The sequence below is a fragment of the Bradyrhizobium sp. P3_C3 genome, assembly GCF_056402655.1.
Genome location: NZ_JBFUGY010000018.1, coordinates 55,714 through 167,192, shown reverse-complemented (window position 1 = coordinate 167,192; position 111,479 = coordinate 55,714). Strand labels below are relative to the sequence as shown.

Annotated in this window: 108 protein-coding genes (1 of these 108 running past the window's edge); 76 read left to right on the top strand and 32 right to left on the bottom strand. The window is 64.4% G+C overall.

The features are described from left to right. Positions 1 to 314 (top strand): transposase (locus AC1DW2_RS21920; protein ID WP_477007152.1); only part of this gene is annotated, 314 nt, incomplete at its 5' end. A 274-nt stretch (positions 315 to 588) separates the two neighbouring features. Here the strand turns inward: AC1DW2_RS21920 and AC1DW2_RS21915 are convergent. Both AC1DW2_RS21915 and AC1DW2_RS21910 read right to left on the bottom strand, forming a co-directional pair. Further along, positions 589 to 1,302 (bottom strand): type 1 glutamine amidotransferase, encoded by a 714-nt coding sequence (locus AC1DW2_RS21915; RefSeq protein ID WP_063981042.1) that lies wholly within the window; start codon positions 1,300 to 1,302, stop codon positions 589 to 591. Positions 1,303 to 1,331: 29 nt separating this feature from the next. Beyond that, on the bottom strand, positions 1,332 to 2,258 hold the full coding sequence (locus tag AC1DW2_RS21910) for a LysR family transcriptional regulator (protein WP_063981043.1): 927 nt from the start codon (positions 2,256 to 2,258) through the stop codon (positions 1,332 to 1,334). A 151-nt stretch (positions 2,259 to 2,409) separates the two neighbouring features. On the opposite strand from AC1DW2_RS21910, the gene AC1DW2_RS21905 reads away from it, so the two are divergent. Genes AC1DW2_RS21905 through AC1DW2_RS21865 form a run of 9 tightly spaced genes read left to right on the top strand, consistent with a single transcriptional unit; the run spans position 2,410 to position 11,202 of the window. Continuing rightward, positions 2,410 to 3,366, top strand: coding sequence for an N-carbamoyl-D-amino-acid hydrolase (locus tag AC1DW2_RS21905; protein WP_084795331.1), 957 nt, complete (start codon positions 2,410 to 2,412; stop codon positions 3,364 to 3,366). 53 nt (positions 3,367 to 3,419) lie between these two features. Continuing rightward, a complete protein-coding gene (locus tag AC1DW2_RS21900) occupies positions 3,420 to 4,244 on the top strand; it encodes an ABC transporter substrate-binding protein (protein WP_283017567.1) in 825 nt (274 codons plus the stop codon). Continuing rightward, positions 4,241 to 5,098: an amino acid ABC transporter permease gene (locus tag AC1DW2_RS21895; RefSeq protein WP_063981046.1), complete on the top strand. Its 858-nt coding sequence runs from the start codon at positions 4,241 to 4,243 to the stop codon at positions 5,096 to 5,098. The genes AC1DW2_RS21900 and AC1DW2_RS21895 overlap by 4 nt, the downstream gene beginning before the upstream one ends. Further along, positions 5,095 to 5,859, top strand: a complete 765-nt coding sequence (locus AC1DW2_RS21890) for an amino acid ABC transporter ATP-binding protein (protein WP_477007151.1) — start codon at positions 5,095 to 5,097, stop codon at positions 5,857 to 5,859. Before AC1DW2_RS21895 ends, AC1DW2_RS21890 begins: the two co-directional genes overlap by 4 nt. 15 nt (positions 5,860 to 5,874) lie before the next feature. Continuing rightward, a complete protein-coding gene (locus tag AC1DW2_RS21885; RefSeq protein ID WP_063981048.1) occupies positions 5,875 to 6,690 on the top strand; it encodes an ABC transporter substrate-binding protein in 816 nt (271 codons plus the stop codon). Continuing rightward, a complete protein-coding gene (locus AC1DW2_RS21880) occupies positions 6,677 to 7,561 on the top strand; it encodes a polysaccharide deacetylase family protein (protein WP_063981049.1) in 885 nt (294 codons plus the stop codon). The genes AC1DW2_RS21885 and AC1DW2_RS21880 overlap by 14 nt, the downstream gene beginning before the upstream one ends. Before the next feature lie 8 nt (positions 7,562 to 7,569). Further along, positions 7,570 to 8,226, top strand: a complete 657-nt coding sequence (locus AC1DW2_RS21875; RefSeq protein ID WP_063981050.1) for an aspartate/glutamate racemase family protein — start codon at positions 7,570 to 7,572, stop codon at positions 8,224 to 8,226. Between the two features lie 22 nt (positions 8,227 to 8,248). Continuing rightward, a complete protein-coding gene (locus tag AC1DW2_RS21870; RefSeq protein ID WP_063981051.1) occupies positions 8,249 to 9,832 on the top strand; it encodes an ABC transporter substrate-binding protein in 1,584 nt (527 codons plus the stop codon). Further along, positions 9,829 to 11,202 carry an amidohydrolase family protein gene (locus AC1DW2_RS21865; RefSeq protein ID WP_063981052.1) on the top strand — a complete coding sequence of 458 codons (1,374 nt, stop codon included), beginning with the start codon at positions 9,829 to 9,831 and terminating at the stop codon, positions 11,200 to 11,202. The genes AC1DW2_RS21870 and AC1DW2_RS21865 overlap by 4 nt, the downstream gene beginning before the upstream one ends. Here the strand turns inward: AC1DW2_RS21865 and AC1DW2_RS21860 are convergent. Then, complete coding sequence (locus AC1DW2_RS21860) at positions 11,192 to 12,109, bottom strand: LysR substrate-binding domain-containing protein (protein WP_063981053.1); 918 nt, start codon at positions 12,107 to 12,109, stop codon at positions 11,192 to 11,194. The two genes, AC1DW2_RS21865 and AC1DW2_RS21860, sit on opposite strands and share 11 nt — an antisense overlap. Positions 12,110 to 12,382: 273 nt before the next feature. On the opposite strand from AC1DW2_RS21860, the gene AC1DW2_RS21855 reads away from it, so the two are divergent. The 10 genes from AC1DW2_RS21855 to AC1DW2_RS21810 all read left to right on the top strand — a co-directional run bounded on the left by AC1DW2_RS21855 (position 12,383) and on the right by AC1DW2_RS21810 (position 21,379). Then, on the top strand, positions 12,383 to 13,420 hold the full coding sequence (locus AC1DW2_RS21855; protein ID WP_063981054.1) for an ABC transporter substrate-binding protein: 1,038 nt from the start codon (positions 12,383 to 12,385) through the stop codon (positions 13,418 to 13,420). A gap of 23 nt (positions 13,421 to 13,443) precedes the next feature. Continuing rightward, on the top strand, positions 13,444 to 14,484 hold the full coding sequence (locus AC1DW2_RS21850) for an ABC transporter ATP-binding protein (protein WP_063981055.1): 1,041 nt from the start codon (positions 13,444 to 13,446) through the stop codon (positions 14,482 to 14,484). Continuing rightward, positions 14,481 to 15,356 carry an ABC transporter permease gene (locus AC1DW2_RS21845; RefSeq protein WP_063981056.1) on the top strand — a complete coding sequence of 292 codons (876 nt, stop codon included), beginning with the start codon at positions 14,481 to 14,483 and terminating at the stop codon, positions 15,354 to 15,356. Before AC1DW2_RS21850 ends, AC1DW2_RS21845 begins: the two co-directional genes overlap by 4 nt. Continuing rightward, positions 15,353 to 16,159, top strand: coding sequence for an ABC transporter permease (locus tag AC1DW2_RS21840; protein WP_063981057.1), 807 nt, complete (start codon positions 15,353 to 15,355; stop codon positions 16,157 to 16,159). The genes AC1DW2_RS21845 and AC1DW2_RS21840 overlap by 4 nt, the downstream gene beginning before the upstream one ends. A gap of 9 nt (positions 16,160 to 16,168) precedes the next feature. Continuing rightward, positions 16,169 to 17,305 carry an NAD(P)/FAD-dependent oxidoreductase gene (locus AC1DW2_RS21835; RefSeq protein WP_063981058.1) on the top strand — a complete coding sequence of 379 codons (1,137 nt, stop codon included), beginning with the start codon at positions 16,169 to 16,171 and terminating at the stop codon, positions 17,303 to 17,305. Positions 17,306 to 17,334: 29 nt separating this feature from the next. Next, positions 17,335 to 17,631 carry a (2Fe-2S)-binding protein gene (locus AC1DW2_RS21830; RefSeq protein WP_063981059.1) on the top strand — a complete coding sequence of 99 codons (297 nt, stop codon included), beginning with the start codon at positions 17,335 to 17,337 and terminating at the stop codon, positions 17,629 to 17,631. Next, the gene (locus AC1DW2_RS21825) at positions 17,628 to 19,046 is read left to right on the top strand and encodes an FAD/NAD(P)-dependent oxidoreductase (RefSeq protein ID WP_063981060.1); all 1,419 of its coding nucleotides are present in this window, start codon (positions 17,628 to 17,630) and stop codon (positions 19,044 to 19,046) included. Before AC1DW2_RS21830 ends, AC1DW2_RS21825 begins: the two co-directional genes overlap by 4 nt. Next, positions 19,043 to 20,164 carry an NAD(P)/FAD-dependent oxidoreductase gene (locus AC1DW2_RS21820; protein WP_283017566.1) on the top strand — a complete coding sequence of 374 codons (1,122 nt, stop codon included), beginning with the start codon at positions 19,043 to 19,045 and terminating at the stop codon, positions 20,162 to 20,164. Before AC1DW2_RS21825 ends, AC1DW2_RS21820 begins: the two co-directional genes overlap by 4 nt. Positions 20,165 to 20,176: 12 nt before the next feature. Next, positions 20,177 to 20,524 (top strand): RidA family protein, encoded by a 348-nt coding sequence (locus tag AC1DW2_RS21815; protein WP_063981062.1) that lies wholly within the window; start codon positions 20,177 to 20,179, stop codon positions 20,522 to 20,524. Between the two features lie 135 nt (positions 20,525 to 20,659). Next, entirely contained in the window at positions 20,660 to 21,379 is a 720-nt protein-coding gene (locus AC1DW2_RS21810; protein WP_063981063.1) for a hypothetical protein, read from the top strand. Here AC1DW2_RS21810 and AC1DW2_RS21805 read toward each other — a convergent pair. Both AC1DW2_RS21805 and AC1DW2_RS21800 read right to left on the bottom strand, forming a co-directional pair. Further along, a complete protein-coding gene (locus AC1DW2_RS21805) occupies positions 21,369 to 22,214 on the bottom strand; it encodes a tetratricopeptide repeat protein (RefSeq protein ID WP_084794962.1) in 846 nt (281 codons plus the stop codon). The genes AC1DW2_RS21810 and AC1DW2_RS21805 overlap by 11 nt on opposite strands. A 39-nt stretch (positions 22,215 to 22,253) precedes the next feature. Then, on the bottom strand, positions 22,254 to 22,394 hold the full coding sequence (locus AC1DW2_RS21800) for a hypothetical protein (RefSeq protein WP_477007150.1): 141 nt from the start codon (positions 22,392 to 22,394) through the stop codon (positions 22,254 to 22,256). Positions 22,395 to 22,444: 50 nt separating this feature from the next. Between AC1DW2_RS21800 and AC1DW2_RS21795 the strand changes: the two genes are divergently transcribed. After that, positions 22,445 to 24,040 carry an ABC-F family ATP-binding cassette domain-containing protein gene (locus AC1DW2_RS21795; protein WP_063981064.1) on the top strand — a complete coding sequence of 532 codons (1,596 nt, stop codon included), beginning with the start codon at positions 22,445 to 22,447 and terminating at the stop codon, positions 24,038 to 24,040. Positions 24,041 to 24,094: 54 nt separating this feature from the next. On the opposite strand, the gene AC1DW2_RS21790 is transcribed toward AC1DW2_RS21795, so the two are convergent. After that, positions 24,095 to 25,429 (bottom strand): dicarboxylate/amino acid:cation symporter, encoded by a 1,335-nt coding sequence (locus tag AC1DW2_RS21790; protein WP_071909716.1) that lies wholly within the window; start codon positions 25,427 to 25,429, stop codon positions 24,095 to 24,097. A gap of 162 nt (positions 25,430 to 25,591) precedes the next feature. On the opposite strand from AC1DW2_RS21790, the gene AC1DW2_RS21785 reads away from it, so the two are divergent. Both AC1DW2_RS21785 and AC1DW2_RS21780 read left to right on the top strand, forming a co-directional pair. Further along, positions 25,592 to 26,911 (top strand): solute carrier family 23 protein, encoded by a 1,320-nt coding sequence (locus tag AC1DW2_RS21785; protein WP_477007149.1) that lies wholly within the window; start codon positions 25,592 to 25,594, stop codon positions 26,909 to 26,911. Positions 26,912 to 26,985: 74 nt separating this feature from the next. After that, complete coding sequence (locus tag AC1DW2_RS21780) at positions 26,986 to 27,822, top strand: SDR family oxidoreductase (protein WP_063986088.1); 837 nt, start codon at positions 26,986 to 26,988, stop codon at positions 27,820 to 27,822. A 52-nt stretch (positions 27,823 to 27,874) separates the two neighbouring features. Here the strand turns inward: AC1DW2_RS21780 and AC1DW2_RS21775 are convergent, their stop codons facing one another. Further along, positions 27,875 to 28,135: a DUF1488 family protein gene (locus AC1DW2_RS21775; RefSeq protein WP_063981067.1), complete on the bottom strand. Its 261-nt coding sequence runs from the start codon at positions 28,133 to 28,135 to the stop codon at positions 27,875 to 27,877. Between the two features lie 427 nt (positions 28,136 to 28,562). On the opposite strand from AC1DW2_RS21775, the gene AC1DW2_RS21770 reads away from it, so the two are divergent. The 6 genes from AC1DW2_RS21770 to AC1DW2_RS21745 all read left to right on the top strand — a co-directional run bounded on the left by AC1DW2_RS21770 (position 28,563) and on the right by AC1DW2_RS21745 (position 34,525). After that, entirely contained in the window at positions 28,563 to 28,793 is a 231-nt protein-coding gene (locus AC1DW2_RS21770) for a hypothetical protein (RefSeq protein WP_084794963.1), read from the top strand. Positions 28,794 to 28,803: 10 nt separating this feature from the next. Beyond that, a complete protein-coding gene (locus AC1DW2_RS21765; protein WP_063981068.1) occupies positions 28,804 to 29,208 on the top strand; it encodes a hypothetical protein in 405 nt (134 codons plus the stop codon). Between the two features lie 68 nt (positions 29,209 to 29,276). Further along, positions 29,277 to 29,648 (top strand): signal transduction histidine kinase, encoded by a 372-nt coding sequence (locus tag AC1DW2_RS21760; protein ID WP_187387922.1) that lies wholly within the window; start codon positions 29,277 to 29,279, stop codon positions 29,646 to 29,648. A 185-nt stretch (positions 29,649 to 29,833) separates the two neighbouring features. Further along, on the top strand, positions 29,834 to 30,655 hold the full coding sequence (locus tag AC1DW2_RS21755) for an NAD-dependent protein deacetylase (RefSeq protein WP_028151461.1): 822 nt from the start codon (positions 29,834 to 29,836) through the stop codon (positions 30,653 to 30,655). A gap of 133 nt (positions 30,656 to 30,788) precedes the next feature. Beyond that, positions 30,789 to 32,873: a hydantoinase/oxoprolinase family protein gene (locus AC1DW2_RS21750; RefSeq protein ID WP_063981070.1), complete on the top strand. Its 2,085-nt coding sequence runs from the start codon at positions 30,789 to 30,791 to the stop codon at positions 32,871 to 32,873. 2 nt (positions 32,874 to 32,875) lie between these two features. Next, on the top strand, positions 32,876 to 34,525 hold the full coding sequence (locus tag AC1DW2_RS21745) for a hydantoinase B/oxoprolinase family protein (protein ID WP_063981071.1): 1,650 nt from the start codon (positions 32,876 to 32,878) through the stop codon (positions 34,523 to 34,525). 27 nt (positions 34,526 to 34,552) lie between these two features. On the opposite strand, the gene AC1DW2_RS21740 is transcribed toward AC1DW2_RS21745, so the two are convergent. Both AC1DW2_RS21740 and AC1DW2_RS21735 read right to left on the bottom strand, forming a co-directional pair. Next, positions 34,553 to 35,722: an alpha/beta fold hydrolase gene (locus AC1DW2_RS21740; protein WP_063981072.1), complete on the bottom strand. Its 1,170-nt coding sequence runs from the start codon at positions 35,720 to 35,722 to the stop codon at positions 34,553 to 34,555. A gap of 23 nt (positions 35,723 to 35,745) precedes the next feature. Beyond that, positions 35,746 to 37,158: a DUF4403 family protein gene (locus AC1DW2_RS21735; protein WP_063981073.1), complete on the bottom strand. Its 1,413-nt coding sequence runs from the start codon at positions 37,156 to 37,158 to the stop codon at positions 35,746 to 35,748. Positions 37,159 to 37,762: 604 nt separating this feature from the next. Between AC1DW2_RS21735 and AC1DW2_RS21730 the strand changes: the two genes are divergently transcribed. The 3 genes from AC1DW2_RS21730 to AC1DW2_RS21720 all read left to right on the top strand — a co-directional run bounded on the left by AC1DW2_RS21730 (position 37,763) and on the right by AC1DW2_RS21720 (position 40,716). Beyond that, the gene (locus AC1DW2_RS21730; protein ID WP_477007154.1) at positions 37,763 to 39,481 is read left to right on the top strand and encodes an outer membrane protein assembly factor BamB family protein; all 1,719 of its coding nucleotides are present in this window, start codon (positions 37,763 to 37,765) and stop codon (positions 39,479 to 39,481) included. 89 nt (positions 39,482 to 39,570) lie between these two features. Continuing rightward, positions 39,571 to 39,912, top strand: a complete 342-nt coding sequence (locus AC1DW2_RS21725; RefSeq protein WP_135214749.1) for a c-type cytochrome — start codon at positions 39,571 to 39,573, stop codon at positions 39,910 to 39,912. A 36-nt stretch (positions 39,913 to 39,948) separates the two neighbouring features. Then, complete coding sequence (locus tag AC1DW2_RS21720) at positions 39,949 to 40,716, top strand: substrate-binding periplasmic protein (RefSeq protein WP_063981076.1); 768 nt, start codon at positions 39,949 to 39,951, stop codon at positions 40,714 to 40,716. Between the two features lie 71 nt (positions 40,717 to 40,787). Here AC1DW2_RS21720 and AC1DW2_RS21715 read toward each other — a convergent pair whose 3' ends face one another. Beyond that, positions 40,788 to 41,432: a glutathione binding-like protein gene (locus tag AC1DW2_RS21715; protein ID WP_063981077.1), complete on the bottom strand. Its 645-nt coding sequence runs from the start codon at positions 41,430 to 41,432 to the stop codon at positions 40,788 to 40,790. A gap of 106 nt (positions 41,433 to 41,538) precedes the next feature. On the opposite strand from AC1DW2_RS21715, the gene AC1DW2_RS21710 reads away from it, so the two are divergent. After that, positions 41,539 to 42,183: a TetR/AcrR family transcriptional regulator gene (locus tag AC1DW2_RS21710; RefSeq protein WP_028151469.1), complete on the top strand. Its 645-nt coding sequence runs from the start codon at positions 41,539 to 41,541 to the stop codon at positions 42,181 to 42,183. A 187-nt stretch (positions 42,184 to 42,370) separates the two neighbouring features. Here AC1DW2_RS21710 and AC1DW2_RS21705 read toward each other — a convergent pair whose 3' ends face one another. After that, on the bottom strand, positions 42,371 to 43,336 hold the full coding sequence (locus AC1DW2_RS21705; RefSeq protein ID WP_477007148.1) for a 2-hydroxyacid dehydrogenase: 966 nt from the start codon (positions 43,334 to 43,336) through the stop codon (positions 42,371 to 42,373). A gap of 141 nt (positions 43,337 to 43,477) precedes the next feature. Between AC1DW2_RS21705 and AC1DW2_RS21700 the strand changes: the two genes are divergently transcribed. From AC1DW2_RS21700 to AC1DW2_RS21685, 4 genes are all read left to right on the top strand, one after another. Further along, positions 43,478 to 43,846, top strand: a complete 369-nt coding sequence (locus tag AC1DW2_RS21700; RefSeq protein ID WP_063981079.1) for a YciI family protein — start codon at positions 43,478 to 43,480, stop codon at positions 43,844 to 43,846. Beyond that, positions 43,843 to 45,144 carry an RNA polymerase sigma factor gene (locus AC1DW2_RS21695; protein WP_063981080.1) on the top strand — a complete coding sequence of 434 codons (1,302 nt, stop codon included), beginning with the start codon at positions 43,843 to 43,845 and terminating at the stop codon, positions 45,142 to 45,144. Before AC1DW2_RS21700 ends, AC1DW2_RS21695 begins: the two co-directional genes overlap by 4 nt. A gap of 78 nt (positions 45,145 to 45,222) precedes the next feature. Continuing rightward, positions 45,223 to 45,759, top strand: a complete 537-nt coding sequence (locus tag AC1DW2_RS21690) for an SRPBCC family protein (RefSeq protein ID WP_063981081.1) — start codon at positions 45,223 to 45,225, stop codon at positions 45,757 to 45,759. Positions 45,760 to 45,864: 105 nt separating this feature from the next. Continuing rightward, the gene (locus AC1DW2_RS21685) at positions 45,865 to 46,278 is read left to right on the top strand and encodes a VOC family protein (RefSeq protein WP_063981082.1); all 414 of its coding nucleotides are present in this window, start codon (positions 45,865 to 45,867) and stop codon (positions 46,276 to 46,278) included. Between the two features lie 106 nt (positions 46,279 to 46,384). Here the strand turns inward: AC1DW2_RS21685 and AC1DW2_RS21680 are convergent, their stop codons facing one another. From AC1DW2_RS21680 to AC1DW2_RS21665, 4 genes are all read right to left on the bottom strand, one after another. After that, a complete protein-coding gene (locus AC1DW2_RS21680) occupies positions 46,385 to 46,747 on the bottom strand; it encodes a hypothetical protein (protein WP_063981083.1) in 363 nt (120 codons plus the stop codon). 428 nt (positions 46,748 to 47,175) lie between these two features. Continuing rightward, a complete protein-coding gene (locus AC1DW2_RS21675; protein ID WP_063986089.1) occupies positions 47,176 to 47,520 on the bottom strand; it encodes a hypothetical protein in 345 nt (114 codons plus the stop codon). Between the two features lie 288 nt (positions 47,521 to 47,808). Next, positions 47,809 to 48,237: a hypothetical protein gene (locus AC1DW2_RS21670; protein WP_371498094.1), complete on the bottom strand. Its 429-nt coding sequence runs from the start codon at positions 48,235 to 48,237 to the stop codon at positions 47,809 to 47,811. A gap of 130 nt (positions 48,238 to 48,367) precedes the next feature. Continuing rightward, positions 48,368 to 49,156, bottom strand: coding sequence for an SDR family NAD(P)-dependent oxidoreductase (locus tag AC1DW2_RS21665; protein WP_071909733.1), 789 nt, complete (start codon positions 49,154 to 49,156; stop codon positions 48,368 to 48,370). A gap of 90 nt (positions 49,157 to 49,246) precedes the next feature. Between AC1DW2_RS21665 and AC1DW2_RS21660 the strand changes: the two genes are divergently transcribed. Then, positions 49,247 to 49,624, top strand: a complete 378-nt coding sequence (locus tag AC1DW2_RS21660) for a cupin domain-containing protein (RefSeq protein ID WP_063981086.1) — start codon at positions 49,247 to 49,249, stop codon at positions 49,622 to 49,624. A 116-nt stretch (positions 49,625 to 49,740) separates the two neighbouring features. Here the strand turns inward: AC1DW2_RS21660 and AC1DW2_RS21655 are convergent, their stop codons facing one another. Continuing rightward, a complete protein-coding gene (locus AC1DW2_RS21655; protein ID WP_477007147.1) occupies positions 49,741 to 51,408 on the bottom strand; it encodes a methyl-accepting chemotaxis protein in 1,668 nt (555 codons plus the stop codon). A 319-nt stretch (positions 51,409 to 51,727) separates the two neighbouring features. Between AC1DW2_RS21655 and AC1DW2_RS21650 the strand changes: the two genes are divergently transcribed. From AC1DW2_RS21650 to AC1DW2_RS21605, 10 genes are all read left to right on the top strand, one after another. Continuing rightward, positions 51,728 to 52,093, top strand: coding sequence for a nuclear transport factor 2 family protein (locus AC1DW2_RS21650; protein ID WP_063981088.1), 366 nt, complete (start codon positions 51,728 to 51,730; stop codon positions 52,091 to 52,093). A gap of 166 nt (positions 52,094 to 52,259) precedes the next feature. Beyond that, complete coding sequence (locus tag AC1DW2_RS21645) at positions 52,260 to 52,664, top strand: YciI family protein (RefSeq protein ID WP_028152208.1); 405 nt, start codon at positions 52,260 to 52,262, stop codon at positions 52,662 to 52,664. A gap of 65 nt (positions 52,665 to 52,729) precedes the next feature. Beyond that, a complete protein-coding gene (locus AC1DW2_RS21640; protein ID WP_063981089.1) occupies positions 52,730 to 53,092 on the top strand; it encodes a YciI family protein in 363 nt (120 codons plus the stop codon). Between the two features lie 172 nt (positions 53,093 to 53,264). Beyond that, positions 53,265 to 54,005, top strand: coding sequence for a TetR/AcrR family transcriptional regulator (locus AC1DW2_RS21635; RefSeq protein ID WP_063981090.1), 741 nt, complete (start codon positions 53,265 to 53,267; stop codon positions 54,003 to 54,005). 120 nt (positions 54,006 to 54,125) lie between these two features. Further along, the gene (locus AC1DW2_RS21630) at positions 54,126 to 54,611 is read left to right on the top strand and encodes a DUF2852 domain-containing protein (RefSeq protein WP_028152211.1); all 486 of its coding nucleotides are present in this window, start codon (positions 54,126 to 54,128) and stop codon (positions 54,609 to 54,611) included. Positions 54,612 to 54,811: 200 nt separating this feature from the next. After that, positions 54,812 to 54,979, top strand: a complete 168-nt coding sequence (locus AC1DW2_RS21625; protein WP_144030761.1) for a hypothetical protein — start codon at positions 54,812 to 54,814, stop codon at positions 54,977 to 54,979. A 67-nt stretch (positions 54,980 to 55,046) separates the two neighbouring features. Then, positions 55,047 to 55,304 (top strand): hypothetical protein, encoded by a 258-nt coding sequence (locus tag AC1DW2_RS21620; protein WP_063981091.1) that lies wholly within the window; start codon positions 55,047 to 55,049, stop codon positions 55,302 to 55,304. After that, entirely contained in the window at positions 55,301 to 55,438 is a 138-nt protein-coding gene (locus tag AC1DW2_RS21615; protein ID WP_187387923.1) for a hypothetical protein, read from the top strand. Before AC1DW2_RS21620 ends, AC1DW2_RS21615 begins: the two co-directional genes overlap by 4 nt. Before the next feature lie 63 nt (positions 55,439 to 55,501). Next, complete coding sequence (locus AC1DW2_RS21610) at positions 55,502 to 56,269, top strand: serine acetyltransferase domain-containing protein (protein ID WP_063981092.1); 768 nt, start codon at positions 55,502 to 55,504, stop codon at positions 56,267 to 56,269. A 25-nt stretch (positions 56,270 to 56,294) separates the two neighbouring features. Beyond that, entirely contained in the window at positions 56,295 to 57,005 is a 711-nt protein-coding gene (locus tag AC1DW2_RS21605; RefSeq protein WP_283017562.1) for an SDR family NAD(P)-dependent oxidoreductase, read from the top strand. Positions 57,006 to 57,219: 214 nt separating this feature from the next. Here AC1DW2_RS21605 and ggt read toward each other — a convergent pair whose 3' ends face one another. After that, entirely contained in the window at positions 57,220 to 58,926 is a 1,707-nt protein-coding gene (gene ggt / locus AC1DW2_RS21600; RefSeq protein WP_354123592.1) for a gamma-glutamyltransferase, read from the bottom strand. A 745-nt stretch (positions 58,927 to 59,671) separates the two neighbouring features. Between ggt and tolQ the strand changes: the two genes are divergently transcribed. The 10 genes from tolQ to ftsH all read left to right on the top strand — a co-directional run bounded on the left by tolQ (position 59,672) and on the right by ftsH (position 72,129). Continuing rightward, positions 59,672 to 60,388 (top strand): protein TolQ, encoded by a 717-nt coding sequence (gene tolQ / locus AC1DW2_RS21595; RefSeq protein WP_014492404.1) that lies wholly within the window; start codon positions 59,672 to 59,674, stop codon positions 60,386 to 60,388. Positions 60,389 to 60,431: 43 nt separating this feature from the next. Beyond that, on the top strand, positions 60,432 to 60,881 hold the full coding sequence (gene tolR, locus AC1DW2_RS21590) for a protein TolR (RefSeq protein WP_028152217.1): 450 nt from the start codon (positions 60,432 to 60,434) through the stop codon (positions 60,879 to 60,881). Positions 60,882 to 60,885: 4 nt separating this feature from the next. After that, a complete protein-coding gene (locus tag AC1DW2_RS21585; protein WP_084794964.1) occupies positions 60,886 to 61,842 on the top strand; it encodes a protein TolA in 957 nt (318 codons plus the stop codon). Positions 61,843 to 61,883: 41 nt separating this feature from the next. Next, positions 61,884 to 63,227: a Tol-Pal system beta propeller repeat protein TolB gene (gene tolB, locus AC1DW2_RS21580; protein WP_049807612.1), complete on the top strand. Its 1,344-nt coding sequence runs from the start codon at positions 61,884 to 61,886 to the stop codon at positions 63,225 to 63,227. Positions 63,228 to 63,517: 290 nt separating this feature from the next. Further along, positions 63,518 to 65,851, top strand: a complete 2,334-nt coding sequence (locus AC1DW2_RS21575) for a putative bifunctional diguanylate cyclase/phosphodiesterase (RefSeq protein ID WP_063981095.1) — start codon at positions 63,518 to 63,520, stop codon at positions 65,849 to 65,851. 196 nt (positions 65,852 to 66,047) lie between these two features. After that, the gene (locus AC1DW2_RS21570) at positions 66,048 to 66,773 is read left to right on the top strand and encodes an N-acyl amino acid synthase FeeM domain-containing protein (protein WP_063981096.1); all 726 of its coding nucleotides are present in this window, start codon (positions 66,048 to 66,050) and stop codon (positions 66,771 to 66,773) included. Positions 66,774 to 67,066: 293 nt separating this feature from the next. After that, the gene (gene pal, locus AC1DW2_RS21565) at positions 67,067 to 67,555 is read left to right on the top strand and encodes a peptidoglycan-associated lipoprotein Pal (protein ID WP_028152222.1); all 489 of its coding nucleotides are present in this window, start codon (positions 67,067 to 67,069) and stop codon (positions 67,553 to 67,555) included. Positions 67,556 to 67,739: 184 nt separating this feature from the next. Beyond that, positions 67,740 to 68,780 (top strand): tol-pal system protein YbgF, encoded by a 1,041-nt coding sequence (gene ybgF / locus AC1DW2_RS21560; protein ID WP_166344448.1) that lies wholly within the window; start codon positions 67,740 to 67,742, stop codon positions 68,778 to 68,780. A 72-nt stretch (positions 68,781 to 68,852) separates the two neighbouring features. Beyond that, a complete protein-coding gene (gene tilS, locus AC1DW2_RS21555) occupies positions 68,853 to 69,947 on the top strand; it encodes a tRNA lysidine(34) synthetase TilS (RefSeq protein ID WP_063981097.1) in 1,095 nt (364 codons plus the stop codon). A 259-nt stretch (positions 69,948 to 70,206) separates the two neighbouring features. Then, the gene (gene ftsH / locus AC1DW2_RS21550) at positions 70,207 to 72,129 is read left to right on the top strand and encodes an ATP-dependent zinc metalloprotease FtsH (protein ID WP_477007146.1); all 1,923 of its coding nucleotides are present in this window, start codon (positions 70,207 to 70,209) and stop codon (positions 72,127 to 72,129) included. A 486-nt stretch (positions 72,130 to 72,615) separates the two neighbouring features. On the opposite strand, the gene AC1DW2_RS21545 is transcribed toward ftsH, so the two are convergent. From AC1DW2_RS21545 to AC1DW2_RS21535, 3 genes are all read right to left on the bottom strand, one after another. After that, the gene (locus tag AC1DW2_RS21545) at positions 72,616 to 73,485 is read right to left on the bottom strand and encodes an alpha/beta fold hydrolase (protein WP_199877122.1); all 870 of its coding nucleotides are present in this window, start codon (positions 73,483 to 73,485) and stop codon (positions 72,616 to 72,618) included. A gap of 143 nt (positions 73,486 to 73,628) precedes the next feature. Continuing rightward, positions 73,629 to 74,489 carry a DMT family transporter gene (locus tag AC1DW2_RS21540; RefSeq protein ID WP_063981099.1) on the bottom strand — a complete coding sequence of 287 codons (861 nt, stop codon included), beginning with the start codon at positions 74,487 to 74,489 and terminating at the stop codon, positions 73,629 to 73,631. A gap of 86 nt (positions 74,490 to 74,575) precedes the next feature. After that, entirely contained in the window at positions 74,576 to 75,190 is a 615-nt protein-coding gene (locus AC1DW2_RS21535; protein WP_187388042.1) for a TetR/AcrR family transcriptional regulator, read from the bottom strand. Positions 75,191 to 75,422: 232 nt separating this feature from the next. On the opposite strand from AC1DW2_RS21535, the gene AC1DW2_RS21530 reads away from it, so the two are divergent. Next, on the top strand, positions 75,423 to 76,340 hold the full coding sequence (locus AC1DW2_RS21530; RefSeq protein WP_063981100.1) for an alpha/beta fold hydrolase: 918 nt from the start codon (positions 75,423 to 75,425) through the stop codon (positions 76,338 to 76,340). Between the two features lie 186 nt (positions 76,341 to 76,526). Here AC1DW2_RS21530 and AC1DW2_RS21525 read toward each other — a convergent pair whose 3' ends face one another. Beyond that, entirely contained in the window at positions 76,527 to 78,320 is a 1,794-nt protein-coding gene (locus AC1DW2_RS21525) for an adenylate/guanylate cyclase domain-containing protein (protein WP_346283384.1), read from the bottom strand. A 255-nt stretch (positions 78,321 to 78,575) separates the two neighbouring features. After that, entirely contained in the window at positions 78,576 to 81,062 is a 2,487-nt protein-coding gene (locus tag AC1DW2_RS21520) for an arylsulfatase (RefSeq protein ID WP_283017561.1), read from the bottom strand. A gap of 367 nt (positions 81,063 to 81,429) precedes the next feature. On the opposite strand from AC1DW2_RS21520, the gene AC1DW2_RS21515 reads away from it, so the two are divergent. Then, entirely contained in the window at positions 81,430 to 81,879 is a 450-nt protein-coding gene (locus AC1DW2_RS21515) for a MaoC/PaaZ C-terminal domain-containing protein (protein WP_477007145.1), read from the top strand. 254 nt (positions 81,880 to 82,133) lie between these two features. Here AC1DW2_RS21515 and AC1DW2_RS21510 read toward each other — a convergent pair whose 3' ends face one another. Continuing rightward, positions 82,134 to 82,412: a hypothetical protein gene (locus AC1DW2_RS21510; protein ID WP_187387924.1), complete on the bottom strand. Its 279-nt coding sequence runs from the start codon at positions 82,410 to 82,412 to the stop codon at positions 82,134 to 82,136. A gap of 238 nt (positions 82,413 to 82,650) precedes the next feature. Then, the gene (locus AC1DW2_RS21505) at positions 82,651 to 84,138 is read right to left on the bottom strand and encodes a hypothetical protein (RefSeq protein WP_063981104.1); all 1,488 of its coding nucleotides are present in this window, start codon (positions 84,136 to 84,138) and stop codon (positions 82,651 to 82,653) included. Between the two features lie 399 nt (positions 84,139 to 84,537). Between AC1DW2_RS21505 and AC1DW2_RS21500 the strand changes: the two genes are divergently transcribed. Beyond that, complete coding sequence (locus AC1DW2_RS21500) at positions 84,538 to 84,702, top strand: Flp family type IVb pilin (protein WP_014492421.1); 165 nt, start codon at positions 84,538 to 84,540, stop codon at positions 84,700 to 84,702. Positions 84,703 to 85,152: 450 nt separating this feature from the next. Further along, a complete protein-coding gene (locus AC1DW2_RS21495) occupies positions 85,153 to 85,833 on the top strand; it encodes a TetR family transcriptional regulator (protein ID WP_063981105.1) in 681 nt (226 codons plus the stop codon). A 151-nt stretch (positions 85,834 to 85,984) separates the two neighbouring features. On the opposite strand, the gene pyk is transcribed toward AC1DW2_RS21495, so the two are convergent. Together pyk and AC1DW2_RS21485 are read right to left on the bottom strand one after the other, a co-directional pair. Further along, on the bottom strand, positions 85,985 to 87,421 hold the full coding sequence (gene pyk, locus AC1DW2_RS21490; RefSeq protein ID WP_063981106.1) for a pyruvate kinase: 1,437 nt from the start codon (positions 87,419 to 87,421) through the stop codon (positions 85,985 to 85,987). Beyond that, positions 87,418 to 88,017: a DUF1036 domain-containing protein gene (locus tag AC1DW2_RS21485; RefSeq protein ID WP_063981107.1), complete on the bottom strand. Its 600-nt coding sequence runs from the start codon at positions 88,015 to 88,017 to the stop codon at positions 87,418 to 87,420. The genes pyk and AC1DW2_RS21485 overlap by 4 nt, the downstream gene beginning before the upstream one ends. A gap of 180 nt (positions 88,018 to 88,197) precedes the next feature. Here AC1DW2_RS21485 and AC1DW2_RS21480 point away from each other — a divergent pair, with 180 nt between their 5' ends. The 3 genes from AC1DW2_RS21480 (at position 88,198) to AC1DW2_RS21470 (ending at position 89,548) form a co-directional block, all read left to right on the top strand. After that, positions 88,198 to 88,500: a DUF1244 domain-containing protein gene (locus AC1DW2_RS21480; RefSeq protein WP_063981108.1), complete on the top strand. Its 303-nt coding sequence runs from the start codon at positions 88,198 to 88,200 to the stop codon at positions 88,498 to 88,500. 197 nt (positions 88,501 to 88,697) lie between these two features. Next, positions 88,698 to 88,970, top strand: a complete 273-nt coding sequence (locus AC1DW2_RS21475; RefSeq protein ID WP_014492426.1) for a DUF2312 domain-containing protein — start codon at positions 88,698 to 88,700, stop codon at positions 88,968 to 88,970. 152 nt (positions 88,971 to 89,122) lie between these two features. Next, positions 89,123 to 89,548: a hypothetical protein gene (locus tag AC1DW2_RS21470; protein WP_063981109.1), complete on the top strand. Its 426-nt coding sequence runs from the start codon at positions 89,123 to 89,125 to the stop codon at positions 89,546 to 89,548. A gap of 945 nt (positions 89,549 to 90,493) precedes the next feature. Here the strand turns inward: AC1DW2_RS21470 and AC1DW2_RS21465 are convergent. From AC1DW2_RS21465 to AC1DW2_RS21455, 3 genes are all read right to left on the bottom strand, one after another. Then, on the bottom strand, positions 90,494 to 92,101 hold the full coding sequence (locus AC1DW2_RS21465) for a peptidoglycan L,D-endopeptidase MepK (RefSeq protein WP_283017559.1): 1,608 nt from the start codon (positions 92,099 to 92,101) through the stop codon (positions 90,494 to 90,496). A 285-nt stretch (positions 92,102 to 92,386) separates the two neighbouring features. Further along, positions 92,387 to 94,579: a L,D-transpeptidase family protein gene (locus AC1DW2_RS21460; protein ID WP_477007144.1), complete on the bottom strand. Its 2,193-nt coding sequence runs from the start codon at positions 94,577 to 94,579 to the stop codon at positions 92,387 to 92,389. A gap of 366 nt (positions 94,580 to 94,945) precedes the next feature. After that, positions 94,946 to 96,442 carry a sigma-54-dependent transcriptional regulator gene (locus AC1DW2_RS21455; RefSeq protein ID WP_071909756.1) on the bottom strand — a complete coding sequence of 499 codons (1,497 nt, stop codon included), beginning with the start codon at positions 96,440 to 96,442 and terminating at the stop codon, positions 94,946 to 94,948. 127 nt (positions 96,443 to 96,569) lie between these two features. Between AC1DW2_RS21455 and AC1DW2_RS21450 the strand changes: the two genes are divergently transcribed. From AC1DW2_RS21450 to AC1DW2_RS21405, 10 genes are all read left to right on the top strand, one after another. Further along, the gene (locus tag AC1DW2_RS21450; RefSeq protein ID WP_477007143.1) at positions 96,570 to 98,471 is read left to right on the top strand and encodes a M3 family oligoendopeptidase; all 1,902 of its coding nucleotides are present in this window, start codon (positions 96,570 to 96,572) and stop codon (positions 98,469 to 98,471) included. A 223-nt stretch (positions 98,472 to 98,694) separates the two neighbouring features. Next, a complete protein-coding gene (locus AC1DW2_RS21445) occupies positions 98,695 to 101,682 on the top strand; it encodes a cell division protein (protein WP_477007142.1) in 2,988 nt (995 codons plus the stop codon). A gap of 140 nt (positions 101,683 to 101,822) precedes the next feature. Next, positions 101,823 to 101,975 (top strand): aa3-type cytochrome c oxidase subunit IV, encoded by a 153-nt coding sequence (locus AC1DW2_RS21440; RefSeq protein ID WP_008136857.1) that lies wholly within the window; start codon positions 101,823 to 101,825, stop codon positions 101,973 to 101,975. 138 nt (positions 101,976 to 102,113) lie between these two features. Next, positions 102,114 to 103,241, top strand: coding sequence for a Re/Si-specific NAD(P)(+) transhydrogenase subunit alpha (locus tag AC1DW2_RS21435; RefSeq protein ID WP_063981115.1), 1,128 nt, complete (start codon positions 102,114 to 102,116; stop codon positions 103,239 to 103,241). A 10-nt stretch (positions 103,242 to 103,251) separates the two neighbouring features. After that, complete coding sequence (locus tag AC1DW2_RS21430) at positions 103,252 to 103,569, top strand: proton-translocating transhydrogenase family protein (RefSeq protein WP_063981116.1); 318 nt, start codon at positions 103,252 to 103,254, stop codon at positions 103,567 to 103,569. Positions 103,570 to 103,608: 39 nt separating this feature from the next. Further along, entirely contained in the window at positions 103,609 to 105,006 is a 1,398-nt protein-coding gene (locus tag AC1DW2_RS21425) for an NAD(P)(+) transhydrogenase (Re/Si-specific) subunit beta (protein WP_063981117.1), read from the top strand. 212 nt (positions 105,007 to 105,218) lie between these two features. After that, positions 105,219 to 106,019: an alpha/beta hydrolase gene (locus AC1DW2_RS21420; protein WP_135216416.1), complete on the top strand. Its 801-nt coding sequence runs from the start codon at positions 105,219 to 105,221 to the stop codon at positions 106,017 to 106,019. Positions 106,020 to 106,079: 60 nt separating this feature from the next. Continuing rightward, positions 106,080 to 107,177, top strand: coding sequence for a calcium:cation antiporter (locus AC1DW2_RS21415; protein ID WP_063981119.1), 1,098 nt, complete (start codon positions 106,080 to 106,082; stop codon positions 107,175 to 107,177). 13 nt (positions 107,178 to 107,190) lie between these two features. Continuing rightward, positions 107,191 to 107,475, top strand: a complete 285-nt coding sequence (locus tag AC1DW2_RS21410) for a cupin domain-containing protein (RefSeq protein WP_063981120.1) — start codon at positions 107,191 to 107,193, stop codon at positions 107,473 to 107,475. A 93-nt stretch (positions 107,476 to 107,568) separates the two neighbouring features. Beyond that, a complete protein-coding gene (locus AC1DW2_RS21405; protein ID WP_063981121.1) occupies positions 107,569 to 108,528 on the top strand; it encodes a hypothetical protein in 960 nt (319 codons plus the stop codon). Between the two features lie 86 nt (positions 108,529 to 108,614). Here AC1DW2_RS21405 and AC1DW2_RS21400 read toward each other — a convergent pair whose 3' ends face one another. Both AC1DW2_RS21400 and rpsU read right to left on the bottom strand, forming a co-directional pair. Continuing rightward, positions 108,615 to 109,268, bottom strand: a complete 654-nt coding sequence (locus AC1DW2_RS21400) for a tetratricopeptide repeat protein (protein WP_166080021.1) — start codon at positions 109,266 to 109,268, stop codon at positions 108,615 to 108,617. 144 nt (positions 109,269 to 109,412) lie between these two features. Then, a complete protein-coding gene (gene rpsU / locus AC1DW2_RS21395) occupies positions 109,413 to 109,712 on the bottom strand; it encodes a 30S ribosomal protein S21 (protein WP_063981123.1) in 300 nt (99 codons plus the stop codon). Positions 109,713 to 109,976: 264 nt separating this feature from the next. On the opposite strand from rpsU, the gene aqpZ reads away from it, so the two are divergent. Next, positions 109,977 to 110,699 carry an aquaporin Z gene (gene aqpZ, locus AC1DW2_RS21390; RefSeq protein WP_063981124.1) on the top strand — a complete coding sequence of 241 codons (723 nt, stop codon included), beginning with the start codon at positions 109,977 to 109,979 and terminating at the stop codon, positions 110,697 to 110,699. Between the two features lie 36 nt (positions 110,700 to 110,735). Here aqpZ and AC1DW2_RS21385 read toward each other — a convergent pair whose 3' ends face one another. After that, a protein-coding gene (locus AC1DW2_RS21385; protein ID WP_063981125.1) for a 5-(carboxyamino)imidazole ribonucleotide synthase crosses the window boundary here: on the bottom strand, positions 110,736 to 111,479 show its 3' portion. The gene runs 363 nt beyond the window's last position; 744 of the gene's 1,107 nt are visible here — the last part of the coding sequence; its start codon lies off the right edge, out of view — the gene reads right to left on this strand; the stop codon is at positions 110,736 to 110,738.

The window sequence follows — 111,479 nt, the reverse complement described above, 5'->3', positions numbered from 1 at the left end:
GCGATGAAGCCGTGGTCTGGGCCGATGCGGCTTACGACACCCATGCCCGACGGGCCCGGCTGAAGGCGGAAGGCAAGAAGCCCCGCATCGCTCGTCGGCCCAACAGACATCACCCGGAACTGCCGCCCAGGCTCAAACGCTACAACCTCCTCATCGCGCGCCGACGAGCCCAGGTCGAAACCACCTTCGCTACTCTCAAACGCCGCATGCGGCTGACCTGCATCCGCTACGTCGGTCTGATCAAGGCGACCGGGCAAGTCCTGCTCGCCTCGATCGCCTTCAACATGAGGCGGTGGGCCACGATCGCCGCGTGAGCTGCCCGCTCAGGGCGACAACTACAGATCTTGGCAGGCAATTGCCGGGACCAGGGCACTCGCTCCTGACGTCTTCAGCCTCAAGAGCCGATAACGCAACAGGCCCCTTGTGGGAGAGGGTGGCTCGCCGCGCAGCGGCGAGACGGGTGAGGGGGTCTCCCTCCGCGAGTCCGACTCTTATTGAGTGCGCTGAGGCAACCCCTCATCCGGCGCTTCGCGCCACCTTCTCCCGCAAGGGGAGAAGGGAAGAGGTGCGCGTGGCGAGGACCTTGAATTAAGGCGCCGCGCGCCTCGCCAAAAACCGCGTGATTGCCCCACCCAGCTTCGCGTTGTCCATCGGCTCCGCCAGCGACTCCCTCGCGGTCGCAACGACATCCTCCGGCGCCTTGCCGTCGCGGAGCTCGCAGCACACTTGCGCAAACTCCACGTCGAATTCCGGATGCGGCTGCACGGTCAGCGTGGTGCCGTTGGCGTAGAGCAGGCCCGCATGCGGGGTGAATTCGGACGAGAGGATCGTCAGCGCATCGCTGGGCGGCTCGACCACCTGGTCCTGATGCGAGGCGGCGATCGCAACGGCTTTGCCGTCGACGACGCCGTTCTCCGGCAGCACCTGATAGACGTGGCGGCCGATGCCCCAGCCCTTCTCCGACTTCTGCACGGTGCCGCCGAGCGCCTGCGCGATCAGCTGATGGCCGAAGCAGACACCGACCATCGGCGTCTTGTTGGCGTAAGCCGTGCGCACGAAATCTTCCAGCGGCGCGATCCAGTCGAGCCCGTCATAGACACCGGCGGCAGCACCGGTGATCAGCACGGCCTCGAGCTTGCTCGGGTCGGGGAGTGCGTCGCCATTGGGGATGCTGACGACGTCCACCGTGGCGGTCGGATCCTCGGCGCGGACCATGCGCTCGAACATGTCGGGAAACGAGCCGTGCTGCTCGCGGTACTTCTGCGGGACCTGTCCGGTCTCGATGATGGTGATGCGTGCCATGTGCCCCCCGGGTGAAAAGGTTGCGAAGCTCAGTCGCTTTCTGCCCCATGTTGCTGGTGTGGCGCTGTGCGTGCCAGCTGTGCGCTCTCTTTCCGGACCTCGTTGAGAAACGCCTTGGCCAGGCGCGACAGCGGCTCGGATTCTGACCATAGCATATAGGCAACCGCGTGCGTCGTGGGCGTGAACGGCCGCACCACGAGGCCGCTGCCGCCGTTCTGCCGCGGCGAGAACGGATCGACCACGGCGGCGCCGACGCCGGCCGCGGCGAGCACGCAAGCCGTGTTGCAGTAGCGCACCTCGACGGTCGGCTGGAACGGCGCGCCGGCGCGGGCAAAGCTGTCGCGCACGGCCTCACCGAGCCGCGTGCCGCGCTCGAGCCCGATGAAGGGCATGCCGGAGAGATCTGCGGCCGAGATCACGGGCTTGTCGGCAAGCGGATGCCGCGGCGGCAGCACGCACACCATCTCGCCGGTGTGCACCACCTCATGCGCGATGCCGGGATGATGCGTCAGCCCGAGCGCGAAGCCGAGCTCGGCAACGCGGCTGAGCACCCCCTCGATGATGCCCTCATAGCGCCGCACGTCGAAGAACACCCGCGTCTCCGGGCGGCGGCGAAGGAAGCTTGAGAGCGCCGACGGGATGATGCTGTAGGCCAGCGGCGGCGTCGCGACGAGCGCCAGATGGCCGGAGCGGTTCTCGCGCAGATCGCGGACGCGGTTCTCGAGCTTGGCGTGCAGCGCGAAGATGGCTTCGCTCTCCTTGTAGAGCGCCATCGCCTCCGCGGTCGGAAACAGCCGGTTGTTGACGCGCTCGAACAGCGCAAAGCCCGCCTGCGCCTCCATCGTCTTCAGCGCGTTGCTGACCGCGGGCTGTGACAGCGCCAGTTCGTCCGCCGCCGCCACCGTGGTGCGATGGCGGATGACGGCACGCAGGATCTCGAGCTGACGCAGGTTCATATCACTGCCAATTATACTCTGGGCCAAAACATCATAGCAGAACGAATTGATTTTGCAGCCCCGCTTCCGCGTAATGGTCGCGGATTTGCACGTCGCATCAAGGGGTTCATTCGCCCATTGAGGCAGCACTGCGCACATATTGGAGGCAATCTTGGTTCGTGTCCTTCGCGCCGCCGCCGCACAGATGGGGCCGACGCAAAAAGCCGATACGCGCGAGCATACGCTGGCGCGAATGCTCGACATGCTGGAGGAGGCCGCCGGCCACGGCGCCAGCCTCGTGGTGTTTCCCGAGCTTGCCTTCACCACCTTCTTCCCGCGCTGGCTGCTCGAAGGCGACGCGCTCGACCACTATTTCGAGCGCGGCATGCCGAACCCGGCCGTGGCAAAACTGTTCGACCGTGCGCGCGCGCTGCGCGTCGGCTTCTATGTCGGCTATGCGGAGCTGACGCCGGACGGTCGACGTTATAATTGCGCCATCCTGGTCGATCGCGACGGCGAGATCCTCGGCCGCTATCGCAAGGTGCATCTGCCGGGTTCGGTCGAGCCGCGCGAAGGCGCGCGCTACCAGCAACTCGAGAAGCGCTATTTCGAATATGGCGACCTCGGCTTTCCCGCTTTCCGCGCCGGATCGGCCTGGGCCCACGCCATCATGGGCATGATGATCTGCAACGACCGCCGCTGGCCGGAATCCTGGCGCGTGCTCGGCCTGCAAGGCGTTGAACTCGTCTGCATCGGCTACAATTCGGCCGCCTATGATCCCAATGGCGGCGTCACTGAAGACGCGTCCTTGCGCACCTTCCACTCGACGCTGGTGACGCAGGCCAACGCCTACATGAACGCGACCTGGGCGATCTCGGTGGCGAAGGCGGGCGAGGAGGACGGCTCCGGGTTGATCGGCGGCTCCTGCATCGTCGATCCCAATGGCCGCATCGTTGCGCAAGCCCAGACTTTGGCCGACGAGGTGATCATCGCCGACATCGATCTCGATCTCTGCCGCCAGGGCAAGGACAAGATGTTCAACTTCGCCGCCCACCGGCGGCCGGAGCAATACAGGGTGATCACCGAACGCGCTGGCGTCATCGAGCCGGCCGTTCTCGACGCGGACTGACTGGCACGGCGCTGGCAAAGGACTCAAAGCAAAACGTTGGCAAAGGAGCTGACATGATACGCCTCTCGCTCTCTCTCGGTCTCGCAGTACTGGCTACCGTAACGTCGGCGCAAGCGGCGGAGCTTCCCGCGGAGATCAAGCAGGCGGGCGCGTTGAAGCTCACGGTCAACTCCACCTACGCGCCGATGGAGTACCGCGATCCCGCCACCAACGAGCTCGTCGGGCTCGACGTCGATCTGGCCAACGAACTTGCGAAGCGGCTTGGCGTAAAAATCGTCTGGAGCGAGACGCCGTTCGCCGAGCTGATCCCGTCGCTCCAGACCAGGCGCGCGGACTTCATCATCTCCGGCATCTCCGACCGCGCCTCACGGCGCGAGACCGCCGCTTTCGTCGACTACCTCGCGACCGGCCCGCAGTTCTTCGTGATGGCGGACAATGCGGCCAAGGACGCGACCGATCTCTGCGGCAAGAAGGTCGGCACCACCCGCAGCACCAGCTTCCCGGTCGAGATCGAGAAGTGGAGCAAGCAGAACTGCGAGCCGGCCGGCAAGCCGGCCATTCAGTACGTCCCCGGCGAGAACTCGATCGACGTCCGCAACCAGCTCAAGCAGGGCCGCATCGACGCCGCAGTGCAGGGCAGCGAGACGCTGCCTTACGCGCAGACGCAGGAGCCCGGCAAATATCGCGTCGTCGGCGAGCCCTTCGCCAAAGGCTACCAGGGCATCATGTTCCGCAAGGACGATGCGGCTTTGCGCGAGGTGGTGACGGAGAAGCTCACGGCGATGATCGCCGACGGCACCTACAAGGCCGTTCTCGACAAATGGGGCCTGGGGGCCAACGCGGTGGCCCAGCCCATGCTGAATGCGGCGCCGCAATGAAGCCGGTGCCGGCACTCGCGGAGGGTTTCCCTGATCTGTCGGGGATGCGGGTCGCGCGCGAGCCGCACTGGTTTCGCTGGCTCAGCGCGGCGCTGATCGTCCTCGTGCTGGCGGTGATCGTGCGCGCCTTCGCCGGCGGTCAGATCGAATGGTCCTATGTCAGCCGCTTCCTGACCGCAAAAGTCATTCTCGAAGGCATCGTCAACACGATGGTGATGGCGGTGCTGGCGATGGCGCTCGGCATTGTCCTCGGCGTCGTCGTCGCGGTCATGCGGCTGTCGCCCAATCCGGTGCTGAAGACGGTCGCGGCCGGCTACACCTGGCTGTTCCGTGGCACGCCGCTGATCCTGCAACTGCTGTTGTGGTTCAACCTCGCGCTGGTGTTTCCGACCATCGGCATTCCCGGCCTGTGGTCTGCGCGCGCGGTCGACGTCATGACGCCGTTCCTTGCCGCGCTGCTCGGGCTCGGCATCAACCAGGGCGCCTATACGTCCGAGGTGATGCGTGCCGGCATGCTGTCGGTCGACATCGGGCAATACGAGGCGGCACAGGCGATCGGCATGGGGCGGCTGCGCGCGCTGCGCCGGATCATCCTGCCGCAGGCGATGCGCGTCGTGATCCCGCCGCTCGGCAACGAGTTCATCGGCATGGTGAAGGCGACCTCGCTCGCGAGCGTCATCCAGTATCCGGAACTGCTGCACAACGCCGAAAACATCTACTACGCCAATTCGCGCGTGATCGAGCTGCTGATCGTTGCCGGGCTCTGGTACCTGCTCGTGGTCTCGATCCTGACGCCGCTCCAGATGCTGCTCGAACGCCGTTTTGCCCGCGGCACATTGCGGCTGGCGCGATGACAAACCCCCTCGTCGCGATCCGCACCGTCAGCAAGAGCTTTGGAGAGTTCCAGGCTCTCAGAAGCGTCTCGCTCGACGTCTGGCCCGGCGAGGTGATGTGTTTGATCGGCGCCTCCGGCTCCGGCAAGACCACGCTGCTCCGCTGCATCAACCAGCTTGCCGCGATCGATGCCGGCGGCATCTGGCTCGACGGCGAGCTGCTTGGCGTGCGCGAGCAAAGCGGCAAGCTCTACCGTCTCAGCGAGCGGGAGATCGGGCGGCAGCGGCTGAAGACTGGCATGGTGTTCCAGCGCTTCAACCTGTTTCCGCACAAGACCGCGCTGGAGAATATCATCGAAGGTCCACTTCAGGTGCAGGGGCGCAAGTCCGACGAGGTGCGCGCGGAGGCGCTCGAACTGCTCCGGCGCGTCGGATTGTCCGCCAAGGCGGACTGGTATCCCGCGCAGCTCTCCGGCGTCCAGCAGCAGCGCGTGGCGATTGCGCGTGCGCTCGCCATGAAGCCGATGCTGATGCTGTTCGACGAGCCGACCAGCGCGCTCGATCCGGAACTCGTCGGCGAGGTTCTCGCGGTCATAAAGGAGCTGGCGAAGAGCGGCATGACCATGATGGTGGTGACGCACGAGCTCGGCTTCGCGCGCGAGGTCGCCGACCGCGTCGTCTACATGGACCAGGGCGCGATCGTCGAGCAGGGGCGCGCCTCGGACGTATTGGGTGCGCCGCGCGAGGAGCGCACCAGGGCATTTCTTTCGGCGGTGATCTGAGATGGGGGCGTGTTGATGAAGAGACTTTGGGTTGCGGCGGCGCTTTTCGGCGTCATGACCGTTTCGGCATTGGCGATCGAGCTGCCGGCGGAGATCGCCAAGCGCGGCAGCCTCAAGGTGGCGCTGGTGCCGAACTATCCGCCGATGGAATTCCGCGATCCCGCTACCAACGCGCTATCCGGCTTCGACATCGATCTCGGCGAAGCCATCGGCCGCAAGCTCGGCGTCAAGATCGAATGGCAGGAGACGAGCTTTGCCGAGTTCATGCCGTCGATCTCGACCGGGCGGGTGGACGCCATCCTGTCCGGTTTCACGGACTACGCGAGCCGTCACGACATCGCGTCCTTCGTCGATTATCTCAGGAGCGGTCCGCAGTTCTTCGTGCAGCAGTCGCGCAAGGCGGAGTTCAAGGACGCGGCATCGCTCTGCGGCAAGAAGGTCGGCGCCAGCCGCCGCACCATGTTCCCGGCGCAGATCGCGGCGTGGAGCGAGAAGAATTGCGGCAGCAATCCGATCCAGTTCATCGGCACCGACGGCTCGGCCGACGCCCGCACCCAGCTGAGGCAGGGCCGCATCGATGCCGCGGCCCAGGGCAACGAGACGCTGCCCTACATTATGGATCTCGAACCCGGCGCCTATGCGCCCGTGGGCGAGCCCATCGCGCAGCAATTCACCGGCATCGCCCTGCCGGTCAAGGAAAAGGCACTGCAGCAGGCCATTCTCGAAGCGGTCGATGCGCTGATCGCCGACGGCACCTACAAGACCCTGCTTGCCAAGTGGAAACTGAACGACAACGGATTAGAGAAGGCGACCATCAATGCTGGACAGTAAGGCACTCAAGAGCATCCCGCTCGTTCCGGCCAACACCGCCGATCCCGCGCCGGAATATCCCTGGCCGAAACCCTACACTTCGGCGATGTTCCTCTCCTTCGACGTCGACGCGGAGAGTGCGTGGACCAGCAAGGACGCGGTGCACGCGCAGCGGCTCATCACCATGAGCTATGGCGGCTATGAGGCGCGCGTCGGCACGCCGAAGCTGTTGGAGCTGCTCGACCAGCTCGATCTCAAGGCGACCTTCTTCGTCACGGGATGGTCGGTCGACGCGCATCCGGCGATGGCCGAGTCGATCCTCAAGGCCGGCCACGAGATCGGCCATCACGGCTATCACCATCTGCTGCCCGATCCCGGCGATCCCTGGATCGAGGAGGAGCTGGAGCGCGGCTTCGAGGCGCTGAAGCGCCGGCTCGGCGTCAGGCCGACCGGCTATCGCGCGCCCTATGGCGAGTTCACCGAGGAGCTGCGCGCAGCACTCGTACGTCACGGCATCGTCTACACGTCGTCGTTCCGCGACGACGTGCGGCCTTATCGCCATCGTCTGGCCGACGGCAAGCCCGGCACGATCGAGCTGCCGGTCACAGCGAGTTATGACGACTGGATGCACGGCCTCTCCGCCCGCTTCAGCCCGCGCTCGATCTTCCCCAAGGAGCATGTGCTCTCGATCTGGAAGGACGAGCTCGACGAAACCAGGGACTGGGGCGCCATGGTGACGACCGTGCTGCATCCGCAATGTAGCGGCCGCCCGATGCGGCTGCGCCTGTTGCGCGAGTTCCTGACCTACGCAAAGTCGTGCCCGGATGTCTGGATCACAACCGGCGAGAAGATCGCGGAAAACTTCCTGCGCCACGAAGCCGGTAGTCGCTGAGCAGCACCATGACCCGTCGTCGCATCCTCGTCATCAACCCCAACTCCTCGGCGTCGGTGACGGCGGCGATCGACGAGGCGGTCGCGCCGCTGCGCATTGCCGGCGGGCCTGACATCGAGGTGGTTGGCCTCGCCGAAGGACCGCCGGGCATCAGCTCGCAGCGCGATGCCGATAGCGTGGTCATGCCGCTGGTCAACCGCGTCACGCGTGACGATGCGGATGCCTTCGTGCTCGCCTGCTTCAGCGATCCCGGCCTGCATGCGGTGCGTGAGGCCGCCGGCGGACGCCCGGTGCTGGGCATCGCCGAATGCGGAATCTTTCGCGCGCTGATGCTGGGCGAACGCTTCGGCATCATCGCGCTGTCGCCGTCGAGCATCCGCCGCCAGCAACGCATGGCGCGGGTGATGGGCGTCGATAGCCGTTACGCCGGAAGCTGGTCGGTCGGCGCGAGTGCGGCGGAAACGGCAGGCGCCGATATCCGCGGCCGCTTGGTCGATGCCGGCCGCGCGCTGGTCACTCAATGCCGCGCCGATGTCGTGGTGATGGGGTGCGCCGGCATGGCCTCGCACCGCGCGGCGATCGCGGATGCGATCGGTGTGCCCGTGATCGAGCCGGCGCAGCAGGCGGTCGCCGCTGCAATCGGCGCGGTGTTGTTGAACACGTAAGATCCTTCAGGAGCCTTTTGTCATGCCGATCTCCCGCCGCTCGCTCCTCAAGGCTGCCGCAGCAATGCCGGCGCTGTCGCTGCCGGGCATCGTCCGCGCCGAAGCGCAGAGCACCTTGCGCTTCATTCCCGTCATCGACCTCGCCTTCGTCGACCCCATCTATTCGACCGCGCAGGTGTCGCGAAACCATGGTTTCATGGTCTACGACACGCTCTACGGCATGAGCTCCTCGCTCCAGGTCTCGCCGCAGATGCTGTCGGGCCACGCCATCTCCGCTGACTTGCTGCAGTGGGACCTCAGCTTGCGCGATGGCCTGTTCTGGCACGATGGCGAACGTGTGCTGGCCCGCGACTGCGTCGCCAGCATCCGCCGCTGGGCGGCGCGCGACGGCTTTGGCGGCGAGCTGCTGGAGGCGACCGCCGAGCTCTCGGCCGCCGACGACCGCACCATCCGCTTCCGCCTCAAGCGTCCGTTCCCGCTGCTGCCGCAGGCGCTCGGCAAAGCGGCGATCAATCCCTGCTTCATGATGCCGGAGCGGCTGGCGAGCCAGGACCCGTTCAAGCCGCTGACCGAGGTGATCGGCAGTGGCCCGTTCCGCTATCTCGCCGACGAGCGCGTGCAGGGTGCCCGCAACGCCTATGCCAAATTCGAGCGCTACCAGCCGCGCACCGACGGCAAACCGGATTGGACCGCGGGTCCGAAGATCGTGCATTACGACCGCGTGGTCTGGACCACCACGCCCGATGCCGGCACCGGCGTCGCCGCGCTCCAGACCGGCGAGCAGGACTGGCAGGAGACCACGCCGCACGATCTGCTGCCGATCATCAAGGCCGCCGGCGATATCGAGACGCGCATCCTTGACCCCAGAGGCTACGCCTGCATGCTGCGCCTCAATCATCTGCAGCCGCCCTTCGACAATCCTGCCGTGCGCCGCGCGCTGCTGGGTGCGATCGATCAATCCGCGTTCATGACGGCCGTGGCCGGTACCGATCCGGCGTTCCAGGTCTCGCCGATCGGCTATTTCGCGCCTGATACCCCGATGGCGAGCGACGTCGGCCTCGACGTGTTCCGCGGGCCGCGCGACTACGCCAAGGTCAAGGCCGAGCTGAAGGCCGCGGGCTACAATGGCGAGAAGATCGTAGTGCTGGTCCCCACCAACTCGCTGGCGCAGAAGCCGCTGGGCGAGATCGCGGTCGACAGCTTGCGCAAGGCCGGCATGAACGTCGAATATGCCGGGCTCGATTTCGCCGTCGTGTTGCAGCGCCAGCTCAAGAAGGACCCGATCGGGCAGGGCGGCTGGAGCGCCGCGGTCGGCAACTGGCAGGGCATCGACTGGCTCAATCCGGCCGGCAACACCAACATCCGCGGCGAAGGCAAGGTCGCCGGCTGGTACGCGAGCGAGAGGATGGGGCCCTTGCGCAGCCAGTGGCTGGCCGCCTCCGAGCTTGCCGAGCAGCAGCGCATCTGCCGCGAAATCCAGACGGTCGCGTTCGACGAAATCCCCTATATTCCGATCGGCCTGTACAAGCAGCCGACCGCCTATCGCAAAGCCATCACCGGCATTCTCGACGGCACCGCCGTCTTCTGGAACGTGCGCCCCGCATGAGCACCACAGCAATTTTCGGCAGCTATGTGCTGTCACGGAAAGACGGCGCGCAGGACGTGTTGCGCGACCATTGGGTCCTGATCGAAGGCAAAAAGATTGCCGCGGTCACGCGCGACAGGCCGCGCGCGGACGAGATCTACGATCGCCCCGGCCGCTTCGTGCTGCCCGGTCTCTTGAATCTGCACAATCACTGCTTCTCCGAAGCGGTGGCGCGCAGCCATACCGAGGACGGCAACGGCCGCAAGAACAACCAGAGCATTGTCTATACGGTGCTCTTGCCGCTGACCAAGCGCGGTGCCGATATCCTGTCGGCGGAAGAGCGCATCGCGGTCGCGCGGCTCGGCATCCTCCAGCTCCTCAAGGGCGGCGCCACCACCGTGATGGAGCCGTTCCGCAATTCGATCCCGGAGATGTTCGATGCCGCCGAAGAGATGGGCATCCGCTTCTATGGCGCGCCGTATCTGTTCTCGACGTCGGACGCCAAGGCGGGACCTGACGGTGTGGTGCATTATTCCGGCGACGACGGCACCGCCGACATGGCAACGTGGGACGCGCTCTATCAGCGCTGGAATAATCGCGGCGACGGCCGCATCAGTCTTGCGATGAGCCCGCACGCCACGGACACCTGTGGCCCCGATCTGCTGAAGGCCTGCGCCGCACGGGCGCGCGAGCTTGGCGTGCCCATCACGACGCACATGGCGCAGAGCCGTGCCGAGGTCGAGACCATCGGCAAGCGCTATGGCGGCCGCACGCCGGCGCAATATCTGGACTGGCTCGGCCTGCTCGCGCCCGACCTGATGGCCGCGCACTGCATGTTCAGCACCGACGACGATCTCAAGCTGATGGCCGCGCGCGGTATGACCGTGCTGAATTGCCCGCGCGTGTTCGCGCGCGCCGGCGTCACCGCGGCGTTCAGCCGCTTCGCCGAGCACGGCGTGCGCACCGTGGTCGGCACCGACGGCTACAACATGGACCTGCTCGGCGAGCTCAATGCGGCGTCGCTGATCTCCAAGGTCACCTCAGCCCGCGCCGATGTCGCGAGCTCGCCGGAGCTGATCGAAGCGAATACGGCAGTCGCCGCCGACGTCATCAATCGGCCTGATCTCGGCCGGATCGAGCCCGGCGCGACCGCCGATCTCACCGTCGTCGATCTCACCCATCCGCATCTTCAACCGCTGTTCGACCCACGCCGCGCGCTGATCGCGCTCGCCAACCGCGCCAACATCGATCAGGTCATGGTGGACGGCCGCATGCTGGTCGATGAGGGTGGCTATCTCGGCGCCGATGAAGCGGCGATCACGGCGGCGGGCAGTGCGGCGATCGGCAAGATCTGGGACCTGCCGGAGGCGCAGGCCGCGTTCAACGGCTGAGCGTTGCGTCGTCCTCGAATTCAACGAGCGCCTTGCGCATGGTCTCGACGAGATCGAGCGCCACCGGCGAGGGGCTGCGCTGCGCCGGAAAAACGGCGGAGAATTCGAAGTCGATGCGCGGCAGGAAGCGGCGCACGACGACGCCGCGGGTGGAAAATTCCTGCGCGGTGAAGGGATCGCAGATCGCGACGCCTAATCCCGACGACACCATGCCGCACATGATCTCCGACAGCGTGGTCTCGACCCTGAGCACACGGCGGACGTCGTGGCGATGGAAGACCTGGTCGACGAGATGCCGGCTCGACGATCCCGCCGACAGCGAGATGAACGTCTCGCCCTCGAAATCGCGCGGCTCCAGAACTTGCTTCTCCGCGAGGCGATGACCGGTCGGCAGCACCGCGACGCGCGCCAAAGCGGGCAGCCGCTGGCTCGGCAGGCCGGAATGGGCGATCGGCACCTCGGCAAAGCCGATGTCGCATTGATTGTTGAGCACCCAATCGACCACGATCGGCGAGATCACGCCGAAGAAGGCGAGGTTGAGGTTGGGCCGTTCTTTCAGGAAATGTCCGGCGAGCCGCGGCAGATAGCCGTTCGACAGCGCCGGCAGCGCGGCGATGCGCAGCGAGCCGGTGCGGCGGCCACGGATTTCCTCGGCGGCCGCCGTGATGCGTTCGAGCCCGACGAAGGAACGCTCCACCTCGGTATAGAGCGCCATCGCCGCGGCGGTCGGCACGAGGCCAGTGCCGCGCCGCTCGAACAGCTCCATTTTCAGCAGCGCCTGGAGGTCGCGCAGCAGCCGGCTGACCGCCGGCTGCGTCACGGTCATCAGCGCCGCCGCCTCAGTCACGCTGCCCGTCAGCATCGTCGCGCGGAAGGCCTCCACCTGCCGCGGATTGATCCGCGCCATCCCCAATTCCATCCATAACATTTATGCATGCAGAGGGTGCCATTATTCATTGGACGATGGAAGCTCGGGTTTGCGATCTTTTTCATCAGGACTGGAGACAGCCCGCTTTTTCGGCAGATTGGAGGGGTTCAAACCTCCGAATCGCGCCAAAACCTACCGAACAGGGGCCGGAGCCCTGTCCGGAGAGGGTTGGCGCGGAAGGAAATGCGGAAGGCGCCTCAGTCAGAGATTTTTCGGCACGTCACCTCATCCCGGTATTGGAGATCGGTCCATATGAAGACTCTCAGCCTTCTGACCGCGGTCAGCATCGCAGCGCTCATCGCCGTCCCGTCTGCCGCCTCGGCCCAGCAGAAAACGCTCTATGTCGCCGGTTACGGTGGCTCGTTCGAGAAGACCATCCGCGACGAGGTGATCCCGGCCTTCGAGAAGGAGAACGGGGTCAAGGTCGAGTACGTCGCCGGCAATTCCACCGATACGCTGGCCAAGCTTCAGGCGCAGAAGGGCAACCAGCAGATCGACGTTGCCATCGTCGACGACGGCCCGATGTACCAGGCGATCCAGCTCGGCTTCTGCGGCAAGCTCGAAGGCTTGCCGGCCGCCGATCTCTATGACACCGCCCGCTTCAAGGACGATCGCGCCGTTGCGATCGGCATCGTCGCGACTGGCCTGATGTACAACACCAAGGTGTTCGCCGAGAAAGGCTGGGCGCCACCCACTTCGTGGAACGATCTGAAGGACACGAAATACGCCAAGCAGCTCGTGATCCCGCCGATCAACAACACCTACGGCCTCGAAGCGCTGGTGATGCTGTCGAAGATGAACGGCGGCGGCGAGACCAACGTCGATTCCGGCTTCAAGATCTTCAAGGAGCAGATCAATCCGAACGTGCTGGCCTATGAGCCGTCGCCGGGCAAGATGACCGAGCTGTTCCAGTCCGGCCAGGCCGTGATCGCGGTGTGGGGCACGGGCCGCGTGCAGAGCTTCGCCAACACCGGCTTCCCCGTCGACTTCGTCTATCCGAAGGAAGGCGCGGCGACGCTGCTGACGACGGCGTGTCCGATCACCAAGCCGAATGCCTCGCCGCTTGCATCGAACTTCGTCAAGATGCTGCTCGATCCAAAAATCCAGCTCGTGATGCTGAAGGACTACGGCTACGGCCCGGTGCTGAAATCACTGGTGGTACCGCCGGAGCTCGGCAAGATGGCGCCGATCGGCGAGCGCGCGGCAAAGCTCTATAATCCGGACTGGACTGTGATCAACGAGAAGCGCGAGGAGTGGACCAAGCGCTGGAATCGCGAGGTCGAGCGTTGATCTGATCGTTGCGGAGACAGCGCATGGCCTATCTCGAGCTCGATCGGGTCGCAAAACAGTTCGGCGCGCAGACTGTGGTCGAAGACTTCAGTCTGTCGGTGGGGAAGGGGGAGTTCATCTCCTTCCTCGGCCCGTCCGGCTGCGGCAAAACCACGACCCTGCAGATGATCGCGGGTTTCCTCGATCCCACACGCGGCGCGATCCGCCTGGAGGGCAAGGACCTGACCGCGATCCATCCCGCGAAGCGCGGGCTCGGCATCGTGTTCCAGAGCTACGCGCTGTTTCCGCACATGACGGCGGCGGAGAACGTCGCGTTCGGCCTCGAGATGCGCAACGTGCCGCGCGCCGAAAGAGCCGAGCGCGTCCGCGCCGCGCTCGCGATGGTCGGGCTTGCCGGTTTTGAGGACCGCCATCCGCGCCGCATGTCCGGCGGTCAGCAGCAGCGCGTGGCGCTGGCGCGCGCGCTGGTGATCAAGCCGAGCGTGCTCTTGCTCGACGAGCCGCTGTCGAATCTCGACGCCAAACTGCGCGAGGAGATGCAGATCGAGCTGCGCCAGATCCAGCGCACCATCGGCACCACGACGATCCTGGTCACCCACGACCAGAACGAGGCGATGTCGCTGTCCGACCGCATCGTGGTGATGAGCCAGGGCCGCATCGAGCAGATCGGCTCGCCGCAGGAGACCTATGAGAAGCCGTCCTCGGCCTTCGTCTCGCAGTTCCTCGGCAAGACCAACGACTTTGCGGCGACGATTGATCGGACCGCGACGCCGGTGCGGCTGGTGGCTGGCTCCTGGAACGCGCCGGCGCCGGCCGGGCTCAGTGGCCCCGTCACTGTCAGCATTCGCCCTGAACGGATCGGCTTTGGCGATACGGGGCTCAGCGCAAAGATCGTCACGCGCATCTTCCAGGGCAATCACTGGCTGTTCCAGTGCGACAGCGAATGCGGGCCCGCGATCGTGATCCGCCAGAATGACGGGACGGCGCCGCCGGCTGAGGGCGAGGCGGTTCGCCTCGTCTGGCGGCCCGAGGACATGAGCGTGCGCGCGAGGGCCGGCGCATGAGCACGGCCGCTGACGAGCGCAACGCGCGTGCGCCATGGGCGCTGACGGCGCCCGCCTTGATGCTGTTCGTCGGCGTGCTGCTGATTCCGCTGGCGATGACGGTGATGCTGTCGTTCCACGACTGGGGTCAGTACAAGGGCATCGAGCCGGTCTTCATCCTCAAAAACTGGCACGAGATCGCGACCGATCCCTATTATGCCGAAATGTTCTGGCGGACGTTTCGCATCGCGATCCTGACAACGCTGCTCACCGCGTTGCTCGGCGCACCCGAAGCCTACATCCTCAACCGCATGAGCGGCCGCTGGAAGAGCTTTTTCCTGCTGATCATCCTCGGGCCGCTCTTGATCTCCGTGGTGGCGCGGACGCTCGGCTGGGCGCTGCTGTTCGGCGGCAACAACGGCCTCGTCAACAAGCTCCTGATGTCGCTCGGAGTGATCCGCTCGCCCATTCCCTTCATGTTCACCGAGACAGGGATGGTGGTTGCGCTCGCCCATGTGATGATGCCGTTCATGGTGCTGTCGGTGTGGGCCGCGCTCCAGCGGCTCAATCCGCAGATCGAGAACGCCGCGATGTCGCTCGGTGCGGGGCCGGTGACCATCATTCGCCGCATCATCATGCCGCAGATCATGCCGGGCGTGCTGTCGGGCGCGATCATCGTGTTTTCGCTCTCCGCCAGTGCCTTCGCGACGCCCGCGATCATCGGCGGCCGCCGGCTCAAGGTCGCGGCGACGCTGGCCTACGACGAATTCCTCAACACGCTGAACTGGCCGCTCGGTGCAGCGGTCGCAACGCTGCTGCTGGTCGCGCTGGTGCTGATCGTCGTCGGCAGCAACGCGCTGATCGAGCGCCGCTACGCGGAGGTGTTCCGATGAGCCGGAACGGCCCGCTCGCGTTGATCTTCCACACCATCTTCGTCATCGTCATGGTCGCGCCGATCCTGGTGGTATGCCTCGTTGCTTTCACGCCCGAAGGCTTCCTGTCGCTGCCGACCAACCGCTTTTCGCTGCGCTGGTTCAGGGCGATCGCCAACTATCCCGAGTTCATCCATGCCTTCTGGGTGAGCCTGGGGCTCGGTGCGCTCTCATCCTTCGTGGCGCTGCTGTTCGCGGTGCCGGCAGCGCTCGCGATCGCGCGTTATCGCTTCCGCGGCCGCGATGCGCTCGCGGCGCTGTTCCTGTCGCCGCTGATGATCCCGCATGTCGTGCTCGGCATCGCCTTCCTGCGCTTCTTCACCTCGGCCGGCCTCGGCGGCAGCTTTGCCGCGCTGATCATCGCGCATGTCATCATCGTGTTTCCGTTCGCGCTGCGGCTGACGCTGGCGGCGGCGACCGGCATGGACCTCTCGGTCGAGATGGCGGCAGTCTCGCTCGGCGCCAACGGCTGGACGCTGTTTCGCCGCGTGACGCTGCCGCTGATCCTGCCCGGCGTCATCAGCGGTTGGGCGCTCGCTTTCATCCAGTCCTTCGACGATCTCACCATGACCGTCTTCCTCGCGGCGCCCGGCACCGAGACGTTGCCGGTGCGCATGTTCCTTTATATCCAGGACAACATCGATCCGCTGGTCACGTCGGTCTCGGCCTGCGTGATCGCGATCACCATGACAGCCCTCATTCTGCTCGACCGCTTCTACGGACTCGACCGTGTGCTCGCCGGCAAGGGCGATACGGGACGATAGGAGAAATTTATGTCAGGAGACTACGACGTCGCTGTGGTCGGCGGCGGACTGCTCGGCTCCGCCATTGCCTGGGGCCTCGGCCGGCTCGGCAAGAGCGTGGCCGTGCTCGACGAAGGCGACATCACCAAGCGCGCCTCGCGCGCGAATTTTGCGCTGGTCTGGGTTCAGAGCAAAGGGCTCGGCATGCCGGCCTATACTGTCTGGACCGTGCAGGCGTCACAAGCGTGGAGCCAGCTTGCTTCCGAACTCAAGCAACAGACCGGCCTGGATGTCTCGCTTCAACAGAACGGTGGCTTCCATCTGACGCTCGGCGACGACGAATTCGGCCAGCGCACCGAGCTGGTGAAGCGCATGCACAACCAGACCGGTGCTGCCGATTACAAGATGGAGATGCTCTCCGCCTCCGAGGTGAAGAAGGCGCTGCCGCTGATTGGTCCGGAGGTGTCCGGCGGGAGCTATTGTCCGCTCGACGGCCACGTCAATTCGCTGCGGACCTTCCGCGCCTTCCACACCGGCTTCAAGGCATTCGGCATCGACTATTTTCCGGAGCGCCCGGTCTCGGCGATCAGCAAGAGTGGTGGCGAATTCCGCCTGACCACGCCGAAGGGCGAACTGCACGCCGCCAAGATCGTGCTCGCGGCCGGCAATGCCAACCAGACGCTTGCGCCGATGGTCGGCCTCTACGCGCCGATGGGCCCGACCCGCGGCCAGATCGTGGTGACCGAGCGCACCATGCCGTTCCTGCCGCATCCGCTGACCACGATCCGCCAGACCGACGAGGGCACGGTGATGATTGGCGACAGCAAGGAGGACGAGCTCGACGATCGCGCGCTGAAGCATTCCGTCAGCGCTGTGATGGCCGATCGCGCGCAAAGGATGTTTCCGCATCTGTCGCGGCTCAACGTGGTCAGGAGCTGGGCCGGCATCCGCGTCATGCCGCAGGACGGCTTTCCGATCTACGACCAGTCGGAGACGCATCCCGGCGCCTTCGTCGCCTGCTGCCATTCCGGCGTGACGCTCGCCTCCAACCACGCTTTCGAGATCGCGCGCATGGTCGCAGCTGGCGCGCTCGAGCCGGAGCTGGTCGGCGCGTTTTCGGCCAGCCGTTTCGGCGCCGCCGGTGCTGCGAACAACAGCGGCTATTAGAGATATCTAAAGGAGCCAAGAGGCATCCCATGTTTAGACGATCCGAACAGGACAAGCGACCGCAGGTCCAGATCTTCGTGGATGGCACAGCCATCGCGGCGCGCCAGGGCGACACCGTCTCTGCCGCGCTGCTGGCCTCCGGCTGTGATGCGCGCCGTTCCACCGCAGTGAGCGGCGCGCCGCGTCTGCCCTATTGCATGATGGGCGTGTGCTTCGACTGCCTCGTCACCATCGACGGCGTCGGTAACCGCCAGGGCTGCCTGGTGCCCGTCGCCGAGGGCATGCAGATCGAGATTCAGAAGGGCAAGCGGGAGATCGGAAAATGACTGTGGCTCCCAAGCGCGAAGCCTATGACGTCGTGGTGATCGGCGCCGGGCCCGCCGGCCTCGCGGCCGCTGCGACGTCCGCCGAAGCCGGCCTGTCGACGCTGCTGCTCGACGAGAACATCGGCCCCGGCGGCCAGGTGTTTCGCGCCATTTCGTCCACGCCCGTGACCGACCGCGACCAGCTCGGCGCCGACTATTGGGTCGGTGCCGACCTCGTTCAGTCGCTCCGCGCGAGCCGCGCCGAGATTATCCATCGCGCCACCGTCTGGAGCCTCGACCGCAACCTCGAGATCGCCGTATCGATCGGCGGTGCATCCGCTTTCCTCAAGGCGCAGCGCGTGATCCTCGCGACCGGCGCGCTGGAGCGGCCGTTCCCGATTCCCGGCTGGACCTTGCCGGGCGTGATGACCGCGGGCGCCGCGCAGACGATGCTGAAATCATCGGCGCTGGTGCCTGACGGACGCACGGTGATCGCGGGGCAGGGGCCTCTGCTCTGGCTGCTCGCCGCGCAGATCTTGCGGCTGGGCGGCCGCATCGATCGCATCCTCGACACCACCGAGCGCGGCAATTACTTCGCCGCGTTGCCGCACGCCTTCGCCTTCCTGACCTCGCCCTATTTCACCAAGGGCCTGTCGATGATGCGCGAAGTGAAGGCCAAGGTGCAGGTCGTCTCCGGCGTCACCGAGCTCTCGGCATCCGGTGATGGCCAGCTCGCGAATGTGAGCTATATCGCCGGCGGCAAGCGTGAGACCATTCCTGCTGACCTGTTGCTGCTGCATCAGGGCGTCGTGCCCAACGTCAATCTGGCGATGTCGGCCGGAATCGAGCATCGCTGGGATGATCTGCAATTGTGCTGGTCGCCGGTGCTGGATGCGAGCGGCAATTCGTCGGTCGCGGGCATCGCGATCGCTGGTGACGGCGCCGGCATCGGTGGTGCCAATGCGGCCGTGGTCCGTGGCCGCATCGCGGCGCGCGCGGCGGTGGAGGCATTGGCGCCTGCGGTTGCGACAAAACTTGCGCCGATGGCGACGCTCCGCGCCGATCTCGCCAAGGCCGAGCGCGGCCGCGTCTTCCTCGACACGCTGTTCCGCCCCGCGCCCCAGTTCCGCATTCCCACGGGCGACACCATCGTGTGCCGCTGCGAGGAAGTCACCGCGAAGGACATTCTCGATGCCGTCGCCATCGGCGCGACCGGACCGAACCAGCTCAAGGCCTATCGCCGCACCGGCATGGGGCCGTGCCAGGGCCGGCTCTGCGGCCTCACCGTGACCGAGCTGATGGCGCAGGCGCGGGGCAAGACGGCACAGGAGATCGGCTACTACCGGCTGCGCGCGCCGGTCAAGCCGATCACGCTCGCCGAGCTCGCCGCCGTCCCGAAGAGCGAGGCGGACATCAAGGCGGTGGTGCGCGGATGACCCAAAACGTGGATGCGATCGTCGTCGGCGGCGGCATCCACGGATGCTCGACCGCGCTGCATCTGTGCCTCGCCGGCATGAAGCCGGTGCTGATCGAGAAAGACTACGCCGGCCGCCATGCTTCCGGCGTCAATGCCGGCGGCGTTCGCCAGCTCGCGAGGCACGTGCCCGAAATCCCGCTCTCGATCCGCTCGATGGGGATCTGGGAGAAGATTACCGATCTCCTCGACGACGATTGCAGCTTTGAGAGTTACGGTCAGGTTCTCGTCGCGGAGAACGAGGAGGAGCTCGCGGTCTGCCGCGCGCGTGTCGCTGAGCTGAATGCGCTTGGCTTCACCCATGAGGAGCTGATCGACGCGACTGAATTGCGGCGACTGGTGCCGGCCGTGGCTGAGACTTGCCCCGGCGGGGTCGTGTCGCGCCGCGATGGTGCCGCCAATCCGGCGCAGACGACGACGGCGTTCCGGCGCAAGGCCGAGCAGTTAGGTGCGACCGTGCGCGAAGGCGTTGCCGCCAGCAATATCCGGTACAGCGACGGTCTCTGGCACGTCGACGTCGGCACTGAGACCTTTGCCGCGCCGGTGCTCGTCAATGCCGCCGGCGCCTGGGCCGGGAACATCGCCGCCGCGCTCGGCGAGCCCGTTCCGGTCGAGACCGTGGCGCCGATGCTGATGATCACCTCGCGCGTGCCGCACTTCATCGACCCCGTCGTGATCCTGCGCGGGCGCAAACTGTCCTTCAAGCAATTCTCCAACGGCACCGTGCTGATCGGCGGCGGCCATCTGGCCACGCCCTATCAGGATCGCAACGAGACGGTGCTGGACTGGAAGAGCCTCGCGATCAGCGCGCGCACCGTGTTCGAGCTGTTCCCGGTGATGCGCAGCGCGACGATCGTCCGCGCCTGGGCCGGCATCGAGGCGAAGATGAAGGACGATATCCCCGTGTTCGGACCGAGCAGCCGCCACAAGGGCCTCTATCACCAGTTCGGCTTCTCGCTGCACGGCTTCCAGCTCGGCCCCGGCGCGGGTGCCGTGATGGCCGAGCTGATCGTCAATGGCGGCACCCAGACCCGCATCGGCGATCTCGGCATCGACCGCTTCCATCCTTCCACGCTCTAAGAAGAGGACATCATGAGCATCACCCGCAGCATCCGCACGCCCATCATGCACCGCGCCGTCGAGGCCAACGGCTTCGTCTTCGTCGGTGGCACCATCGCCGACGACACTTCCGTGTCCATGGGCGACCAGACCCGCAACATCCTCGGCAAGATCGCCGGCTATCTGAAGGAAGCCGGTACCGACAAGTCGCGCGTCGTCAGCACCTCGATCTTCGTCACGGATCTTTCCAAGAAGAAGGAGATGGACGCGGTCTGGACTGAATTCTTCGGTGACAACCTGCCGACGCGCGCCACGGTCGGCGTTGCCGATCTCGGCGGCGGTGCATTGATCGAGGTGGTGGTCACTGCGCTCAAGGGCTGATTGCGCTCTTCTCACGGGCTCGTGAAGAGAGCCGTCGATCCGAACATGACGAAGATGTAATGGTCTGGATTAGCTGCGGCGCTTTGACGCGCCGCAGTTTCCGTTTATCAGTAGGGGACTCGGCTGGAATGCCCAATGTCCTCGCAGAACAATAACAACAAGCTCGCGATCAAATTTCGCTGCCCCGGAGAACTCGAAGGCCTGCTGCCGCAGCCGGTGCCGGCGAATCTCGGCGTTCCCGACTGGCTCAAGGCGATGCCGACCACGGCCTTCAGTGCCCTCAATCAGCAGGATGACGAGACGGTCAAGCGCTGCCCGCCGTTCATCGACGCGATGACATGCGGTTTCCTGATCCCGCTAATCTGCGATATCAGGGTCGAGGATGGCGAGATCAGCTGGGACAACGACATCCCGCCCGGCGGTGAGATCGATTTTCCGCGCTCGCCGATCAGCTTTCACGATCAGGGCCAGCTCACCGGCTCGCCGCTGTTCGAGGCCGATCGCTTCGTCATCAAGTTTCACAATCTCTGGACCATCGAGGCGCCGGAAGGCTATTCGCTGTTCTTCACCCATCCGGTCAATCGCTTCGACCTGCCGTTCATCACGCTGAGCGGCCTCGTCGATTGCGATCGCTATCGCGACAGCTGGATCCACTTTCCGGCGCATTGGCACAATACGGGCTTTCGCGGCGTGCTGCCCAAGGGCACACCGATCGCGCAATGCATTCCGGTCAAGCGTGAGGATTGGACGCGGCAGACCTCGGCCTTCACCGAGGATGAAGCGCAGAAGGTCCACGCCCTGCGCGCCGCGCTGAAGCGCGAGCCGGGTCTGTACCGGCGGAAATTCAGGGCGTAGCCCGCTCGGGCCTGGCTCCCAGGAATTTCGCCGCGGCGCTCGGGCGGAAGAAGAAGCGGCCGTGCGACGAGGCGGCGAGTGTGAGGGCGGCGCGGCTGAGCATCTGCGGCCGTCCGCCATACACGGACCGCAGCGCCGCCTCGCCGCCATCGCGTTCGCCCATCTCCATCAGGCAGATCGCGAGATTGGCGCGGGAGAGAGCGTCGTCCGGGCGAAGCCCGAGCGCGTGACGGTAGGTGTCGGCGGCCTCGGCATAAGCGCCGTCGAGAAGCTCGGCCCAGGCAAGTTCGGTCAGGATATCGGTGCGTCCCGGCCCGATCGCGCGCGCCGCGGTCAGCACGGTACGCGCTTTGGCGCGATTGTTATTCCGGACATGCATGCGGCCAAGGTCGAGTTGCAGATCGACGCTGGCCGGGGCGAGCGCGAGGGCTTGCTCGATCATCCCGACCGCCTCGCCAACCTCGCCGGCGTTCGCAAGCTGGCCCGCCAGCTCCTGGAACGCGGGCAGATAGGGCGGACGGCGCGCTGTGGTTCGCCGCAGTTGCGCCAGTCCATCGCTTCTGCGCCGCGCGGCACACAGCACATGGCCGAGCAGCGTCTCGATTTCGGGATCGCTATTGCGCTTCGCGGCTTTCTCCAGCGGCGCAATCGCTTCCTCCGCACGCTCCTGGCCGAGCAGGGCATGGGCGAGGATCAGCACGGCATTCCGGTCGGTGCGATTTGATTTCAGGGCTTCGGTCGCAAGCTGCCTTGCAATGTCGAACTGCTTTGCACGTAGCGCCAGAAAGGCTTGCTGAAGCAGTTGGGCGAGGGGGCTATTCGGCTTGCCGCTCAAGAGATGGCCTCTTGGTTGAGACACGTTGTTTTTTGCCCCTTACCGCATGCCCCATGCAGCGTCCATCAACAGCTTCGTGATGCTTTGCTGATCGGCCCGGACGCGTCGCACGGAATGCACCTTGATCTCGGCGCCCGACGGGATTATCAGCGAGACATCAATCAGGAGTTTCGCATCCATGGATTTCACCCCGACCGCAACGCCCATCCGCCTTGCTCACGGGGAATTCCATGCCTGCATCGATTATTCTGTCGAACCTCTCGCTGTCCACGCCTGACGGCCGTCCTCTCCTTTCCGACCTCAACCTGACATTTGGTGCCGAACGGGCTGGTCTCGTCGGCCGCAACGGCGTCGGCAAGACAACGCTGCTTGCTGCGATCACCGGAGAGCACATTCCCCAAGCGGGACGCGTTCTCGTGAGCGGAACCGTGGGAATGCTCCGCCAGGACGTCCAGCTTCCTGCGGGCGCCGCGGTGATCGATCTGTTCGGCGCGCGCGCAGCGCTGGAGCTGCTTCGCCGTGCCGAGCGGGGCGATGCATTCGCCGACGAAGTCACCGACGTCGATTGGACGCTCGAAGCGCGGCTTGCGTCCGCGCTCGCGCGTGTCGGGTTCGATCCTGATACCGACACGGAGCTGGATCGTTTGTCGGGCGGGCAGGTCACGCGGATCCGTCTGGCCGCGCTGGTCTTCGCCGAGCCGGACTTCCTGCTGCTCGATGAGCCCACCAACAATCTCGATCGGGATGGACGTAAGTCAGTGGTCGATCTGCTCGCAGGCTGGCGGGGCGGGGCGATCGTCGTCAGTCACGACCGCGACCTGCTCGAGACCATGGATGCCATCGTCGAGATGACATCGCTCGGGGCAAGACGGTACGGCGGCAATTGGAGCAGTTACCGCGAGCAGAAGGCCATCGAGCTCGCTGCCGTCAGGCACGACCTTGCGCATGCCGAGAAGCATCTCGCCGAGATCGACGGCAAGGCGCAGGAGGCAGCGGAACGCAAGGCGCGCAAGGACAGCGGCGGCAGGAAGAAGCGCGCCAAGGGCGACATGCCGCGCATTCTCGCCGGTGCACGCAAGGACCGCAGCGAGGACAGCGGCGGAAAGACCGCGCAGATCGCCGAGCGGCGGCGCGCGGAGGCGATCGAGGCTGTCGACACGGCTCGCCGCCGCGTCGAGATTCGCCAGCCGCTGTCGGTCAAGCTGCCCCCGACCGGCCTGCCGGCGGGCAGGGAGGTGGTATGGCTCGATCGCGTCAACGCCGGCTATCAGCCGGAGCAGCCGGTCCTGCGCGATCTCTCACTCACGCTCGTCGGCCCGGAGCGCGTCGGGGTCGTCGGGCCGAATGGTTCCGGCAAGACAACGTTGCTCAAGCTCGTCACAGGCGAGTTGCGCCCGTTCGCGGGCACCGTGCGGGTCAGGCCGGACTTCGCGCTGTTCGACCAGAAGGTCAGCCTGCTCGATCCCGCGATCTCCATCCTGGACAATTTCGGGCGTCTCAATCCGAAAGCGAGCGCGAACGAGTGCCATGCTGCCCTGGCCCGGTTCGCGTTTCGCGCCGATGCCGCCGCGCAGATCGTGGGGAGCCTGAGTGGCGGACAGCTGTTTCGTGCGGGCCTCGCCTGCGTTCTAGGCGGGGCGGCGCCGCCGTCCCTGCTCATCCTGGACGAGCCGACCAATCATCTCGACATCGAGTCCATCGAAGCCATCGAGGCAGGCTTGAGGGCCTATGACGGCGCGCTGCTCGTGGTCAGTCACGACGAGGCGTTCCTGCAGGCGATCGATATCACGCGCAGGGTCGAGCTGGTCGCCAACACTGCTCTCTAAGGCCCGACAACAAGAACCCGACGCCCTGCCCCCAGCGGGGCTGCGTGGCGCGGCCTACGAGGCCGCGCTGCCGCCCGGTTCGAGCGCCTCGCCCATCTCCAGCGGATGAGCCATGGTCTCGTGCAGAGCCTCGCGATCGAGCTCGCCTTCGGAGATGCTGATGACGACGCAGGCGATACCGTTGCCGATCAGGTTGGTCAGCGCGCGGCACTCGCTCATGAACTTGTCGATCCCGACCAGGATCGCGATCGACTGGATCGGGATGTCGGGAACGATCGAGAGCGTCGCGGCAAGCGTGATGAACCCGGCGCCGGTCACGCCCGAGGCGCCCTTCGAGGTGATCATGGCGATGCCGAGAATGCCGAGCTCCTGCCAGATCGTCAGATGGGTGTTGGTCGCCTGCGCCAGGAACAGCGTCGCCAGCGTCATGTAGATGTTGGTGCCGTCGAGGTTGAAGCTGTAGCCGGTCGGAATGACGAGGCCGACCACCGAGCGCGAGGCGCCGAGATGCTCCATCTTCTGGATCATCTGCGGCAGCACCGTTTCCGACGAGGAGGTGCCGAGCACGATCAAGAGTTCGTCCTTGATGTAGGCGATGAAGCGCAGGATCGAGAAGCCGGAGAGCCGCGCGATCGAGCCCAGCACGATCAACACGAACAGGATGCTGGTGAGATAGAACGTGCCGATCAGGGCCGCGAGGTTGAGCAGCGAGCCGAGGCCGTAGGCGCCGACGGTGAACGCCATCGCGCCGAACGCGCCGATCGGCGCGACGCGCACGATGATGCGGATGATGCCGAAGAACATTTTCGCGGCCTTGTCGATCGCCTCCGCGATCGGCTCGCCGGCCTTGCCGAGGAAGGCGATGGCGAAGCCCGACAGGATCGAGATCAGCAGCACCTGAAGCAGGTCGCCGCGCGCGATCGCGCCCACATAGCTGTCGGGAATGATCGCCATCAGATGGGCGACGATACCCTCTTCCTTGGCCTTGGTGACGTAGGTCGCCACCGATTTCGGGTCGATCGTGGCGGGATCGATGTTGAAGCCGTGCCCGGGCTGGAGAATCTCGCCGACCAGCAGGCCGATGGCGAGCGCGACGGTCGAGACCGTCTCGAAATAGATCAGCGACTTCAGCCCGACCCGGCCGACGCGCTTGAGGTCGCCCATCGAGGAAATGCCGTGCACCACGGTGCAGAAGATCACAGGCGCGATCATCATCTTGATCAGCGCGATGAAGCCGTCGCCGAGCGGCTTCAGCTCCTTGCCGAGATCAGGATAGAAATAGCCGATGAGCACCCCGAGTGCGATCGCGATCAGGACCTGGATGTAGAGGATCTTGTACCAGGGTTGATGCCGGCGATGGACGGCTGGCTGGATCGCGACTTGTGTCATAGTGTGTGCCCCGGAACGCATTGATTTTGATTCTGCAAGATCTGGATTTTGCAAGCTTTGAATCTTGCATGACTCGCATCATGTGATGGTCGCCGCAGAAGCGACAATCACATTTTTGTCGGATCGCACGAAGATCGGTCGCTGCACCGCAACGGGGGGAATATGACAACCACGATGGGCTCGGACGAGCAGCCGCAGAGCTATTTTCCGCGCTGGAAATTCAAGGCCTCGGGCGTGATCATGCCGGAGGAACGGCTGTCATGGGGCCAGACCGTCGTCTCCGGTCTCCAGCATTGCGTAGCGATGTCGGGCTCGACGATCATCGCGCCGTTGCTGATGGGGTTCGATCCCAATGTTGCGGTCCTGTTCTCCGGCATCGGCACGCTGATCTTCTTCGTCATCGTCGCCGGGCGCGTGCCGAGCTATCTCGGCTCGAGCTTCGCGTTCATCGCCGTCGTCATCGCCGCCACCGGCTATGCCGGGCAGGGGCCGAATCCAAATCTCTCCGTCGCGCTCGGCGGCATCGTTGGCGCCGGCGTGCTCTACGGCGTGATCGCGCTGATCGTGATGTGGTCCGGCGTTGGCTGGGTCGAGCGCCTGATGCCGCCGGCCGTCACCGGGGCCGTGGTCGCCGCGATCGGCCTCAATCTCGCGCCCGTGGCGGTCAAGGCGGTGAGCGTCAACGCGTTCGACACCTGGATCGGGCTCGCGACGGTTCTGATCATCGGCGTGGTGGCCGTTGCCGCTCCAGGCCTGTGGCGCCGCCTGCCGATCATCCTCGGTGCGATCGGCGGATATCTCCTGTACCTGCTGTTCGCAAACGGCCTCGGCTTCGGCAAGCCGATCGACTTCGCGCAGCTCGCGGCCGCGCCGTGGTTGGGCATGCCAAGCTTTACCACGCCGACCTTCCAGGCCGATGCAATCTTTCTGATCGCGCCGGTTGCGGTCATCCTCGTCGCCGAGAACCTCGGTCACATCAAGGCCGTCGGCGCGATGACGGGCCGGAGCCTCGATGCCTATCTCGGCCGCGCCCTGTTCGCCGACAGCCTCGCGACCATCGTGGCGGCCTGCGGCGGCGGCACCGGCGTCACCACCTATGCCGAGAACATCGGCGTCATGGCGGCGACGAAGGTCTATTCGACACTGTTGTTTGCATTCGCGGCCACGGTCTCGATCCTGCTCGGCTTCTCGCCGAAGTTCGGCGCACTGATCCTGTCGATTCCCGGCCCCGTCATCGGCGGCCTCTCGATCGTGCTGTTCGGATTGATCGCCGCGATGGCCGGACGGATCTGGGTCGAGAACAAGGTGGATTTCGCCAATCCTGCGAACCTGATCACCGTCGCCGTGGCGCTGACCGCGGGCGCCGGCGACCTCACGTTCAAATTCGGCGCGTTTACGATCGGCGGGATCGGCACGGCGACCTTCGGCGCCATCATTCTCTACCAGATCCTGACCTCGCCGCTCGCGCGCCGCGCCGGGTGAATCCCTGCGATGCGCAAGCGGGATGGAACAAAACGCCGGTTCCGTCCATGATGAAGCATCCCCGGAGAAAGTTCATGCCGCAGACCGATCGCTCGACCCCGTTTTCCTCCCGCCTCGTCGGCCAATACGCGCTGGTGACCGGTGCCTCGCAAGGCATCGGCCGCGCCATCGCCATTCGGCTCGCGCAGGAGGGCGCGACCGTCGCCATCAACTATGTCGATCACCCCGAGAGGGCCGAGGAGACGCTCGCGCTCGCAAGGACAGGATCGGCTGACCGCGGCCACGGCAAGCTCGATCATGTCGTCGTCAGGGCCGATGTCAGCAATGAGCAGGAAGTCGCCGCGATGTTCGAGACAGTGCTTTCGCGCTGGAAGCGGCTCGACTGCCTCGTCAACAATGCCGGCTTCCAGCGGGAGTCGCCGAGCGAGGAGCTCGACATCGACACCTACCGCCGCATCATCGACGTCAATCTCAACGGCGCCGTGCTCTGCGCGCAGAAGGCGCTCGCGCACTTCGTCGCGCGCGGCGGAGGCGGCAGCATTATCAATTGCTCCAGCGTCCACCAGATCATTCCGAAGCCCGGCTATCTCGCTTACTCGATCAGCAAGGGCGGCATCGCCAATCTGACACGCACGCTGGCGCTGGAATTCGCCGGCCGCGGCATTCGCGTCAATGCGGTCGGCCCCGGTGCGATCGACACGCCGATCAACGCGGCCTGGACGGGTGATCCCGCCAAGCGCGGCGTCGTCACCAGCCACATTCCGCTGGGACGGGTCGGCACCCCGGAAGAGATCGCCGCCGTGTTCGCCTTCCTCGCCTCGGATGACGCCAGTTACATTACGGGCCAGACCATTTACGCCTGCGGAGGCCTGACGCTGTTCCCCGAGTTTCGCGAGAACTGGGCGAGCTAGAAACGTGGATTCACGACCGAAACCACGAACTCATCATCCCATGCCGAACGCTTCAAAAATCTGCTGCGAGCAGGTCGTAGGAGCCCCGGCTGCCGCGGACATACTTCCTGGCCGCAGCCGCACATATCAAGTCGCGGTTGGAATCGAACGCGATCAGAAATCCCGATTCGCTGGAACGGGTGCCCGGTTGAATCCGCTTCAATGCGTCTTCGTCGATGAAGAACGAGGCCTCGATGGCGCTGTCGTGTCCCCAGAACCGCACGGCATGCCGCGTCCGATCATACGAGCGGCTGTGATTTGGAAAGTCGATCATGGTTCAGGCCGATCAGGTTGCAGGTGCCGCGCGCCGGCCTTTTCGCCGTTTGAGTCGGAGCTCGCCGGGTGGCCGACGCTCGACCCGCGTACGTCAGGAACACGGACGTTCCGTCCAGACGAAGACGCGCCGGTTGCGCCTCTCTCAAATGAAGATTTGGCAACAGGGCAGCAATCCGATTCAATGCCGATCGCGACAAATAGTTTCTTGATAAGCCTCGCTATTCGGCGAAGGGATCACTAGATACAGTTTATCACCGCGCGCCCCTCGGCTGTCATCGGTGACTGAGAGCATTGCGCTCCCGCCAGAACCAACAGGCGGTCAGTATGTCGGATTCCCCTAGATTCAGCCTTCGCGAGTGGCTCGTACCTCCGGTCTTGCTACCGGTTTTCTTCGTGGTGTTGATCGCCGCAGCGATGCTCATACAATGGTAGCCGGTCTTGGCGTGCCTTCGCCATCGGCTCAAGCGAGCAGCTCGTCAGAATCGATCCCGGCCTCTTTGGCTTGCGAGTTGAGCGCCAGGGCGATCAACGCCCTCGACCTTGCCCGCAAGATGCCGTCGGGAGACAAGCGCACGGTGGCAATGCGCCGGGCAGCGATTCTCGGAAATGCCGCTGAAATCCTCACGTATTTCTCGGCGGCGAAGGATCGCTGTTGAAGGAGCCCGCATGTTTAAATTTCTGCAGTATCGTGCAAAAGCGGCCGCGTATGGCGAACTGGCGAGGAATTCGCCCGGCAAAGCCGATACGCGCAAATTCGAACAACTGCAGGATAGCCACACATCGCGCGCGGACAACGAGCAGATGCTCGCGGACCAATACGTGGATGCAGTCAATGCCGGGGGGACGGAGCGACTGCGCGGCGCAGCCCTCGCGGCGGAGGAAGAGCGCGTTTTGCGCTGTCTCGGTGCGGCCGTCATCATGCAATGGAATTCATTGCCGACGACGCTCCAGCGGGAGATCTTCGATACCGCCGGATCGGTTGGGACATTGCTGGATACGGCGGCGCTCCGTGGGCAGATTGCCCGGTTTCTTCACAAGCATAGGCACGACGCCGATCCCGCCAAGATCTGACATGTTCAGGGGCTGAGCGAGAGGCGCGGTTCGCGAAGCATATGGACGCAAACAACAGGAGGATCCAGATGGCACTGACAAAATTCCGTATCGATGAACAGCCGCATGCCATGGACGGTCTGCGGCTTCTTGCCCAGGAAGGCACGAGAGAAGTCGAGGCGTTCGTCAGTCGCAAGGTGATGGACGTTTGGGCCGAATCGATCGAGCACAGTGGCGGACGTCAGAGTTTGTTCCGGAAGCAATACAGCGCGCTTGGGAAACGGAACTTTGCCGCGCTTGAGCGCATCGTGAGCGCCAAATACCAGCGGGGCACCGCGTTCAACCGTCAGCATCCGTTTGTCGAGGTGTTGTTCTCGGACATCGCGGAAAGCGGGGAGACCTTGAATCTCAGCGAACTGGTGCGCGAGCCGTTGCCGCCGGCATTTCACCGGCGCGCCTGATCCGATTGGAACGCCGCCCGGTAGCGGTCACTGGTTTGCCAATGTGCCCCGTCATGAAGATGGGAGGCGTGGAGGCTCTGGCCGACCTGCTCGGGCTGACGCAGGCCAAAAACTGATCGCCGGCTTCGAGCTGCTGGCGCGGGAGTGATCTGGCAAAACGACACGGCGTGAACTACATCTGCGCCATGGCAAACCCTCCACAGGCAAACCGTTCGCTCGAAGATTTCGTCGGCCGGCACGAACGTTTGTTCGTGCTGACCGGCGCCGGCTGCAGCACCAATTCGGGCATTCCCGATTATCGCGACAGCCACGGCAACTGGAAGCGGACCCAGCCGGTCAATTTTCAGGCCTTCATGTCGGAAGAGCCTACGCGTCAGCGCTATTGGGCGCGCAGCCTGATCGGCTGGCGGCGGTTCGGCCAGGCGAGGCCGAACGATGCGCATCATGCGCTCGCCCGTCTCGAGGCGAGCGGGCGCTGCGAGATGCTGCTGACCCAGAACGTCGACCGGTTGCATCAATCCGCCGGCCACCGGCAGGTGATCGACCTGCATGGCCGGCTCGATCTGGTGCGCTGCATGGGCTGCGGAGCGAAGACCCCGCGCAACGAATTCCAGGATAGGCTCGGCCGTGCCAATGCGGAATGGCTGACGCTCGACGCCGCCGATGCGCCTGATGGTGACGCCGATCTCGAGCATGCGGATTTTTCCTCGTTCAAGGTGCCCGCCTGCGAAGCCTGCGGCGGCATCCTCAAGCCCGACGTCGTGTTCTTCGGCGAGAACGTCCCGCGCGATGTGGTCGCCACCGCGCAGGATCATCTGGCGCAGGCCGACGCCATGCTGATCGTCGGCTCCTCGCTGATGGTCTATTCCGGATTCCGCTTCGTGCAGGCTGCCGCGAACCGGCAGATCCCGATCGCCGCGGTCAATCTCGGACGCACCCGCGCCGACGATCTCCTCACGCTCAAGGTCGAGGAGCGCTGCGAGGCGGCGCTTGCATTCCTGCTCTGAGCGCGTGGGCCGCACCCTTCTACCGCATAGGTGCCACGCAAAACGGCTCGGACGCTTCACCCCGGGCGTTGTCGCTGGTATGAAAATTGCTGCGGTTTTCGCACAGTTTGTCGATCAGCACGGAGAATTTGGAATGCTTGAGGGAGCCGAGGTGCGGCTTGCCGTTGATATCGGTGGCACGTTCACCGACATCGTGCTGGACGTGGGGCAGGATCGCAAGACGCGCAAGGTGCTGACGACGCCGCAGCGGCCCGAGCAGGCGGTGCTGGATGGCATGCGTCTCATTCTCACTGACGCGCGCGCGCATATGAGCGACATCGACGTCTTCATTCACGGCACGACGCTCGCGACCAATGCGATCATCGAGCGCCGCGGCGCCAAGACCGCGCTGATTGCGACCGACGGCTTTCGCGACGTGCTCGATATCGGCACCGAGAGCCGCTATGACCAGTACGATCTCAGCATCGACAAGCCGAGGCCGCTGGCGCCGCGGTCGCTCCGCTTCACCGTGCCGGAGCGGATCGACGCACACGGCGCCGTTCGCCTCCCGCTGGACGAGGCGGCAGTGCGTGCACTCGCGCCAAAATTGCGCGCGCTGAACGTCGAGAGCGTTGCGATCGCCTTCCTGCACTCCTACGCCAATCCCGAGCACGAGCGCCGCACGGCCGCGATCCTCAGCGAGGAGATGCCCGGCATCTCCGTGACCGTGTCCTCTGCGGTGTGTCCGGAGATCCGCGAATACGAGCGCACGTCGACCGCGGTCGCCAACGCCTATGTGCAACCCCTGATCGACGGCTATCTCGCCCGCATGGCGGATGCCTTGCAGGTCGAGCAGTTCCGCGGCGCGATCTATCTCGTCACCTCCGGCGGCGGCGTCACCTCGATCGAGACGGCGCGGCGCTTTCCGGTGCGCCTCGTCGAATCCGGTCCCGCCGGCGGCGCGATCTTCGCGGCGCAGATCGCAGCGCGGCTCGGCGAGAGCAAGGTGCTGTCCTTCGACATGGGCGGCACGACCGCAAAAATCTGCCTGATCGAAAAATACCAGCCCGAGACCTCGCGCGTGTTCGAGGTCGATCGCGCGGCGCGCTTCCTGAAGGGCTCCGGCCTGCCGGTGCGCATCCCCGTGATCGAGATGGTCGAGATCGGCGCCGGCGGCGGCTCGATCGCGCATGTCGATGCGATGAAGCGTGTCACTGTCGGCCCCGAGAGCGCCTCGTCGGAGCCGGGACCTGCCTGCTACGGCCGCGGCGGCCAGCGTCCGGCCGTGACGGATGCGGACGTTGCGCTCGGTATGATCGATCCTGATGCCTTTGCGGGTGGTACGATCAAGCTCAGCCCGGAGCTTTCGAAGGCGGCGCTGTTGCGCGCCGTCGGTGAGCCGCTGGGCCTGTCGGCGGAAACCGCGGCTTACGCCGTGCACGAGGTCGTCTGCGAGAACATGGCGAGCGCGGCGCGCGTGCATGCGGTCGAGCGCGGCGAGATAGTCGGCCAGCACACGCTGATCGCCTTCGGTGGCGCGGCGCCGTTGCATGCGGCGCGCGTCGCCGAGAAGATCGGCGTCTCGCGGGTCATCGTGCCCTCGAATGCCGGCGTCGGCTCGGCGGTCGGCTTCCTGGCTGCTCCCATTGCCTATGAGCTGGTGCGCAGCCGCCATGTCCGCCTCGATGATTTCGACACCGAGGGGGTCTCTGAGCTGCTCCAGGAGATGGTGACTGAAGCGCGCGCGCTGGTGGAGCCGGGCGCGGCCGGTGCGCCGGTGCGCGAACGCCGCGCGGCCTTCATGCGCTATGTCGGCCAGGGCCACGAGATCTCGGTCGAACTGCCGAACCGGCGGCTGACATCGGCCGATCTCGCCGGGCTACGCCAGAAGTTCGAGGCCGACTATTCGGCGATGTTCGAGCGGCCGATCCCGGGCGCCGCGATCGAGGTTCTGAGCTGGTCGGTGCTCGCGACCACCGATGCGCACAATCCTTCTGTCGTCGCTTCCGTCGCGCGCAAGCCCGCCGGCAAGGCCTCGGGCAGCCGCAAATTCTTCGACGGACGCGCGGGGGAAGTGATCGAGATCCCGCTCTATCGCCGCGAGGACATGGCACCGGGCGCGACCATTGCGGGTCCCGCCGTGATCGCCGAGGACGAAACGTCCACCTTCGTCTCCAACAGTTTTGACGCCCATATCGACGGTGCCGGCAGCATCGTCATGGAACGAAAGGCGGCCTGACCATGAGCAAGGCAAATGGCGCGAGCCTGATCGACCTCCAGATCATGTGGCACCGGCTGATCGCTGTGGTCGAGGAGCAGGCGCAGGTGCTGCTCCGCACCGCCTTCAGCCCGATCGTGCGCGAATGCGGCGACCTCTCTGCCGGCGTGTTCGACCTCAGGGGACGGATGCTGGCGCAGGCGGTGACCGGCACGCCCGGCCACGTCAACTCGATGGCGGAATCGGTCAAGCACTTCATTGCGCATTTCCCGATCGAGACGATGGAGGAAGGCGACGCCTACATCACCAACGATCCCTGGATGGGCACAGGTCATCTCAACGACTTCGTCGTCACCACGCCCTGCTTCAAGGACGGCAAGCCGGTCGCGCTGTTTTCCTGCACCAGCCACCTCATGGACATCGGCGGCATCGGCTTCGGCCCTGATGCCACCGACGTGTTCATGGAGGGGCTCTACATCCCCATGCTCAAGCTGATCGACCAGGGCGTCGTCAACGAGACGCTGATGGCGATGATCCGCACCAACACGCGGCTCCCGATCGATACCGAGGGCGACACCTATTCCCTGGCCGGGTGCAACGACGTCGGCTGCGAACGTCTGGTCGAGATGATGACCGAGTTCGAGATCGACACGCTCGACGAGCTCGGCGACTATATCTGCGATCGCTCGCGTGAGGCCGTGCTGGCCGAGATCGCAAAGCTGCCGAAGGGCAGCTGGCGCAACAGCATGGTCGTGGATGGTTACGATGCGCCGGTGACGCTCGCCGCGACGCTGACGATCTCCGAGACGGGCATCCATGTCGATTTCGACGGCACCTCGGCCGCTTCGAAGTTCGGCATCAACGTGCCCCTGTCCTACACCACGGCCTACACCGTGTTCGGCCTCGGCTGCGTCGTCGCCTCGCAGATCCCGAACAATGCCGGCTCGCTCTCGCCGCTGACGGTGTCGGCTCCCGCGGGCGCGATCCTGAATGCGCCGAAGCCGGCGCCCGTGGCGTCGCGTCATATCGTCGGACAGATGCTGCCGGACGTGGTGTTCGGCTGCCTGCGCCAGATCATTCCGGAGCGCGTGCCGGCGGAAGGCACCTCCTGCCTGTGGAATCTCAACGTCCGCGGACAGACCCGCTCAGGTGCCGGCGGCAATTACGGGTTCTCGATGGCGGTGACTTCGAATGGCGGTACCGGCGCGCGCTTTGCGAAGGACGGGCTGTCGGCCACCGCCTATCCGAGTGGTGTGCGCGGCACGCCGGTCGAGATCGCGGAGACGCAGACGCCGCTGATCTTCTGGCGCAAGGAGCTGCGCCCGGATTCCGGCGGGGCAGGGCGCACCCGCGGCGGCCTCGGCCAGATCATCGAGGTCGGCAGCGGCATCGATGCGCCCTTCGACATCCTCGCTGCATTCGATCGCATCGATCATCCGCCGCGCGGTCGCGACGGCGGCAAGAACGGCGAGGCCGGCTATGTCGGATTGAAGTCCGGCCAGAAGATGCGTGGCAAGGGCTTTCAGACCATTCCACCGGATGACCGGCTGCTGGTGATGACCCCGGGCGGCGCCGGTATCGGCGACCCCAAGGAGCGCGATCGTGCAGCGATCAAGGATGACGTTGAGAGCGGTCTCGTGTCGGCTGACAACGCTGTTGCCGTTTATGGGTAGCTAACGCTCCGGCAACGACTGCGGCGATTACCCGCCGCAGTCGTTCGGCGCCGGCTTCCCGGTAAAGCGGTCGGTCATCCAGTTCACAGCGGCCATCGTGCTCGCCTGCGCGGCGCGGCCGTGTCCGATGTTGGGAAGGGTGACCATTTTCACGGGGCTGCCCGCCTTGCACAGCCGGCCCATATAGGCGCGCGTCACCGCGGGCCGGATGATCTGGTCGACAGTCCCTTGAGCGAGGAACACTGGCATGCCGGCGGGCAACGTGGCGGCGCTGTTCTTCTCCAGCAGCGAGCGCCAGGGCTCGCGCTTGGTCGGATCCGGCACGGTCAGAAAATATTTCTGGAGCGGCCGCTCGGTCCGCTGCCGGATGAAGATATCGAAGGGACCTTCGATGCATTCGCGCGCCAGCCGGTCGATCGCCGGAAGTGCGCGCGGATCGACGACACCGTCGAGCGCGGCGTCGTAGACGCGATGCCATGACCACAGCGTCATCGCTGTGATGTTCTTGCCGCCGACTGAGTTGATGTCGTCGCTCATCAGCGTGGCGAGATCCGTCGCGGGCGCCGCAGCGGCAACGCCGAGCAGATGGAGATCGGGCGCATAGGTCGGCGCCAGCTGCCCGGCAAACAGCACAGCCTGTCCGCCCTGCGAGTGTCCCCACAAGGCAAAATTCTTGGCCCCGCCGGCGCCCGGCAGATCGCGCGCGACGCGCACGATGTCGAGCACGGCGCGGCCCTCGCTCTCGCCGACGAGATAAGGATGCGGACCCGGCGTGCCGAGCCCGGGATAGTCGGTCGCCGCGACGATGTAGCCACGCGCCACCATCGAGCGCAGTCCCTGGATCTGCTGGAACAGGAAGATCGCGAGCGACGGCGCGCAGCGCGGCACGATGCCCGAGGTCGGATGCGCCCAGGCGACGATCGAGCGGCCGCCCGGTGGCGGCGGTCCTTGCGGCACGATGACGACGCCCGAGACGAGAATGGGCTCGCCCTTCAATCCGGTCGAGCGATAGAGCACGCGAAAGGCCGATGCGCCGAGCGGCGCGCCATCCATTGGCTCTTGCCGCACCAGACTGCCAGGCGGTCCGTCCGCAAGCGATGCCGGTGCGTCGTAAAATGCCGATTGCGCGTGGGCAGTCACGATGCCGGCGGCGAACATGACGAGTGCGGCCATCAGAGCGCGGGCGGCGACAAGCATTTGCGATCCGCTCCAGCGCACGATCACATCCCGTACAGGATTTTCAGCTCGCCGCTCGCGCGCAACGCGAGTGTGATCCCGTCGGCAAGCAGCAAGGCCTTGTCGAACTGCACCGAGGAGAGCTTGCCTTCCATACGGAAGCCGTCCTTGAGCGGACGCGTCAGCCGCTGGTTCGCCGCCATCAGCAGGTTCTGGTAGGAGACGCCATAGTCAATGTTCACGGCCTGCTTCAATTGCGCGACGATCGACTGCAAGCCGGGGTTTGCCTCTCCGTCCTGCGCGGCGAGATCGAGATCGGCAAGCGCGACGCTCTTGCTGGTATCGTCCACCTTCAGTGCGCCGGAGAGATAGCTCCATTGGCCTGCATTGGGGTCGCTGTCCGACGTCTTCGCAAGACGCAGGCCGATCACAAGCTTGCCCGCCGACGGATAGACCTGAACCTCGCGCAACGCGCTGTCTTGCGCCGGCAGCGCGGCGATCGCCTGGCTGATCTTGTCCTTGATCGCGTCATAGCCGAGCCGGACCGGAAGGATGACGTCGAACGTTCCCGGCGTGGTCACGTCGGTGCCAAGCGGCGGCAGCGATGTCGGGGTGACGCTCGTACCCTGCTGCCCAATCGACGTCACGGCGCTGCCGGAGAGTTCGAGCGAGCCGGACAACACCTTGTCGTTGGCCCGCACGCCGGCAAATGCGGCAGCTTGCGGCGTCACTTGCAGCCACACCGGCGGCTCGTCGGCGAGCTTCATCGGTTCGAACGCATGCGTCCAGGCAGCGGCCGCCTTGTCGCGCAGATTGAGTTTCCTTGCTGCGGCCAGGGCACGTGATCGCACGCGCGCGAGCTGCGTGCGGATGCGCGGCTCGACGTAGGGCGCAAGATCGACCTCGCGGCCGAGCACATGCAAATAAGGTGCTTCGCTCCAGTGGAAGGAGTCGCTGAAATTCAGGTCGAGCGACCAGTCCTTGCGCAGCGCGGGCCGTGCCTCGGCCTCGATCGTCGCGCGCGCTTCGGTCTGGCCGCGGATGCGCGCGGTGAAGCGGTTGGCGCCCTGGCCTTCGGCCGCGCCGTAGATCGAGACTGCACCATAGACTCGGTCGCCGCGGCCATAGAGCGAGACGCCGCTGGTGCGATTGACGAAGCCAAACACGTCGCAATTGGCGTTGACACGGAACATCAGTACGCGGCGGTGCACGCAGTTGACGCGCTCGTCGATGGTGGCAAGCCGCTTGGGGATATCCTGCTCGATCGCCTTGGCGAGCGCGGGAAGACCGAACTCGATGGTTGCGGACACTCGCGAGGTCGCGGCGAGCGGCGCCGGCGGATCGGGAGCGAGCGGCGGCTTGTCGGCGGCGTGCGCGACTTGCGCGAGTGCGGTGAGGGCGAGCGCAACAAGCCCGGCACGTTTCGTCGAACGAACAATTCGCAAAGAAACGGGCATTCTTCTTATTCCAGCTTGGCCCTGCTTCGCGCCCAGGCCGCCGGCCGCGGGGCCATTCGGTCTTCAGAGCAAAATCGCGGTAGGAGAGGGCGGTCGGTGGATCAATTATTGCTTGTATTCAATGGTCGCGTATCGCGGCACTTGTATGGCGCGGCGTCGCGCTTTGAGCAAGGCTTTGTATATCGCTCCGGCATGATGGCCGTTCTTGAATTGCTCAAAAGAGATTGACGCCGCCCCCGTCCAAATGATCACGCGATGAAGCTTCTCCGTGGGCGCTGCGATTTTTGAGTCCGAGATCTGCGGCCAAGACGAAACGGTCAGCGCAGCTGACGTTTCGAATTCGTGCTGCGCGTTAAATTCGCGCCGCTCGCGCATTCCATCTTTGCGCCCTCCCTCATCCGGCGTACTCTGTGAGAGCGAGCAGGAGTGCAACAGCAACCAGTCCAGGAAACGTAGCTCCTTTTGGCGATGTCCGCCGAGAGAGATCGAGAGCTGTTGGCAGCTCATATGCGATGGAGAAGAACCGACACTTAGCGAGCTGCAAACATCCCTCGCAGCGTCTGCGAGACACGAGTTCAACAAAACACAAAAGCGGGAGGAACGGATGAAGAAGCGTTGGTGTAATTCTGGTCTACCTCTTGTTGTCGGCGCGACACTTGCGGCGTCGGCGGCGTTGGCCCAATCCGTGGATACTGCCCGGATCGAGAACGCCGGTCAGAACGATTGGCTCACCTATCATGGTTCATACAAATCCCATCACTACAGCCCGCTCGCGCAGATCAATGCGAGCAACATCGGCAATCTGGGCGTAGCCTGGACGCACATTCCCGGACGATCGACGCGCGGCCTGCAGTCAATGCCGCTCGTGGCCGACGGCGTGCTCTATTATTCGGGTTCGTACAGCCGGGTCTTTGCGCTGAACGGCGCGACCGGCGAGGTCATCTGGTCGTTCTTTCCGGAACTCGATGAGGCGCTCATCAGCCGACAGACCCACTCGCCCTACAACCGCGGTGTAGCCCTTGGTGAAGGCAAGGTCTTCGTCGGTACGATGGATGGTCGTTTGTTCGGGCTCGATGCGAAGTCGGGAAAGGTTCTCTGGGAAACCAGGCTGATCGACTCGCAGAAGCTCACGGTCGGCTTCACCGGCGCGCCGCTTTACGCGAAGGGAAGCGTCATCATCGGCTCGCAGGGGGGTGAATGGCCAGGTCGCGGCCCGATCTTCGCCGTCGATGCCACCACCGGCAAGAAGAAGTGGGAGTTTCTGACGGTCGCGGGCACCGACGAGGCCATGAAGACCTGGGGCAACGATTCCTGGCGCACGGGCGGTGGCGGCGGCTGGATGCCGGGCACCTACGACTCCGAGACCAACTCCGTCCTGTGGGGCACCGCGAACCCGGCGCCGCTCTACGATTGGTCGGGCGCTGATTACAAGACGCAAGGTGCGCGTCCCGGCGACAATCTCTATACGAGTTCGGTCATCGCTCTCGATATCGATACCGGAAAGCTGAAATCCTACCATCAGGAACTGCCTCACGACGCCTGGGACTTCGACAGCGCCGTCGGCGAGTTCGTGATGCTTGAGCGCGATGGCCAGAAATACGTGGTTCATCCGAACAAGGGCGGCTTCGTCTTCGTCTACGACCGTAATCTTGGCGTGAAGAACGTCTGGCGGCTGGTTGAGAACATCAACTTCGTCAAGGATATCGATCCCAAGACGGGCGCGCTGATCGGCCGTCGCGATTTCCCTGTCGGGAAAGTCACTGAAGTACCGCTGTGTCCCTTCATTGGCGGCGGCATCAGCTGGAATGCCGGCTCGTACAACCCGAAGACCGGTCTTTATTACAAGATCGGCCAGGAATGGTGCATGACGCTGGATATTCAGAAGACGACGCCGGTCACCGCGCCCCAGGTCCAGCTCAACATCGGCGCCGACTTCAAGATGGTGCCGCCTCCGAGCGGCGAGATCTACGGACATCTCGACGCGCGCGACCCGATAACGGGCGCGAAAAAATGGGAGGTTCGCTTTCCCGAGCCGCCGCTTGGGAGCGTTTTGTCGACCGGGGGTAATCTTGTGTTCGTACCCGACTCCCGTGGCATCCTTCACGCCTACGATGCCGAAACCGGGGCCGAGTTGTGGAAGCACAACAACGKCACCGGCCACCAGGGCGGTATCGTCAGCTACTCCGTCGGCGGCAAGCAATATATCGCCGTGGCGGCCGGCTTCGGCGGCATGCTGGCGGACGAATATGCGCCAAACTTCGGCGGCGTCTACAAGAGCATGCCGCGTGACGACGGCGCCCTCGTCGTCTTCAGCTTGAAATAGTCTGTCTCAAACGATCTGCCGAGGAGCGGGTGGCAAACCCGCTCCTCGGTCGATTGCAGCGGCGGGCGTGATTCAGGAATGGAGCGGACGTGTTGAAACTGCATTTGAAGTCGCTTCCGGCGGTGCTGGGCGCTTCGTTGCTGTGCGTTGTGGTGGCTCGAGCTCAATCTGCCACGCCGGCGCCGGACAACGGGTCACTGGACGTCGAGCAGTTGTTCGCAGGCACCTGCGGCTTTTGCCACTCCGACGGCGGCCGAGCTGCTGGCAGGGGACCGCAACTGATGAATTCGCAACGAGACGACGAATTTCTGCACAACCGTATCAAGATCGGCAAGCAAGGTGCGATGCCGGCATTCGGCGAGAGCTTCAGTGACGCGCAGATCGACCAGATCGTCAAATATATCCGCGCCTTGAAGCCGCGCGAGGGCTGACCCGCCGGGACCTGATCCATCCAGATGAGACGCGGCATGAAGGCAATTGTCCTGATTATCGTCGGTGCCGCCATCGGGCTGTCCGGACCGGCGCAGGCGCGAACCCTGGAGGCGATCCGCGCGAGTGGCGCGCTCGGACTCTGCGCGCATCCCAACTCGCTTCCTTTTGCGCGCAAGGGCGGCGATCCATCCGGCTTTCAGGTCGAGTTGGGACAGGTGCTGGCACGCGAGCTCGGTGTCTCGCTACGGCTCGACTGGATCATCACGCAGTACCAAATGCGCAGCGCCAATTGTGACATTCTTCTGGATGTCATCGCCGATCGCGAAGCGCAAGGCGAGACCCGCTTGAGGATCTCGAAACCGTACTATCGCACGGGCGTCGCGCTCGCGGTGCCGTCATCCAGCGCGCTCACATCGTTCAAGAGCCTCGGCGAGCATACCAAGGTGGGGGTGCAGGTCGGCTCTGTCGCCGCCATGATCATCGGTCAGCGGCACGTGCCCATATCGATCTTCGGCTTCGAGACCGACAGCCTCGACGCCGTATCAAACAAGGAGATCGATGCGGCTGCGGTCACGCCCACCGCGGCGGGCTACTTCAATCTGACGCATCCTGACAAGGCACTCCGGATTCTGGATCGCGACGAGGGCGTGGCCGATCTCAACTGGAATGTCGCCGTCGGCATGGTCCGCCCGGATGATGCGTTGCGCGAGGCGATCGACGGAGCGCTGGAACGGCTGCGCAACGACGGCACGATCGATCGGATCTACGGTCGCTATGGGATCGTGCTGCAAGCGCCGAGGTAGCTGAATTGCCGAACGAACGACGCCGTCCCGGTTTGGCCAGGACGACGTCGTTATGAATATCTCGCTTTGGCTTAGGCCGCCGCTTTCTTCCGCGCCTGCTCGGCCTTGTACAGCTCGAACTCTTCGGCGATCGCCTTCGCGACCGACGGCCGCTGGCGCAGGCGGTCGTGGTACGCCTTCACGTTCGGCCATTTGGCGAGCTCGATCGGCGGGGTCGCCATGGTCCAGTTGATGACCGTGACGAGATAGGCATCCGCCACGCTGAAATGGTCGAGCAGGAAGTCGCGCCCCTTCAGGTAGTTCTCGAGATAGTCGAGCCGCGACAGGTTCTTCTCCAGCGCATAGGCCTTGGTTTCCTGCGGCGCCTTGCGGTCGAGCAGGGGGATGAACAGGCCCTTGTGCAGCTCGGTGCCGATGAAGCAGAGCCATTGATGCAGCCGGGTGCGATCGATACCCTGGGCCGCACCGAGGCCGGATTGCGGGAACCGATCCGCGACATATTGCAGGATCGCGGCGTTCTCGGTCAGCACCACGCCCTCGTCGGTGCGCAGCGTTGGCACGAGCCCGATCGGGTTGACCGTGCGGAAGTCGGTGCCGTCGTTCAGCACTGTCTTGGTCGGCGGATCGACTTCGAGATAATTCGCTTCGGCGCCGGCTTCATACAGCGCGACGCGGGTCGCCATCGAACAGGCGAGCGGCGAGAAATAAAGATCCATCTTGGGCCTCCTTGGGCAATTCCTCTTTGGGTGTCGCTCAACCTGGCCAGATTGATTTTTGTACCATCTTGTATAATATCGCGGCGGTCAAGGATTAATTTGCGAAATGGTACAAAAATCGAAGCCGCCAGCTGCCGCCAATGAACCGAAGCGGCGTGGCCGTCCGCGCGCCTACGAGCCCGACGTCGCGCTCGGCAAGGCGCTCGACCTGTTCCGCCGGCAGGGTTTTGCGGCGACGTCACTGGACGATCTCAGCGAAGCGACCGGCATGAACCGGCCGAGCCTCTACGGCGCCTTCGGCGACAAGCGCGAGCTCTACATCAAGAGTTACCAGCGCTACCGCGAGGACGCGCGCGCCTCGATGGTCGAGATCTTTCGCCAGGAGATGCCGGTGCGCCAGCGGCTCGAGCGCATCTTCGCGTCCGCGCTGAACATCTATCTCTCCGGCGAGACCGGTCCGCGCGGCTGCTTCACGGTGGTGACCGCGGCGTCCGAAGCCGTCGGCGATCCCGAGATCCGTGCCATGGTTCTGGATGGACTGACCGAGCTCGACAAGGCCTTTGCCAGTTGCTTCCGCCGCGCCAAGGAGAAGGGCGAGCTGCCCGCGAGCGCCGACCCGGCCGTGCTGGCGCAGCTCGCCTCCGCAACCGTGCATTCGATCGCCATCCGCTCCCGCGCCCGCGTGTCGCGCAAAGAGCTCGAGGCGATCGTGAAGGGTGCGATTGACGTGATGGTGGGGGCCAAAAGTTAGGCCGTCGTCCCGGGGCGCGCGCAGCGCGAGCCCGGGACCCATAACCACAGGGAGTGGTTTGGCGACGACTGGTCGTTCGGTACTGCGACCATCCGCAACGATAAATCACGCGGTATGGGTCCCCGCGTACGCGGGGACGACAGCGAGAGTGGGGCGCGTGCGTGCCTCTCTCAGTCTGCCGAAGCGTCTAATATCCCCGTGCCCGGTCCACCACGTTCTCCAGCGCCCCGCCGGCCTCGAACTTTGCGATTTGCTCGGCGACATAGGCCGAGATTGCATCCGCGTCGGTGTCGGCCGCGTTGTGCGGGGTCAGCAGCACCTTGGGGTGGGTCCAGAACCGGCTGTCGGCAGGCTGCGGCTCCTGCACGAAAACGTCGAGCGAGGCCGCGCCAAGCGTGCCGTCGTCGAGGCAGGCCAGGATGTCGGCCTCGTTCTGCAAGCCGCCGCGACCCGCATTGATCAGCACGGGCGCGCCGAGCGGGCTGTTGCGGTTGAGCTTGGTGAAGACGTCGCGGTTGAGGATGCCGTGCGTATCCGGCGTCAGCGGCAACAGTGAGACCAGGATGTCGGTCTTGCGCAGGAACGCATCGATCTGTGCGGCGCCATGGAAGCATTCGACGCCCTCGATCGTGCGCGGGCTGCGGCTCCAGCCGGTAACGCGGAAGCCGAGCCGGCGCAGCACGTCGGCGGCATCCGCCCCCAGCGTGCCAAGCCCCATCACGCCGACGGTGACGGCGCTCGCCGGCCACTGATATTGCGGCTCCCAGCGTTTTGCGCGCTGCGAGTCTCGCAAGTACAGCTCCTGGCGGTGGTGCATCAGCACGTGCAGCACGACATATTCGGTCATGCGATTGGTGAGATCAGGCACGGCGACGCGCACCAGCGGCACGTCGGGCAGGCTCTTGTCGGCCATCAGCGCGTCGACGCCCGCGCCCAGGTTGAAGATCGCACGCAGGTTCGGAAAAGAGCCGAGGTCGCCCGGCACCGGCTTCCATACCGCGGCATAGTGCACCTCGGCCGGATTGAGATCGGAATCCGGCAGCAGAACCACACGGCGACCGCCGCAGACCGCGTCGAACCGGGCCTTCCAGCGCTCCGGCAGCCAGTTCTGCTCCGTGCTGTTGATCAGGACGGCCAGTGTGCCCATGCTCATTCGAAGTGCCTCGTCGGTTCCGTTTTGAAAACCCTCCTTGGCACGATCCGACGGATTTTTCTCGCAAATTTTTTCCGCAGCCCTGTCGGGGCGGGGCATATTGGATCGTCTTAAAAACAAGCGTTCAGGAAGGTGCTGCCCATGCTTTATGCGATCCTCTGCTATCACGACGAGGACTTCGTCGGCTCCTGGAGCAAGGACCAGGACGAGGCCGTGATGAAGAAGCTCGCCGTGGTGCAGGACAAGCTCACACAGCAGGGCCGGCTCGGTCCGGTGGCGCGGTTGCTGCCGACCACGGCCGCGGCGACGCTGCGCAAGGAAGACCCGCCGCTGGTGCTCGACGGCCCCTATGCGGAGACCAAGGAGCAATTGCTCGGCTTCTACATCGTGGATTGCAAGAACCTCGACGAAGCCCTCGACGTCGCGCGCGACCTCGGCGCGGCCAATCCCGGCGGCGCCTATGAGGTGCGCCCCGTCGGCGTATTCCGGCCCGGAGGAATTTCGACGTGAGCGAGGCCGACACCGCCTGGATCGAGACCGCGCTGACCTCGGCGCGACCCCAGGCGGTCGGCGCGCTGCTGCGCTATTTCCGCGATCTCGACACCGCCGAAGAGGCCTTCCAGAACGCCTGCCTGCGCGCGCTCAAGACCTGGCCGCAGAACGGGCCGCCGCGCGATCCTGCGGCCTGGCTGATCATGGTCGGCCGCAACGTCGCCATCGACGAGGTCCGTCGCGCCCGCAAACAGCAGCCGCTGCCCGAGGACGACCAGGCCATCTCCGATCTCGACGACGCCGAGGGCGCGCTCGCCGAGCGGCTCGACGGCTCGCACTACCGCGACGACATTTTGCGGCTGATGTTCATCTGCTGCCATCCGCAGCTGCCGGCGACCCAGCAGATCGCGCTGGCGCTGCGCATCGTCTCCGGCCTCACCGTGAAGCAGATCGCGCGCGCCTTCCTGGTCTCGGAAGCGGCGATGGAGCAGCGCATCACCCGTGCCAAGGCGAAGGTCGCCGAGGCCGGGGCGCCGTTCGAAACGCCTGGCGCGGTCGAACGCTCCGAGCGGCTCGCCGGCGTTGCCGCAATGATCTACCTGATCTTCAACGAAGGCTATTCGGCCAGCGGCGACACTGTGGAGATCCGAAAGCCGCTGTGCGAGGAAGCGATCCGGCTGGCGCGGTTGCTGCTGCGGCTGTTCCAGAGCGAGCCGGAGATCATGGGGCTCGCAGCGCTGCTGCTGTTGCAGCATGCGCGCAGCGCCGCGCGCTTTGCCGCGGACGGCGCGGTGATCCTGCTCGACGACCAGGATCGTACGCTGTGGAACGGCAACATGATCGCGGAAGGCCTGGCGCTGATCGACAAGGCGATGCGCCATCGCCGCAGTGGTCCCTATCAGGTCCAGGCCGCGATCGCCGCGCTGCATGCGCGCGCGTCGACGCCCGAGGAAACCGACTGGACGCAGATCGACCTGCTCTACGGCGCGCTCGAACTGATGCAGCCTTCGCCGGTGGTGACGCTCAACCGGGCGGTTGCGGTCTCCAAGGTGCGCGGGCCGCAAGCGGCGCTCGAGCTGATCGAGCCGCTGGCGCCGAAACTCACCAACTACTTTCATTTCCACGGCGTGCGTGGTGCCTTCCTGATGCAGCTCGGCCGTAACGACGAAGCCCGCATCGCCTTCGACCACGCCATCGCACTCGCCAATACTTCGGCGGAAGCCGCCCATATCCGCATGCACATTGATCGCCTGATCCGGGACAGCCAGCCGAAGGGCGCCAATGGCGGCGCCAGGCAGGGCGCAAAGGCAAAGTGACGGCCAAAAATTTCGTCCCGCCGATTGTCGGCTCCCGCCGTTCCCCTTCGTCTTAATTCCATATCCAGGGAGCCACTCATGCTGAAAGCCATTGCCATCATCGCCGTCGTCCTCGCCGTCGGCATAGCCGCGGTCCTCGTCTTCGCATTGACAAAACCCGATACGTTCCGTGTCGAGCGCTCGCTCGCCGTGAAGGCGCCGGCCGATGCGATTTATCCGCACGTTGCCGATTTCCATTTCTGGATGAGCTGGTCGCCCTATGAGGATCGCGACCCCGGCATGAAGCGGACCTTCGGCAGAACCGCGTCAGGCAAGGGCGCGACCTATGCCTGGGATGGCAACAATAATGTCGGCGCCGGGCATATGGAGATCCTCGAGGCGAGCACGCCGTCGAAGCTTCGGATCAAGCTCGATTTCGAGCGCCCGTTCGAAGGCCACAATACCGCCGAGTTCACCTTTGTGCCGCAAGGCGATGCCACATTGGTCACATGGGCGATGTACGGTCCGGCGCCGTTCATGTCCAAGGTGATGCAGGTGTTCATCAACATGGACAACATGATCGGCAAGGACTTCGAGGCCGGCCTCGCCAGCCTGAAGAAGCTCACCGAGAAGTAACGAGGCTAGCTGCCCCAAGGAGCAGCCAAGGAGCAGCCAGGAAATCGCCAAGAAACTGCGAGGAACTGCCAAGGAATCGCCAAGAAAACGAAGAGGAGAGAAACGATGATCAATGCCTATCTGTTCTATCAGGACACCTGCGAAGCGGCGTTCAACTTCTACGCCAAGGTTTTGGGCGGCAAGATCGACGCCATGATGCGCTCATCGGAAGCGCCGCCGGACATGCCCGCCGCGCCCGGCCGCGAGAAGATGATCATGCATGCGCGGATGTCGTTGCCCGACGGCAGCGTGCTGATGGCCTCCGACGCGCCACCCGAGCATTTTCAGAAAGCCCAGGGCTTTTCGATCTCGCTCACGGTCACGGACCCCGCGGATGGTGAGCGCAAGTTCAACGCGCTCGCCGACGGCGGCACCGTCACCATGCCCTTCAGCAAGACGTTCTGGGCCAAGGGCTTTGGCATGTGCGTCGACAAGTTCGGCATTCCCTGGATGGTGAACTGCCCGGCCGAGGGCATGTGACGGGCGCGTCGGCCTGACACGCCAAGCCGCGATCCCACTCCCGTTGTTACGGGAGTGGGTCACTCATGCCGTCGTCATGTCACACGGCTGATCGCCGCGTGCTCGTTCACCGGAGCGATCCGGTCGCGTCATCGCTTGGCGGCGGCGATTCAACGCAGCGAGGGCAGATCACGAGTTTCGTGCCAAGCTGCCTGTCGTTCTCCGCCTCGATTTCGTCATGGACCACCCACCACGCCTCGGAGAACGGGCGCAACGTGCCGAGCACTCTTTCCCGCTCCTGATTGGGATTGTCCTGCGCAGGCGCCGGGTTCGCGGCGCGCCGCTTTGTGACAGAGGAGCGGTGAGGGGCCTGGTTCGGATCCCGGCCGAGGCCGTCCCATGCGATCGGTCGGCGCTCCTGCGCCGGCGCCGCCGCGCATCCGAGGAGCGCTGCGCAAAAAGTGAGCAAGACGAAGCCGTGACGCAGCATGCCGGACCCTTGGTGCGGTACGCGACACGCAAACTCCGCATGCGGAGCCTTGCGTCGCGCCGGTTAAATGGAACCTAAGGGAAACGACGTGGCCGCCATGGCCCAATATGGAATCGTGCTGTCGCATCACATTGCGAGAGCAGTGAGGCCGCTTCGTGAAATCATGCGGATCGCATCGCACAACAACTGGCGAAATATTAGGCTGTAAACTCCACGACAGAATCGCTAATAATTTCTTCATAAATTCTACAAACTGGGGTGGGCGTAACTTGGGAAGGGAGCGACCGATGGCAGCGGCGCTACAAATCAATTTTGCACTTTGGGGCATGCTCATCTGCGCGACCTTGGAATTGGCGCAGACCATCCAGAGGCTCTACTAGGCCCGACGAAATGCGTGACCGGCGCAATTTCGCCGTCGCGCTTGCCTGCTAGCTCACCAGCAACGCGATGAGCGTGAAGCTGACGCTCGCGATCACGATCATCGAGAGGATGTAGTTGCGCGGCCGCGCCGTTCGCGCACGCGGCGGTCTCCGCCGCTGCAGTGGCTCGCTCGCCTGCCATGCGAGCTCCGACGGCGCGAGCGCAGCCTCTGCGCCCGAGCCGATATATTTCACATAGAGCTCGAGCAGCCGCAGCTCGGACGGCAGGTCCATCAGACCCTCGCGGTGGCGCCGCGACAGCAATTCGAATTCGACGGTTTCCTGGGAGCTCAACTGGCCAAGGACAATGCGTCCTTGGTCCGACAGGCGGTAGTGAAAATCGATGGGCTGCACGGCCTGCGACCGGTTTGAAAATGTGTAATCTTGAAAAAGCGGAACCATCCTAGTCTGTGACCATTGCTGAGATTATGACGGCCCTGCAGCCATCGTGACCCGAGCGGCCTCAATCTGGACGGGGACCATCATAGACGGTCGGGAAAGGCCGCAAACCGCGTAAATTGGGCAGGCATTGCCAAGCGGTTGAGCGGATTTCGTGTCCGGATCGTCGGAATTTTGCAAAACTGCCTAATCGCCGGACAGCGGCGGATGCAACCGGTCACATCGCTGGCGGCCGCCTGTTGCTCAGCGGCAGCGCGGATAGATCGCCGCAAGGTCGCGGCCCTTCAGCAAAAGCAATCTGGACGAGAGGCCACCGTGCCGGCTGATCCAGTCGCGCACCGGGCCGGGATAGGCCTGCAGCACCGCGTCGGAGGCTTCGGGCTCGGCATAAAAACGCCCGCGCCGGTCGACCGAACGCGCCGCGTGGAAGCCGAGTACCGCGCGTTTGGTGACGCAGATGCGCTCGCCCGGCACGATGCTGAGCACCAGCGTGCAGGCGGACAGGCACGGACCGTCGATCACCACGCGCTCGCCGCTCTCGCGCACCTGCTCGAACAGGTCGAGGAACGGCCCGACCTGTCCGCCCGGCGACTGGATGATGCGGATTTCGGCCATGGCGGGGGTAGTGGTAAAGAGCGCAGATGCGAGCATCCAGGCACCCACAAAGAACATGCGTCGCATGGAGCACTCCACTAACTCGATCCCGTAGGGTGGGCAAAGCGTAGCGTGCCCACCAATGGCATCGCAAATCTGGAGGGAAGGTGGGCGCGGCGCTTGCGCGCCTTTGCCCACCCTACGACGTTCACCCGTTCCGCCGTTCGCCGCGCAGCGTCGGCAGGCCGATGCCAGCCGCATCGAAGCCGCCATCGACGGCCAAAATTTGGCCGGTGATGTAGCTCGATCGTTCCGAGCACAGGAAATAGATCGCTTCGGCGAGTTCCTCCTCCAGGCCGTAGCGGTTGAGCGGAATGGCGTCGTGATAGTCGGCGCGGATCTCCCTGCTGTGCACCTGCTTCGCCATCGCGGTGTCGACCGGCCCCGGCGCGACTGCGTTGACGCGGATGTTGAGCGAGGCGAGCTCGACCGCGAGCTGCTTGGTCAGGTGCGCAAGGCCCGCCTTGCTGGTGCCATAGGCCGAACGCAGGGTCGAGGCGCGCACCGCCGAGATCGAGGTGACGTTGACGATGGCGCCGCCGCCTTGCTCGCGCATCAGCGGCGCGGCCGCCTTGGTGCACAGGAACGGGCCGGTGAGATTGACCGCCATGATCCTGTTCCAGTCGGCGTCGCTGGTCTCCAGCACTGGCGCGAACACGGCGACGCCGGCGTTGTTGACGAGAGCATCGAGCCGACCGAAGCGGCTCATGACCGCCGCCATTGCAGCTCCTACGGCGGCCGCGTCGGACACGTCGCAGGTGATTGCCAGTGTGTTATCGGGATTCTTCAGGGCCGCCGTCGCGCCCGCCTGCAGCTCCCCCTCGATATCGAGCAGCGCGACGCGCCACCCTTCGGCCAGGAATTTCTTGGCCGTCGCCAGCCCGATGCCTCGCGCGGCTCCGGTGACGAGGGCGACGTTTTGTGGGGCCTGCGGCATTTGCTAATCTGTCCTGTGTTCGAAAGGGGGCGCGCACGAGCGCCGGCTCCTTTTACTTCGCTTTCGTCCCGGCAAGAAGGGCTCCAGGCCATGCTCATCGATCCCAGCACGATCCCGCTCGAGGAATGGCGGCCAGGTGTGAAGACCCGCATGGTCACATCCGCGCGCAACGGCGCGACCGCGCTCTGCATCTTCGAGCAATGGGTCGATCCCGGCGCCGGCGCGCCGACGCACAGCCACACGGTCGAGGAGGTGCTGACCGTGCGGGCGGGCGAGGCGGAGATGTGGATCGAAGCCCGGCGGATCACGGTGACGGCCGGACAGGTGCTGCTGGTTCCCGCCGGCCGCAAGCACGGTTTCCGTAATTCGGGAGCGACCATGCTGCATGTGCATGCGGTGTTGGCCTCGCCGGTCTTCGAGATGCTGCCGGAAGGGGCGAGTGAAGCGACGCGACGCTGGGAGCGGTAGGATAAGAGCGTCGGTCTCTCTCTCTCTCTCTCTCTCTCTCTCTCTCCGTCACCCCTGAGGTGGCCGCTTCTTCAGCGGCCCTCGAAGAATGACGGGGATAGTGATAAAACCAGAGCCTACGCCAGCTCTGCCGATGCGCGCTGCATGTTCGACGACATGTCGGAGGTCACGATGCTCTGCTCCTCGACTGCGGCCGCGGTGGAGGCGATGAACTCGTTGACGCCGGCGATCGCGGCCTTGATCGCGGTGAGCGAGCTCGCAACGTCGCCCGAGATGGTGTTCAGCGCGTCGATTTCGGAGGTAATCGTGTCGGTGGCCTGCTTGGCCTGGCTGGCGAGGTTCTTCACCTCGGAGGCGACCACGGCAAAGCCGCGGCCCGCTTCGCCTGCCCGCGCCGATTCGATCGTGGCGTTGAGCGCAAGCAGGTTGATCTGACTGGTGATGCCCGAAATCATCTCGACGATGCCGCTCATGGCCTGGGCCGCTGCAGTCAACTTCTGGGCCTGACCGTCCGCGGACTCGACCCTGGTGGTCGCGACCTTGGAGGTCTCGCGCGATTTCGCCATGGTCTCGGAGATCTCGCGGATCGAGGCGCTCATCTGCTCGCTGCCGGCCGCGACCGCCTCGATCAGCCCGCGCGCATTGTCGGCCTTCTTGCGGCCGATCGCCTGCGCGGTGATGTCGGTGGCGTATTTCACCACCTTGTAGGGTTTTCCGTTGAGATCCAGAATCGGATTGTAGGACGCCTGGATCCAGATCTCGCGGCCGCCCTTGGCGATCCGCTTGTATTCGGCGGCCTGGTATTCGCCGCGGTTGAGCGTCTCCCAGAAATGGCGGTAGGCCGCCGAATTCTTCTCGTTCGGCTCGACGAACATGGAATGGTGCCGGCCCTTGATCTCGGCCAGCGAATAGCCCACCGCCTTGAGAAAATTCTCGTTGGCGGTTCGGATCGTGCCGTCCATGTTGAACTCGATCACCGCCTGCGACTTCTGGATCGCGGCGAGCTGGCCGTCATTGTCGGCGGCCTTCATCTTCTGCGCGGTGATGTCGGTTGCGAACTTCACCACTTTGAACGGCTTGCCGGTCTCGTCGAGGATCGGGTTGTAGGTCGCGAGAATCCAGATCTCCTTAGCCCCCTTGCCGAGCCGCTTGTACTCGGCCGCCTCGAACTCGCCGCGGTTCAGCCTGGCCCAGAACGCGGTATAGGCCGAGCTCGCGCGGTCCTCGGGCGTCACGAACATGCTGTGATGCTTGCCCCTGATCTCGTCGAGCGAATAGCCCATCGCGCCCAGGAAGTTCTCGTTGGCGGTGACGATGGTGCCGTCCATGTTGAACTCGATCACGGCCTGCGCGCGGTTGATCGCGGCGATCTTGCCGGAGTCTTCCATGGTCTTGATCTTGTACGCCGTGATGTCGGTGGCGAACTTGATGAAGCTGACCACCTTGCCGTTCTTGTCCAGCAGCGGGGCGTAGGAGGCATGAACCCAGACTTCCTTGCCGTTCTTGCCGAAGCGCTTGTATTGCGTGGTCTGGAATTCGCCGCGGTTCAGGCTGGCCCAGAAGTCGCGGTAGCGGGCGCTCTCGCGCTCAGTCGGGCTGACGAAGATGCTGTGATGCTTGCCCTTGATCTCGGCGAGCGAATAGCCGCTCATTTTCAGAAGGTTCTCGTTGGCATCGAGGATGGTGCCGTCGAGATCGAATTCGATGACGGCCTGCGAGCGATCGAGGGCGTCGACTTCTGCGAGCGCGTGCTGGATCCTGGCCTTGCTGTTGAAATTGAACACTTGAAGGTCCCCGGAATGGTTCAACTATGCGTCGGCCCAGCTGCAATTGGCCTTCCCGAAAAAGTTGCATGCACGCGTTGATCAACTGTAAACCCTTGCAGCAAGCTGCGCGGTCTCCGTAGTTCCGCGTGCGCCGGCCATGTTGTTCTACGCGCGAAGATTCTCGTCCTATAAGCACGGCGGTGGACATAGTCGGTCCGTAATCGTACGGACCCGCCTCGCGATATTTTCGCATGGTCTCTGTTGAAATTCGGCACGCAATGTCGGGGCACGCGTTCGTGCATCGTCTTCAAGAGGATCTTCTCTGCGGAGACCATCAATGCCTGACGACCGCGAGCGCCTGATTCGAGACCTCTTCGCAGCCTATCTCGGCAACGACCGGCAACGGGTCGCCGACGCATTGGCCGATGATTTCCGCTTCACCAGTCCGTTCGACGACGACATCGACAAGGCGGCCTATTTCGAGCGCTGCTGGCGGGACACCGGCTGGATCGCGCGACACGACATCGAGCGGATTTTCGTCCGGGGCGACGAGGCCTTCGTCACCTATCTCTGTCTGGCGAAAGATGGCAGGAGCTTTCGCAACACGGAGTTCTTCGCCTTTGCCGGTGGCAAGGTCAGCCGCATCGACGTCTATTTCGGCGCGGCCCGGAAGGATGGGCGTTTTCTGCCGCAGCCGCGCTAGCGGCCGGCGCAATGACCTCCGGAATAATTTTCATCACCTTGTCGGTTCCGTAAAGGTTGGTTCGTCTTAGAAGTAAGGGTGGGCGGCCCGGGCCGCCGCTCCCGTCCTTCCGGGGGTGGCGCCGCGCCGCGCAAACCCGAAACGACAAAGCAAGCAAGGACTGCTCATGCGATTCATGATGCTGATGATTCCGCTCGGCTACGAGACCGCGCCGCCGGACGTGCAACTCGATCCCGAACGCGTCGCCGCGATGATGCGCTACAACGAGGCGCTGAAGGATGCCGGCGTGCTGATCACGCTCGACGGCCTTCACCCGCCGTCGATGGGCGCGCGCGTCTCGTTCGCGACCGGCGAGCCCATCGTGACCGACGGTCCCTTCGCCGAAGCCAAGGAAGTCCTTGGCGGCTACTGGATGATCGAGGTTGCCTCGCGCGAGGAGGCGATCGCCTGGGCGAAGAAGTGCCCGGCTTCCGCCAATGAAGTCATCGAGATCCGGCAGGTGCAGGAGATGGCCGACTTTCCGCCGGAGGTGCAGGCAGCCGCCGCCGGCTTCGACGATCTGAAGACGTAGCCGAGACGGCCGCGGATCAACTCGCGGCTCGTCAATCCATCATCCATCAACAAAGGAGAGTACCAATGAGCACCGATACCTATCTCGCCGTTTTCCTCGGCAGCAAGACCAGCCCGCAATGGGCCGCATGGAACGCGATGTCCGAGACCGCGCGGAAGGCGAAGGAGCAGGAGGGCATGGCGGCCTGGAAAGGCTGGGTCGAGAAGCATCAGGGCGCGATCCAGGCCATGGGCGGCCCTCTCGGCAAGACCAAGAAGGTCGACGGCAAGGGCGTCGCCGACATCGCCAACGAGATGGGCGCCTTCACCGTGGTCCGCGCTGCGTCCCATGAGGCCGCAGCCAAGATGTTCGAGAACCACCCGCACTTCGCGATCTTCCCCGGCGAACGCGTCGAGATCATGCCGGTGCTGCCGATCCCCGGCGGCTAGGCCGTGTCATTCCGGGGGTGCGCACACGCGCGAACCCGGAAATCTCGAGATTCCGGGTTCGGCTCGTCGAGCAGCCCCGGGTCGAGCCGCCCCCGGAATGACGAGTTGGCCGGTTAATCAAATCCGGCCTGCGCTAGTGACTTCACGCCCGGCTCATGTAAAAGCTGTTCACATGAGCTGGCGTAAGGACCAGGGCCGCACCGAGCGCGGCTATCACCACGGCAATCTGAAGGAAGCCCTGTTGCAGGCTGCCCTCGGGCTGATCGCCGAGAAGGGCGCGGCCGGCTTCACCTTTGCCGATGCCGCGCGCATGGCCGGCGTCAGCGCGGCGGCGCCTTACCGGCATTTCCGCGACCGCGAGGAGTTGCTGTCCTCGATCGCGCAGCGCGGCTTCGAGCAGTTCGAGCAGCGCCTGACCGCGGCCTGGGACGACGGGCGCCCGGATACGGTCACGGCGTTCGAGCGCGTCGGCAAGGCCTATCTCGCCTTTGCCCGCGAGGAGCCTGCCTTCTACAACGCGATGTTCGAATCAGGCGTGCCGGTCGATTCAAATCCGGCCCTGCAGGCCGCCAGTGAACGCGCCTTCAACATCATTCGCGCCGCCGCCGAACGGCTTGCGGCGCTGGCGCCGCCCGGCACGCCGCGGCCACCGGCCATGATGATGGCGCTGCACATCTGGTCGATGGCCCACGGCGTGGCCTCGCTGTTCTCGCGTGGCGACGCCGCGCGGCGAAAACTGCCGATGTCGCCGGATGACCTGCTCGAAGCCGAGGTGCTGATCTATCTGCGCGGCCTCGGCTTCCCGACCGACCGCCGTCCGCCGGCACGAAGCGCCGAGCCGCCGCCGGTGCCACCGGAGGCATCCTCCGGTTCTGGCCTGCCGCCCGGCGGCCCCTGGGGCAAGCCGAAATAAAATTGCGCAAATAATTCGGCGACCCTGTCAGGCGGCCGGCTTGACAAAATCGCGGGATGGTCTAGCTATGTAAATGTTATTTACATTCACAACGGCGCTGGTGCCGTGATGGAGATGGAAATGGCCTACACCGCTGATGTCAATCGATGGCGCGGTTCCTCTGACGAACGCTATGAGCGCCCCCACATGCTCGATACGCCCTGGCATCCCGGCTGGATCGCCGTGACCATCCTCGGCTTCATCATCTGGTGGCCGATCGGACTTGCCCTTCTCTTTTTCACACTCGGGAGCAGAAAAATGGGTTGCTGGAGCCACCAGGATCGCTGGCAGAACAAGATGGAGCGGATGCAGTACAAGATGGACCGCATGCGCGGCCGCATGGAGCGCCGTGGTTTCGGCTTCGGCTTCGGCCCGCCCTCGAGCGGCAACCGTGCCTTCGACGAATACCGCACCGAGACGCTGCAGCGGCTCGAGGAAGAGCAGGTCGAGTTCAGGAACTTCCTCGACCGTCTGCGTCACGCCAAGGACAAGGAAGAGTTCGACCAGTTCATGGCGCAGCACAAGACGCGCCCGACCCCGCCGCCGACCGACCAGCCGCAGGGCTGATCTAAATAGGCTGATCCGGGGTCTGCCTCTCAAAGCCTTCAGGCGCATGCCCCCAAAGTCCTGATGGCCCCGAGCCGCCCGCCTGCGCAACCCGCAGGCGGGTGGTTTGGTTTTTGGGGACCCGAACCAACCGCCGAGGATCCGACACCAAGACTTGCGCGTGCCACCTCAATCCGCCGCGCTGCTGGACGACACGCATCATGGACCTCTACACCCGCCTGCTGCTTGCCGTGACCGCCCTGGCGGTGCTGGGCTACATCGGCTTGGTCTATGGCAGCTGCGCGTCCGATCCCGATTGCCATTTTCGCCTCTGCGCCGGCGGGCGTGCGTTCTGCGGCGTTGATCACGTACATGTGCAGGATCGGTAGAACCCGATCCGCACCACGCCCGACCAAGCCCTGACGGCGCATCTCCCGCGCGCTGACGGGTACGACCATGACCAACGCCGAACGCAAAAAGATCAGCCATAGCATCGCGCTCCTTGAGCGCGCCTCGGCGCTGTTCGACCGGTTCGGAAACACCGTGCCGGTGGCGATCGCGTTCCTCAATGGATGGCAGACGGAAGTCCAGCTCTATCCGCAGTGGCAGCTCGGCGAATCCTGGCGGTTCTTTCTCAGCCTTTATCTCTATTGGTTCGCCTCGTTCGCACTCAGCCGCGCGGTCTCGTTTGCAAAGGGGAGCATCGCCCCATGATCCTGCTCCGCGATGTCGCGCTCTTCGTCCTGCCGGTGCTCATCGCGGCGGGCGGCTGGCTCTACGCGCTCAGCCTGCGCAAGCGGGCCCGGCCCGGTCTTGAGGGCGAAAGCAAGCGCGTCCCGGCGGCGTGACTGGCGCCCCGACCCGGACCGCCTATATTCGCCTTCACAAGAGTGGGCGGACCGGAGGCGACAATGGCGGAAGCTGCGATCACGGCGAGCGACGGCCTCTGGCGACAGATCCGCAGCGAGGCGCAGCGCGCGGCTGATGCAGACCCCGTGTTCGGCAAGGCCCTTGCGAGTGCCATTCTCGCTCACGATGATTTTGCCGCCGCTTTGGCCGATTTGATCGGGCAGCGGCTCGGCAGCGGCTCCACCGGGCGCACGCGCTTCACGTCCTGTTCCCGCGACGCCTTTCAAGGCGAGCCAGAGCTGATCGAAACCGCCAGCCGGGATTTGCAGGCCATCGCATTGCGCGATCCCGCCATCACCGACCTGCTGCCGCCGCTGCTGCATTACAAGGGCTACGTCGCGCTGCAAGCCTGGCGCGTCTCGAACTGGCTCTGGCGTCATGACCATCGCGACGCGGCGCTGCTGTTTCAGAACGAGGCGTCCAACCTGCTGCAGATCAGCATTCATCCGGCCGCATCCATTGGATCGTCCGTCTATCTCGACCACGCCACCGGCATCGTGATTGGTGCGAATGTGGTGATCGGTGACGAGGTCACCATCCTCCAGAGCGTCAGCATCGGCCGTCGCGGTGAATTGCCGACGCGCTCGCCGCGTATCGGCCGCGGCGTCTACATCGGTGGCGGCGCGACCATTCTCGGTGACATCAATATCGGTGAATTCGCCAAGATCGGCGCCGGTGCTGTTGTGACCGGTGACGTGCCCGCCGGCTGCACCGCGATCGGCAATCCCGCGCGATTGACCAATTGCCCCGAGCCCGCCTCGGCGGCCTGACCCTATCAACCTTCGGAGAGTTGCAATGAAGACGGCAATCGTGATCGGCGTTGGACCGGACCGCGGGGTCGGGGCCCGGCTTTGCAAGCGTTTTGCGGCCGATGGGCTCAAGGCGATCGTCGCGGGCCGGACGCTGTCTGCCTTGCAGGCCGTTGTAGACGACATCACGAAGGCGGGCGGCGCAGCCGTGCCCTTCGTTGCCGATGCGACCAGGGAGGGGGACATCGTCGCGCTGTTCGATGCCGCCGGCGACAACCTCGACCTCGCCATCTACAACGCCGGCAACAACACGCCCGGCAAGATCATCGAGATGGACGCCGACTATTTCGAGAATGCCTGGCGCGTGGTCTGCTTCGGCGGCTTCCTGTTCGGCCGCGAGGCGGTGCGGCGGATGGTGCCGAAGAAGACCGGCACGCTGCTGTTCACGGGCGCCAGTGCCTCGCTGCGCGGACGCTCCGGCTACGGCGCCTTCAACTCGTCCAAGGCCGGCCTGCGCACGCTGGCGCAGGCGATGGCCAAGGAATACGCGAGCGACGGCATCCATGTCGGCCATGTCGTGGTCGACGGCGCGATCGCCGGCGACAAGATCTTTTCACGATTCCCGGATGCGGCCGGCCGCGAGGACAGCCTGATCGACATCGATGGCATCGTCGATGCCTTCGCCTTCCTCTATCGCCAGCCCGAGCGCGCCTGGTCGTTCGAGCTCGACGTGCGGACCTCGAAGGAGAAGTGGTAGAGGGGCGGCCCTCGACCATTTCTACCGCCGTCATTGCCCGCGAAGGCGGGCAATCCAGTATTCCAGAGACAGCATTGAGATGCGGAGGAGCCGCAGTGTACTGGATACCCCGCTTGACGCCTACGCTAAAGCTTCGGCGCCCCTGGACCGCAGCCCCGGCGAAGCCTTGGCGTAGCCGGGTCGCGGGGTATGACAGTCGTAAGGGTGGCGTAGATCAATACCCCGCCGCCAGCCCACTGTTGCGGCGTGGATCGTTCGCACCGTAGTAACGATTATTGCCGACTTGCTCGCCGTTCAGTGACGGCGCGCCCAAGATGATGACCGCCAAATGGTTCGCCGGTTGCGGCGGCCCGAATTTGTGCCCCATCCCTTCTAGAATCTTCTGCGTGTCCGGCGACAGCGCATAGTTCTCCACGTTGGTCATATCAGGCAGCCATTGCTGGTGGATGCGTGGCATGTCGACGGCCTCCTGCGCGTTCATGCCGTAGTCGATCGCATTGATCATGGTCTGCAACACGGCGGTGATGATGCGGCTGCCGCCGGGCGTGCCTACCACCATGACGGTCTTGCCGTCCTTGGTGACGATGGTCGGGCTCATCGAGGACAGTGGACGCTTGCCGGGAGCAATCGCGTTGGCCTCACCCTGCACCAGGCCATACAGGTTCGGCACCCCGACCTTGGCCGTGAAGTCGTCCATCTCGTCGTTCAGCAGCACGCCGGTCTTGGCCGCCGTCACCTTGGCGCCGAACCAATCGTTCAGCGTGTACGTCACCGATACCGCGTTGCCGTCCTTGTCCGCGATTGAATAGTGCGTGGTGTTGCTGCCCTCGTGCGGCGCGACGCCCGGCTTGATGTCCTTGGAGATTGCGGCCTTGTTCGGATCGATCACGGCGCGGATCTTGGTCGCGTAATTCTTGTCGAGCAGGCGGTCGAGCGGATTCTTCACGAAATCCGGATCGCCGAGATAGCTGTTGCGGTCCACGTAGGCATGCCGCATGGCCTCGATCTGCACGTGCACGGCCTGCGCGGAATGGTAGCCCAGCTCCTTCAGAGGATAGCCCTCCAGGATATTCAGGATCTCGCAGATGACGACGCCGCCCGAGCTCGGTGGCGGCGCGGAAATCACGTGATAGCCGCGATAGTCGCATTCGACAGGCGCGAGCTCGCGCGTCTTGTAGCCGTCGAGGTCGTCCTGCGTCAGGAGGCCCTTGCCGGCCTGGCTCGATGCCACGATGGCGCTGCCGACCCAGCCCTTGTAGAAGCCGTCGGTGCCCTTGCTGCTGATCTCGCGCAGGGTTTTCGCCAGTTCGGATTGCAGCAGTCGATCGCCCACGCCGAACGGCTGGCCGTTGTTGAGGAAGATCGCGCTCGATGCTGGATCGTCCTTGAAATCGTCGGTTGCCGTGCGCAGCAGGTCGATGTCGCCCTGGTCGAGTACAAATCCCTGTTCGGCGAACTGGATCGCGGGAGCGAGCAGGTCGGCGCGCTTCATGGTGCCGTATTTTTCGCGCGCATATTCCATGCCCGAGACGGAGCCTGGCACACCCACAGCCAGATGTCCCTTGGTCGAGATGCCCTTGATGACGTTGCCATCCTTGTCGAGATACATATTGGCCGTCGCCGCCTTGGGCGCGGTCTCGCGGAAATCGAGGAAGGTCTTGCGGCCGTCGGCGAGCTGGATCGTCATGAAGCCGCCACCACCGAGATTGCCGGCGGCCGGATAGACGACGGCCAAGGCATAACCGACGGCCACAGCGGCATCGACGGCATTGCCGCCGCGCTTCAGCACATCGACGCCCACCTGGGTCGCCAGATGCTGCGCGGACACCACCATGCCGTTTTGCGCGGCGACCGGTGCGACCGACGCCGCGCGCGCGGCGCCGAACGTGACGAGGCTGACCGATATGATCGCGGCGGCCATCCACCGCACATTGGTTTGTGGTTTCGGCACTGGACGCTCCTCAGGCTGGGCCGGTGATGCCGGCACGTTGTTGTCCGCGAGCGCAGCCTATCAGCTCGTGCCCGCCGTGAGATGCGAGATGGAGCATGTGGTCGTGGTGTAGCTGTGGCGCACGCTAAGCTCCCTGCGATTTCGGGCTGGGCAGGGGAGGAGGTTCCAGAAGGGGCGTCCGTTGTGCCCGGTGTCATAGCGCCACGAGTCCGACTGCGCTCCCTCCCCCTTGGGGGGAGGGGGGGCAGAGGGGTAACCCAGGAAAAGTGCTCGTTGCGTGCGTCCGATTTCATCACGGTGGGAGCCCCCGTGTGGTACCCCTCTCCCTAGCCCTCCCCGCAAGGGGGGAGGGAACCGACCTCGCCAGTGGACCCGGCTCCGATCCGTCGCCGCCATGTCCCGCGGCAAAGCGGCCAACCGCCTGCGCTGCCTACCTTTCCGGCAGCCAAATTCGGCCGTGGTAACCGCACGTTAACCATCGGCGGGCTCTGTAATTGCGGACAGTCGTGCCCGGAGCCGTGCTCGAGGCCCATAGTTTTGACATCTTGGCAGGGAATGCAGGCGGCCGGCTTTGGACGAGCCCCTGTACCCCAGAAAGACAAGGCTTTGAGCGGGCTTGCCGGCCGCGCCGGTGCTAGCGCGGCTGTTGGGGAACCGGCAGCCATTTGCTGGCCGGAGAGGTCAGGGAAATGATCGCCTTGAGAGGATACTGCTTATGAATCCGGCCGACGTGGCTCAGTCAGCCCTTCCGGTTGCCGCTTCCGCGGACGTGTCGCTGATTGCGCTGTTCTGGCAGGCTCACTGGATCGTGAAAGCGGTGATGCTGGGGCTTCTCGCCTGCTCGGTCTGGGTCTGGGCCATCGCGATCGACAAGATCTTTCTTTACGCGCGCACCCGCCGCTCGATGGACCGGTTCGAGCAGGCCTTCTGGTCCGGCGAGTCGATCGAGGAGCTTTATCGCACGCTCTCGGCCAAGCCGACGCATTCCATGGCGGCCTGCTTCGTCGCCGCCATGCGCGAGTGGAAGCGCTCGTTCGAGAGCCACGCCCGCTCGGTCGCGGGCCTTCAGATGCGCATCGACAAGGTGATGAACGTCTCGATCGCGCGCGAGGTCGAGCGGCTGGAACGCCGGCTGCTGGTGCTCGCCACCGTCGGCTCCGCCGGCCCCTTTGTCGGCCTGTTCGGCACGGTCTGGGGCATCATGTCGAGCTTCCAGTCGATCGCAGCGTCGAAAAATACCTCCCTGGCGGTGGTCGCGCCGGGCATCGCCGAAGCGCTGTTTGCGACCGCCGTCGGCCTTATCGCCGCCATTCCTGCCACTATTTTCTACAATAAGTTCACTTCCGAGGTGAACCGGCAGGCCCAGCGGCTCGAAGGTTTCGCCGATGAATTTTCCGCCATTCTGTCGCGTCAGATCGACGAGCGGGGCTGACGGACGGCATGTATAGTGTGAGGGGCAATTTGGGCACTCGATCATGGCGATGAACGTAGCTAGTTCGTCCGGAGGCGGCGGGCGTCGTGGCCGGCGCAAGCCCGTCGTGGCCGAGATCAACGTCACGCCGATGGTGGACGTGATGTTGGTGCTGCTCATCATCTTCATGGTGTCGGCTCCGATGTTGACGGTCGGTGTGCCGCTCGACCTGCCGCAGACCCAGGCCAAGAGCCTCGAAAACAACGACCAGAAGCCAATCCAGATGTCGGTCGACATCAAGGGCAAGGTCTTCATCAACGACGCCGAGATCGCGATCAACGAGTTGATCCCGAAGCTGAAGGCGATCACGGACGCGCGCGGCGGGCTCGAGGAGCGCATCTATCTTCGCGCGGACAAGAAGGCGGATTACGGAACGGTGGCCAAGGTCATGGGCCTGTTGTCCGGCGCGGGCTTCAAGAAGCTGGCGCTCGTGACCGAGGCGGATCAGGGGTAAACCGGTGAAGGTGAACGTCGACAAGACACTCGTTGCGTCGATTGCCCTCCACGTCCTCGTGCTTGGATGGGGACTGGTCACCTTTAGCAGCAAGGCCTTTGTCGCGGAAGAGTCGCTTCCGATCGACATCATCTCCACCGATCAGCTTGCGCAGATGATGTCGGGGCAGAAGACCGGCAAGAAGGAAGAGCCGAAGCCCAAGGTCGAGAAGATCGCCGAGGCCAAGCCCGAGGAAGAAGCGGTCGGCAAGGTCACCGAGAAGAAAGAGCTGATCAAGACCAACTCGACGCCCGAGCCGCCGCCGAAACCCGTCGAGAAGCCGGTCGAGAAGAAGCCCGAGCCGCCCAAGCCCGTCGCCGAGGCCAAGCCCAAAGAAGAGCCGAAGCCGCAGGAAAAGAAGCCTGATCCGGCGAAGGAAGATCCGATCGCCGAGCTCCAGAAGAAACTGGAGACCAAGAAGCCTCCGCCGAAGCCCGTCGAGCAGAAGGTCGCGGCGGTGCAGCCGCAGCAGCAACCGAAGCCCAAGGAGCGCAGCTTCGATCCCGCGCAGATCCAGCGCGACCTCGACAAGCGCGCGGCGACCCGGCACGAGCTCTCCGGCGCGGCGCTGAATGCATCGGCTGCGCTGGGATCGACGACCGGGACTGCTGCCAACAACGTTGCGACGTGGGGAGGCGCGTTCACGAATGCGGTCCGGCGCTGCTTCACGCCCACCTATAACGGGCAAGACGCCGAGCAATACGAGGCTGACATCGATATCCCGATGAAAATCGACGGCTCGCTTGCGTCCGAGCCGGTTATCGTCGCGGTTCGCGGCCCGTCTCGGTCGATTGCTCAGGCGGTGGCGGAGAGCGCCAAGCGCGCCATCGTGCAGTGTCAGGTCTATTCGTTCCTGCCGAAGCAGCAGTATGACACCTGGAAGACCATTCCAATGCGCTTCGGCCTGAAAGATATGTTGTGACATCCGAACAAAAGAATTTTGCGATGAATGACGTCCTATCGATGAACCGCCGCCGCTTCATGACGCTGACAGGATCGGCGCTCGCGACGCTCGGGGGCGGACATGCCCTGGCCCAGGGCCAAAAGCGGCTCGAACTCAATCCAACGGAGTTTCGGCCGATCCCGATCGCGATCTCCAACTTCGTGCCGGGCTCGCCCGCCGACGGCGACGTCAGCAACGGCGTCACCCAGGTCATCACCAACAATCTGAAGCGGTCGGGCCTGTTCGCACCGATCGACCAGGCCGCTTTCATCGAGCGCATCAGCAACATCGACGTCGCGCCGCAATTCCAGAACTGGAAGACCATCAACGCCCAGGCCCTCGTCACCGGCCGCATGACGCGGGGGCAGGACGGAAGGCTCAAGGCGGAATTCCGCCTGTGGGACGTCATCACGGGCCAGCAGCTTGCGGGCCAGCAATATTTCACCTCGCCGGAATATTGGCGCCGTATCGCCCACATCATCTCCGACCAGATCTATGAGCAGATGACCGGCGAAAAGGGCTATTTCGACAGCCGCGTGGTGTTCGTAGACGAGACCGGTCCAAAGGAGCGTCGCGTCAAGCGGCTCGCGATGATGGACCAGGACGGTGCCAATGTGCGCTATCTGACCCGCGGCTCCGACCTCGTGCTGACGCCGCGCTTCTCGCCGAACTCGCAAGAGATCACCTACATGGAGTTCGGCCAGGGCGATCCGAAGGTCTATCTCTTCAACATCGAGACCGGCCAGCGCGAGATCGTCGGCAATTTCCCCGGCATGACCTTCGCGCCGCGCTTCTCGCCGGACGGCCAGCGCGTCATCATGAGCCTGCAGCAGGGCGGCAATTCGAACCTGTTCGTGATGGATCTGCGCTCGCGCTCGACCACGCGCCTCACCGACACGCCGGCGATCGACACCTCTCCGTCCTACTCACCCGACGGCACCCGCATCTGCTTCGAATCCGATCGCGGCGGCAGGTCGCAGATCTATGTGATGGCCGCGGGCGGCGGACAGGCGCAGCGCATCTCCTTCTCCAAGGACGACACCAACGCCACCTATTCGACGCCGGTGTGGTCGCCGCGTGGCGATTACATCGCCTTCACCAGGCAGGGCGGCGGGCAGTTCTCGATCGGCGTCATGAAGCCGGACGGCTCCGGCGAGCGTCTGCTCACCTCGGGCTATCACAACGAAGGGCCGACCTTCTCGCCGAACGGCCGCGTGCTGATGTTCTTCCGCGATCCCGGCGGCAGCGGCGGGCCGTCGCTGTTCTCCGTCGACATCTCCGGCCGCAACGAGCTCAAGGTGCCGACGCCGGGCTTCGCCTCCGACCCGGCATGGTCGCCGCTGCTGTCCTCGACACCCGGCTAGAGCGCTTGCGAGCGAAGCGGATACAGGTTCGCGTGAAACATCGGGGCTAAGACATTGCGCGTTCAGACGCGCGATGTTTTCGAAAAAACATGCCGATTTTTTCGGGGTTTGGTGCAGGACGCAAGCTTTCCTTCACCTTGTGCCCGGCAACGCTTGCCTAGTTGCTTGATATTTCAGCGGAAACATGTTCGCTATTGCCGAAAAACAACTCGACTTTAACGATGTTCCCTCAGAAAGGCTTCATCAGGTCTGGGTAAAAGTACGCGCCAAACAGGACGCGTAACAAGCCGATGCAGCTGGCCGACCAGAAGCAGAGCGATCGAGACGAGCTGGAGCCGATACTCTACGCCGCTCTCATCAACTCTATGGTGCAGAATTTCTGGGCGATCTTCCTGGGCTCGGCCTCCGCGGCCGTGGCCGCGGTCATGACTGCGCTGAAGACAGGCGATGCCTGGCTGTGGCCGCTCGCATTTCTGCTGATCGCGATCGGCACCGCGCGCGCGTTCCAGATGCGCGGATACGAAAACCGCACGCACCCACTGTCGTTCGAGGAAGCCAAGCACCTGGAGCCGCGCTACTGGCTCGGCGCGCTCAGCTATGCGGCGGTGCTCGGCCTGTGGTCCTTCGTCGTCATCTACAACAATGACGATCCGATTGCCGACATGCTCTGTGTCGCCATCGGCATCGGCTACACCGCGGGCGGCGCCGCCCGCAATTACGGCCAGCCCCGGGTGATCCAGTGGCACGTCGCGCTCGCCTGCGCACCGATGTCGCTCGCGCTGCTGCTGCATGGCGGCTTCTACCACATCGGGCTCGCCGTCCTGCTCGTGTTCTTCTTCGTCGGGCTGAAGAACATCAATCTCAGCCTGCATGCGATCTTCGTCAAGGCGCTGACCTCGAGCTTTCGTGAGTCCGCGCTGGCAAGCCAGTTCGACACCGCGCTCAACAACATGCCGCATGGCCTGTGCATGTTTCGCGCCGACGGCCGCCTTGCGGTGATGAACCATCGCTTCGGCGAGCTGATGGCGTTGCCCGAAGATCTGGTCAAGCGTGGCGCCACCGCTGCCGACATCGTATCGGCCTGTATCGCCGCCGGCTCCATCTCGGCGGAGAGCGGCAAGCAGATCCTGGCCGAGATCGAGCATGCGCGGATCTGCGAGATCGTCACCACCGACCCGGATTCCTCGCGCGGCCGCGCGCTCGCCTGGACGTTCCAGCCGATGACTGGCGGCGGCACGGTGCTGCTGCTGGAAGACATCACCGAGCGTACCAACGCGGAAGCCCGGATCACCCATCTCGCCCGCTATGACGAGCTCACGGCGCTGCCCAACCGGGTCTCGTTCCGCGACGAGATCGAACGGCTGCTGGCGATCTCGCACGACGCCGAGCGTCTCTCCGCGCTGCTGTTCGTCGATCTCGACCAGTTCAAGCAGGTCAACGACACGCTCGGCCATCCCTGCGGCGACCAGCTCCTGTGCGCGGTTGCCAACCGCCTGCGCGAGATGCTGCGTCCCGAGGATTTCGTCGCCCGCTTTGGCGGCGACGAGTTCGTCGTGTTCCAGCAGAACATCAGCTCGGCCGAGGATGCCGCGAGCCTCGCCCGCCGCATCGTCGAACGCCTGAGCGAGCGTTATCGCATCGACAATCACCTGGTTGAGATCGGCGCCAGCGTCGGCATCGCGCTGACCTCGCCGGACGGCGACGTCAGGGCCGACACGCTGCTCAAGAACGCCGACATGGCGCTCTATCGCGCCAAGGCCGACGGCCGCGGCACCTTCTGCTTCTTCCGCGACGAGATGGCGGCCACCGTCGAGGCCCGCCGCATTCTCGAGCTCGACCTGCGCAAGGCGCTGGCCAACGAGGAATTCGAGCTGTTCTACCAGCCGCTGGTCAATCTGAAGTCCGGCAAGATCACCACCTGCGAGGCGCTGCTGCGCTGGAATCATCCGGTACGCGGCACGGTCTCGCCGGTCGACATCATCCCGGTCGCCGAGGACATGGGGCTGATCGTCGATCTCGGCCGCTGGATCCTGCGCCGCGCCTGCATGGAATGCATGAAGTGGCCCGACGGCGTCAGCGTCGCCGTCAACTTCTCGCCGCAGCAATTCCACCAGCGCGACGTGCTCAGCGAAATCCGCTACGCGCTCGAGGTCTCGGGGCTGCCGGCCCATCGGCTGGAGATCGAGATCACGGAGTCCTCGCTGCTTCGTAACACCCAGCTCACCCACGACACGCTGTCGCAACTGCATGCGCTCGGCGTGCGCATCTCGCTCGACGATTTCGGCACCGGCTATTCCAGCCTCAGCTATCTGCACAATTTCCCGATGCAGAAGGTGAAGATCGACCGCTCCTTCCTCGAGGGCATCGACACCGACCGGCCGCTGACGCTGCTGCGTGGCGTGGCGCGGCTGTCGGCCGACCTCGGCATGGCCGTGGTGGTCGAGGGCATCGAGACCAACGAGCAGCTCGAGCTGATCAGCGCAGACGGCACCGTCTCCGAGGCGCAAGGCTATCTGTTCAGCCGTCCGGTGCCCGCCGTGCGGATGCGCCAGCTCCTCAACGCCTCGCATGGACGGCGCGGCGAGGGCCTGCTCCAGGTTGTCAGCTCACGCTCCTTCGCCTGATTCCACATCCAGAAATTGCACGTCGTTTCAGACAGTTGCTGAACCGACCGTAGTGCTACGGGGGTTAACCCTATCGCGTCGATTGCTTTGCATCGTCGTTAAGGAGGTGTTAATAAATCGTCACGCGCGCGCAAGTTGTTCAGCGGCAAATGGCCCAGGTTCGCGTGGTGTTGTTGGTGGTGGGTAAGGAGTTCGAATGCAGTCCTCAGCCAGATCTGTCATTTCGGCTGTTGGACGGGGAGCGGAGCTTCTGACCGACGTCGACTATCATCTCGCGGCGACGGACGCGGAGAAGGAGCAAATCTACAACCTCCGCTACCGCGCCTATCTGCGCGAGGGTGCCGTCAGGGAATCCGCGGAAGCCCGCGTCACCGACCGCTACGACGAGCTGCCGAACGCGTGGACCTTCGGCGTCTATCTCCGTGGCCAGCTCTGCAGCTCCGTGCGCATCAGCGTGCTGACTTCGGAATGGCGCGAGTCCACCTCGGCCGACGTCTTCCCCGACATCCTGCTGCCGCGGCTCGATCGCGGCGAGGTCATGATCGACCCGACCCGCTTTGTCGCCGATCCCGACCAGGTGAAGCGGGTTCCGGAATTGCCCTATCTGACGACCCGGCTCGCCTACATGGCGTGCGAGCACTTCAATGCCGATCTCGGCCTCGCCATCGTGCGTCCCGAGCATCAGGCCTTCTACCGGCGGGTGTTCCTGCACGAGACGATCGCCGAGCCCCGCCTGGTGCCGGGTCTCACCAAGCCCTTCGGACTGATGGCGGCGGATTTCCCGACCTTCCGGAAGAAGGTGTTCGAGCGCTATCCGATCATGCGCTCCACCGCGTTCGAGCGGCGGATGCTGTTTGGGCGCGGCGGGCAGCGCGAGATCCCGCAGCGGTCGTCACTGGTGCCGGAAGCCGCTCACGTCTGATTGCCTGCCGTCACCGCCTCGAGCCGCCGCGCGCCTTTCGGCCGGGGCTCCGTTCATCCCCATCATCGTCCGAGCCCAAAATTCCAGCAAAAGCCTGCACTTTTGCCGGTTGCTGCAGGTTGCTTCACCCTCGCGCCACATTTAGAACCCATTAACCATGACGGTTGCTTTTCGCGGTTTGGGGGCATTTGACCGGCTGAAGCAAGGTTCCATCAAGGTTGACGGAACGTTCGCTTAACCAACCCCCTGTAGACCGGACAGCAGTGGACGAACGTGAGCGTGGAGGCTCCGGAATGAAATACCCTATGCGTATCCTCCAGGGATTGAAGCTGGCTGCGGTGGTTGCGATCGCGCTGTCGATGGGCGCATGCGCGAACAAGAACGCAGCGACGGATGCGATGGCCAATGCTGCGACGCCTGGCAGCCAGCAGGATTTCGTCGTTAACGTGGGCGACCGCGTGTTCTTCGAGAGCGACCAGACCGATCTGACGCCGCAGGCGATCGTGACCCTGGAGAAGCAGGCGCAGTGGCTCCAGAACTATCGGCAGTACAGCTTCACCATCGAGGGGCATGCCGACGAGCGCGGCACCCGCGAATACAACATCGCACTCGGCGCCCGCCGCGCCCAGTCGGTGCGTTCGTTCCTCGCCTCGCGCGGCATCGATCCGAACCGCATGCGCACGATCTCCTACGGCAAGGAGCGGCCGGTCGCCGTCTGTAACGATATTTCCTGCTGGTCGCAGAACCGTCGCGCCGTCACCGTGCTGAACGCGAGCTCCTGACGATCAGTCAGGCGCCGTTCATCTTCAGGAACCGATTATGCCGGCGCCCTCTCGGGCGCCGGTTTTGTTTCAGCCATCTGTGACCGAAACCCCGTGGTGCCAGTCACATTTTTGGCGTACTGCCTTTCAATGTGTGGCGCGTCGCATGTTCCGTCGCAGATTTCGTTTTCGTCGTCAGGGCAAGATGTCATCCAGATCCAAGGTCTTTACCGGCACCGTGGCGATCGCCGCGCTGTTCTCTTTGTGCTCGCCTGCACTGGCGCAGTCGGACGATGACCCCGAGATGCGGATCGAGCGGTTGGAGAACCAGCTGCGCCAGCTCACCGGCCAGAACGAGGAGCTGCAATATCGCAACCGCCAGCTCGAAGAGCGGCTGCGGGCGCTCGAGGGCGGCGCGCAAGCCGCGCCCGGACAGGTGCCGGTCCAGCCCTCGGTCGCAGCCGTACCGCCTGCGCAGTCCGCGCCGGCCTATCGCCAGCAGCAACAGGCTCAGCCGAATTACGAGCAGCCGCAGATCGCTGCTCCCGCGCCGATCGTTCAGGAGCAGCCGGCGCCCGGTGCGCCGGGCGTGCGCCGCCGCGGTGATTCCTTCGATCCGAACCAGAACCCGAATGCGCCCGGCGCGCCGCGCGCGCTTGGTGGCGGGCAGCAGCCGATGCCGGCAGGCGCCCCTGGCGGCGCGCCCGGCGGGCGCGCTGCCGGCGAGCCGCTCGATCTCGCCAACACCAGCCCGCGCTACCAGCAAGGCGTGCCGCCGGCAGCCCAGCCCGGCTATCCGCCGGCACAATCGGGCTATCCAGCGCCATCGGGCGGCACCGGCCTGACGACCCTGCCGCCCTCGGCAACGCCGCGCGACGAGTTCGACCTCGGCATCGGCTACATGCAGCGCAAGGACTATGCGCTCGCCGAGCAGACCATGAAGAATTTTGCGCAGAAACATCCGAGCGATCCGCTGCTCGGCGACGCGCAATACTGGCTCGGCGAAAGCTATTTCCAGCGCCAGCAATATCGCGACTCCGCGGAAGCCTTCCTCGCCGTCACCACCAAATACGACAAATCCGCCAAGGCGCCGGATGCCCTGCTGCGGCTCGGCCAGTCGCTGGCCGCGCTGAAGGAGAAAGAGGCCGCCTGCGCCGCCTTCGGCGAGGTCGGCCGCAAATATCCGCGCGCCTCCGCCGGCGTCAAATCCGCCGTCGATCGCGAGCAGAAGCGGGTGAAGTGCTGACGCGTGGTGTTTGCGCCCTGACAATGCGGATGGCGCCGCGCTAAATAGTCTGGTGATTGCCTGGGCAGCGTCATGTCGGACGACGACAACTCACCGATCTCGGCGCGCGCGGCGAAGCAACTCTTCGCCGAGCTCAGAAGTGCGCCGGCGCTGGTGCTCGCGGTCTCCGGCGGACCTGACTCGGTCGCGCTGATGTGGCTCGCCGCGCGCTGGAAGCGCGGCTTGGCACGCGGTCCGCAATTGACCGTCGTCACCGTCGATCACGGCCTGCGCCCGGAGGCGGCGCGCGAGGCGCGCGAGGTCAAGCGGCTTGCGGCCGAACTCGGGCTGGCACACCGGACCCTGCGCTGGCGTGGCGCGAAGCCGAACACGGGACTGCCTGCCGCTGCACGCGAAGCCCGCTACCGCCTGCTTGCACAGGCCGCGCGAAACGCCGGCGCGAGCCATGTGCTGACCGCCCACACCCGCGACGATCAGGCCGAGACCCTGTTGATGCGCCTTGTCCGCGGCAGCGGGCTTGCCGGGCTGTCGGCAATGACGCGCCTCACGGAGCGCGACGGCGTCGTGCTGGTGCGTCCGCTGCTCGATGTCCCGAAGTCGCAGCTGATCGCGACCTTGAGGCGGGCGAAGATCGGATTTGCCGATGATCCCACCAATCGCGACACCGCCTTCACCCGGCCGCGGCTGCGCGCGCTGCTGCCGCAACTCGCGGCCGAGGGGGGCGACAGCCGGAGCCTGGCGCGGCTCGCAGGCAGGCTGGCGCGCGCCAATGCGGCGGTCGACGTGCTGGTCGATGGCGCCGAACGCTTCCTTCAGCTTCGGGCGCGCGGCGATGCGCCGCAGGCGGGCGGTCGCAGCTTCGAGGCCTCGGCATTCGCCAATCTGCCGGAGGAGGTCCGGCTGCGGCTCCTGCTGCGGGCCGTCAATGCCCTCGGTCATGAGGGGCCGGCGGAACTCGGCAAGGTCGAGACTCTCCTGGCCGCGCTCGATCAGGCCATGGCTGCAAGTTTGGCTGAAAGCCCCCGCGCAGCCGCAAATGGCCGGCCGTTCCTGAAGCAGACCCTTGCGGGAGCCTTGATCAGCCTTGCCGGGGGGCGTATCCACATCGCACCGGCGCCGGCCCGGCGGTCCAAGGGACGGACGAGGGCGGATCAGGGCGGATCATGACACCGGCCGTTTCCGCCGCGCGCCGTCAGGACACCTTAACCAGGCAGGAAAAACCCCGGGCAGATCGCCATTATTTCAGCGGGAATCGCTCTAAGATGGGATAAATAGTCCCATCTCGTTCCCTTGGCAGCGACCGGGGCGGCACCTAAATTGTATCCGTCTAACCAAGAGGATTCCTTGGGGATTTCCTCGCACTGACAAAGTAACTGCTACCGCCCAAGGATCAGGCCGCGATCCGCGCGACCATGAAGGAAGATCGATGAACGCCAATCTGCGCAATTTCGCCCTCTGGGTCATCATTGTCTTGCTGCTGTTGGCGTTGTTCACGCTCTTCCAGAATCCGGGTCAGCGCGCCTCATCGCAGGACATCGCCTYCTCCCAGCTCTTGAGCGAAGTTGACCGCGGCAATGTGCGCGATGTCGTGATCCAGGGGCCGGATATCCACGGCACCTTCACCAATGGCTCAAGCTTCCAGACCTATGCGCCGAACGATCCGACGCTGGTGAAGCGCCTCTATGACAGCAAGGTCCAGATCACCGCGAAGCCGCCCGGCGACAACGTGCCGTGGTTCGTCTCGCTGCTGGTCTCCTGGCTGCCCTTCATCGCGCTGATCGGCGTGTGGATCTTCCTGTCGCGGCAGATGCAGGGCGGCGCCGGCAAGGCGATGGGCTTCGGCAAGTCGCGCGCCAAGATGCTGACCGAGGCCCATGGCCGCGTCACCTTCGAGGACGTCGCCGGCGTCGACGAAGCCAAGCAGGACCTGCAGGAGATCGTCGAATTCCTCCGCGACCCCGGCAAATTCCAGCGCCTCGGCGGCCGTATTCCGCGCGGCGTGCTGCTGGTGGGCCCTCCCGGCACCGGTAAGACCCTGATCGCGCGTGCGGTCGCGGGCGAAGCCAACGTGCCGTTCTTCACCATCTCGGGTTCCGACTTCGTCGAAATGTTCGTCGGCGTCGGCGCCTCCCGTGTCCGCGACATGTTCGAGCAGGCCAAGAAGAACGCGCCCTGCATCATCTTCATCGACGAAATCGACGCGGTCGGCCGTCACCGTGGCGCCGGTCTCGGCGGCGGCAATGACGAGCGCGAGCAGACGCTGAACCAGTTGCTGGTCGAGATGGACGGCTTCGAGGCCAACGAGGGCGTGATCCTGATCGCGGCGACGAACCGTCCCGACGTGCTCGATCCCGCGCTGCTGCGTCCGGGCCGCTTCGACCGTCAGGTCGTGGTGCCCAATCCCGACGTCGTCGGCCGCGAGCAGATCCTCAAGGTTCACGTCCGCAAGGTGCCGCTGGCGCCGGATATCAACCTCAAGACCATCGCGCGCGGCACGCCCGGTTTTTCCGGCGCCGACCTGATGAACCTCGTCAACGAAGCCGCCCTGACCGCCGCCCGCCGCAACAAGCGGATGGTGACCCAGGCCGAGTTCGAAGAGGCCAAGGACAAGGTGATGATGGGCGCCGAGCGCAAGTCGCTCGTCATGACCGAGGAAGAGAAGCTGCTGACGGCCTATCACGAGGGCGGCCACGCCATCGTCGGCCTCAACGTCGTCGCGACCGATCCGATCCACAAGGCGACCATCATTCCGCGCGGCCGCGCGCTGGGCATGGTGATGCAGCTGCCTGAGCGCGACAAGCTGTCGATGTCGCTGGAGCAGATGACCTCGCGCCTCGCCATCATGATGGGTGGCCGCGTCGCCGAAGAGCTGATCTTCGGCCGTGAGAAGGTGACCTCGGGTGCATCCTCCGACATCGAGCAGGCGACGCGTCTGGCCCGCATGATGGTTACGCGCTGGGGCCTCTCGGAGGCGCTCGGCACCGTGTCCTATGGCGAAAACCAGGACGAGGTGTTCCTGGGCATGTCGGTCTCGCGCACCCAGAACGCATCGGAGGCGACGGTCCAGAAGATCGACACCGAGATCCGGCGTTTCGTGGAAGAGGGCTACAACGAAGCGACCCGCATTCTCACCGAGAAGCGTGCCGACCTCGAAGCTCTCGCCAAGGGCCTGCTCGAGTTCGAGACGCTCTCCGGCGACGAGATCATCGACCTGCTCAAGGGCAAGAAGCCGAACCGCGAGTCCGTGCTCGAGCCGGCTACGCCGCGCGCCTCCGCCGTGCCCCCGGCCGGCAAGTCGCGGCCGCGGCCCGATCCGGATCCCGGCCTGGAGCCTCAGCCGCAGGCGTAATCGAGAGGCGCAGATCGAATTGAAAAACGCGGCGGAAACGCCGCGTTTTTTGTTGGCCGATGTTGATGCAGTTGCGCTTCAGACTGCGGTCTCGTGCCCCGGACGCAGCGCACCGCCCCTTCGGCGGTGCGCTGCGGAGCCGGGGCCCATGTCTCCGCATCTTGCCGTGTGGCCTTCTGGATCCCGGCTCAGCGCAGCAGCGTTGCACGCAGCAGCGCGTCCGGGACACGAGAGAGGTGCGTGTCGTCGGCCCGCAAACTCCGTCATTGCGAGCGTAGCGAAGCAATCCAGAATGTTTCCATGGCAGCAGTCTGGATTGCTTCGTCGCTTCGCTCCTCGCAATGACGGCGTGGATGCAGTTGGGCTCGTAATGGCTCTGCACCGGTCGCGTAGGGTGGGCAAAGGCGCGTAGCGCCGTGCCCACCATCTCTCGGCAATTGCGATAGACGCGGTGGGCACGCTTCGCTTTGCCCACCCTACGATATCTCACTTCGCTGCCGCTCCGGGCCACTCACCGCCACGTTCCAGAAAATGCAGCACGTCGTCGCTGAACTGCTCGGGATCCTGCAGGAACGAGAAGTGACTGACCTCCGGCTGGATCAGCAGTCCGGCGCCCGGAATGTTCGCCGCCATGAATTCGGTGTTCTCGCGCTTGATCGCCTCGTCGTGGTCGCCGTCCACGATCCAGGTCGGGACCTTGATCGTCGCGAGATCCGACGCCGTCCATTTCGGCTGGCTCTCCCACATTTTGGTAATCTCCGCGACGAAGCCCTTGTACTCGGTCGGGGTCGGCGACAGGCGCTTGTACTCCTCGCCAGCTCTCGCGATGTAGGCGTTGAAGACGTCGCTCGACGCAATGTCCGCAACGCCTGACGGATCCGAATTCGCCGCGAAGGCGAACAGCTTGCTCACCCGTTCCGGGTGCTTCATCGCGATGTCGAGGCCGATGATCGCGCCGTCGCTCCAGCCGACGATCGCAGCTTTCCTGATCTTCAGGTGATCGAGCAGGGCGACCACGTCCGAGGCCATCAGATCGTAGCCATAGGGCTCCTGATTGCGGCTGCTGCGCCCATGCCCGCGGCTGTCCATGACGATGACCTGATAGTGCCGTTGCAGCGCGCGGACCTGGCGGCCCCAATAGTTGGCGTTGGCGAGGCCGCCATGCAGCAGGATGACAGGCTCGCCGCGGCCGAAAATTGCGTACCAGACCTTGATGCCGTTGACGGGCGCGAAGCCGCTCTGCGTCGCCCTGGGCAGTGTCGGCGTCGGCGGCAGGTTCAGCCATTGCGGTGCCGCATGTGCCGCGCTGATCGCGATCGTGACGAGAAGCGCGGCGAGAAGATTGCGAAACATCATGATACGCCCTCCTGTTCGATCGGATATTTGCGCACGGCAAGTTGGGCGCGTCACGTCGCAACACGGTCCACCACCGAGACGTGAAGCCTCGTGATCTCCATTGCCGGGCAGACGACATCGATCCCACAACGCAACATCCGGGCTCAACTGGGTCGCGCGCTCGGTCTGACCTGTGTCATCGCCACGCCTGCGATCGCGAGCAGCCCGCCGGCGATCAACTTCGGGGTCATGCGCTCGCCAAGGAACAGCACGCTCGACGTCAAGGCGAACACCGGAAGCAGCAGGCCGAAGGGCGCGACGCGGCCCATGGAGCAGCGGGCGATCAGCCAGAACCAGAGGCCGAACCCGACAATTCCGCCGATGAAAATCGTGTAGGCGAGCGCCAGCCAGCCGCGTCCATCCGCCGTGACGAGGCTCGCCAGTTGTCCGTATTCGAGCAGCAGCGACATCAACATGACCTGCGGCACTGTGAACAGCGACGACCACCCCATCAACATCAGGGGATCGAAAGGGCCGTAGCGTTTCGTCAGGACGTTGGACACCGCGAATGCGAAGGCCGCCCCGACCACTAGCAGCAGCGGAAGCCCGTTGGCCGACAGGCCAGGCTCCGCTGCCAGCACGACAACGCCGGCGAATGCGAGCAGCACTCCGGCGGTCGTGGAGAGAGACGGCCGCTCGGCGAGCAACGGCCAGGCCAGCAGGACGGTGAAGGGCGTGGCGAGTTGATACGCGACGGCCGACATGCTTCCCGAGCCGAGCCCGAGGCCGACATAGAACAGCCCGAAGTTCAGACCGCCCAGGAAGATCGAAATGGCTGCGACAGGGCCGAGCTGCGCGCGCGTGGGCCTCTTCACGAACGGAACGAGCAGCAGCGCGATGGCCAGGAAGCGCAGCGCGAGGAAGAACAGCGGCGGAAACTCCGCGACGCCCACCTTGATGGCCACGAACTGATAACCCCAGAGCAGGGGAACGGCTACCGCGCAGACGATCTGGATGGCAGACATGGCATCCTTCCTTTCACGACCGATCGGTCCATATATTGACGCGCCAGGTGCGGAGGCGTCCGGGGGTAGTTGACCTGATTGGGTTGCTACCTGACGAACCGGTCGAGCAAAGCGTCAGCGGTGGCTTGCGATGTGGCCCGCGCCGGCGCCGTCTTGCCGACCACGCGCAGGCCCTCGACGAAACAGACCAGAATTTTGGCGGCACTCGCGGGATCGACACCGTCGGCCAGCTTGCCCGCCACCTTCGCGCGGGACAGGGCATCGGCCAGGCGGGCCTCCATGGCCCTGAAGAAGCCCGCTACGCGACGACCAATCGCGGCATCCTGGCCGGCCAGCTCCATGGCCGTGGCCACCAGCAGGCAGCCGCGCCGGCCGTTGGCACCGCTGGTGCGATCGACATAGCCGGCAAGATAGGCCCGCAGGGCGTCGACCGGCTCCCTGCGGGGGGCGAGTTCGACATCCATCCGCGTCACGGCATCGGCAATGTAGCGATCGAGTGCGCGCAGGAAGAGCGAGTGCTTGTCGCCGAACGCGGCGTAAAGGCTGCCACGCGAGAGTTTCGTGGCCCGAAGCAGGTCCGGCAGCGCCGTGGCGTGATAGCCGCGCGACCAGAACACCCCCATCGCGCGTTCGACCGCGGCATCCACGTCGAAGCTTCGGGGGCGGCCACGGGGCGACTGCACTGGGGTTGGGCGGCTCATCATCGACATATAGACCGATTGGTCTTTAAATCGCAAGTGCCCGTTTCGGGGCGAAAGCCGATGTCAGCTTTGAACGCGGAAATGGCTGCTATGGGCCAGTTGCAGACATCCGACAGCCGTGTGACCATGGCGGCCGTTGTTGCAGCCTACGATCGAGAAATTCCAAAAAGAGTTGGTTGGCTGAGACAAAGGCTCCGCGAGATCGACGAGTCATCGAGGCCCGACGGAGGGCATGCATTTGAGAAATTCAAGCAACGCTGCGTGTCCTAGCGAAGGTGCAGTCCAGATCGGCGGTCGATCACTGGCTTACCTTCAGGTCGGCGATCCGAACGGTCCGCTCGTACTTCACAATCATGGCGGACCATCGAGCCGGCTCGAAGCCAAGGTTTTTGCGTCTCACGCGCTCAAACTTGGTTTGAGATTTGTGTGCGTGGACCGTCCAGGCCAAGGCAAATCAGATCCTCAACACGGTCGCACCTTCGCAGGCTGGGCCGCAGACCTGGAAGCGATTGCCAACGCTTTTGAGACCGATCGCTTTGCGGTCACAGGCTGGTCTGAGGGTGGTCCTTGGGCGCTCGCGGCAGCGGCGTACCTTGATCCCGCGAAGCTGGTACACGTGACCAGCATCGCTCCCGGATCCTACGGCGCATTCGGTACGAATTGGGCAGCGAAGGATCTGTCCTCGACCGACGCCATAGGCGGGTTCCTTGCACTGCATTTCCGGCCGGGTTTCCAGCTGATGTATGACCTGATCGATCTCGCTGCGACGCGGTTTCCGGAGCAGTACAAGAAGGCATTGCTGAAGGCGAGCTGCCCCGCTGACCTCGCGGCGCTTGCTGATGACGATGTGCTGAGTGCCATCGTGGAGTCTGGACGCGAGTGTTTCCGGCAAGGCGTTGACGGTCTCGTGGCCGATGCGCAGATGCTCTATCAACAGTGGCCATTCGACGTCACGGCGATCCATAGGCCGGTTCATCTGTGGCAAGGCAGCGCCGATACGTTTGTGCCTTACGCAGTAAACAAACCGCTGGGTGAGCGGATGCCTGGAGCGGTATGGCACGAAGTCGCTGATGGCGGGCACTTTATCGCGAGTTCACACGCCGCCGAAATATTGGCAGTCGTTGCCAACGATCTGGCAGCAACGGCGTGATTTCGGTCTCCCATCGTCCCGATGGGAATGTCCGCTACGGGCCAAAATGCGAAGAACGCAGAGCGGGCAAAGTCAGTCCGCTCTACTCCACCAAGCGGACCTCAATGAAAGGTGTCGCCATTTCGCTGATGGGCCGAGAGCGGAAGTTGCGGCTCTCACTCTCTTGCCGCACCGTGGCCGTAGAGGTCATTCGGGCAGCCCGGCTCGCCGCAACCCTTCTTCGTATCGAGCGAGATCTTCGGCACGCCGATAGGGGCCGAGCACGCTTTTGAGATTGGAGACACGCACCGAAGGATTCAATTGCCGCAGCCGAGCCACCGCCTTTTGTGCCTGCTCCAGTCGTCCGGCCATTGCCTTGCTTGCGGCGTCCATACGTAACGCAGGTTGAAAGTCCGGATTGTCCTGCAACGCCATTGCAGCCCACGATGCCGCGTCGCCATAGTGGCCCAGGAAGAAATGGGCATGCGAGGTCCCAGTTCGTACCCCGCTCATAAACGGATCAAGCGGGTTGAGGCGGATGGCACGGGCGAAGCGCTCGATTGCCGTTTCCGGCTCGCCTAGCCAGTTCTTCACCCAGCCACTCCAAAACCATGCCTCGGCCCAATTGGAATTGAACACGAGCGCGCGATCGATCAAGGCGGCGCCTCCCCCGAGATCGAGTAAAACAAACGCTGATACATATCCGCTCGCCGCGAGGGCGATCACGTCGTCTTTTCCTAGCTCAACCGCTCTCTGAACGAGCTTTTCTACTTTGGCAGTCTCGCTCGGTGTGACTGAAATCCAGCCATTGGTCTTGGCAAAGGTGTAGCAAAGGGCGGCACGACCGTAAGCTGACGCAAAACCTGGGTCGAGCTTGATCGCCCTGTTGAATAGGCGTAACGCCTCTTCGTTCGCTTGCCGGTTAGCAAACTGATAAGAGCTGGCCAAACCGCGTAAGTAGTGATCATAGGCATCAAGACTCTCGGTAGGCTTGCGTTTGGCGCGCTCGATCTCGGCTTTTTCAACCGCCGGCGCGATCGCTCCGACTATGCTCTCGGTGACCTGGTCCTGCAGGTCGAAGATGTCGGTGAGTCCACCGTCAAACCGGTCTGCCCAGAGATGTCCTCCCGTAGGGGTATCGACGAGCTGTCCCGTGATGCGCACCCGGTTTGCCGCCTTGCGAACGCTTCCTTCCAGCACATAGCGCACGCCAAGCTCGCGCCCCACTTGCTTGATGTCGACAGCGCGTCCCTTGTATGTGAAGCTCGAATTGCGGGCGATGACGAACAGCGCCTTGAAACGGGACAGCGCGGTGATGATGTCCTCCGCTATTCCGTCCGCGAAGTATTCCTGTTCGGGATCGCCTGACATGTTCTGGAACGGCAGCACGGCGATGGACGGCTTGTCGGGCAGCGCCAGAGCCTGGGTGGTCTCGACCGGCGACCTTTTCGAGATTGCCGCAGAACCGTCCGCGTTTATCCTCAATCGCCACGCGCGCATCGGCTCAACAATGTTCTTCAGATTCTGCGGACCCATGTCCTCGAAGGCGATATCGACCTTGCCGCGGATTTGACGTTGCGTGTCCTCGGAGATGCAGATGCCGCCGGGTTCCGCGATGCCTTCAAGGCGGGCGGCGATATTGACGCCGTCCCCGAAGATATCATTTTCGTCGATTATGATGTCGCCGACGTGGATGCCGACGCGAAATTCGATCCGCTTGGCCTGCGGCACCGCGGCATTTCGCTCAACCATGCCGCGCTGCACCTCGATGGCGCATCGCGCTGCATCGACGGCGCTGGCGAACTCGACCAGCATGCCGTCGCCGGTCGTCTTGACGATCCGTCCGCGATGCGCGGCGATGGAGGGATCGAAAAGAGACTTTCTGGCGGCCTTGAGGCGAGCCAGCACGTCTTCTTCGTCCATACCCATCATGCGGCTGTATCCGGCAACATCCGCCGCCAGAATCGCCGCAAGCCTCCGTTCCACGCAATTGTTGGCCAAAACGGCCCCCGCGAGATCGGTAGATTCCGTCCCACGTATCAAAGCACAGGGTGTTCCTTTTGGGCTAGGGTCAATGTCAGGTCAGGGTCAAAATGCGAAGAACGCAGAGCGGGCAAAGTCAGTTCGCTCCACCCCACCAAGCGGACCTCAATGAAAGGTGTCGCCACTTTGCTGATGGGCCAGGAGCGGACTGGTGTTGGCGCGGGACACAAAGAGAGCCCTCCTCGCGTAACGGGGAAGGGCCAAGTCTTGCGCTCAAGCCTTGTGTTTGATCTTCACGGTGTTGATGGTGCCGGTGAAGGCGTTTTCCCAAGGATCGTAGTCATCGCACACTGGGGAGTAGGCATCCACGCCGATGTCGGCGGTCTCACCGGCCAGCGACCACACCGCGCCCTGCGTCTTATTGATGCGGCCTTCGCCGACTTTCCTGCCGTTGATCGACAGCACGCCGGTGCCGCCCTTGTGCAGGCCGCCGCCGTCATAGGTGAAATCATAGACCAGCGTGACCTTGCCTTCCGGTAGAGCCTCCTTGCCTTCGATGAAGTATTTCTCCCGCGCCAGCCAGTTGTAGGCGAGCTTGGGTCTTCCGTCCTTGACGTAAAGACTCCAGCCGCCGAACAGGCCACCCTGCGAGACCACGACGCCGTTGGCGCCGCCTTTGGGAATGACCAGGTCGGCGGTGACAACATAGGAACGGCTGAGCGTGTCGATGAAGACATTTTCAGCCATGCCGGTCATCCCGGCGTAGTAGGTCACCTCGGTACGGCCGGCCATAATGTCGGGCCGTCCGGCATTGGTCGCATTCAGCCGTGCGAAGGAGCGGTCATCCATCGGATAAACGCCGAACTTGATCGCCTCCTGATGGAATAGGTCCTGCAGTTCTTTCAGCTTCGCGGGATTTTGCGCGGCGAGGTCGGTAGCCTGTCCGAAGTCCACGGCCACATTGTAAAGCTCCCATTTGTCCTTGGCGTAGTCATCGACGCGGGGGCTGCTCTCCCATGGCGCGCGGTGCATCACGCAGGCCATCCAGCCGTCCTTGTAGATGCTGCGATTGCCGCTGCACTCGTTGTACTGGACGGTGTGGCGATCCTTTGCCGCCGCATCGTCGAACGAGTAGATCATGCTGGTGCCGGCCATCGGAATCTGCTCGACGCCGTTGACTATCTTTGGCTCGGGGATGCCGACGGCTTCAAGGATGGTGGGGCCGACGTCGATCAGGTGGGTATACTGCCTGCGGATTTCCCCTTTCGATTTGATGCCGCCGGGCCAGCGAATGACCATGCCCTGATTCTGGCCGCCGCCCTGACAGGCATTGATGCACCAGGTTGCCGGCGTGGAGCCGGCCATTGCCCAAGCCACCGAATAGTTAGGGTAGGAGTTCGGTCCGCCATACTCGTCCATTCGGGTCTTGAGATACGGGATGTCTTCGGGTGCGTCGTTGAGGTTGGACCATTCGTTGAAGGTTCCGTTTAGACCACCGATCGCGGTGCCGCCATTGTCGCCGGCGATATAGATCACGATGGTGTTGTCGAGTTCGCCGAGATCCCCGATGGCGTCGATCAAACGCCCGATCTCGCGGTCGGTATGCTCGGCATAGCCTGCATAGACTTCCATTTGCCGCGACAGCACCTTCTTCGCGTCGTCCGAAAGGGCGTCCCATTTTGGAATTTCAGGAGGGTTTTCAGCAATCTTGGTGCCCGGAGGCATCAGGCCCATCTTTATCTGACGCGCAAGAATTTCCCCGCGTAGCTTGTCCCACCCCTGATCAAATTTCCCCTTGTAGACATCGAGCCATTCTTTCGGCGGCGTGTGAGGCGGATGCGCGCCGCCCGTGGCGTAATACATAAAGAACGGACGATCCGGGGTCAGCGAGCGCGTACCACGTATCCAGCCTATCGCCTTGTCCGTGATATCGACGTTGAAATGATAGTTTGGGTCGCGCGGCACGCCGAGTTCGGTAGTGCCATCCACGAGGTAGGGCCGGAACAAGTTCTTCTCGCCGCCGATGAAGCCATAGAATTTTTCAAAGCCCTGTCGCGCTGGCCAGCGGTCGAACGGGCCGCTCATGCTGGTTTCCCACGGCGGCGTCTCGTGGCTTTTGCCGAACATCGACGTGCAATAGCCCCACTGTCGAAGAATTTCAGCGATAGGCGCAACGCTCTTTGGCCGCATGCCGGTGTCGCCGGGATATGAGGTCGCACCGTCAACTACAGCGGCTTGGCTATTTTGATGTTGATTGCGTCCGGTCAATAGCGCGGTGCGGCTCGGCGAACACAGACTGTTGACGTGAAAGTTCGTGTAGGTCAGCCCCTCTTTGGCGAGACGATCCATGGTCGGGAAGTTGATCGGTCCGCCGAAGGTCGATGGGTCCGCATAGGAAGTCTGGTCTTGAAGAATGACCAGGATGTTGGGGGCGCCCTTCGGCGGCCGGATCGAGACTGGCTTCGGCTGCGGCACCTTGCGCCAATCCGGCTCGGTGATGACAGGACGCGGCGGCTGCGGAAACGGCAGGATCTCGCCAAGCTTCGGCCCCGTCGATGCGGGTGCTGCTGCGGGTGCCGGTGCAGCCTGTTGCACTTGAGCGGTCGCTGGCGCCGTCGCCGCCAAAGCCGTCATCGCAGCGAGCGACGAACCACCCAACAAAAGGTCGCGTCGTTGCATGCCGTCATTGCCGCGCCTATTTTTTTCGAATGCGTTTGAGGAGGATTCGTTCGGGGGACCGTCTTCTGGATGATCGCTCATAAGCGTCCTCTCTTGTTCGACGATTGAACCAAACTTCCCGGATGTACCTCGCGTTGATCTAGATCAATGGAAGACCGCTATGGGTCAAAATGCGAAGAACGCAGAGTGAGCAAAGTCAGTCCGCTCTACTCCACCAAGCGGACCTCAATGAAAGGTGTCGCCATTTCGCTGATGGGCCATAAGCTGATTTTCGGATGATGACCTTTGGTGTTTGCTCATCCGGGAAAGGCTGCCTTGGAAATTGGTGCGACTGGCCTGAACGACGTGTGGGTTAGCCGGACAAGAACAGAAATTGATGCTTGAAAAGGGTTATAATCCCGCCGCGTTGAGCCGTGCCTGATTTACTTCATCCGCAGAGGACGAAGCCATGACCCAGCTGTATTTTGAAGATGCCGAAATTGGTATGACTAGCAAGGCTGGTCCTTATCTGGTCTCGAAGGAAGAGATCGTCCAGTTCGCCAAGCAATATGATCCAGCGCCCCGTCACCTCGATGAGGAGGCAGCAGCACGTTCAATTTTTGGGGGACTAACCGCATCGAGCGCCCATGCGTTTTCGATCTTCATCTCGCTCACGCCGAAGCTCCAGCCTCGGCTCCATGTCCTCGCCGGAATGGGTTGGGATGAGTTAAGGCTGCCGAACCCGGTACGCCCAGGAGATGAACTCGATCTTGAGATGATTGTTCTGGAGAAGCGGGAGTCTAAGTCGAAACCTGATCGAGGCATCGTGCGCAACCAAATCAGAGTGCGCAATCAACAAAACGAAATCGTCTTGCAGTGTATAGCCAATATTCTCGTTGCGAGACGAGCGGGTCCATAGCAAGGAGCCATCGTCCGTCTTGGCGGCGCTTGCCAACACAAAATGTTCACGTCCGCTATGGGTCAAAATGCGAAGAACGCAGAGTGAGCAAAGTCAGTCCGCTCTACCCACCAAGCGGGCCTCAATGAAAGGTGTCGCCACTTCGCTGATGGGCCACAAGCTGACATCGCTGATGCCATACTCAATCACTTCATCTGCGATGCCCAGCGTGGGCGGTATCGTTACCCCCTAGCGCCTTCGCGGTCTTGCGGAAATTAGCGCGCGAATTTGTAGTAAGCGAACGCCGCMGAAGTGACCGTAAGCAATGCCGAAGCAATCCAGATCGGCCCCAGCATAAAGATGGCTATCGCGCCCTGCCCACAGGCACCGCATGCAACCCAGAACAATATTGGAAAAAAACATAACAGGATGACTACGGCAAATCCTGTACTGAGCCAAACTCCTCTCGACCCCCATCGCGCACCCAAAAACCATGGCATGGCGGGAAAGCCGAAGGACAGAATAACCAGGAGGGTCATCAGATCGTCGAACATGATTGGCTCTTGGTCGTTAACACGAGGCAGATGGTTCAAGCCCATACGAAAACCGCGCGAGCCCTTGTCATCGCTGCTACGCTGACTCCGGGCGCATAAGTCGAATTAACAGCAACTGACATTGCCGCTTGACGACCGCCTTGGGGCAAACGGCGAAATGGCCGGAATGCGTGCCTAGGTCCGCTTCACATCTTTAAGCGAACGTCGGATCTGAGAGGACGCGCCGGAAGTCGCTTCCTCACTTCGACGGCGGCGCCGCTCCGTCCGCATTGTCCCGCACATGGATCACCGCGATGTCATCCGTATAGATCCGCTTCCAGCCCTTGAGCTGATCGAGGATTTGCGGGCCCGGCGCATCGGCGACCAGGAGCGTCGCGTCGATCTTGTACTGGTCGAGCAGGCGCGGCAGCAGCTCGGGCTTCTTGCCTTCCGTCGCCTTGAAGAAGTCCATGACGAACTTTTCGCCATAGAGCTCGGCGCGGCCGTCGACGTACACAGGGACGTCGCGCGAGATCAGATAGCCGCCGAACTGATAGGCGTTGAAGATGCGCTGCACCCCGAGTTTTTCGAGCAGGTCGACCGCCGCAACCGGCGTCTGCGTCATCGTGAACGTGAAGCGATGGTGTCCCATGTAGAGCGAGGTCGAGGTCCAGCTCGCGGCCACGATCATGAGCGCGCCGAGCGCGGTGACATAGCGGGCCGGCCAGCGGTCTGCGTCGGCGGTGTCCGCTGGCGGGCGCGGGAACATCTCGCCGAGCGGCTTTGCCAGCACCAGCGGCACCAGGAAGGCGAAGGCCTCGATATTCCTGACATGGGTCAGCGCGGTCCAGGTCAGGAACAGGATCAGGAAGATCCGCGGCGCCGACAGCACGAGGCCGCGATAATAGCCGAGCGCGATCAGGCCGAGCAGTGCGCCTTCGAACCCGGTGAAGGTGGCAAAGTTCGCCGGCATCCATTCGAAGATCAGTGACAGCAATTCGCCGAGGCTGAGGATGTTGGTCGCGCCCATCAGCGTCCGCCAGCCGTAAGGCGTGCAGCAGGCAGCGATCAGCGCGCCGACGCCGAACAGCACCCAGCGCATGAACAGCTTCAGCCGCTGTCCCTTCTCGGCATGCTCGACCGCTTCGAGCGAGATCGGGCCGATCAGCGCGAGGCCCAGCACGAAGCCGCCATGCAAATTCGCCCAAAGCGCCATCAGCGGCAGCCAGGTCCAGGACGGCGCGCTTCGGCGGTCGGCAGCCGCCATCAGCAGGCCGACCCACGCCACCATGACGGGCAGCGCCAGAATATGCGGACGCGCCAGCACGTGATGGATCGACAGCAGCAGCGCCAGCATCGCGAACAGCACCGCGCGCGGCGCCTCGATCTGCGCGTCAAGGAGATAGACGAAGACCGCAGCGGTGAGCGCCATCCCGGTCGCGGTGAGGATCACGGGTCCGGCCCAGCCCCATTGCGCGTAGGAGAAGGCGAACAGCACCTGTGACAGCCACGACGTCGAGATCCAGGATTCCCCTGGGCGCGTGAAAGAATAGAAGTCGGTGTAGGGCAGGGCACCGTGATCGAGGATCCATTGCCCGATCCTGATCTGCCAGAACGAGTCGGAGTCCTGAAGCAGCGTGTCGCCGACGAAGAGGAAGAACAGATAGGTGCCGGCACCGACGCAGAGCGGCAGCAGTGCGCGCGCGCGGCTCTGCATCGCAATGCTGTTGGCAAAGGAAAGGGACATGCCGCCTCGTCGTCCTGCTTGTTCTTGTCGGTCGGAGCATGATCCGGAAAAGTGTGTAGCGGTTTTCCGAGAAGATCATGCTCAAACAATAACCTGAAGCGCGATGAACGATTCATCTCGTCGTGCTTCAGGCCGAGCGGGCGGCATTGGACCATGCGCGGTCATAACTTCGGGTAAATCGCGCCGCAGCGGCGTCGCCGCGGATAGCTACGATTTAACGGATTGTTTTCAATTCTCCTTTACCATCGTCGAATACGTGCAATCCGCTTCGTGTTTCCGCAGTCGAATTAACTGCGGCGCAATTCTTTGCCTCTAGGTTCGGTTCCATGGTCGGGCGGCGCTGGGAAGCCGAGAAGACCAGACCATTTGTAAGCCTCGTGTACTCTTTGGGAGCAGTCTATGAAGAACCTCGTTTCGCGTTTCGTGAAGGACGAATCCGGCGCCACCGCCATTGAATACGGCCTGATCGCTGCCGGCATCGCGCTGGCGATCATCACCGTCGTCAACAACCTCGGCAGCTCGCTGAACACCAAGTTCGGTTCGATCTCGTCCAGCCTCAAGTAAGACCGGACGATCTGAGAGTTTCGAGAGCCCCGTCCCGGACGGGGCTCTTTTCTTTTGCGGGGTGGAGTGAGCCGGAGGCTGCTCGGCCTGCATGGTTCGCCCGGCGATGCGGAGCATCGTCCGGAGATGCCCGCTTTGGCGAGCTCCTCACCAAGAGGGTCTGATATCTTGCCGCGAAACGCGACCTCATCCCGAGGGCCCGCCGTAGGCGGGCGTCTCGAAGGATGGGCCCGCAGGCAAGCTTCCCCGCACGTTCTTCTTCAAAGCCCTCCAGCCGGCGTCAGCAGGCTTGGCGCTCCCGTCCGTCTGGCGTGACGTTCTACGCATTTGCATCTTGTCATTCACTTTGAATAGTTGTTCAGTCCTTGCGGGACGATTTGCATCTATTGCAGGGACGACGCGTTCGGCCGCGCGGGGCGTGCGGCTGGCGTGTGGGACAGGAAGCGCGCCATGGTTTATCGGCGAACGCATCAAGTGGTGAAGCGCCTTGCGGCCAGGCGCAGTGCGATTCTTGCTGCAGCGCGGGAAGCTGCGGCGGAAGGCGGGATGGCGGCGGTGCAGATCGCGCCGGTTGCGGTCCGGGCCAGTGTCGCGGCCGGAACGGTCTACCGCTACTTCCCGTCCAAGTCCGAGCTGATCTCCGAATTGATTGCCGAGGTGTCGCGCGACGAGCTCGCGGCGATCCGCCGGGCGGCCGATGCCGCGCCCGGCCCATCCTCGGCGCTGGCGGCGGCCGTCACCACCGTGGCGGTCCACACGCTGTCGCAGCGCAGGTTGGCCTGGGGCATCCTGGCCGAGCCGGTCGACGTCGATGTCAGCGCGTCCCGCCTCGCCAGCCGCCGCGAGATCGCCGGCGAGATGGCCGCGCGGATCGACGCCGCCGTGCGGGCCGGCCATTTGCCGGCGCAGGATACCGCGCTGGCGGCCACCGCGCTGTTGGGGGCGCTGCATGAGGCCCTGGTCGGGCCGCTCGCGCCCGACAATCTCGACGATCCCGCCAGGATGCGCGATGCGGTGCAGACCGTGACGCTGCTGGCCCTGCGCGCCGTCGGCGTGATGGACGCCCGCGCCCGCGGTCTGGTGGTGCAGCAGACGCTGCTGCCGACCGCGAAAGCGCTGGTCGGGGCCTGAAGAGCAGGTCGCGACCGGGGCCGAGACCCGATTCCGCTCAGGTCATTGCCCGAGCGCGCCTTTCCACAAAACCCGAGCACCTTCGCCGGCAACGCCGGCTACTGTGCATGGGGTTGTTTTCGTCTTTTTTTGTTTGCCGGGCTCCCGCGGACTAGATATCCGCGCCGCCCTCGGGGCCGACCGAGGCGATGCGCACCATGTTGGTGGTGCCGGGGATGCCGAGCGGCACGCCAGCGACGATGATCACGCGCTGGCCGGCGCGGACAAAACCGTCGCGGAAGGCGATCTGGCCGGCGCGGCTCACCATGTCGTCCTGGTCGCGCGCGTCTTCCGCCACCACACAATGCACGCCCCAGACCACCGCCAGCCGGCGTCCGGCCGCGATGTTGGGCGTGATCGCCACGATCGGCGGCTTCGGCCGCTCGCGCGCGACGCGCACTGCAGTCGAGCCCGAGCTGGTCCAGCAGATCAGCGCCGGCAGATCGAGCGTCTCGGCGATCTGGCGGGCGGCGTCCGCGATGGCGTCGCCGGCGGTGGATTCCGGCGCGGGGCGCTGCGCGGTGAGCACGGAACGATAAATCGGGTCGCGCTCGACCTCTTCGCCGATGCGGTTCATGGTCGAGACCGCCTCGACCGGGAATTTGCCGGCCGCCGATTCCGCCGACAGCATGATGGCGTCGGCGCCTTCATAGACGGCGGTGGCGACGTCCGAGACCTCGGCGCGGGTCGGCACCGGCGACTGGATCATCGATTCCAGCATCTGGGTCGCGATCACCACCGGCTTGCCGGCGCGGCGCGCCATGCGCGTCATCTGCTTCTGCAGGCTCGGCACGCGTTCCAGCGGCAGCTCGACGCCGAGATCGCCGCGCGCCACCATCAGCGCGTCGGAGGCCTCGATGATGTCGGCGAGGCGGTCGATCGCCTGCGGCTTCTCGATCTTGGCCATGACAGCGGCGCGGCCGCGGATCATCTTCTTGGCCTCGATCACGTCGTCGGCGCGCTGCACGAAGGACAGCGCGATCCAGTCGACGCCGGTCACCAGCGCGGCCTCGAGGTCAGCGCGGTCCTTCGGCGTCATCGCGGAGACCGGCAAATCGGTGTCGGGCAGGCTGACGCCCTTGCGGTCGGACATCCGGCCGCCGACCACGACACGCGTCACCGCGTGCTCTTTCGAGGTCTCCTCCGCGATCAGGCGCACCTTGCCGTCGTCGAGCAGCAGCGAATGGCCGGGCCTGAGTGCAGCCAGGATCTCCGGATGCGGGAGATTGACGCGCGTGGCATCGCCCGGCGTCTTGTCGGAATCGAGCGTGAAGATCTGGCCGTTCTGGAGCTGGACTGCGCCTTCCGCGAAGGCGCCGAGCCTGAGCTTCGGGCCCTGGAGATCGACCAGGATGCCGATCGGCCGGCCATAACTGCTCTCGACGTTGCGGATCGTCGCGACCAGCTCCCGCATCTTGTCATGCGGGGTGTGGCTCATGTTGATGCGGAACAGATCGGCGCCGGCCTCGAACAGGCGGCGGATCATCGCGAGGTCCGAAGAGGCAGGTCCCAGGGTCGCGAGAATCTTGATACGGCGAAGACGCCTCATGGCTTATTTCCAGACGGTGGCGAGGGAGCTGGCGGAAGGCCAGGCGCGGCGGGGGGCGTACCACCGGGCGGACTATTGGGCAAACCCGGAACGCCGCCACCCGGGCCGACAGGGCCCGGCAGGCCGGGCACGCGCTGCTGCTGTGACGGCTGCTCGTTGGCGTCGGTCAGCTGCACTGTCCAAGCCCGCTGCTCGCCGGTATCGACCTCGAAATAGCCGGTCCGGTCGTAGCCGCGCGCGAGGCAATCCTCGGTGCCGCGGATGGTGAATTCCTTGTCGCGCGAGCACATGAAGGCCTGGCCCGACCATTCGCCGCCGCGGTCGTAGTCGATCGCGTAGATGTAATAGTAGCGCGCGACCAGCGTTCCCCGCAGCAGGGTCTCGCAGGAGCGGGACGAGATGTTCCACCAGCCCTCGGTGGTCCAGCCCTCGGCGTCCTTGTAGCCGAGCGCAATGCCGACCCGGCTCGAGGTGTTGTTGCAAAGCCGGAAGTCGGCGGAGGCCGGGCTGGCCCACAGGCACAGCAGGCCACCCACCAGCACCGGGACCAACCGGGCGAGCAGGCGAAGGGGGGCGCGGGGAGATTCGGCGATCATTGTCGCGGAACGTATACCAGATGATTGACGATTTGGCGTAGGGCCGGGGAACCGGCCTTCGGGTTGGCTCTGGCGCCGTTTGCGCCGTGATATGGCAAAATCTGTGACAAGGGCCCACCTGATCCCGTAAGGGTGACCCCCATCGGGGGCAGAACCAATTCAGGCCGAAGGGATCCAGCCATGGCAATCGACGACAAAACCAGAACGGAGCTCGAGGCGGCCGCTTTCCGGCGCCTGGTCGATCATCTGAAGACGCGGACCGACGTCCAGAACATCGATCTGATGAATCTGGCCGGCTTCTGCCGCAACTGCCTGTCGAACTGGCTCAAGGACGCTGCCGACGCGCAGGGCGTGAGCTTAAGCAAGGACGAGAGCCGCGAGGCCGTCTACGGCATGCCCTACGAGACCTGGAAGTCGAAATACCAGGGCACGGCCGCGCCCGAGCAGCTCGAGGCGATGAAGAAGGTTCACCCCGGGCACTGAACGGCCTCGCCGGCAGTCCGGCGGTGAGTCGCACCACACAACTCTTTCTTGGCCTCGCCGCAGGAAGGTGTGGGCGCGCTGTGGACGAGCGCGATGCTTGCTTGAACGCGAGAGCCGCGAACCCTAAGGGTCAACCAGCACGCGCGGTGAGGATGCCGGCGTCACCTCGTTTTGCCAGTTCCATTGGGAGTACCAAGATGGCCACCTCCGCCGCCGTCCGCGACGACGAGCCCGCGACGAAATTTGCCAAGGACCAGCTCAAATCCATCATCGAGCGCATCGAGCGGCTGGAGGAAGAGAAGAAGGCGATCTCCGACGACATCCGCGACGTCTATGCCGAGAGCAAGGGCAATGGCTACGACGTCAAGGCGCTGCGCACCATCGTGCGCATGCGCAAGCAGGACCCGAACGAGCGCGCCGAGGCCGAGACCATCCTCGAGACCTACATGCAGGCGCTGGGAATGCTCTGAGGCGATGCGCCTCTAGCACTGCTGCCGTAGCCCGGATGGAGCGCAGCGAAATCCGGGTTCTCGCAGTATGGAAGCATTCCCCGGATTACGCTTTCGCTCCATCCGGGCTACAAGCGTGGCGTGTTGCACTTCGTTTGTGAACGGAGACCGCTGTGACTGCGCCGCCGCTGCCGCGCGAGGTGAGCCGTGCCTTCGGCGCTCTTCCGGCGCCGATCGGCAAGCGGTTGCTCCAGGTACGTGAGCTGATCTTCGCGACCGCTGCGGCACATCACGATGTCGGCAAGCTCACCGAAACGCTGAAATGGGGCGAGCCGGCTTACCTGACCGATGAGACCGGCAGCGGCAGCACGATCCGGCTCGGCCGCCTGAAGGACTCCGAGCGCGCCGCCATCCTGTTCAACTGCAAGACGACGTTGATCGATACCTTTCGCGAGCGCTTTCCCGATGAGTTCGAATATCGGCAGACCAGGGCTTTGCTGTTGCCCCTATCCGGCGCGCTGCCGAAGCAGGAGCTCACCGTCTGCCTCTCGCTGGCGTTGACATATCATCTGGATCGGCGGGTCAGGAAAGCGAGATAGAAGCTGCAGGCTTCGACACTGTAGTCTTGGAAGTGGCGAGGACGCCATTGCGCCGGTCCGGCACGCAGCCTCGATCCGCAAGATTGTCGGTCTCGGTCTCAATTGCCGCGTCCGCGTTTGGCGTCTCGTCGGGCCTGCGCCCGCTTGTTGGCCTGCGAGACTCTTCCGATTTTTTCCGGTGGGAGTTTCTTGAGCCGGCGACGGCTTGGGATGGACCGCATGCCGTCATGCGAAGTTGGGGTCGTCTGCGGGCGAGAAAACTGACGCGCCCGACGGAGTGCTAACGCCCGTCGCGCCGCTTCCCCGAGCTCCCGTCGTGCTTCAAACTTCCGGATGCGCCTCAGCTCGTTCTTGACGCGCTTGATGGCGGCAGCGAAAACCGATTGGCGCCGGTTTGCATGCTCTGCCGTGCCGGAGAAACTCTTGCCGCGCGGGTCGGCTGTTCCCTTTGTTTCGCGGCGTCGATGCCGCGACAATGTACGCTCCCTGTCGCGCAGATCCCGAAGTCGGGCGCGAAGGCTCTCAAGTCCATCGCGCTCCATCTCTCCGACCACGGGATGGTGCGTGCTCAATATGACTTCGCGCTCGTCGTGGTTCAGAAGGCTGAGCTCAGACTTGCATGGAACTGACATCGCATGCTCCTACTTCGCTGTGGCGACTTCCCTTGAGATGCGGCGCCGCTGCGGAAACGCGGAACACCAAGGCAAACGCAATCGCGTCCTCGGACTTTGTCATCGCGTCCGTTCTGGGCGCATTGCCACAATGCGCGTTTGGAATGCGTAGCGATACCGGGTGGATTACCCGTTGGAAGTGGGGGAATCTCCCTTAGTGCGGATGCGCACCAGGCCGGGACGACACTTGAGCGTGTGGCGCTGTCGTGCCCCAGGATTGCGCTGCGCTTCATCCCGGCTTGCGGGACTACCGAACGGCGTGAGGGGAAAGATCTCAGCGCAGCGCCGCGGTGCGCATGACGAACGACGTCGTCTCGAGCTTCGCGGTCGCACTGCCCGTAAAGCTATCGCAGGACAGGCCCTGCATCGGATCGTCGGCAAAGCCCATCGCGATCACGGCCTGCGGTTTGACGAAATAGCCGCGCAGGGCAACGGTATCCAGCTCGCCCATCAACGTCACCGACATCGCGCGGCTGGCGCTCGGCGACAGCATCACGATCTTGAGCCAGATGCTTTCGCCCCTGGCGGCGGAGAGGCGGGTCGCGGTTGCGATCCTGCCGTCGATGCTCTTGCCGACCACCGTGTTGATCTCGGTCGCGGGCGCAAGGCCGCGCGTCGTGGCAACGGGGCGGCCTGTGCGCGGGACCAGCGCGGAGGCGGCGACGACGTTGGCGCGGTCGACCGGGGAGGCGGACGCCGGCGCATAGGCCAGCGCCTGATAGGCCGCGCTGGAGACGGACGCGGTTGCTTGCGGCTCGGTGGCGGCGGCGAGCGCCTGGCGGGCCTTCAACGCCGCCACTTGAGCTGGCGTCGCCTGCTGCGGGGTCGCAGGGGCATCCCAGAAGCCGCGGGCATTGATGATGTCGGCCGGGGTCTCCGGCTTACCGGCCGCAGGCTTGTCAGCCACGGGCGCGGGCTTCGGCTTGGGCGGTGCAACGAGCTGCGCATCGGCCGAAGCGAGCTGGATCGCAGCGGCGATCTGCGGCTTGGCGCGCGGTGTCGGCACCGGATCGGCCGGCTTGGCCGCGGCGGCAACCACGGTCGGCGCAACAGACTTCGCGGCCGGGGCGGGCGCGCCCTCGTCATCCTCGTCGCTGCTCGTGGCGGCGGGAGCCGACTTGCTCTTGAACAGAGCGGCAAAGAAACTCGGCTTGCTGCCGGAATCGTCGCCGGTGCCGCGGCGCTCGATGTCGGCCTTGGCCAGCTCATAGCCCTTCAGCGGCGTGCCGTCGGTCGGAACGTGGACCGTGCGGCCATCCGGGAACACGCGGGCGAGCTGGTCATGCGTCATGCGCGGCCAGTGCCGGATGCTGCCGGTATCCAGATGGACGAAGGGCGAGCCGGAGGTCGGATAGAAGCCGACGCCGCCGCGCTGCAGGCGCAGGCCGGCGAAGCGGATCTGCTCCAGCGGCACGCCCGGAATGTGGAAGTCCATCGCATGCCCCAGCATGTGCTGGCTGAAGCGCGCCACGCCGGAGGAGCGGCGGCGGAGCATCGCGTTGGTGGCGGGGGAGCGGTAGGAGGAAATGATTTGGATCGGCTGCTTGCCGTCGACGTCGCGATAGACTTCCCAGAGGATGTCGAACAGGCGACGGTCCATGACCGTCTCGTCCTGGGTCCGCCAGTCGCGCAGGAAGTGGTTGAGCTGCTTCAGCGCGGCCTCGTCGAAGCGGCCATCGCGCTTGAAGGTGACGGTGAGGTCTTCGCCGGAATGGGTGTGGTGGAACGAGAGCGTCTTGGTCTCGTTCAGCGCGGCGGCGTCATGGACCGAGCCCGCGGCAGCAAGCAGCAGTGCGGAAGCGAGGCCGATCCGGGATCCGGCCTTCACTCCCGCATGGGACAACGACAGCACTGCGAATTTGCGTGCGAAACCTGTCAGCACGAATGAGCCCACCCAGTCGACGAGCGTTCAAAATGGACTCTCCCGGCAACCCCGTTAGCGCGCGAAAGAGGATGAACGCTTTCTTAAAGCGAGAAGGTTAATTCGAGGTTGACCTTCTCGACCCCAAACCAAGTCAGAATACGAACCTAAGCGGTTCAGTGTGGCAAAAAAACGCCCGCTGCCGGAGTTCGGGTGGAGAATGGTTAACGTTAAGCGACCCCATCCAGGGGGATGAGGTCGCTGATCTTACTAGAGAATTTCCGACAAAGACCGATCGGGGAGGCCTCAGCGGGTAAACACCCGCTGCTGCTGCGGCCGGCGGCCGACCGGAGCCGGCGGCGGGGTCGGCGCCCCGAACAGCCGCTCGAAGAAGTTCGGACCCGACGAGCCGAAGCCGCCGCCATTGTTGGCAATCGCCACGCCCGAGGGCAGCGTCGTCGCCGGGCGTGAATAGCTCGGCTGGGAGTGAGCAACGACGTTCTCGAGGTCCTTGCCGCGGCCGTTCTTCAGGATGTTGATCATGGTCGCATCACGGCCATAGACGTCCTTGCGGATTTGCAGCTTGCCGCCATCGTCCACGAACGCGGTCTGGTAGGTGATGTTGACCGGGATCGGCGTCGGGAATTTCAGGTCGATCTCGCTCTTGCCGTACATGCTGCGCACGCGCTCCGGCGTGTACTTCTCGTTCGGCATGGCGATGTTGAGCAGAACGGAGGCGTACTGATCCGGGTTCTGCACGCGCATGCAGCCATGGCTGAAGGCGCGATCGTCCCTGGCGAACAGGTTCTTGTCCGGCGTGTCGTGCTGATAGACCAGGAACTTGTTCGGGAAGTTGAAGCGGATGCGGCCGAGCGCGTTGGCTTCACCGGGCGGCTGCGAGATGTGCACGGAGCCGTCGCGGTTCTGCTCGAGCTTGAGGCCCATGCGCTGGAGCACGGTCGGGTCCTGCTGAAGCGCCGGCAGGTATTCGTTGTAGACGATCGACGGCGGCACGTTCCAGGTCGGATTGACCGTGATGTACTTCATCGTCTCGGTGAGCAGCGGGGTCGCATGCGTGCCCGGCTTGCCGGTGACGACGCGAGTGGTCCAGACCTGCTGGCCACGCTGCATCACCTTCAGTGTGTAGTCAGGAATATTGAGGATGACATAGGCATCGCCCAGCGAGGGGACGCCGAGGTCGCGCGGCAGCCAGCGCCAGCGCTCCATGTTCACCAGCACAACGTCGATCTGCTTGTCGCGCTTCGGCGTGTTGATCGCCTTGACGGTCTTGTCGTCGAGGATGCCTGTTACCTTCATCTCGGCGCTGTTCTGGAATTTGCGCACGGCTTCGGCGACGGTGGCGTCATAGCGGGTGTCGCTGGCGTTCTCGGCGAGGCCGAGCTTGGCGCGGAGCTGCGGCACGCGCGGATCGTCAACGACGATTTCAGCCTGCTTCTTGCCGGCCGGGGTGTATTTCAGCGCCGGACCGTCGGCGATCTCGATCACCGGGCCGCTGCCCTGGCCGCGCAGCTCGGCGAGCTTGGCCTTCAGCTCCTTGTAGAGCTTCTGCGGCGGGTTGTAGCTGTCGAGCGCTGCGGAGGCGTCGGCTGCGGTCGTGACCTTGGCGAGCACCTCGCTCGAATCGACCGGATGCTCGGGATAGAGGATGTCGCCGCTGACCTGCGACCAGTGCATGCGGCCGCTCTGGGCCTGGCGCGCATAGTCGAACATGCTGGCGGTGAGCTTCAGCTCGGCATCGGCGAGCGCATCGGGCGTCGTGGCGGCGGCGAAATCCGGCACCGGATAGTCGGCGGGATTGAGACCATCGGAGGCCGCATCCTTCAGCCGCGCGATCACGCCCTTGGCCGCGGCGGTCAGGCTGCCGGCCTGGGTCCAGACCGGCGCGAAGTCGCGTGCACCGTAAAACTTCTCGATCGCGGCGCGCTCGTTCTTGCGGTCGAAATGGCGCGAGGTCTTGGCGCCGATGATGTCCTTGAGCTTGTCGGCGACCGGCTGGTCGGCGGCGGGAACGTTGCTCGCGGCCTTCACCGGCTCGGCGGCCGGAGCCGCAGCGGGGGCCGCAGGCGCGGCCGGCGTTGCCGTCGCGGTGTCGGCCTTTGCCGGTTCGGATTTGGCAGGCTCGGTCTTGGCGGTTTCGTTCTTCGGCGCCTCAGCTGCAGGCGTGGTGGCGACGTCGGAAGGCTTGGTCTCAACCTTGTCGGGGGCTGGCGCGGCTTCGGCCTTCACCGGTTCCTTGGTCGGCTCCTTTGCGGAGTCCTGAACCGTCGCGGTGGTGTCGAGCTTGATGTCGGATGCGGTCGGGGGCGGGACGTTGGCGGGCTCGGGGCGCGGGATCGCGGCTTCGATCGCGAGTTCGGCGGCGCTGCTGCGCACCTGATCCTGCGCCAGGGCCGAGCTGGCCGATACCGTGAGGAAGGTCGCCGCGACCGTCATCAAGACGCGGTCAAAGCCCGCACGGTGGTTCAAACAGTCACGCATTGTGTCGCACCCCTCGGGTGAACTGTCCCTCGTGGAACAGCTTCATTATCGCCTAATGAGCTTCGGGCTAAACTGCGCCGGCCGCTCGAAAGTTGCACGCCTGCACGCAACGATTCATACGCGGACGAACGAATCCTACGCAGACGATATACAGGCCCCGTTTGGGCGGCCAGCGCTACCCGGGACAACTCACGACAAACTGACTTCAAGAAAGCCCGTTTGCAACGGATTGTGCGGCTTTGGCAGACGCTTTTCCATGTGTCTGTCACTTCCAAGTCACGGTTCACGTCGCAGCCGGATTTTGCCGTAATGCGAAGGGCTTGCGGCGTCATCGCAACGCCAGGCGAACCTCCGTTCGCATGAGGCTCAGGGCGTCTCCTCACCGCTTTTGCCGCCATGTCCGGGAACCCCGGCTTCGTCGAGCTTGCGGTAGAGCGTGGACCGGCCGATTTTGAGGCGGCGGGCGACCTCGGACATCTGTCCCCGATAATGCGAGATCGCGAAACGGATGATCTCGTTCTCCATGTCGTCCAGCGGGCGGACGTCGCCGGTGGGGGTCAGCATGGAAAGGGTCCCCGCCAGCGGCAGCGGCGCGATCGGTATTTCACCACCCGACACCACCGAGGGCGCCGCGATCGGCTCGAGCATCAGCGGCGCGGTCGGGATGTCGGTCTCGAGATGCGGCTGCGGGGTGAGCAGGGGGAAGTCGGCAAGGTCAAGCTGGTCGCCCTCGCTCATCACCACCGCGCGGTAGACCGCGTTTTCGAGCTGGCGGATGTTGCCGGGCCAGTCGAGCTGGGCGAGGTGCGCCACGGCCTCGCCGCTGATGCCGGTGATGAGGCGGTTCTCCTCGGCGGCAAAGCGCGCCAGGAAATGCCGGAGCAGATGCGGGATGTCCTCACGCCGCGCCCGCAGCGAGGGGATCGTCAGCGGCAGCACGTGGAGGCGATAGAACAAATCCTCGCGGAAATGGCCCTGCTTCACCCGCTCCAGCAGCCTGCGGTTGGTCGCGGAGATGATCCGGACGTCGACCTTCAACGGCTTGCGCCCGCCGACTGCTTCGACCGCGCCTTCCTGAAGTGCGCGCAGCAGCTTGACCTGTGCGGTGAGCGGCAGCTCGCTGACCTCGTCCAGGAACAGCGTGCCGCCATGGGCCTCGACGAACTTGCCGGTGTGCCGTTCGGTGGCGCCGGTGAAGGCGCCCTTCTCGTGACCGAACAGGATCGACTCGACCAGATTGTCGGGGATCGCGCCGCAATTGACCGCGACGAACGGCTTTGCCTTGCGCTCGCCGCTGCCATGGATGGCGCGTGCGAACATCTCCTTGCCGACGCCGGACTCGCCCTCGATCAGCACGGGGATCGACGAGCCCGCGGCCTTCTGCGCGGCGCGCATCACGGCCGCCATCGCCTCGGCGCGGGTGATGATGTCGGAGAAAGTCAGCCGGCCCTCGCGGCTGTGACGGATACGCTGCAACTCGCCCTTGAGCGCGGAGGCATTGAGTGCGTTGCGCAGAGAGACCTGGAGCCGCTCCAAGCCAACCGGCTTGACGACGAAATCGGCCGCGCCCGCGCGCATCGCCGAGATCACGTTGTCGATGCCGCCATGGGCGGTCTGCACGATGACGGGGACGCCGAGGCCGGCCTCGCGGATTTTCGCCAGCACGCCCATGCCGTCGAGGCCGGGCATCACGAGATCGAGGATGACGGCGTCGATCGCCGGTGCATCGGGGGCGGTGAGGGCGGCGATCGCGGCGTCGCCGGAGTCCACGACGACCGTCTCATAGCCGCATTTCTGCACCATGTTCTCGACCAGCCGGCGGGCTACTGCGTCGTCGTCGGCGATCAAAATACAGGCAGCCATGGTGTTCCCCGCACGCTACTACTATCTGTCTCGAATCGGGTCACTCTGGCCGAAGCCGATTAACGCACTCTTAAACCTTGATGCCCCCGCCCGCCGTCGCGCTTGTTGAACACAGGTTTCCCACACAATGAATTCGCGCTCCAAATCTGCTCTCAAGAAATCTGCCTCCAGCAAGCCCGCTCTCCGCAAGCCAAGCACCAGGAAATCCGCCGCCAAGGCAAAGTCCTCCAAGCCCGCAAAGCCTGCGGGCAAGACCGGCAGGCTTCCGGAATGGAACCTCGCCGACCTCTATTCCGGGATCGATGCGCCGGAAGTGGCGCGCGATCTCGAAAGGATGGACGCCGATTGCGTCGCGTTCGAGACCGACTACAAGGGCAAGCTCGCCACAGGGACAGCAAACGAAGATGGCGGAAAATGGCTCGCCGAGGCGGTGCGACGCTATGAGGCGATCGATGATCTCGCTGGGCGTCTCGGCTCCTATGCCGGCCTCGTCCATGCCGGCGACAGCGTTGATCCCACGATTTCAAAGTTTTACGGCGATGTCTCCGAGCGGCTGACGGCGGCGTCCACGCATCTCCTGTTCTTCGCGCTCGAGCTCAACCGCGTCGATGACGATATTTTGAACCGCGCGATGCAGGCCGCCGAGCTCGCGCATTACCGTCCCTGGATCGAGGATCTGCGCAAGGAGAAGCCGTACCAGCTCGACGACAAGCTCGAGCAGCTCTTCCTCGAGAAGTCGCAGACCGGCTATTCCGCCTTCAACCGGCTGTTCGACCAGACCATCTCCGGCCTGCGCTTCAAGGTCGGCGCCAAAGAGCTCGCGATCGAGCCGACGCTCAATTTCCTGCAGGACCGTGACGGCACAAAGCGCAAGGCTGCGGCCGAAGCGTTGGCAAAGACCTTCAAGGCCAATGAGCGCACCTTTGCGCTGATCACCAACACGCTCGCCAAGGACAAGGACATCTCCGACAATTGGCGCGGGTTCAAGGACGTCGCGGATTCTCGGCATCTGAGCAATCGCGTCGAGCGCGAGGTGGTGGACGCGCTGGTCGCCTCGGTGCGCGCGGCCTATCCAAAGCTGTCGCATCGCTATTATGCGTTGAAGGCGAAGTGGTTCGGCAAGAAGCGGCTGGCTTATTGGGACCGCAACGCGCCGCTGCCGTTCGCCGCGACCGACGTCATCGGCTGGCCCGATGCGCGCAACATGGTGCTGACGGCCTATCGCGGCTTCTCGCCAAAAATGGCCGATATCGCCGAGCGCTTCTTCACCGATCGCTGGATCGACGCGCCGGTTCGCCCCGGCAAGGCGCCGGGCGCGTTCTCGCATCCGACCACGCCGTCGGCGCATCCTTACGTGCTGATGAACTACCAGGGCAAGCCGCGCGACGTGATGACGCTCGCGCATGAGCTCGGCCATGGCGTGCACCAGGTGCTGGCCGCGAAGAACGGCGCGCTGATGGCGCCGACGCCGCTGACGCTGGCCGAGACCGCGAGCGTGTTCGGCGAGATGCTGACCTTCCGCCGGCTGCTGGCGCAGACCAAGAGCGCCCGGCAACGCCAGGCGCTGCTCGCCGGCAAGGTCGAGGACATGATCAACACCGTGGTGCGGCAGATCGCGTTCTATTCGTTCGAGCGCGCGGTCCACACCGAGCGCAAGAACGGCGAGCTCACCGCGACGCGGCTCGGTGAGATCTGGCTGTCGGTGCAGGGCGAGAGCCTCGGGCCGGCGATCGAGATCAAGGCGGGCTACGAGAACTACTGGATGTACATCCCGCACTTCATCCATTCGCCGTTCTACGTCTACGCCTATGCCTTCGGTGATTGTCTCGTGAACTCGCTCTACGCCGTCTACGAGAACGCGGCCGAGGGCTTTGCCGAGCGCTACCTCGACATGCTCGCCGCCGGCGGCACCAAGCATTATTCCGAGCTGCTGCGGCCGTTCGGGCTCGATGCCAAGGATCCCAAATTCTGGGACGGCGGTCTCTCGGTCATCGCCGGGATGATCGACGAGCTCGAGGCGATGGGCTGAGGCGAAGCGCGAGTTCCTTCCCGGCGCACGGAATGCGGGTGTTGCAAGTTTTTGCGGCCCCAGTTCCATCCGTGGGCGCGGGCGATCTTCGCGGCGGGGGCTGGCAATTTGCTACGTGGGATTGAACGTTCGCGCGGCCCGCAAGACTAACTCAACAGATACTCGAAAGATAATTTTCTACTATTGATTGTGGATTGATCGGTTTCTCCCTGGGGAGGCACCCATGCTCCATCAAGGGCCCGCCACGCCGGTTCCGATGGCGAGAAATGCTGCCGCCGTCGATCAGGAAACGCCCTGGTGCGAGAAGCACCATCAGATCGTCTGCGATGAGATCGAGGCGATCAACACCCGACGCGAACCGGAACGGCGCCTCGATGCCGACGGCCTGCAACCCTGCCAGTTGCTCGACGTCACAGGGCTTGCGTTGTCCGGCGGTGGCATTCGCTCGTCGGCCGTTTGCCTCGGCGTGCTCCAGGCACTGAACCACCACAATCTGATCGGCCGGATCGACTATCTCTCCACGGTGTCGGGCGGCGGCTATATCGGCACCTCTCTCAGCGCCACCATGACAACCGCACGGCGCTTTGTGTTCGGCGAAAGACCCGCCGGCGGAACCGTCACGTCCGCCGAGATCAGCGATACGCCGTCGGTCGGACACCTGCGCAACTATTCCAACTATCTGATCCCTGCCGGTGCCCGCGATCTTCTGACCGGAGTTGCGATCGTCGTGCGGGGACTGGTCGCCAATATCGGGTTGACGTTACCCATCGTGCTGCTGCTTGCCGCCGTCACCATCTGGTCGACGCCGCTGCGGAGCTGCCTGACGGATGCGAACATCTTCGGCATCAGTCTCAACAACAGGTCGTTGTGCGAGCTGCATGATTTCAGCGACATCGATCGTTACGGTTTCAGCACATTCGGCCTGGTCGTCGCGCTGGTGATGTTCGCTTGCAGCGGGCTCGCCTATTTCACCTCCCGCTCGGTCCGCGGCAGCGGTCCCAGTGTCGTGTTCGCCTATATTGGCGGGATCGCGCTGTTGCTGGGCGTCGCGTGCGACTTCGCGCGGTTTCTCAAGGTCCAGCATTTTGCGCTGAGCCTGTCGATCGCAATTATCGGCGGCGTCCTGTTCTTCGGATGGGCGCTCAAGCAGTCGCTCGCGAGCCCCGGCAAGCGGCAGGAGTTCCGTTCGCACTGGCCGAGCATGGGCGCGACCTTCCTGGTGCTGCTGGCGGTGATCGCCTTCTTCGAGTTTCAGCCCTTCATGCTGGAGCAGATGTTCGATGTCGCCGAGAGCAGCGCAATCGGTGGACCGGCTGCTGCGGTTGCGATCACCTGGATCAAGTCGCTCGCGGCGGTGGCTGCGCCAATCGGCGTCTTCGTCACCGCGTTCAGGCAGCAATTCGTGGAATTGCTGAAGGGCAACAGCGCATCCTCGCAATGGGGTTCGCTTGTGCTCGCGGTCGTCGCTAAGGTCGCGCTATGGATCGCTGGCCTTGCGCTTCCGCTCGTCATCTGGGTTGCATACCTCTATCTGTCCTATTGGGGCATCGCCAACGATCTGTTCGAGAGGTGCCCGTCCGTCATGGGCGCAACCTCCCAGCGAGAGTGCCTGGTCAATGCCAAATCGAACGCGCCGTCCGGAAGCCTCGCAGGCAGGATTCAGTTCGATGTCAGCAAGGGGACCTTGTCGGCGGAAATCACGCCGAAAGCCGCGCCGCAGGTCGTGGCAGATGCCGAGCAGTTGACGCCGACCTGGCACACGCCCGCCTGGCTCCTGTTCCTGGCTCAGAAAGCGGGGCAGGTGGTTCAGGTGCGTTTTCCCAGCCTGTTCCAGGGCAACGCTTCGGAGCTCGCCTACTCCTACAGCCTGCACATGGTGATCCTCTACACGTTCGCCGGCGTCCTGCTGTTCGCTATCTCATTCTGCCTGACGCCGAATGCGAACTCGTTGCATCGGCTCTATCGCGATCGCCTGAGCAAGGCCTTCCTGTTCGATCCGACGCGTTCGGCCGACGGGCGCGTCGCGCCCGCCGAAGCCAGTCTCGACCAGGGGCGCGATTTCAAGGCGCTCGATCGCATGAAGCTGACGGATCTCTACGCCGCTCCGGCCGCGACGGCCCGGATTCCAGGGCAGCCGGCTGCGCCGAAGCTGCACGCGCCCTATCAGCTCATCAATACGGCGCTGAACATTCAGGGCTCCGACTTTGCCAACCGGCGCGGACGCAACGCGGACTTCTTCGTGTTCTCCGCCCTGAACGTCGGCAGCGAGGCGACGGGCTATGCGCCCACCGATCTGGTGCAGGACGACGAGCAAAGTCTCGATCTCGCCACCGCAATGGCGATTTCCGGAGCCGCGGCCTCCTCGAACATGGGTTCGAGCTCGATCAAGGCGCTGACGCCCACGCTTGCGCTCCTCAACGTCCGGCTCGGCTATTGGCTGAAGAACCCGCGTTACGTCGATGAGCGTGTCCGGCCGCAGCGCCGCTCCACGCCGATCTATTTCTGGTCGGAGATCTCGGGGCGCCTGTACGAGAACAGCGACAGCGTCTATCTGACGGACGGCGGTCATATCGAGAATCTCGGCGTCTACGAGCTGTTGCGCCGCCGCTGCAAGGTGATCATCGCGGTCGATGCGGAAGCCGATGCGCCGATGAATTTCGGTTCCCTGATGACGTTACAGCGTTACGCCCGCATCGATCTCGGCGTCCGCATCGACCTGCCATGGACGCCGATTCGCGAGCGCACGCGTGCGCTGATGGCGCGCAATGCCGACAAGGCGGGTGATCCCGGCGCGGCCGACGAGCGCGACGACATTGCGCGAGACCACGTCCACGTCGCGATCGGCACCATCGACTACGGAGGCGACGAGCAGGGTTATCTCGTTTACGTCAAATCGTCGCTCAATGGCGACGAGAACGACTACATCCGGGACTACGCGCGGCGAAACGACCGCTTCCCGCACGAGACCACGGGTGACCAGTTCTTCTCGGAGGAGCAGTTCGAGGTCTACCGCGCGCTGGGCTTCCACATGGCGCACGGTTTCCTGTCCGGTGACAATCCGGTCGCGGTCGGGTCCGGCGTCGATCCGCATATGGCCCGATTCACTGAAGCGGGCGAGCCGGCGATCGACGCGGTCCGCGAGGCGCTCGGTCTTCCGGTACCTCGGCGGCAAACCGCGAGCGTCACCGCCACGATGATCGATCAGGGCTGAGCAGCGCGACAGCCGGATTCCCGACAATCGGAATTCCAAATCACCTGATTTGCCCGAAAACCGGCCATCGGTGCCGTTGCCCTGCCCGAAGGTTTGCGGTATCCCAGCCCAAGAATTCGACTTTCGACTGGGGACAATACATGGCTGACCATAGCGAAGTGGCGTACACCACCGCCGACGGCAACGACTACGTTGCCCACGAGCAGACCTATGAGGGCTTCATCAAGCTGGTGAAGTACGGCACGGCCTCGGTCGCGCTCATCGTGATCCTGATGGCGATCTTCCTGACCTGACCTATCGGCAGCTGCACACGTCAGCAGCAGCTGCCGCCTACAAAATTTGCATCCAAGCCGGTCCCAAAACCGGTATCGAACGCTGCGGGAGTAACGCTTAAGTTTGCGCGCGCGCTGTCCCGCGTCGCCGGAGGGCCTATGAAGATCGCCGTTGCCAAGGAAATCGATCCGTCGGAGCCGCGTGTCGCCGCTTCGCCTGATACGGTGAAGAAGTTCAAGGCGTTGGGCGCCGAGATCGCCGTCGAGCCGGGCGCCGGCCTCAAATCGGGCCTGCCGGATTCCGAATTCACCGCCGTGGGCGCCACCGTCAGCGCCGATGCGCTGAAGGACGCCGACATCATCATCAAGGTGAAGCGTCCCGAAGCCTCCGAGCTCGCGCAGTACAAGCGCGGTGCGCTCGTCATCGCCATCATGGACCCCTACGGCAACGAGGCCGCGCTGAAGACGATCGCCGATTCCGGCGTCTCCGCCTTCGCGATGGAACTGATGCCGCGCATCACCCGTGCGCAGGTGATGGACGTGCTGTCGTCTCAGGCGAACCTTGCCGGCTACCGCGCCGTGATCGAGGGGGCCGAGGCCTTCGGCCGCGCCTTCCCGATGATGATGACTGCCGCCGGCACCGTGCCCGCCGCAAAGGTGTTCGTGATGGGCGTCGGCGTTGCCGGCCTCCAGGCGATCGCGACCGCGCGCCGTCTCGGCGCCATCGTCACCGCGACCGACGTGCGGCCCGCGACGAAAGAGCAGGTGGAATCGCTCGGCGCAAAATTCCTCGCCGTCGAGGACGAGGAGTTCAAGAACGCGCAGACCGCCGGCGGCTACGCCAAGGAAATGTCCAAGGAATACCAGGCCAAGCAGGCCGCGCTCACCGCCGAACACATCAAGAAGCAGGACATCGTGATCACGACGGCGCTGATTCCGGGCCGGCCGGCGCCGAAGCTCGTTTCGGCCGACATGGTCAAGTCGATGAAGCCGGGTTCGGTGCTGGTCGATCTCGCCGTCGAGCGCGGCGGCAATGTCGAAGGCGCGAGGCCGGGCGAGGTCGCCGATGTCGATGGCATCAAGATCGTCGGCTACACCAACGTTGCCGGCCGCGTCGCGGCGTCCGCCTCCAGCCTCTACGCGCGCAACCTGTTCAATTTCATCGAGACCCTGGTCGACAAGGGCAGCAAGGCTCTTGCCGTCAATTGGGACGACGAACTCGTGAAGGCGACGGCGCTCACCAAGGACGGCGCCGTGATTCACCCGAACTTCCAGCCGAAAGCTTAGGAGAGCCGCCATGGAGCATGTTGCACAGGTCGTCGACCCCTTCGTCTTCCGGCTGTCGATTTTCGTCCTTGCCGTCTTCGTCGGTTATTTCGTGGTGTGGTCGGTGACGCCGGCGCTGCACACGCCGCTGATGAGCGTGACCAACGCAATCTCCTCGGTGATCGTGGTCGGCGCGCTCCTCGCCGGCGGCGTCGCCAATGTCTCGAGCGGCTCGGGCTGGGCACGCGCCTTCGGCTTCGTCGCTCTGATCTTCGCCTGCATCAACATCTTCGGCGGCTTCCTTGTCACCCAGCGGATGCTGGCGATGTACAAGAAGAAGTCGAAGTAAGCGGCCACCTCGGGCTGAAGGGATCAATGGGGACCTGAGATGAGCGCCAACCTCTCTGCATTTTTGTATCTCGTGGCGGGAGTGCTGTTCATCCTGTCGCTGCGCGGGCTGTCGAGCCCGGCTTCGTCGCGCCAGGGCAATCTGTTCGGCATGATCGGCATGGCGATCGCGGTCGCCACCACGCTCGCCAACCATCCGCCGGCAGACGGCCTCGCCTGGGTGCTCGTCATCGTCGGTATCGCGATCGGCGGCGGCATCGGCGCGGTGATCGCCCGCCGCGTGCCGATGACCTCGATGCCGGAACTGGTCGCCGCCTTCCACTCGCTGGTCGGCATGGCCGCGGTGCTGGTCGCCGCCGGCGCGTTCTACGCGCCGGAAGCCTTCGACATCGGCACGCCCGGCAACATCCATCCGCAGAGCCTGGTCGAGATGTCGCTCGGCGTCGCCATCGGCGCGCTGACCTTCACCGGCTCGGTGATCGCGTTCCTGAAGCTGTCCGCGCGCATGAGCGGCGCGCCGATCATCCTGCCGTTCCGCCACGTCATCAACATCGCGCTCGCGATCGCGCTCGTCGTCTTCATCGTCGGGTTGGTGATGTCGGGCAGCGCGCTCGACTTCTGGCTGATCGTCATCATCGCGCTGGCGCTCGGCGTGCTCATGATCATCCCGATCGGCGGCGCCGACATGCCGGTCGTGATCTCGATGCTGAACTCCTATTCCGGCTGGGCTGCGGCCGGCATCGGCTTCACGCTGGGCAATTCCGCGCTGATCATCACCGGCGCGCTGGTCGGCTCGTCGGGTGCGATCCTGTCCTACATCATGTGCCACGCGATGAACCGGTCCTTCATCTCGGTCATCCTCGGTGGCTTTGGCGGCGAGACCGCCGCGGCCGGCGCTGGCGGCGGCGAGCAGAAGCCCGCCAAGCTCGGCTCGGCCGACGACGCCGCCTTCATCATGAAGAATGCGCAGAAGGTCATCATCGTGCCCGGCTACGGCATGGCGGTGGCGCAGGCCCAGCACGCGCTGCGCGAAATGGGCGACATCCTGAAGAAGGAAGGCGTCGAGGTGAAGTACGCCATTCATCCGGTCGCGGGCCGCATGCCCGGCCACATGAACGTGCTGCTCGCCGAGGCCAACGTCCCCTACGACGAGGTGTTCGAGCTCGAGGACATCAACTCCGAATTCGCGCAGGCCGACATCGCCTTCGTGATTGGCGCCAACGACGTCACCAACCCGGCGGCCGAAGAGGACAAGACCTCGCCGATCTACGGCATGCCCGTCCTCCAGGTCTGGAAGGCCGGCACCGTCATGTTCATCAAGCGCTCGCTCGCCTCGGGCTATGCCGGTATCGACAATCCGCTGTTCTATCGCGACAACACCATGATGCTGCTCGGCGACGCCAAGAAGGTCACCGAGAACATCGTCAAGGCGATGTAGGGCGGGAAGGCGAGCGGACCGTGGCCCTGAACAAGGAGTGGCACCGGTCCCATCGCATGCCACCGAAGGCGACGCGCGAGCAGCGTGTCGCGTGGCACGTTGCCCATGCGGCGGCGTGCGGCTGCCGCGAGATTCCCTTGAGCATCCGGCCGGACGTTCTCAAACTGCTCACGAGCCGCCGCAAATCCTGAACTCCGGAATGGCGGGCCGCGATGACATTCCTGAAATGGACCGCCACCATCCTCGCGGCCGGCTACCTCGCCGGTCTCGTCCTGTTGTTTGCCAAACAGCGCGCCATGCTGTTTCCGATTCCGACGGCCGAGCGCACGGCGCCTGCCGCCGCGGGACTTCCAGACGCCGAAGAGCATGTCCTGACGACGTCTGACGGCGAGAAGGTCATCGTCTGGCACGTGCCGCCAAAGCCTGGCCGTGCCGTGGTGCTGTTCTTCCACGGCAACGGCGATTCTCTGGCCGGCCTTGCCGGCCACTTCAAGGCGATCACGGCTGACGGCACCGGTCTCGTCGCGCTGTCCTATCGCGGCTATTCGGGCTCCAGCGGCGCACCGGGCGAAGATGGCCTGCTGCGCGATGGCGCGGCCGCGTACGCGTTCGCGGTGGCGCGCTATGACGCCCGGCGCCTCGTCGCCTGGGGCTTCTCGCTCGGGACCGGCGTTGCGGTCGCCGTCGCCTCCGAACATCCGGTCGGGAAGCTGATCCTCGAGGCGCCCTATTCGTCGATCGCCGACGTCGCCGCCGCGCATTTCTGGTTCGCTCCGGTTCGCCTCCTGATCCGCGACCCCTTCCACTCGGATGAGCGCATCGCACGCGTCACGGCTCCGCTCCTGATCATGCATGGCGCGCAGGACCAGACCATCCCGATCGCATTCGGCGAGAAATTGTTTGCGCTGGCCCGCGAGCCGAAGCAGTTCGTCCGCATTCCCGGCGGCGGGCACGACGATCTCGGCAGCTTTGGCGCCATCGAGATCGCACGAAACTTCATCAATGGGTCCTGAGGGCTGACGGATGCGATCTTCTCGCGCATAATCGGTCTCCCATTGGAAGGAATCGCCCGCATGAGCGCACACGGACCGATGCCGCGGTCGTCCTGGATCTTCCCCGCTCTGGCGGTGCTGCTGTTCCTGATCGTGACCGCGACCGGCTACAGCTTTACGCTGACGGCGGGCGGAGCCCTGTTCGCGATCGTGCTCCTGGTGATCCTGTTCGGCACCGTCTTCGCGGCCGTTCATCATTCCGAGGTGATCGCCGAGCGCATCGGCGAGCCCTATGGCACGCTGCTGCTGACGCTGGCGGTGACCATCATCGAGGTCGCACTGATCACCACGATCATGCTGGGCGACAAGCCGGCCCCGGAGCTCGCCCGCGACACCGTGTTCGCGGTCGTGATGATCGTCTGCAACGGCCTGGTCGGCCTCTGCGTCTTCATCGGCGGCATGCGCTATCGCGAGCAGGGCTTTCAGGTCTCGGGCGCCAACGTCTATCTCAGCGTGCTGATTGCGATGGCAACCATCACCCTGATCATGCCCAACTACACGCTGACGACGCCGGGCCCGATCTATTCGACGCTCCAGCTCGGCTTCGTCGATCTCGCAACGATCGTGCTCTACGGCGTGTTCCTCTACACCCAGACCGTCCTGCACAAGGACTACTTCGTCCACGAGAGGGCGGACGGCGAGGGCGGGGAGGCGCATTTGTCGGGCAGAATGCTGGTGCTCAGCATCGTGCTGCTGCTGATCTCGCTGCTGGCGGTCGTCCTCCTCGCCAAGAAGTTCTCGCTGGTGGTGGACGCGGTCGCCGTTCAGATCGGCGCCCCGCCGGCGTTCGCGGGCCTCCTCGTCGCCCTCCTGATCCTGATGCCGGAGGGTGTCTCGGCGATTGCGGCGGCGCGCAAGAACGACCTCCAGAAGAGCATCAACCTGGCGCTCGGGTCCTCGCTCGCAACCATCGGCCTGACCATTCCGGCGGTCGGGATCGCCACCTACCTGCTCGACCAGCCGCTCGTGCTGGGCCTGAACCCGGCGAACACCGCACTCCTGTTCCTGACATTCTTGTTGAGCATGCTGACCTTCGGCACCGGCAGGACCAATGTCCTGTTCGGGCTGGTCCATATGGTGGTATTTGCCGTCTACGTGTTCATGGTTTTCGTGCCGTAGAAGGAAATTCCCGATGCTTGCCGCCAAATCCGAGGTTCAGATCGACAACGAGCAGGTCCGGGTGACCGAGTGGCGGCTCGACCCGGGCAGCGCGACCGGGCATCACACCCACGGCATGGACTATGTCATTGTTCCCGTCGTCGCCGGCGAGATGACCATCGTGGCGCCCGGCGGCGAGCGTTCCAAGGCGCAGCTCGCGGCCGGAAAATCTTACTTTCGCAAGGCCGGCGTCCAACACGACGTACTTAACGAAACCTCAACCGAGATCGTGTTCCTTGAGATCGAGCTGAAGCCGTAAGGCGGGCGAACCCTTTGCCATCGATCCGTCGCAGTTGATCCCTTACAATGCCCCAAAGTTCCCGCATCTGATCGCGCGGGGAGTGGCCGAGAAATGCTGAAATACCTCGCTAAAATCTCGATGGATATTCTCCCCTCGGTGCTCGCGACGATCATCGGGGCGTACATCGTTAACCACTACATCAACGCCAAGCCGGCGGCCGATGCCCCCGCGGCCGTGGTAGCGCCTGCCGATGCCGGCAAGAGCGGCAAGCCCTCCGATGTGGCCAACCTCCCGGCGCCCGGCGTCAAGGCCAAAGGCGTCTCCGAGAAGAGCGTGACCGACAAGGCGGCGGCCGAGAAGCCGGCCGACAAATCCGGCGAACACCCGGCCGAGACCAAGGCCGCGGACGTTGCTCCCGCCGAGGCCGGCCCGCGCGGCCGCAACCCGGCGCGTGAGAAGGCGGCCGCCAAGTCCGCTCCGGCTGTCACGGCTCCCGCCACCACCCCGGTGGTCGAGGCCAATTCGGCACCGGCGTCCCCGGCTGCGACGCCCGACGCCAACGATCTCGCGCGCGCCGCGATCGAGCGCCTGCGCAAGTCGCCTGAGGGCAAGGCCGCCGAGGCCAGATCTTCCGAAACCAAGTCTTCCGAGAGCAAGCCTTCCGAAGCCCGGCCGGCTGAAACCAAGTCGGTCGAGAGATCGCCGGAGCCTGCGGTTCGGGAAGCCTCCCGCACCCCGGAAGCCCCGCGCGTCATTCCTGCTGAGCCGTCCGCGCTCCGTCCGCTGCCGCCGCCGATCACGGTGTCGACGCCTTCGTCCGAAGCCTATGGCAATGGCGGCGCGTCGCCGGTCAATCCGCCCTACACCGCCTCGATCGGCAACGACGATCCGAACCGGATGACGCCGCCGGCCGACATTCCGGTGCCGGTGATCGCGCCGCCACTCGACCTGCGTGCCGATGCCGGCGCGACCATGCCGCGGCCGAAGAAGACCAATGTCGCCGACGAGATGCTGTCGGGCATGAAGTCGATGTTCCACTCCGTCCTGCCGAAGAGCGCCACCCCCGATTAAGGCGGTGGCTGAGAGCGTCTTCGAGCGACGTGGACACCGCTTCGCGTGAAGAAAACGCGTCAAAACGAGCAGCTCTAGCCGCGCTGTCAGCCGCCGACGCGGGCGAGACCGCTGCGGGCGGTATCGTCGCGTGGACGTAGCGCGACCGCCTTGTTGTAGGATGTGGCCGCCTTGGCCTTGTCACCCAGCCGCTCATAGGCCTGTCCGCGCGTGGTCCACACCTGCGCGTTGTGCGGATCGACCTCAGAGGCCTCATCGAGATCGGCCGCCGCTTCCTTGACCTTGCCGAGGGCGAGATAGCTGATGGCGCGGCCGAGCAACGGCTCGACCTTTTGCGGATTGAGCCCGTTGGCGGCGCTGAAATCGGCGATGGCGAAATTATGCTCGTTGTTGCCCTGATAGATCAGGGCGCGACCATAAAGTGCCTGCGCGTTATAGGGATCGAGCGCGACGGCCCGGTTGAACTCGTCCAGCGCGCCAGCCGTCTCCCCCGCCTTTGCCAGGGTCTGGCCTTTTGCGGTGTGAGCCTGGGCCTCGCTGACATTGCCGGCGCTGACCGCGCTGTCGGCGGCCGTCGCAGCCGCCTTGGGCGCCTCCTGCGGCTTCTCCTTCTCGGGCATCATGGAGCCGAGATCGAAGGAGCAGCCGCACAGCACGATCCCCATCAAGCCGAGCGCGAACGGCTGTCGCCAGATCTGGCGTAGCCGCGCCAAGCGGCGTTCGGGGAAAGGGGAGGCCATCTACGGTTCGCTCGCGCTGGTGCCGCATCGGTAGTGCCCCCGTCCCAGAGAAGGCACCGCTCACAAAACAATAACGCGGGCCAAGGGCCCGCGTCATCGAAAACTGAAGTCTTGGAAAACTGAAGTCTTGCAAGTCAGGCGGAATCAGCGCGGTCCGCGCGGACCCGCACCCGGGCCGCTGCTACGGCCGCCACGATCACCACCGGGACCGGCGCCGAACACCGGCTTCGGCTTCATCGGCAGCAGGCCTTCGCGCTGCAGCTTCTTGCGGGCCAGCTTGCGCGCGCGGCGCACGGCCTCGGCCTTTTCACGGGCCTTCTTCTCGGAGGGCTTCTCGTAATGACCGCGGAGCTTCATCTCGCGGAAAATTCCCTCACGCTGCATCTTCTTCTTCAGCGCCTTGAGGGCTTGATCGACATTGTTATCGCGAACGAGAACCTGCACGCGGCATCCTCTTCAGTGGATCGGATTTGRATTCTGGTAAGTCAAAGGGGATGGCGAAACGCACAAGCCCTTAACCTTGAGGGCGCGGATGTATCAGACAAAACCCGCGATGTCCACCTGCCAAGCAGATTTTCGGGCCAAGTTCAGCCATTAAATAAGGCGAAAATACCTCCGTACGGCCCCGATTTGGGTGATTCGGCGCCAAGGGTGGGGCAGTTCCCGGAGCTTTGCTCCGGAAATTCCTGGAATTAGGGGAGACGTCACATGGATATGAAGAAATACGCTGCCGAGGCGATCGGCACATTCTGGCTCACATTCGCAGGCTGCGGCAGCGCGGTGATCGCCGCCGGCTTTCCGCAGGTCGGAATCGGCCTGGTCGGCGTGTCCCTGGCGTTCGGCTTAAGCGTCGTCACCATGGCCTATGCAATCGGGCACATCTCGGGCTGCCACCTCAACCCGGCCGTCACCGTCGGGCTTGCCGCCGGAGGACGCTTCCCGGCGGGACAGATCCTGCCTTACGTGATCGCACAGGTCTGCGGCGCGATCGTCGCCGCCCAGCTGCTTTACATAATCGCCAGCGGTGCTCCCGGATTCGACGTCAGCAAGGGTTTTGCGTCGAACGGCTACGACGCGCATTCGCCCGGCCAGTACAGCCTGATCGCCTGCTTCGTCACCGAGGTGGTGATGACCATGATGTTCCTGTTCGTCATCATGGGCGCCACCCATGGCCGCGCGCCCGCGGGCTTCGCTCCGCTCGCGATCGGGCTCGCGCTGGTGATGATCCATCTCGTCAGCATCCCCGTCACCAACACGTCGGTGAACCCGGCGCGCAGCACCGGGCCCGCACTGTTCGTCGGCGGCTGGGCGCTGTCGCAGCTCTGGCTGTTCTGGGTCGCTCCGCTGATCGGCGGCGCGCTGGGCGGGGTGCTCTATCGCTGGCTCAGCGAGGAGCCCTCTGGCGTCGTCGCGGGCGTGAAGACGGCCTGATCGAAAGGCGGGATCGCGGCATGCGCCGCGGTCCCGCTACTTGCCCTTCGTCGGCCTGACTTCGGTGACGTGGCCCATCTTGCGGCCGGGGCGCGGCGCGCCCTTGCCGTAGATGTGCACGGTCACGCCCGGCACGCTCAGCCACTTCTCGTAATCGTTGATCTCGTCGCCGATCAGATTGGTCATGGTGACGATTTCGCCGTGGCGCACGGCCTTGCCGAGCGGCCAGCCGGCAATGGCGCGGATGTGCTGCTCGAACTGCGAGACTGAGGCGCCGTCGAGCGTCCAGTGTCCGGAATTGTGCACGCGCGGAGCGATCTCGTTGACCAGCACCTTCGGCCCGGTGCCGTTGGCGAGCACGAACATCTCGACCGCGAGCACGCCGACATAATCGAGCGCCCCGGCGATCTTGCCGGCGATGCTGCGCGCTTCTTCCGCGAGCGCATCCGGAATCTGTGCGGGGGCGCGGGATATCTTCAGAATGTGGTCGCGGTGCTCGTTCTCGGTGACGTCGAAGCACTCGACCTGGCCGGTCGCCGAGCGCGCCGCAATCACGGAGATTTCGCGCTCGTACGGGATGAAGGCTTCGAGGATCGCCGATTTGGTGGCGAGGCTGGTCCACACCTTGGCGATGTCGTCGCCCTCGCGGATGATGGCCTGGCCCTTGCCGTCGTAGCCGAAGCGGCGGGTTTTCAGCACCGCAGGGAGGCCGATCCGGACGATCGCCTCGCGCAGCGAGGAGACCGAGGTGACGTCGGCATAGGCTGCGGTGCCGATGCC

What these genes read in the sequence shown, in the direction of transcription:
- AC1DW2_RS21435 (WP_063981115.1), top strand. Translation starts at nt 102,114, where the DNA reads ATGAAGATCGCCGTTGCCAAGGAAATCGATCCGTCGGAGCCGCGTGTC.
- AC1DW2_RS21660 (WP_063981086.1), top strand. Translation starts at nt 49,247, where the DNA reads ATGCTCATCGATCCCAGCACGATCCCGCTCGAGGAATGGCGGCCAGGT.
- AC1DW2_RS21855 (WP_063981054.1), top strand. Translation starts at nt 12,383, where the DNA reads ATGAAGACTCTCAGCCTTCTGACCGCGGTCAGCATCGCAGCGCTCATC.
- AC1DW2_RS21670 (WP_371498094.1), bottom strand. Translation starts at nt 48,237, where the DNA reads ATGTTCTTTGTGGGTGCCTGGATGCTCGCATCTGCGCTCTTTACCACT.
- aqpZ (WP_063981124.1), top strand. Translation starts at nt 109,977, where the DNA reads ATGGATATGAAGAAATACGCTGCCGAGGCGATCGGCACATTCTGGCTC.
- AC1DW2_RS21815 (WP_063981062.1), top strand. Translation starts at nt 20,177, where the DNA reads ATGAGCATCACCCGCAGCATCCGCACGCCCATCATGCACCGCGCCGTC.
- ybgF (WP_166344448.1), top strand. Translation starts at nt 67,740, where the DNA reads ATGTCATCCAGATCCAAGGTCTTTACCGGCACCGTGGCGATCGCCGCG.
- AC1DW2_RS21750 (WP_063981070.1), top strand. Translation starts at nt 30,789, where the DNA reads ATGCTTGAGGGAGCCGAGGTGCGGCTTGCCGTTGATATCGGTGGCACG.
- AC1DW2_RS21845 (WP_063981056.1), top strand. Translation starts at nt 14,481, where the DNA reads ATGAGCACGGCCGCTGACGAGCGCAACGCGCGTGCGCCATGGGCGCTG.
- AC1DW2_RS21440 (WP_008136857.1), top strand. Translation starts at nt 101,823, where the DNA reads ATGGCTGACCATAGCGAAGTGGCGTACACCACCGCCGACGGCAACGAC.
- AC1DW2_RS21820 (WP_283017566.1), top strand. Translation starts at nt 19,043, where the DNA reads ATGACCCAAAACGTGGATGCGATCGTCGTCGGCGGCGGCATCCACGGA.
- AC1DW2_RS21615 (WP_187387923.1), top strand. Translation starts at nt 55,301, where the DNA reads ATGATCCTGCTCCGCGATGTCGCGCTCTTCGTCCTGCCGGTGCTCATC.
- AC1DW2_RS21495 (WP_063981105.1), top strand. Translation starts at nt 85,153, where the DNA reads ATGGTTTATCGGCGAACGCATCAAGTGGTGAAGCGCCTTGCGGCCAGG.
- AC1DW2_RS21630 (WP_028152211.1), top strand. Translation starts at nt 54,126, where the DNA reads ATGGCCTACACCGCTGATGTCAATCGATGGCGCGGTTCCTCTGACGAA.
- AC1DW2_RS21610 (WP_063981092.1), top strand. Translation starts at nt 55,502, where the DNA reads ATGGCGGAAGCTGCGATCACGGCGAGCGACGGCCTCTGGCGACAGATC.
- AC1DW2_RS21400 (WP_166080021.1), bottom strand. Translation starts at nt 109,268, where the DNA reads ATGGCCTCCCCTTTCCCCGAACGCCGCTTGGCGCGGCTACGCCAGATC.
- AC1DW2_RS21535 (WP_187388042.1), bottom strand. Translation starts at nt 75,190, where the DNA reads ATGAGCCGCCCAACCCCAGTGCAGTCGCCCCGTGGCCGCCCCCGAAGC.
- AC1DW2_RS21705 (WP_477007148.1), bottom strand. Translation starts at nt 43,336, where the DNA reads ATGAGCATGGGCACACTGGCCGTCCTGATCAACAGCACGGAGCAGAAC.
- AC1DW2_RS21635 (WP_063981090.1), top strand. Translation starts at nt 53,265, where the DNA reads ATGAGCTGGCGTAAGGACCAGGGCCGCACCGAGCGCGGCTATCACCAC.
- AC1DW2_RS21870 (WP_063981051.1), top strand. Translation starts at nt 8,249, where the DNA reads ATGCCGATCTCCCGCCGCTCGCTCCTCAAGGCTGCCGCAGCAATGCCG.
- AC1DW2_RS21625 (WP_144030761.1), top strand. Translation starts at nt 54,812, where the DNA reads ATGGACCTCTACACCCGCCTGCTGCTTGCCGTGACCGCCCTGGCGGTG.
- AC1DW2_RS21445 (WP_477007142.1), top strand. Translation starts at nt 98,695, where the DNA reads ATGCTCCATCAAGGGCCCGCCACGCCGGTTCCGATGGCGAGAAATGCT.
- AC1DW2_RS21605 (WP_283017562.1), top strand. Translation starts at nt 56,295, where the DNA reads ATGAAGACGGCAATCGTGATCGGCGTTGGACCGGACCGCGGGGTCGGG.
- AC1DW2_RS21425 (WP_063981117.1), top strand. Translation starts at nt 103,609, where the DNA reads ATGAGCGCCAACCTCTCTGCATTTTTGTATCTCGTGGCGGGAGTGCTG.
- AC1DW2_RS21455 (WP_071909756.1), bottom strand. Translation starts at nt 96,442, where the DNA reads ATGGCTGCCTGTATTTTGATCGCCGACGACGACGCAGTAGCCCGCCGG.
- AC1DW2_RS21885 (WP_063981048.1), top strand. Translation starts at nt 5,875, where the DNA reads ATGAAGAGACTTTGGGTTGCGGCGGCGCTTTTCGGCGTCATGACCGTT.
- AC1DW2_RS21410 (WP_063981120.1), top strand. Translation starts at nt 107,191, where the DNA reads ATGCTTGCCGCCAAATCCGAGGTTCAGATCGACAACGAGCAGGTCCGG.
- AC1DW2_RS21790 (WP_071909716.1), bottom strand. Translation starts at nt 25,429, where the DNA reads ATGACACAAGTCGCGATCCAGCCAGCCGTCCATCGCCGGCATCAACCC.
- AC1DW2_RS21875 (WP_063981050.1), top strand. Translation starts at nt 7,570, where the DNA reads ATGACCCGTCGTCGCATCCTCGTCATCAACCCCAACTCCTCGGCGTCG.
- AC1DW2_RS21485 (WP_063981107.1), bottom strand. Translation starts at nt 88,017, where the DNA reads ATGATCGCCGAATCTCCCCGCGCCCCCCTTCGCCTGCTCGCCCGGTTG.
- AC1DW2_RS21795 (WP_063981064.1), top strand. Translation starts at nt 22,445, where the DNA reads ATGCCTGCATCGATTATTCTGTCGAACCTCTCGCTGTCCACGCCTGAC.
- AC1DW2_RS21895 (WP_063981046.1), top strand. Translation starts at nt 4,241, where the DNA reads ATGAAGCCGGTGCCGGCACTCGCGGAGGGTTTCCCTGATCTGTCGGGG.
- AC1DW2_RS21460 (WP_477007144.1), bottom strand. Translation starts at nt 94,579, where the DNA reads ATGCGTGACTGTTTGAACCACCGTGCGGGCTTTGACCGCGTCTTGATG.
- tilS (WP_063981097.1), top strand. Translation starts at nt 68,853, where the DNA reads ATGTCGGACGACGACAACTCACCGATCTCGGCGCGCGCGGCGAAGCAA.
- AC1DW2_RS21475 (WP_014492426.1), top strand. Translation starts at nt 88,698, where the DNA reads ATGGCCACCTCCGCCGCCGTCCGCGACGACGAGCCCGCGACGAAATTT.
- AC1DW2_RS21690 (WP_063981081.1), top strand. Translation starts at nt 45,223, where the DNA reads ATGCTGAAAGCCATTGCCATCATCGCCGTCGTCCTCGCCGTCGGCATA.
- AC1DW2_RS21810 (WP_063981063.1), top strand. Translation starts at nt 20,660, where the DNA reads ATGTCCTCGCAGAACAATAACAACAAGCTCGCGATCAAATTTCGCTGC.
- AC1DW2_RS21880 (WP_063981049.1), top strand. Translation starts at nt 6,677, where the DNA reads ATGCTGGACAGTAAGGCACTCAAGAGCATCCCGCTCGTTCCGGCCAAC.
- ggt (WP_354123592.1), bottom strand. Translation starts at nt 58,926, where the DNA reads ATGGCCGCCGCGATCATATCGGTCAGCCTCGTCACGTTCGGCGCCGCG.
- AC1DW2_RS21640 (WP_063981089.1), top strand. Translation starts at nt 52,730, where the DNA reads ATGAGCACCGATACCTATCTCGCCGTTTTCCTCGGCAGCAAGACCAGC.
- AC1DW2_RS21760 (WP_187387922.1), top strand. Translation starts at nt 29,277, where the DNA reads ATGGCACTGACAAAATTCCGTATCGATGAACAGCCGCATGCCATGGAC.
- AC1DW2_RS21700 (WP_063981079.1), top strand. Translation starts at nt 43,478, where the DNA reads ATGCTTTATGCGATCCTCTGCTATCACGACGAGGACTTCGTCGGCTCC.
- AC1DW2_RS21710 (WP_028151469.1), top strand. Translation starts at nt 41,539, where the DNA reads ATGGTACAAAAATCGAAGCCGCCAGCTGCCGCCAATGAACCGAAGCGG.
- AC1DW2_RS21520 (WP_283017561.1), bottom strand. Translation starts at nt 81,062, where the DNA reads ATGAGCGATCATCCAGAAGACGGTCCCCCGAACGAATCCTCCTCAAAC.
- AC1DW2_RS21835 (WP_063981058.1), top strand. Translation starts at nt 16,169, where the DNA reads ATGTCAGGAGACTACGACGTCGCTGTGGTCGGCGGCGGACTGCTCGGC.
- AC1DW2_RS21745 (WP_063981071.1), top strand. Translation starts at nt 32,876, where the DNA reads ATGAGCAAGGCAAATGGCGCGAGCCTGATCGACCTCCAGATCATGTGG.
- AC1DW2_RS21720 (WP_063981076.1), top strand. Translation starts at nt 39,949, where the DNA reads ATGAAGGCAATTGTCCTGATTATCGTCGGTGCCGCCATCGGGCTGTCC.
- AC1DW2_RS21785 (WP_477007149.1), top strand. Translation starts at nt 25,592, where the DNA reads ATGACAACCACGATGGGCTCGGACGAGCAGCCGCAGAGCTATTTTCCG.
- tolB (WP_049807612.1), top strand. Translation starts at nt 61,884, where the DNA reads ATGAACCGCCGCCGCTTCATGACGCTGACAGGATCGGCGCTCGCGACG.
- tolR (WP_028152217.1), top strand. Translation starts at nt 60,432, where the DNA reads ATGGCGATGAACGTAGCTAGTTCGTCCGGAGGCGGCGGGCGTCGTGGC.
- AC1DW2_RS21755 (WP_028151461.1), top strand. Translation starts at nt 29,834, where the DNA reads ATGGCAAACCCTCCACAGGCAAACCGTTCGCTCGAAGATTTCGTCGGC.
- AC1DW2_RS21715 (WP_063981077.1), bottom strand. Translation starts at nt 41,432, where the DNA reads ATGGATCTTTATTTCTCGCCGCTCGCCTGTTCGATGGCGACCCGCGTC.
- AC1DW2_RS21890 (WP_477007151.1), top strand. Translation starts at nt 5,095, where the DNA reads ATGACAAACCCCCTCGTCGCGATCCGCACCGTCAGCAAGAGCTTTGGA.
- AC1DW2_RS21910 (WP_063981043.1), bottom strand. Translation starts at nt 2,258, where the DNA reads ATGAACCTGCGTCAGCTCGAGATCCTGCGTGCCGTCATCCGCCATCGC.
- AC1DW2_RS21545 (WP_199877122.1), bottom strand. Translation starts at nt 73,485, where the DNA reads ATGATGTTTCGCAATCTTCTCGCCGCGCTTCTCGTCACGATCGCGATC.
- AC1DW2_RS21685 (WP_063981082.1), top strand. Translation starts at nt 45,865, where the DNA reads ATGATCAATGCCTATCTGTTCTATCAGGACACCTGCGAAGCGGCGTTC.
- AC1DW2_RS21480 (WP_063981108.1), top strand. Translation starts at nt 88,198, where the DNA reads ATGGCAATCGACGACAAAACCAGAACGGAGCTCGAGGCGGCCGCTTTC.
- AC1DW2_RS21915 (WP_063981042.1), bottom strand. Translation starts at nt 1,302, where the DNA reads ATGGCACGCATCACCATCATCGAGACCGGACAGGTCCCGCAGAAGTAC.
- AC1DW2_RS21645 (WP_028152208.1), top strand. Translation starts at nt 52,260, where the DNA reads ATGCGATTCATGATGCTGATGATTCCGCTCGGCTACGAGACCGCGCCG.
- AC1DW2_RS21900 (WP_283017567.1), top strand. Translation starts at nt 3,420, where the DNA reads ATGATACGCCTCTCGCTCTCTCTCGGTCTCGCAGTACTGGCTACCGTA.
- AC1DW2_RS21515 (WP_477007145.1), top strand. Translation starts at nt 81,430, where the DNA reads ATGACCCAGCTGTATTTTGAAGATGCCGAAATTGGTATGACTAGCAAG.
- AC1DW2_RS21540 (WP_063981099.1), bottom strand. Translation starts at nt 74,489, where the DNA reads ATGTCTGCCATCCAGATCGTCTGCGCGGTAGCCGTTCCCCTGCTCTGG.
- AC1DW2_RS21770 (WP_084794963.1), top strand. Translation starts at nt 28,563, where the DNA reads ATGGTAGCCGGTCTTGGCGTGCCTTCGCCATCGGCTCAAGCGAGCAGC.
- pyk (WP_063981106.1), bottom strand. Translation starts at nt 87,421, where the DNA reads ATGAGGCGTCTTCGCCGTATCAAGATTCTCGCGACCCTGGGACCTGCC.
- AC1DW2_RS21735 (WP_063981073.1), bottom strand. Translation starts at nt 37,158, where the DNA reads ATGCCCGTTTCTTTGCGAATTGTTCGTTCGACGAAACGTGCCGGGCTT.
- AC1DW2_RS21650 (WP_063981088.1), top strand. Translation starts at nt 51,728, where the DNA reads ATGCCTGACGACCGCGAGCGCCTGATTCGAGACCTCTTCGCAGCCTAT.
- AC1DW2_RS21665 (WP_071909733.1), bottom strand. Translation starts at nt 49,156, where the DNA reads ATGCCGCAGGCCCCACAAAACGTCGCCCTCGTCACCGGAGCCGCGCGA.
- AC1DW2_RS21860 (WP_063981053.1), bottom strand. Translation starts at nt 12,109, where the DNA reads ATGGCGCGGATCAATCCGCGGCAGGTGGAGGCCTTCCGCGCGACGATG.
- AC1DW2_RS21620 (WP_063981091.1), top strand. Translation starts at nt 55,047, where the DNA reads ATGACCAACGCCGAACGCAAAAAGATCAGCCATAGCATCGCGCTCCTT.
- AC1DW2_RS21830 (WP_063981059.1), top strand. Translation starts at nt 17,335, where the DNA reads ATGTTTAGACGATCCGAACAGGACAAGCGACCGCAGGTCCAGATCTTC.
- AC1DW2_RS21570 (WP_063981096.1), top strand. Translation starts at nt 66,048, where the DNA reads ATGCAGTCCTCAGCCAGATCTGTCATTTCGGCTGTTGGACGGGGAGCG.
- AC1DW2_RS21680 (WP_063981083.1), bottom strand. Translation starts at nt 46,747, where the DNA reads ATGCTGCGTCACGGCTTCGTCTTGCTCACTTTTTGCGCAGCGCTCCTC.
- AC1DW2_RS21775 (WP_063981067.1), bottom strand. Translation starts at nt 28,135, where the DNA reads ATGATCGACTTTCCAAATCACAGCCGCTCGTATGATCGGACGCGGCAT.
- AC1DW2_RS21415 (WP_063981119.1), top strand. Translation starts at nt 106,080, where the DNA reads ATGAGCGCACACGGACCGATGCCGCGGTCGTCCTGGATCTTCCCCGCT.
- AC1DW2_RS21505 (WP_063981104.1), bottom strand. Translation starts at nt 84,138, where the DNA reads ATGTCCCTTTCCTTTGCCAACAGCATTGCGATGCAGAGCCGCGCGCGC.
- AC1DW2_RS21500 (WP_014492421.1), top strand. Translation starts at nt 84,538, where the DNA reads ATGAAGAACCTCGTTTCGCGTTTCGTGAAGGACGAATCCGGCGCCACC.
- AC1DW2_RS21430 (WP_063981116.1), top strand. Translation starts at nt 103,252, where the DNA reads ATGGAGCATGTTGCACAGGTCGTCGACCCCTTCGTCTTCCGGCTGTCG.
- AC1DW2_RS21530 (WP_063981100.1), top strand. Translation starts at nt 75,423, where the DNA reads ATGCATTTGAGAAATTCAAGCAACGCTGCGTGTCCTAGCGAAGGTGCA.
- AC1DW2_RS21420 (WP_135216416.1), top strand. Translation starts at nt 105,219, where the DNA reads ATGACATTCCTGAAATGGACCGCCACCATCCTCGCGGCCGGCTACCTC.
- AC1DW2_RS21865 (WP_063981052.1), top strand. Translation starts at nt 9,829, where the DNA reads ATGAGCACCACAGCAATTTTCGGCAGCTATGTGCTGTCACGGAAAGAC.
- tolQ (WP_014492404.1), top strand. Translation starts at nt 59,672, where the DNA reads ATGAATCCGGCCGACGTGGCTCAGTCAGCCCTTCCGGTTGCCGCTTCC.
- AC1DW2_RS21780 (WP_063986088.1), top strand. Translation starts at nt 26,986, where the DNA reads ATGCCGCAGACCGATCGCTCGACCCCGTTTTCCTCCCGCCTCGTCGGC.
- AC1DW2_RS21840 (WP_063981057.1), top strand. Translation starts at nt 15,353, where the DNA reads ATGAGCCGGAACGGCCCGCTCGCGTTGATCTTCCACACCATCTTCGTC.
- pal (WP_028152222.1), top strand. Translation starts at nt 67,067, where the DNA reads ATGAAATACCCTATGCGTATCCTCCAGGGATTGAAGCTGGCTGCGGTG.
- AC1DW2_RS21825 (WP_063981060.1), top strand. Translation starts at nt 17,628, where the DNA reads ATGACTGTGGCTCCCAAGCGCGAAGCCTATGACGTCGTGGTGATCGGC.
- AC1DW2_RS21405 (WP_063981121.1), top strand. Translation starts at nt 107,569, where the DNA reads ATGCTGAAATACCTCGCTAAAATCTCGATGGATATTCTCCCCTCGGTG.
- AC1DW2_RS21850 (WP_063981055.1), top strand. Translation starts at nt 13,444, where the DNA reads ATGGCCTATCTCGAGCTCGATCGGGTCGCAAAACAGTTCGGCGCGCAG.
- AC1DW2_RS21765 (WP_063981068.1), top strand. Translation starts at nt 28,804, where the DNA reads ATGTTTAAATTTCTGCAGTATCGTGCAAAAGCGGCCGCGTATGGCGAA.
- AC1DW2_RS21740 (WP_063981072.1), bottom strand. Translation starts at nt 35,722, where the DNA reads ATGCTTGTCGCCGCCCGCGCTCTGATGGCCGCACTCGTCATGTTCGCC.
- AC1DW2_RS21575 (WP_063981095.1), top strand. Translation starts at nt 63,518, where the DNA reads ATGCAGCTGGCCGACCAGAAGCAGAGCGATCGAGACGAGCTGGAGCCG.
- AC1DW2_RS21800 (WP_477007150.1), bottom strand. Translation starts at nt 22,394, where the DNA reads ATGGATGCGAAACTCCTGATTGATGTCTCGCTGATAATCCCGTCGGGC.
- AC1DW2_RS21450 (WP_477007143.1), top strand. Translation starts at nt 96,570, where the DNA reads ATGAATTCGCGCTCCAAATCTGCTCTCAAGAAATCTGCCTCCAGCAAG.